At 45.7% G+C, this 114,681-nt stretch carries 115 protein-coding genes, 6 tRNA genes and 1 pseudogene (1 of these 122 cut by a window edge); 38 read left to right on the forward strand and 84 right to left on the reverse strand.

Annotated elements, in window-relative coordinates; all coding sequences use genetic code 11:
* The 16 genes from Q8K48_00830 to Q8K48_00905 all read right to left on the reverse strand — a co-directional run.
* Positions 1-808 carry the beginning of an Rne/Rng family ribonuclease gene (locus tag Q8K48_00830; GenBank protein MDP1850944.1) on the reverse strand. Its footprint begins 1,346 nt before the window's first position, so only the first 808 of its 2,154 coding nucleotides appear in the window; its start codon is at positions 806-808; its stop codon lies off the left edge, out of view.
* 173 nt (positions 809-981) lie between these two features.
* Positions 982-2,142, reverse strand: a complete 1,161-nt coding sequence (gene rodA, locus Q8K48_00835) for a rod shape-determining protein RodA (protein MDP1850945.1) — start codon at positions 2,140-2,142, stop codon at positions 982-984.
* Positions 2,139-4,229 (reverse strand): penicillin-binding protein 2, encoded by a 2,091-nt coding sequence (mrdA, locus tag Q8K48_00840; GenBank protein ID MDP1850946.1) that lies wholly within the window; start codon positions 4,227-4,229, stop codon positions 2,139-2,141. Before mrdA ends, rodA begins: the two co-directional genes overlap by 4 nt.
* The gene (locus Q8K48_00845) at positions 4,226-4,747 is read right to left on the reverse strand and encodes a hypothetical protein (protein MDP1850947.1); all 522 of its coding nucleotides are present in this window, start codon (positions 4,745-4,747) and stop codon (positions 4,226-4,228) included. Before Q8K48_00845 ends, mrdA begins: the two co-directional genes overlap by 4 nt.
* A gap of 6 nt (positions 4,748-4,753) precedes the next feature.
* The gene (gene mreC, locus Q8K48_00850; protein ID MDP1850948.1) at positions 4,754-5,677 is read right to left on the reverse strand and encodes a rod shape-determining protein MreC; all 924 of its coding nucleotides are present in this window, start codon (positions 5,675-5,677) and stop codon (positions 4,754-4,756) included.
* Between the two features lie 13 nt (positions 5,678-5,690).
* A complete protein-coding gene (locus Q8K48_00855) occupies positions 5,691-6,728 on the reverse strand; it encodes a rod shape-determining protein (GenBank protein MDP1850949.1) in 1,038 nt (345 codons plus the stop codon).
* 15 nt (positions 6,729-6,743) lie between these two features.
* Positions 6,744-7,157 (reverse strand): nucleoside-diphosphate kinase, encoded by a 414-nt coding sequence (gene ndk / locus Q8K48_00860; protein MDP1850950.1) that lies wholly within the window; start codon positions 7,155-7,157, stop codon positions 6,744-6,746.
* 15 nt (positions 7,158-7,172) lie between these two features.
* Positions 7,173-7,511: a DUF4233 domain-containing protein gene (locus tag Q8K48_00865; protein ID MDP1850951.1), complete on the reverse strand. Its 339-nt coding sequence runs from the start codon at positions 7,509-7,511 to the stop codon at positions 7,173-7,175.
* Positions 7,508-8,854 (reverse strand): folylpolyglutamate synthase/dihydrofolate synthase family protein, encoded by a 1,347-nt coding sequence (locus Q8K48_00870; GenBank protein MDP1850952.1) that lies wholly within the window; start codon positions 8,852-8,854, stop codon positions 7,508-7,510. The genes Q8K48_00865 and Q8K48_00870 overlap by 4 nt, the downstream gene beginning before the upstream one ends.
* Positions 8,851-11,427, reverse strand: a complete 2,577-nt coding sequence (locus tag Q8K48_00875) for a valine--tRNA ligase (GenBank protein MDP1850953.1) — start codon at positions 11,425-11,427, stop codon at positions 8,851-8,853. Before Q8K48_00875 ends, Q8K48_00870 begins: the two co-directional genes overlap by 4 nt.
* A gap of 15 nt (positions 11,428-11,442) precedes the next feature.
* On the reverse strand, positions 11,443-12,729 hold the full coding sequence (clpX, locus tag Q8K48_00880) for an ATP-dependent Clp protease ATP-binding subunit ClpX (protein ID MDP1850954.1): 1,287 nt from the start codon (positions 12,727-12,729) through the stop codon (positions 11,443-11,445).
* A gap of 72 nt (positions 12,730-12,801) precedes the next feature.
* Positions 12,802-14,025, reverse strand: coding sequence for an MFS transporter (locus Q8K48_00885; GenBank protein MDP1850955.1), 1,224 nt, complete (start codon positions 14,023-14,025; stop codon positions 12,802-12,804).
* A gap of 9 nt (positions 14,026-14,034) precedes the next feature.
* Positions 14,035-14,661: an ATP-dependent Clp protease proteolytic subunit gene (locus tag Q8K48_00890; protein MDP1850956.1), complete on the reverse strand. Its 627-nt coding sequence runs from the start codon at positions 14,659-14,661 to the stop codon at positions 14,035-14,037.
* Complete coding sequence (locus Q8K48_00895; protein MDP1850957.1) at positions 14,661-15,230, reverse strand: ATP-dependent Clp protease proteolytic subunit; 570 nt, start codon at positions 15,228-15,230, stop codon at positions 14,661-14,663. Before Q8K48_00895 ends, Q8K48_00890 begins: the two co-directional genes overlap by 1 nt.
* Positions 15,231-15,434: 204 nt before the next feature.
* Entirely contained in the window at positions 15,435-16,730 is a 1,296-nt protein-coding gene (gene tig, locus Q8K48_00900) for a trigger factor (GenBank protein ID MDP1850958.1), read from the reverse strand.
* Between the two features lie 38 nt (positions 16,731-16,768).
* Positions 16,769-16,844, reverse strand: a tRNA-Pro gene (locus Q8K48_00905).
* A gap of 75 nt (positions 16,845-16,919) precedes the next feature.
* On the opposite strand from Q8K48_00905, the gene Q8K48_00910 reads away from it, so the two are divergent.
* Positions 16,920-16,993, forward strand: a tRNA-Gly gene (locus Q8K48_00910).
* A gap of 47 nt (positions 16,994-17,040) precedes the next feature.
* On the opposite strand, the gene Q8K48_00915 is transcribed toward Q8K48_00910, so the two are convergent.
* Positions 17,041-18,336, reverse strand: coding sequence for a hypothetical protein (locus Q8K48_00915; GenBank protein ID MDP1850959.1), 1,296 nt, complete (start codon positions 18,334-18,336; stop codon positions 17,041-17,043).
* 230 nt (positions 18,337-18,566) lie between these two features.
* On the reverse strand, positions 18,567-19,682 hold the full coding sequence (locus Q8K48_00920; protein ID MDP1850960.1) for a collagen-like protein: 1,116 nt from the start codon (positions 19,680-19,682) through the stop codon (positions 18,567-18,569).
* A gap of 261 nt (positions 19,683-19,943) precedes the next feature.
* Here Q8K48_00920 and Q8K48_00925 point away from each other — a divergent pair, with 261 nt between their 5' ends.
* Together Q8K48_00925 and Q8K48_00930 are read left to right on the forward strand one after the other, a co-directional pair.
* A complete protein-coding gene (locus tag Q8K48_00925) occupies positions 19,944-20,690 on the forward strand; it encodes a hypothetical protein (protein ID MDP1850961.1) in 747 nt (248 codons plus the stop codon).
* Positions 20,691-20,794: 104 nt separating this feature from the next.
* Complete coding sequence (locus Q8K48_00930) at positions 20,795-21,250, forward strand: ribose-5-phosphate isomerase (protein ID MDP1850962.1); 456 nt, start codon at positions 20,795-20,797, stop codon at positions 21,248-21,250.
* On the opposite strand, the gene trmB is transcribed toward Q8K48_00930, so the two are convergent.
* Entirely contained in the window at positions 21,219-21,881 is a 663-nt protein-coding gene (trmB, locus tag Q8K48_00935) for a tRNA (guanosine(46)-N7)-methyltransferase TrmB (protein ID MDP1850963.1), read from the reverse strand. The genes Q8K48_00930 and trmB overlap by 32 nt on opposite strands.
* Before the next feature lie 48 nt (positions 21,882-21,929).
* On the opposite strand from trmB, the gene pepN reads away from it, so the two are divergent.
* Complete coding sequence (gene pepN, locus Q8K48_00940; GenBank protein ID MDP1850964.1) at positions 21,930-24,467, forward strand: aminopeptidase N; 2,538 nt, start codon at positions 21,930-21,932, stop codon at positions 24,465-24,467.
* Here pepN and Q8K48_00945 read toward each other — a convergent pair.
* Positions 24,460-24,645 carry a hypothetical protein gene (locus Q8K48_00945; GenBank protein ID MDP1850965.1) on the reverse strand — a complete coding sequence of 62 codons (186 nt, stop codon included), beginning with the start codon at positions 24,643-24,645 and terminating at the stop codon, positions 24,460-24,462. The two genes, pepN and Q8K48_00945, sit on opposite strands and share 8 nt — an antisense overlap.
* Before the next feature lie 18 nt (positions 24,646-24,663).
* A complete protein-coding gene (locus Q8K48_00950; protein ID MDP1850966.1) occupies positions 24,664-25,179 on the reverse strand; it encodes an HNH endonuclease in 516 nt (171 codons plus the stop codon).
* A 119-nt stretch (positions 25,180-25,298) separates the two neighbouring features.
* Between Q8K48_00950 and Q8K48_00955 the strand changes: the two genes are divergently transcribed.
* Complete coding sequence (locus tag Q8K48_00955; protein ID MDP1850967.1) at positions 25,299-25,847, forward strand: mechanosensitive ion channel; 549 nt, start codon at positions 25,299-25,301, stop codon at positions 25,845-25,847.
* Here Q8K48_00955 and Q8K48_00960 read toward each other — a convergent pair.
* Genes Q8K48_00960 through ettA form a run of 5 tightly spaced genes read right to left on the reverse strand, consistent with a single transcriptional unit; the run spans position 25,835 to position 31,145 of the window.
* Positions 25,835-26,209, reverse strand: a complete 375-nt coding sequence (locus Q8K48_00960) for a globin (protein MDP1850968.1) — start codon at positions 26,207-26,209, stop codon at positions 25,835-25,837. The two genes, Q8K48_00955 and Q8K48_00960, sit on opposite strands and share 13 nt — an antisense overlap.
* Positions 26,210-26,212: 3 nt before the next feature.
* The gene (locus Q8K48_00965; GenBank protein MDP1850969.1) at positions 26,213-27,424 is read right to left on the reverse strand and encodes an MFS transporter; all 1,212 of its coding nucleotides are present in this window, start codon (positions 27,422-27,424) and stop codon (positions 26,213-26,215) included.
* Positions 27,424-29,100 carry a glycoside hydrolase family 13 protein gene (locus Q8K48_00970; protein ID MDP1850970.1) on the reverse strand — a complete coding sequence of 559 codons (1,677 nt, stop codon included), beginning with the start codon at positions 29,098-29,100 and terminating at the stop codon, positions 27,424-27,426. The genes Q8K48_00965 and Q8K48_00970 overlap by 1 nt, the downstream gene beginning before the upstream one ends.
* A gap of 2 nt (positions 29,101-29,102) precedes the next feature.
* Entirely contained in the window at positions 29,103-29,477 is a 375-nt protein-coding gene (locus tag Q8K48_00975) for a thioesterase family protein (GenBank protein ID MDP1850971.1), read from the reverse strand.
* A complete protein-coding gene (gene ettA, locus Q8K48_00980; GenBank protein ID MDP1850972.1) occupies positions 29,478-31,145 on the reverse strand; it encodes an energy-dependent translational throttle protein EttA in 1,668 nt (555 codons plus the stop codon).
* 54 nt (positions 31,146-31,199) lie between these two features.
* Between ettA and Q8K48_00985 the strand changes: the two genes are divergently transcribed.
* From Q8K48_00985 to Q8K48_01010, 6 genes are all read left to right on the forward strand, one after another.
* Positions 31,200-31,273, forward strand: a tRNA-Arg gene (locus Q8K48_00985).
* A 1-nt stretch (position 31,274) separates the two neighbouring features.
* Complete coding sequence (orn, locus tag Q8K48_00990; GenBank protein ID MDP1850973.1) at positions 31,275-31,826, forward strand: oligoribonuclease; 552 nt, start codon at positions 31,275-31,277, stop codon at positions 31,824-31,826.
* A 32-nt stretch (positions 31,827-31,858) separates the two neighbouring features.
* The gene (locus Q8K48_00995; protein MDP1850974.1) at positions 31,859-32,149 is read left to right on the forward strand and encodes a type II toxin-antitoxin system prevent-host-death family antitoxin; all 291 of its coding nucleotides are present in this window, start codon (positions 31,859-31,861) and stop codon (positions 32,147-32,149) included.
* Complete coding sequence (locus Q8K48_01000) at positions 32,146-32,553, forward strand: type II toxin-antitoxin system VapC family toxin (protein MDP1850975.1); 408 nt, start codon at positions 32,146-32,148, stop codon at positions 32,551-32,553. The genes Q8K48_00995 and Q8K48_01000 overlap by 4 nt, the downstream gene beginning before the upstream one ends.
* 34 nt (positions 32,554-32,587) lie before the next feature.
* Positions 32,588-32,663: transfer RNA gene (locus Q8K48_01005), tRNA-His, on the forward strand.
* Between the two features lie 57 nt (positions 32,664-32,720).
* Positions 32,721-33,209, forward strand: coding sequence for an inorganic diphosphatase (locus tag Q8K48_01010; protein ID MDP1850976.1), 489 nt, complete (start codon positions 32,721-32,723; stop codon positions 33,207-33,209).
* Between the two features lie 5 nt (positions 33,210-33,214).
* On the opposite strand, the gene Q8K48_01015 is transcribed toward Q8K48_01010, so the two are convergent.
* Positions 33,215-33,871, reverse strand: coding sequence for an HNH endonuclease family protein (locus Q8K48_01015; protein ID MDP1850977.1), 657 nt, complete (start codon positions 33,869-33,871; stop codon positions 33,215-33,217).
* Positions 33,872-33,966: 95 nt separating this feature from the next.
* Here Q8K48_01015 and Q8K48_01020 point away from each other — a divergent pair.
* A tRNA-Lys gene (locus tag Q8K48_01020) sits at positions 33,967-34,039 on the forward strand.
* Between the two features lie 114 nt (positions 34,040-34,153).
* Here the strand turns inward: Q8K48_01020 and aceB are convergent.
* Positions 34,154-35,761 carry a malate synthase A gene (gene aceB, locus Q8K48_01025; GenBank protein MDP1850978.1) on the reverse strand — a complete coding sequence of 536 codons (1,608 nt, stop codon included), beginning with the start codon at positions 35,759-35,761 and terminating at the stop codon, positions 34,154-34,156.
* Between the two features lie 29 nt (positions 35,762-35,790).
* The gene (aceA, locus tag Q8K48_01030; GenBank protein MDP1850979.1) at positions 35,791-37,080 is read right to left on the reverse strand and encodes an isocitrate lyase; all 1,290 of its coding nucleotides are present in this window, start codon (positions 37,078-37,080) and stop codon (positions 35,791-35,793) included.
* 169 nt (positions 37,081-37,249) lie between these two features.
* On the opposite strand from aceA, the gene Q8K48_01035 reads away from it, so the two are divergent.
* The 3 genes from Q8K48_01035 to Q8K48_01045 all read left to right on the forward strand — a co-directional run bounded on the left by Q8K48_01035 (position 37,250) and on the right by Q8K48_01045 (position 41,039).
* A complete protein-coding gene (locus Q8K48_01035) occupies positions 37,250-38,692 on the forward strand; it encodes a helix-turn-helix domain-containing protein (GenBank protein MDP1850980.1) in 1,443 nt (480 codons plus the stop codon).
* A gap of 285 nt (positions 38,693-38,977) precedes the next feature.
* The gene (locus Q8K48_01040) at positions 38,978-40,267 is read left to right on the forward strand and encodes a hypothetical protein (GenBank protein MDP1850981.1); all 1,290 of its coding nucleotides are present in this window, start codon (positions 38,978-38,980) and stop codon (positions 40,265-40,267) included.
* 22 nt (positions 40,268-40,289) lie between these two features.
* Positions 40,290-41,039, forward strand: coding sequence for a YwiC-like family protein (locus Q8K48_01045; GenBank protein ID MDP1850982.1), 750 nt, complete (start codon positions 40,290-40,292; stop codon positions 41,037-41,039).
* Positions 41,040-41,094: 55 nt separating this feature from the next.
* On the opposite strand, the pseudogene Q8K48_01050 reads toward Q8K48_01045, so the two are convergent.
* The 7 genes and pseudogenes from Q8K48_01050 to Q8K48_01080 form a co-directional block, all read right to left on the reverse strand.
* Positions 41,095-43,200, reverse strand: a pseudogene (locus Q8K48_01050) (AAA family ATPase).
* Between the two features lie 299 nt (positions 43,201-43,499).
* Positions 43,500-43,796 (reverse strand): zinc-binding dehydrogenase, encoded by a 297-nt coding sequence (locus Q8K48_01055; GenBank protein ID MDP1850983.1) that lies wholly within the window; start codon positions 43,794-43,796, stop codon positions 43,500-43,502.
* A 45-nt stretch (positions 43,797-43,841) separates the two neighbouring features.
* The gene (locus Q8K48_01060; protein ID MDP1850984.1) at positions 43,842-44,819 is read right to left on the reverse strand and encodes an NAD(P)-dependent alcohol dehydrogenase; all 978 of its coding nucleotides are present in this window, start codon (positions 44,817-44,819) and stop codon (positions 43,842-43,844) included.
* Between the two features lie 4 nt (positions 44,820-44,823).
* Entirely contained in the window at positions 44,824-45,579 is a 756-nt protein-coding gene (locus Q8K48_01065; protein ID MDP1850985.1) for an NUDIX domain-containing protein, read from the reverse strand.
* 170 nt (positions 45,580-45,749) lie between these two features.
* On the reverse strand, positions 45,750-47,510 hold the full coding sequence (locus tag Q8K48_01070; protein ID MDP1850986.1) for a HAMP domain-containing sensor histidine kinase: 1,761 nt from the start codon (positions 47,508-47,510) through the stop codon (positions 45,750-45,752).
* Between the two features lie 124 nt (positions 47,511-47,634).
* A complete protein-coding gene (locus Q8K48_01075; protein MDP1850987.1) occupies positions 47,635-48,060 on the reverse strand; it encodes a hypothetical protein in 426 nt (141 codons plus the stop codon).
* 9 nt (positions 48,061-48,069) lie between these two features.
* Positions 48,070-49,209: a fibronectin type III domain-containing protein gene (locus Q8K48_01080; protein MDP1850988.1), complete on the reverse strand. Its 1,140-nt coding sequence runs from the start codon at positions 49,207-49,209 to the stop codon at positions 48,070-48,072.
* A gap of 270 nt (positions 49,210-49,479) precedes the next feature.
* Here Q8K48_01080 and Q8K48_01085 point away from each other — a divergent pair, with 270 nt between their 5' ends.
* Complete coding sequence (locus tag Q8K48_01085; GenBank protein ID MDP1850989.1) at positions 49,480-50,124, forward strand: hypothetical protein; 645 nt, start codon at positions 49,480-49,482, stop codon at positions 50,122-50,124.
* 62 nt (positions 50,125-50,186) lie between these two features.
* Here the strand turns inward: Q8K48_01085 and Q8K48_01090 are convergent, their stop codons facing one another.
* Entirely contained in the window at positions 50,187-50,987 is an 801-nt protein-coding gene (locus Q8K48_01090; GenBank protein ID MDP1850990.1) for a 3-hydroxybutyrate dehydrogenase, read from the reverse strand.
* Positions 50,984-51,868 carry an alpha/beta hydrolase gene (locus Q8K48_01095; GenBank protein MDP1850991.1) on the reverse strand — a complete coding sequence of 295 codons (885 nt, stop codon included), beginning with the start codon at positions 51,866-51,868 and terminating at the stop codon, positions 50,984-50,986. The genes Q8K48_01090 and Q8K48_01095 overlap by 4 nt, the downstream gene beginning before the upstream one ends.
* 142 nt (positions 51,869-52,010) lie before the next feature.
* Between Q8K48_01095 and Q8K48_01100 the strand changes: the two genes are divergently transcribed.
* From Q8K48_01100 to Q8K48_01135, 8 genes are all read left to right on the forward strand, one after another.
* Positions 52,011-53,174 carry an ABC transporter substrate-binding protein gene (locus Q8K48_01100; GenBank protein ID MDP1850992.1) on the forward strand — a complete coding sequence of 388 codons (1,164 nt, stop codon included), beginning with the start codon at positions 52,011-52,013 and terminating at the stop codon, positions 53,172-53,174.
* A gap of 87 nt (positions 53,175-53,261) precedes the next feature.
* A complete protein-coding gene (locus tag Q8K48_01105; GenBank protein ID MDP1850993.1) occupies positions 53,262-54,014 on the forward strand; it encodes an ABC transporter ATP-binding protein in 753 nt (250 codons plus the stop codon).
* Complete coding sequence (locus tag Q8K48_01110; protein MDP1850994.1) at positions 54,011-54,715, forward strand: ABC transporter ATP-binding protein; 705 nt, start codon at positions 54,011-54,013, stop codon at positions 54,713-54,715. Before Q8K48_01105 ends, Q8K48_01110 begins: the two co-directional genes overlap by 4 nt.
* Complete coding sequence (locus Q8K48_01115) at positions 54,716-55,597, forward strand: branched-chain amino acid ABC transporter permease (GenBank protein MDP1850995.1); 882 nt, start codon at positions 54,716-54,718, stop codon at positions 55,595-55,597.
* Positions 55,597-56,619, forward strand: coding sequence for a branched-chain amino acid ABC transporter permease (locus Q8K48_01120; GenBank protein ID MDP1850996.1), 1,023 nt, complete (start codon positions 55,597-55,599; stop codon positions 56,617-56,619). The genes Q8K48_01115 and Q8K48_01120 overlap by 1 nt, the downstream gene beginning before the upstream one ends.
* Positions 56,616-58,493 carry an acetoacetate--CoA ligase gene (locus Q8K48_01125; protein MDP1850997.1) on the forward strand — a complete coding sequence of 626 codons (1,878 nt, stop codon included), beginning with the start codon at positions 56,616-56,618 and terminating at the stop codon, positions 58,491-58,493. Before Q8K48_01120 ends, Q8K48_01125 begins: the two co-directional genes overlap by 4 nt.
* Positions 58,486-59,226 (forward strand): sulfite exporter TauE/SafE family protein, encoded by a 741-nt coding sequence (locus tag Q8K48_01130; protein ID MDP1850998.1) that lies wholly within the window; start codon positions 58,486-58,488, stop codon positions 59,224-59,226. Before Q8K48_01125 ends, Q8K48_01130 begins: the two co-directional genes overlap by 8 nt.
* 9 nt (positions 59,227-59,235) lie before the next feature.
* Positions 59,236-60,300, forward strand: a complete 1,065-nt coding sequence (locus Q8K48_01135) for an NADH:flavin oxidoreductase/NADH oxidase (protein MDP1850999.1) — start codon at positions 59,236-59,238, stop codon at positions 60,298-60,300.
* Between the two features lie 53 nt (positions 60,301-60,353).
* Here the strand turns inward: Q8K48_01135 and Q8K48_01140 are convergent, their stop codons facing one another.
* The 9 genes from Q8K48_01140 to Q8K48_01180 form a co-directional block, all read right to left on the reverse strand.
* The gene (locus tag Q8K48_01140) at positions 60,354-61,418 is read right to left on the reverse strand and encodes a zinc-dependent alcohol dehydrogenase family protein (protein ID MDP1851000.1); all 1,065 of its coding nucleotides are present in this window, start codon (positions 61,416-61,418) and stop codon (positions 60,354-60,356) included.
* Between the two features lie 186 nt (positions 61,419-61,604).
* Positions 61,605-62,018, reverse strand: a complete 414-nt coding sequence (locus Q8K48_01145; protein ID MDP1851001.1) for an arsenate reductase ArsC — start codon at positions 62,016-62,018, stop codon at positions 61,605-61,607.
* A 2-nt stretch (positions 62,019-62,020) separates the two neighbouring features.
* Complete coding sequence (gene arsB / locus Q8K48_01150; GenBank protein ID MDP1851002.1) at positions 62,021-63,052, reverse strand: ACR3 family arsenite efflux transporter; 1,032 nt, start codon at positions 63,050-63,052, stop codon at positions 62,021-62,023.
* Positions 63,053-63,111: 59 nt separating this feature from the next.
* A complete protein-coding gene (locus tag Q8K48_01155; GenBank protein ID MDP1851003.1) occupies positions 63,112-63,609 on the reverse strand; it encodes an FKBP-type peptidyl-prolyl cis-trans isomerase in 498 nt (165 codons plus the stop codon).
* Positions 63,610-63,618: 9 nt separating this feature from the next.
* On the reverse strand, positions 63,619-64,944 hold the full coding sequence (gene argG, locus Q8K48_01160; GenBank protein ID MDP1851004.1) for an argininosuccinate synthase: 1,326 nt from the start codon (positions 64,942-64,944) through the stop codon (positions 63,619-63,621).
* 9 nt (positions 64,945-64,953) lie between these two features.
* Positions 64,954-66,147, reverse strand: coding sequence for an SAM-dependent methyltransferase (locus tag Q8K48_01165; GenBank protein ID MDP1851005.1), 1,194 nt, complete (start codon positions 66,145-66,147; stop codon positions 64,954-64,956).
* A 3-nt stretch (positions 66,148-66,150) separates the two neighbouring features.
* Positions 66,151-66,636: a class I SAM-dependent methyltransferase gene (locus Q8K48_01170; GenBank protein MDP1851006.1), complete on the reverse strand. Its 486-nt coding sequence runs from the start codon at positions 66,634-66,636 to the stop codon at positions 66,151-66,153.
* 267 nt (positions 66,637-66,903) lie between these two features.
* On the reverse strand, positions 66,904-68,055 hold the full coding sequence (locus Q8K48_01175; protein ID MDP1851007.1) for a histidine kinase dimerization/phospho-acceptor domain-containing protein: 1,152 nt from the start codon (positions 68,053-68,055) through the stop codon (positions 66,904-66,906).
* The gene (locus tag Q8K48_01180; protein ID MDP1851008.1) at positions 68,055-68,744 is read right to left on the reverse strand and encodes a response regulator transcription factor; all 690 of its coding nucleotides are present in this window, start codon (positions 68,742-68,744) and stop codon (positions 68,055-68,057) included. Before Q8K48_01180 ends, Q8K48_01175 begins: the two co-directional genes overlap by 1 nt.
* A gap of 98 nt (positions 68,745-68,842) precedes the next feature.
* Between Q8K48_01180 and Q8K48_01185 the strand changes: the two genes are divergently transcribed.
* From Q8K48_01185 to Q8K48_01195, 3 genes are all read left to right on the forward strand, one after another.
* Positions 68,843-69,301, forward strand: a complete 459-nt coding sequence (locus tag Q8K48_01185; GenBank protein MDP1851009.1) for a hypothetical protein — start codon at positions 68,843-68,845, stop codon at positions 69,299-69,301.
* A gap of 166 nt (positions 69,302-69,467) precedes the next feature.
* Positions 69,468-71,075 carry a glycoside hydrolase family 13 protein gene (locus Q8K48_01190; protein ID MDP1851010.1) on the forward strand — a complete coding sequence of 536 codons (1,608 nt, stop codon included), beginning with the start codon at positions 69,468-69,470 and terminating at the stop codon, positions 71,073-71,075.
* A gap of 16 nt (positions 71,076-71,091) precedes the next feature.
* Positions 71,092-72,003 (forward strand): TerC family protein, encoded by a 912-nt coding sequence (locus Q8K48_01195; GenBank protein MDP1851011.1) that lies wholly within the window; start codon positions 71,092-71,094, stop codon positions 72,001-72,003.
* Here Q8K48_01195 and raiA read toward each other — a convergent pair.
* Genes raiA through Q8K48_01230 form a run of 7 tightly spaced genes read right to left on the reverse strand, consistent with a single transcriptional unit; the run spans position 72,000 to position 77,708 of the window.
* Positions 72,000-72,341, reverse strand: a complete 342-nt coding sequence (gene raiA, locus Q8K48_01200) for a ribosome-associated translation inhibitor RaiA (GenBank protein ID MDP1851012.1) — start codon at positions 72,339-72,341, stop codon at positions 72,000-72,002. The genes Q8K48_01195 and raiA overlap by 4 nt on opposite strands.
* A gap of 2 nt (positions 72,342-72,343) precedes the next feature.
* Entirely contained in the window at positions 72,344-72,733 is a 390-nt protein-coding gene (locus Q8K48_01205; protein ID MDP1851013.1) for a hypothetical protein, read from the reverse strand.
* On the reverse strand, positions 72,720-72,869 hold the full coding sequence (locus Q8K48_01210) for a hypothetical protein (protein ID MDP1851014.1): 150 nt from the start codon (positions 72,867-72,869) through the stop codon (positions 72,720-72,722). Before Q8K48_01210 ends, Q8K48_01205 begins: the two co-directional genes overlap by 14 nt.
* 34 nt (positions 72,870-72,903) lie before the next feature.
* Positions 72,904-73,959 carry a PLP-dependent transferase gene (locus Q8K48_01215; GenBank protein ID MDP1851015.1) on the reverse strand — a complete coding sequence of 352 codons (1,056 nt, stop codon included), beginning with the start codon at positions 73,957-73,959 and terminating at the stop codon, positions 72,904-72,906.
* A 9-nt stretch (positions 73,960-73,968) separates the two neighbouring features.
* Complete coding sequence (locus Q8K48_01220; GenBank protein ID MDP1851016.1) at positions 73,969-75,486, reverse strand: NAD(P)/FAD-dependent oxidoreductase; 1,518 nt, start codon at positions 75,484-75,486, stop codon at positions 73,969-73,971.
* Entirely contained in the window at positions 75,483-76,655 is a 1,173-nt protein-coding gene (locus tag Q8K48_01225; GenBank protein ID MDP1851017.1) for an aminotransferase class I/II-fold pyridoxal phosphate-dependent enzyme, read from the reverse strand. The genes Q8K48_01220 and Q8K48_01225 overlap by 4 nt, the downstream gene beginning before the upstream one ends.
* 45 nt (positions 76,656-76,700) lie before the next feature.
* The gene (locus tag Q8K48_01230) at positions 76,701-77,708 is read right to left on the reverse strand and encodes a LacI family DNA-binding transcriptional regulator (GenBank protein ID MDP1851018.1); all 1,008 of its coding nucleotides are present in this window, start codon (positions 77,706-77,708) and stop codon (positions 76,701-76,703) included.
* A 161-nt stretch (positions 77,709-77,869) separates the two neighbouring features.
* Between Q8K48_01230 and Q8K48_01235 the strand changes: the two genes are divergently transcribed.
* Positions 77,870-78,469, forward strand: coding sequence for a DUF4389 domain-containing protein (locus tag Q8K48_01235; protein MDP1851019.1), 600 nt, complete (start codon positions 77,870-77,872; stop codon positions 78,467-78,469).
* A gap of 27 nt (positions 78,470-78,496) precedes the next feature.
* A complete protein-coding gene (locus Q8K48_01240; protein ID MDP1851020.1) occupies positions 78,497-79,117 on the forward strand; it encodes a hypothetical protein in 621 nt (206 codons plus the stop codon).
* Here the strand turns inward: Q8K48_01240 and msrB are convergent.
* Together msrB and msrA are read right to left on the reverse strand one after the other, a co-directional pair.
* Positions 79,114-79,527 carry a peptide-methionine (R)-S-oxide reductase MsrB gene (gene msrB / locus Q8K48_01245; GenBank protein MDP1851021.1) on the reverse strand — a complete coding sequence of 138 codons (414 nt, stop codon included), beginning with the start codon at positions 79,525-79,527 and terminating at the stop codon, positions 79,114-79,116. The genes Q8K48_01240 and msrB overlap by 4 nt on opposite strands.
* Positions 79,524-80,051, reverse strand: coding sequence for a peptide-methionine (S)-S-oxide reductase MsrA (msrA, locus tag Q8K48_01250; protein MDP1851022.1), 528 nt, complete (start codon positions 80,049-80,051; stop codon positions 79,524-79,526). The genes msrB and msrA overlap by 4 nt, the downstream gene beginning before the upstream one ends.
* 68 nt (positions 80,052-80,119) lie before the next feature.
* Between msrA and Q8K48_01255 the strand changes: the two genes are divergently transcribed.
* Together Q8K48_01255 and Q8K48_01260 are read left to right on the forward strand one after the other, a co-directional pair.
* Positions 80,120-80,191, forward strand: a tRNA-Arg gene (locus tag Q8K48_01255).
* A gap of 167 nt (positions 80,192-80,358) precedes the next feature.
* Positions 80,359-80,628: a WhiB family transcriptional regulator gene (locus Q8K48_01260; protein ID MDP1851023.1), complete on the forward strand. Its 270-nt coding sequence runs from the start codon at positions 80,359-80,361 to the stop codon at positions 80,626-80,628.
* 14 nt (positions 80,629-80,642) lie between these two features.
* On the opposite strand, the gene Q8K48_01265 is transcribed toward Q8K48_01260, so the two are convergent.
* The 4 genes from Q8K48_01265 to Q8K48_01280 are packed head-to-tail and all read right to left on the reverse strand — an operon-like array spanning position 80,643 to position 84,213.
* Positions 80,643-82,112 (reverse strand): sensor histidine kinase, encoded by a 1,470-nt coding sequence (locus Q8K48_01265; protein MDP1851024.1) that lies wholly within the window; start codon positions 82,110-82,112, stop codon positions 80,643-80,645.
* 2 nt (positions 82,113-82,114) lie between these two features.
* Complete coding sequence (locus Q8K48_01270) at positions 82,115-82,501, reverse strand: hypothetical protein (GenBank protein MDP1851025.1); 387 nt, start codon at positions 82,499-82,501, stop codon at positions 82,115-82,117.
* 19 nt (positions 82,502-82,520) lie between these two features.
* Entirely contained in the window at positions 82,521-83,621 is a 1,101-nt protein-coding gene (locus Q8K48_01275; protein MDP1851026.1) for a hypothetical protein, read from the reverse strand.
* Positions 83,614-84,213: a hypothetical protein gene (locus Q8K48_01280; GenBank protein ID MDP1851027.1), complete on the reverse strand. Its 600-nt coding sequence runs from the start codon at positions 84,211-84,213 to the stop codon at positions 83,614-83,616. Before Q8K48_01280 ends, Q8K48_01275 begins: the two co-directional genes overlap by 8 nt.
* Before the next feature lie 123 nt (positions 84,214-84,336).
* Here Q8K48_01280 and Q8K48_01285 point away from each other — a divergent pair, with 123 nt between their 5' ends.
* The gene (locus tag Q8K48_01285; GenBank protein MDP1851028.1) at positions 84,337-84,864 is read left to right on the forward strand and encodes an Rv3235 family protein; all 528 of its coding nucleotides are present in this window, start codon (positions 84,337-84,339) and stop codon (positions 84,862-84,864) included.
* On the opposite strand, the gene secA is transcribed toward Q8K48_01285, so the two are convergent.
* The 13 genes from secA to Q8K48_01350 all read right to left on the reverse strand — a co-directional run bounded on the left by secA (position 84,861) and on the right by Q8K48_01350 (position 100,851).
* Positions 84,861-87,533 (reverse strand): preprotein translocase subunit SecA, encoded by a 2,673-nt coding sequence (gene secA, locus Q8K48_01290; protein ID MDP1851029.1) that lies wholly within the window; start codon positions 87,531-87,533, stop codon positions 84,861-84,863. The two genes, Q8K48_01285 and secA, sit on opposite strands and share 4 nt — an antisense overlap.
* A gap of 39 nt (positions 87,534-87,572) precedes the next feature.
* Positions 87,573-88,208, reverse strand: a complete 636-nt coding sequence (locus tag Q8K48_01295; GenBank protein ID MDP1851030.1) for a hypothetical protein — start codon at positions 88,206-88,208, stop codon at positions 87,573-87,575.
* Between the two features lie 48 nt (positions 88,209-88,256).
* Complete coding sequence (gene mtrB, locus Q8K48_01300) at positions 88,257-89,807, reverse strand: MtrAB system histidine kinase MtrB (protein ID MDP1851031.1); 1,551 nt, start codon at positions 89,805-89,807, stop codon at positions 88,257-88,259.
* A 2-nt stretch (positions 89,808-89,809) separates the two neighbouring features.
* Entirely contained in the window at positions 89,810-90,496 is a 687-nt protein-coding gene (gene mtrA, locus Q8K48_01305) for an MtrAB system response regulator MtrA (protein MDP1851032.1), read from the reverse strand.
* Positions 90,496-91,782: an adenosylhomocysteinase gene (ahcY, locus tag Q8K48_01310; protein ID MDP1851033.1), complete on the reverse strand. Its 1,287-nt coding sequence runs from the start codon at positions 91,780-91,782 to the stop codon at positions 90,496-90,498. The genes mtrA and ahcY overlap by 1 nt, the downstream gene beginning before the upstream one ends.
* Positions 91,783-91,858: 76 nt before the next feature.
* Positions 91,859-93,217, reverse strand: a complete 1,359-nt coding sequence (locus tag Q8K48_01315; GenBank protein ID MDP1851034.1) for a phosphomannomutase/phosphoglucomutase — start codon at positions 93,215-93,217, stop codon at positions 91,859-91,861.
* A 10-nt stretch (positions 93,218-93,227) separates the two neighbouring features.
* Positions 93,228-93,599 (reverse strand): DUF3499 domain-containing protein, encoded by a 372-nt coding sequence (locus Q8K48_01320; protein ID MDP1851035.1) that lies wholly within the window; start codon positions 93,597-93,599, stop codon positions 93,228-93,230.
* 41 nt (positions 93,600-93,640) lie between these two features.
* Positions 93,641-94,945: a DUF5719 family protein gene (locus Q8K48_01325; GenBank protein ID MDP1851036.1), complete on the reverse strand. Its 1,305-nt coding sequence runs from the start codon at positions 94,943-94,945 to the stop codon at positions 93,641-93,643.
* A complete protein-coding gene (locus Q8K48_01330; protein ID MDP1851037.1) occupies positions 94,942-97,992 on the reverse strand; it encodes a glycosyltransferase in 3,051 nt (1,016 codons plus the stop codon). The genes Q8K48_01325 and Q8K48_01330 overlap by 4 nt, the downstream gene beginning before the upstream one ends.
* Before the next feature lie 27 nt (positions 97,993-98,019).
* Positions 98,020-98,319 carry a WhiB family transcriptional regulator gene (locus Q8K48_01335; GenBank protein ID MDP1851038.1) on the reverse strand — a complete coding sequence of 100 codons (300 nt, stop codon included), beginning with the start codon at positions 98,317-98,319 and terminating at the stop codon, positions 98,020-98,022.
* 128 nt (positions 98,320-98,447) lie between these two features.
* Entirely contained in the window at positions 98,448-99,455 is a 1,008-nt protein-coding gene (locus Q8K48_01340; GenBank protein MDP1851039.1) for an NDP-sugar synthase, read from the reverse strand.
* Between the two features lie 4 nt (positions 99,456-99,459).
* Positions 99,460-100,524: a succinyldiaminopimelate transaminase gene (dapC, locus tag Q8K48_01345; protein ID MDP1851040.1), complete on the reverse strand. Its 1,065-nt coding sequence runs from the start codon at positions 100,522-100,524 to the stop codon at positions 99,460-99,462.
* 6 nt (positions 100,525-100,530) lie between these two features.
* On the reverse strand, positions 100,531-100,851 hold the full coding sequence (locus tag Q8K48_01350) for a ferredoxin family protein (protein ID MDP1851041.1): 321 nt from the start codon (positions 100,849-100,851) through the stop codon (positions 100,531-100,533).
* 97 nt (positions 100,852-100,948) lie between these two features.
* On the opposite strand from Q8K48_01350, the gene Q8K48_01355 reads away from it, so the two are divergent.
* Entirely contained in the window at positions 100,949-101,167 is a 219-nt protein-coding gene (locus Q8K48_01355; GenBank protein MDP1851042.1) for a hypothetical protein, read from the forward strand.
* A gap of 9 nt (positions 101,168-101,176) precedes the next feature.
* Here the strand turns inward: Q8K48_01355 and Q8K48_01360 are convergent, their stop codons facing one another.
* The 3 genes from Q8K48_01360 to moeB are packed head-to-tail and all read right to left on the reverse strand — an operon-like array spanning position 101,177 to position 103,493.
* Positions 101,177-101,488 carry a hypothetical protein gene (locus tag Q8K48_01360; protein ID MDP1851043.1) on the reverse strand — a complete coding sequence of 104 codons (312 nt, stop codon included), beginning with the start codon at positions 101,486-101,488 and terminating at the stop codon, positions 101,177-101,179.
* Positions 101,488-102,342, reverse strand: a complete 855-nt coding sequence (gene mshB, locus Q8K48_01365; GenBank protein MDP1851044.1) for an N-acetyl-1-D-myo-inositol-2-amino-2-deoxy-alpha-D-glucopyranoside deacetylase — start codon at positions 102,340-102,342, stop codon at positions 101,488-101,490. Before mshB ends, Q8K48_01360 begins: the two co-directional genes overlap by 1 nt.
* Entirely contained in the window at positions 102,342-103,493 is a 1,152-nt protein-coding gene (gene moeB, locus Q8K48_01370; protein MDP1851045.1) for a molybdopterin-synthase adenylyltransferase MoeB, read from the reverse strand. The genes mshB and moeB overlap by 1 nt, the downstream gene beginning before the upstream one ends.
* 95 nt (positions 103,494-103,588) lie before the next feature.
* Between moeB and Q8K48_01375 the strand changes: the two genes are divergently transcribed.
* Genes Q8K48_01375 through Q8K48_01385 form a run of 3 tightly spaced genes read left to right on the forward strand, consistent with a single transcriptional unit; the run spans position 103,589 to position 105,832 of the window.
* Positions 103,589-104,200, forward strand: coding sequence for a TetR/AcrR family transcriptional regulator (locus Q8K48_01375; GenBank protein MDP1851046.1), 612 nt, complete (start codon positions 103,589-103,591; stop codon positions 104,198-104,200).
* A 20-nt stretch (positions 104,201-104,220) separates the two neighbouring features.
* Positions 104,221-104,478 carry a DUF3107 domain-containing protein gene (locus Q8K48_01380; protein ID MDP1851047.1) on the forward strand — a complete coding sequence of 86 codons (258 nt, stop codon included), beginning with the start codon at positions 104,221-104,223 and terminating at the stop codon, positions 104,476-104,478.
* A 1-nt stretch (position 104,479) separates the two neighbouring features.
* Entirely contained in the window at positions 104,480-105,832 is a 1,353-nt protein-coding gene (locus tag Q8K48_01385; GenBank protein ID MDP1851048.1) for a DEAD/DEAH box helicase, read from the forward strand.
* On the opposite strand, the gene Q8K48_01390 is transcribed toward Q8K48_01385, so the two are convergent.
* Genes Q8K48_01390 through Q8K48_01400 form a run of 3 tightly spaced genes read right to left on the reverse strand, consistent with a single transcriptional unit; the run spans position 105,829 to position 108,211 of the window.
* Positions 105,829-106,449 carry a MarC family protein gene (locus Q8K48_01390; GenBank protein MDP1851049.1) on the reverse strand — a complete coding sequence of 207 codons (621 nt, stop codon included), beginning with the start codon at positions 106,447-106,449 and terminating at the stop codon, positions 105,829-105,831. The two genes, Q8K48_01385 and Q8K48_01390, sit on opposite strands and share 4 nt — an antisense overlap.
* On the reverse strand, positions 106,446-107,291 hold the full coding sequence (locus Q8K48_01395) for a PHP domain-containing protein (GenBank protein ID MDP1851050.1): 846 nt from the start codon (positions 107,289-107,291) through the stop codon (positions 106,446-106,448). Before Q8K48_01395 ends, Q8K48_01390 begins: the two co-directional genes overlap by 4 nt.
* Positions 107,288-108,211, reverse strand: coding sequence for a DMT family transporter (locus tag Q8K48_01400; protein MDP1851051.1), 924 nt, complete (start codon positions 108,209-108,211; stop codon positions 107,288-107,290). The genes Q8K48_01395 and Q8K48_01400 overlap by 4 nt, the downstream gene beginning before the upstream one ends.
* 22 nt (positions 108,212-108,233) lie before the next feature.
* Between Q8K48_01400 and Q8K48_01405 the strand changes: the two genes are divergently transcribed.
* Both Q8K48_01405 and Q8K48_01410 read left to right on the forward strand, forming a co-directional pair.
* The gene (locus Q8K48_01405; GenBank protein ID MDP1851052.1) at positions 108,234-109,505 is read left to right on the forward strand and encodes a CBS domain-containing protein; all 1,272 of its coding nucleotides are present in this window, start codon (positions 108,234-108,236) and stop codon (positions 109,503-109,505) included.
* Positions 109,506-109,507: 2 nt separating this feature from the next.
* Complete coding sequence (locus Q8K48_01410; protein ID MDP1851053.1) at positions 109,508-110,005, forward strand: DUF1003 domain-containing protein; 498 nt, start codon at positions 109,508-109,510, stop codon at positions 110,003-110,005.
* Here the strand turns inward: Q8K48_01410 and Q8K48_01415 are convergent.
* Genes Q8K48_01415 through Q8K48_01435 form a run of 5 tightly spaced genes read right to left on the reverse strand, consistent with a single transcriptional unit; the run spans position 109,973 to position 114,671 of the window.
* Positions 109,973-111,094: an Mrp/NBP35 family ATP-binding protein gene (locus Q8K48_01415; protein MDP1851054.1), complete on the reverse strand. Its 1,122-nt coding sequence runs from the start codon at positions 111,092-111,094 to the stop codon at positions 109,973-109,975. The two genes, Q8K48_01410 and Q8K48_01415, sit on opposite strands and share 33 nt — an antisense overlap.
* Complete coding sequence (locus Q8K48_01420) at positions 111,091-111,396, reverse strand: hypothetical protein (GenBank protein ID MDP1851055.1); 306 nt, start codon at positions 111,394-111,396, stop codon at positions 111,091-111,093. The genes Q8K48_01415 and Q8K48_01420 overlap by 4 nt, the downstream gene beginning before the upstream one ends.
* Before the next feature lie 27 nt (positions 111,397-111,423).
* Positions 111,424-112,545 (reverse strand): trypsin-like peptidase domain-containing protein, encoded by a 1,122-nt coding sequence (locus Q8K48_01425; protein MDP1851056.1) that lies wholly within the window; start codon positions 112,543-112,545, stop codon positions 111,424-111,426.
* Between the two features lie 12 nt (positions 112,546-112,557).
* Positions 112,558-113,184, reverse strand: a complete 627-nt coding sequence (locus Q8K48_01430) for a class I SAM-dependent methyltransferase (protein ID MDP1851057.1) — start codon at positions 113,182-113,184, stop codon at positions 112,558-112,560.
* Positions 113,184-114,671, reverse strand: coding sequence for a leucyl aminopeptidase family protein (locus Q8K48_01435; protein MDP1851058.1), 1,488 nt, complete (start codon positions 114,669-114,671; stop codon positions 113,184-113,186). Before Q8K48_01435 ends, Q8K48_01430 begins: the two co-directional genes overlap by 1 nt.
* Positions 114,672-114,681: the final 10 nt, after the last annotated feature.

Genomic DNA, 114,681 nt, shown 5'->3' on the forward strand with positions numbered 1-114,681 from the left:
CATTTCCAACGTATGAAACGTTGCTATTGCGGTTCACATAATGCTCAACCATGACACCATCTTCGATGACGGCGATCTGGGTGCGATCAGCGATCTGTCGAACAAGCATCTCGCGATCAACATTTTCGCGACGTGCTAAAAACTCTCCATCGGTAATAATCGTTCCGCGTTTGCGATATGGCTCGCGGTATTCACTTCGCCCTGCGCGCTCTACGCGATCGGGACGTGCGGTTCGGGAGCTGCGGCGCTCAGGACGCTCGGCTCGTTCAGTGCGAGCCTGACGTACTGGGCGCTCGCGAACCTCACGGACTTTAACAATAGTTACAACGCCATCGTCTTCTACGGTCTCTCCAGGAGTTACTCCGTCAATACCGGCTACCCGACGTCGACGACGACGGTGTGTTGAAGCTTCAGCAGAACTCTCACTTGTCTCTTCGCTCTCCTCGTCATTTGTGGCGCCTTCGACACCTGGTTTGCGACGTCCCCGACCACCTCTGCGGCGGCGGCGATTTCGGTTTGCGCGATCTTCTGCATCATCTGGTCCGGTACTTGAGCCAACCTCAGGCTTGACCGCTTCGACGATTGGCTCTAAAGGAGCCTTCTTACGCGGCGCCTTAGCAATGGGTTCATCAGGGGCGGCTTGAAAAATTGGAACAGGCACGGCAGTCGCCTTTTTGCGAACTGGCTTTTTAACTTCAATGGCCGCTATCTCACCGAGATCGCCTTTATCGACCTCATGTGTAACGAATTCACTTGCTTTTGCTTTCTTAACCGCACGCTTGCGCGGTGTTTTAGGCTCAATCGCCATGGCACCAAATCCTCTATGCGTTTACTAAAAACGCTCTACTGTGAAAAAAATCCCGTTTAGGTTTTTTCTGACCTGTCCGCGCTGGGCTTTTGCCGCGAAGGATTCGCGAGCCGCGCTGAACTGTTGGCTAAGTATGGCAGAGGAGAGCTAATTTACCTACTTTAACGCCAGATTTAGCCCTTTGAGCGCGCGTGAACGTTCTGAAGGAGCCCAAAGCCGATTAACGTGGCGAACATTGATGATCCTCCATAGGAGATGAATGGAAGGGGTACACCAGTCATTGGCATGAGTCCAAGCGTCATCCCAATATTTTCAAAGAGTTGGAAGGCAAACCATGCGATTACCCCCGTGGTCATTAAACGCCCAAAGGGATCGGTTGTGCGCCGAGCAATGGAAAAGGCGCGCATGAGCACCAGCAGGTATAAAAGGAGAATAAAACCGCTTCCTATGAATCCAAGCTCCTCACCGGCAACGGTAAAGATAAAGTCAGTTTGCTGTTCAGGCACAAAACGCCCATTTGTTTGAGGGCCATTGAACAGGCCAGTTCCGAGTAAGCCACCAGAGCCAACGGCGATTCGAGCTTGTCGCAGTTGATAACCTGAGCCTTGCGTATCTGCGTTCGGGTCTACGAATGTTTGCAAACGATTAAGTTGATACTCGCTAATCACACCGGTTTTTGTCGCCACCACTGCTCCTAGAACTGCAACAATGAGTAAACCGGCGACCCAACGCGATGGTGCGCCAGAGACGGCAATAATTGTTACGACAGATGCACTAATAATAAAAACAGTGCCCATATCGGGCTGAATAATAATCAACAGGACTGGTAGCCCTGCAATTACTAGCGCCTGTATTACATCTTGCGAAGATGGTTCATTACTATTGTGGCTTCGCTCCGAAAGCAACATTGACATTCCAATAATAATTGCAATCTTTGCCAGCTCTGCCGGTTGAATTTGAAAACCACCTGGTAAGGCAATCCATGCACGTGCACCATTTACAGTACTTCCAAGCGCGGGAATCAAGACCATGACTAAACCAAGTACGCTCAAACCCCAAAAAATAGGTGTATACGCCCGCAGTAATCGATAATCAATAACCGTTGTGCCATAGGCCAATAAAACTCCTATTGCAATATTAATGACATGACGTTTTAAGTAATACTGTGGATCTAAACCATTGCGCGCATACCAATCACGTGTTGCTGCATAGACCAATAAAGTACCCATCACAAGAAGTAAAGCAACTGCAGCAGTTAGTACTGGATCAAACCCATGAAATATTGATGATCGACTACGGCGATATAAGCGTTGGCGTGCAGATATCTGACTCATGGAGTTACCTTAGGCTTAGTTGCTGGAGAAATCTTAGGAAGCTTTACGGGTGGTTTTCCATCTACAAAGAGCGCTGCACCCGGAATTACTTCGTTTCCTCTGACTCCAAAGAGCGCTTCGTAAATCTTGCGAACCCCAACACCTGATGTTGAAGCACCAAATCCACCTTGGCTAACCATCATCACTACTGCAAATCGTGGTTTTTCAGTTGGTGCATATGAGGCAAACCACGATGTGTTGTCTTTGAGCGAGCCGTCGAGGTTGCGACCAAATACTTCTGCCGTTCCAGTCTTTCCACTGACTGATATTGGGAATCCTGAGAAAGCTCCCGCGCCGGTTCCGGAGATAACTACTTCGCGCAAAGCGCCGTGTAAAAACTTTAAAGTCGATTTAGAGGCAGTCAATTTACCTAGCTTTTGAGGTGACATAGTTTTAATAACTGTCCCATCGGTTTTAACAATAGCCTTTCCAATCATCATCTGCCAGATAGTTCCACCATTACCGATAGCTGCATACATCTGAGTCAACTTCAGTGGAGTAACAACAGTGTCACCTTGACCAATGGAAAAGTTCACGGCATCTCCTGCACGAATCTTGTCACCATCCACGCAGTTTTCTTTAGCCAGTAAAACTAAGAATGGCGTCTGCTGCGCTTTAGTTGCTCGATCCGTATAGTTACAGTAAAAATCTTTGTTCTGTTGATACCAACTCTTTTTATATGCTCTATCGGCCAGACGTGACGTTGATTCAGAAGGTAAATCAATACCAACCCTTTGAGTGATTTTAAAACTTTGAGCGGCCTTAAAGAAATAATCATTCGGGTTGGACTTTGGGCGAAGGCCACCATCTCGTAACCACTCATCAAAGGCTATTCGATACCAAATGGTGTCACATGAGTCGGCAATGGCTTTCTTTAAACTCATTACTCCCTGCGATCTACTTTCAAAGTTTTGAAAAGCTCTATCTCCAACTTGAACTTCTGACGGACAGTTATAAGATGCGTTGAGGTTATAACCCGCAGATGCCGCGGCAACGACTGAAACAGATTTAAATGTAGATGCTGGAGCAAATAGCCCTTGCATCGCGCGCGAGAGTGCCGGAACGCCTTTACTCTCACTATAAAGATCTGATGCTTGTTGAACCGTTAATCCTTTTTCGAAGGCGTTCGGATCATATGTTGGATATGAAGCCATGGCTAAAACTTGACCATTACGGACATCCATCACGACGGCTGCACCGGAATCAGATGTATATCCATTTGCCCGGCCTCGCAATACTGCATCAGCTAGTGCAACCTCTACAGCCGCTTGTAACCGCGCATCCAGTGAAGTTACTAAGTGATTGCCCGGAATAGATTCAGTGTTTTGGCCTTGCGCAGTAATTGCCTCTTTTCGATCAACAATTAGCGTTTTTATGCCTGGGGTTCCTCGCAGATAAGAATCATATGAAAACTCTAAACCTGACTTGCCAATTGACTCGCTTCGAAAATACTGTTTTCCATTTCCTTTAGCAAGATCGCTATCGGTTAATGGACCAACGTAACCTAGAACATGCGCGGCATTGAGCCCAGCAATTCCTGGATAATTTCGAATCGCTATTGGTTCGGCATTTACACCAGGAAATTGATCGGAGCGTTCAACGATCTGAAGTGCAGTTTCTGTATCAGCCTCTTTTGTAATCGGAATCGGTTGGTAGCGTGAACCCGTCCAACACCCGGCCCTTTGACCAGTTGGCAACTCCCCACACAGACGAGTGTTGCGATAAATATCTCTATATTTGAGTTTTAAGAGTTTGCTTAAGCGTTTCATAACGCTTACGCCTTTATCTTGCTGCAGATCAATGGCGATTCGATCTATTGTTATTGCTAGTCCTACTTTGTTTAAAGCCAGAGGTACACCAGATGAGTCAACGATTAATCCACGTGTTGCAGGATATATAACATCTCGACTTTGAATACTTAAAGCTGCTTCGCGATACTTAGGTCCGGCCGCTACTTGGAGGTAGAAAAGTCGACCAAATAAGGCGACCATGAGTGAAATTACTAAAATTTGAAAGACAAGTAGGTTCAGTCTCGAGCGCTGGTTCATATCTTTGACCGCGTATCAAAGGTAACTGCATGTAAACGGGAAAAAATTGGCAAAACTATTGGCGTTATGACAAGCGACCATGTTGAAATACCAAAAATAGTAATCGCGATTTGACCGAAGTTTCCAAATTGAAGGCCAAATAAGAGGGCAGTAAACACATAGGCACATTCAACTAAGAGAACTGCAGTGGTGGTAAAAAAGGTAAAGCCCAACGGACTTCCCGATAGGCCATCATTTCCAGATCCAAAATATGCAACGCCATAACAAGCGGCAATCATTAATAACGTCCACTGCCCAATTGGACCACTCGAACTCTGAGAAAAGTCCATTAAGAACCCTCCGAGAAAGCCTGCGAGGGCAGCCACTTCGGGTGTACTCAGTATCGCCCAAACCAATGTGAAGATGAGGAAGAGCGAGAAGCCACCACCAGGTAAACGAAATTGATTAACTACTGCCTCCTGAAAGACATACATCGTGAGAAATATCGGCAATGCAATGTAAATCTGGCGCGCGGTCATAACTAATTACTCCGTTGGAATCGGCGAAGGCGTGACGAAAATGGTTACCGTAGGAATTGGTGTTGGCTCAGGTTTTACAGGAACAAGGGCATCGCCTGGATTCATCAGTGGCGCACCGAGAACTACTGCGACTACGCCAAGAGTAGAAAAATTTGTATATAGGTGCACTGTTGCGCTCTGCGCAATGGAACCGGCCGAGTTATCAACGGCAGTTACATATCCAACGGGTACTCCAGGAACAAATGGTCGATTTGCAAGGCTTCCCCGCGAGAGCAATATATCTCCCACTTTTACATTAGTTAAATTGTCGATTAATTGAAGGCTTGCCGAACGAGTTCCTTGACCAGAAAGAATGCCTATCTGCTGGGTTCCTGCAATCCGGATTCCAATTTTAAATGATGGATCAGTTGCTAATGAGACCAAGGCTGAATTGGAATAAACCTCTTTAACAACTCCTGCTAACCCAGCCTCTGATAACACGGTCATGTTCTTTCTAACACCTGCTTTTGTTCCAGCATCTATTGTAATTGTTTGTGAAAAAGATTGACTAGATCCCTGACTAATTACTCGAGCGTTCACAATTTTATAGCCAGCTGTGCCCGCCAAATCCAAAATAGTTTTTAATTGATTCAATGCCGCATCTGCACTCTTACGAGTTATTAATTGGGCTCTTAACTTGGCATTTTCGGAACGTAATTTCTCAATTTGAGTTCGAGTACGACCTAAGTGAGTTAGATCTGAAAAAAAGTTTTTGAAAGGAGTAAGTACTACATTTCCAGCACGCTGAAATGGAGAAAGTACGCTCTGAGTCCCCGACCGTGCATTTTCAAGCAATCCGACACCTCGTAAATCAAGGGTGATCATAAATAGAGCGGTAACGATGAGAATAATTAAGAGCAGACGGTTTCGCCCTCCACCATCTCTGCGCATTGCTTTAGAGTTCCTATCGGCGAGGTTCGGAAATTAAAACTTTTTCTAAAGCTTCAAACTCTTCGATGCACTTTCCAGATCCTTCTACAACGGCATCGAGGGGGCGCTCTGCAACATGAATCGGCATTCCCGTTTCTTTACGGAGACGTTCATCAAGGCCTTTCAGCAATGCACCGCCGCCGGTCAAAACAATTCCACGATCCATAAGATCTGAGGCTAACTCCGGTGGCGTCTTATCCAGCGTGCTCTTGACCGCATTTACTATGGCATTGACCGGCTCTTCGATAGCTTTGCGAATCTCTGCCGCTGATACGACGATTGTCTTTGGAAGTCCCGTGGCTAAGTCACGTCCACGAATTTCAGCATCATTTTCACCGGCTAGAGGATACGCCGAACCGATAGCCATCTTGATCTCTTCTGCTGTGCGCTCACCCAAAAGTAGCGAAAATTCACGCTTAACCCAGTTAATAATAGATTGATCAAGTTCGTCACCACCGACGCGAATTGAGAGCGAACAGACAATTCCGCCAAGAGAAATAACTGCAACTTCAGTTGTGCCACCACCGATATCAACGACCATATTTCCAGTCGGTTCATGAATGGGAAGACCTGCTCCAATTGCGGCCGCCATTGGCTCTTCAATAATATAAACTTTACGTGCACCTGCTGCATAGGCCGCATCTTTAACTGCGCGTTGTTCTACGCCAGTAATTCCTGAGGGTACACAGACAACAATGCGAGGCTTTGCTAAATAGCGACGGCGGTGAACCTTTTGGATGAAGTAACGCAACATACGTTCGGTAGTTTCAAAGTCCGCGATAACGCCATCTTTGAGTGGACGAATTGCAACGATATTTCCTGGAGTACGGCCAATCATATCTTTTGCCTCTTTACCAACGGCTAAAATTCCGCCAGTATCTTGATTGACTGCAACTACTGATGGCTCGTTCAAAACAATTCCACGCCCTCGCACGTATACGAGAGTATTCGCAGTGCCGAGGTCAACGGCCATATCCCGGCCAATAAACGACATTCTGTTTTGTGACGCCATGCTTATACTCCTTGATTAATTAGGGAAGAAAATTTTAATCTCGCGCGCGGCAGATTCTGTTGAATCGGAGCCATGCACAATATTTTGAACTACTTTAGTTCCTTGATCTCGAGCTAAGTCCCCACGAATCGTGCCAGGTGCGGCAACTGTTGGATCGGTCAGACCAGCTAGAGCACGAAATCCCTCGATAACGCGATTACCAGATGCAACGATGGCAACAATCGGACCTGACATCATGAACTCAACGAGCGGCTCATAAAAAACCTTACCAACATGTTCTGCGTAGTGTTGCTCTAGCAACTCCCGATCGGCGTGTAACATTCTCAATGCATCAATGGAATATCCCTTGGCTTCGATACGGGAAATGACTTCGCCTACTAAGCCTCTATGGACCCCATCTGGCTTTACTAGGACCAGCGTTTTCTCAATGCTCACCTGCCTATTCTATTGGCCCTTTTCCTGGGCCTGTGCCATGAGGGCTGCGCGAGCAGCCTCGCCCTTTCGCCCAACAATGATGGCAGCGACCCATAAGCCCGCAAAAATCATCCCTATGACAATAAAGGATGGCACGAAGAAGCCAAAGGAGATCATGAAAATCTGAAGTATTGAGGCAAGATAGAAAGCTGAGCGGTGCTTGAGAAACCCCGCTGTCATAAATAGCAGAAATGAGATTATGGAGCCGTAGATGATTGTCGAGGCAGATTGATCCTTAGTTGCTAGCAAGATTGCAAAACCAAGTGCCAATGACTCCATTACCAGTACCGATGCACCTAAAACTCTCACTGAGAGAACCTCTTACGAATGTAACTGCGAGCTTGGCCAACGGTAACTACAGATCCCGTCACAATGATTCCAATCGTGTCCTCACTGAGCGGACGGAGAGCATCACTGACTGCGCGATCAAGGGCTGCATGAAGTTCACCCACTTCAAAAACTCGATCGGCTCCAAAGACTTGTGAAGCGATTTTTTCAAGTTCCCCCGATGGCATTGCACGATCTGATGAGCTTTGAGTAACTATTACATGATCAACAACGGATTCTAACTCTTGCAAAATTCCAGCGGCATCTTTATCACCAAATACTCCTACAACTGCCACAATCTCATCAAAGTTAAACTCGTTCGCCAATGTCTCTGCAAGTGCCTTTGCACCATGCGGATTGTGTGCCGCGTCCAGAATAATTGTCGGCTCGCGATGAACAACTTCACAACGTCCCGGTGATGTGACTGCAGCAAAACCGCTGCGGACGGCCTCAATATCTAAAGGCTGTTCACCAAAGAACGCTTCCACTGCAACTAGGGCACTTGCGGCATTGGCGGCCTGGTGCTTGCCATGTAGCGGAAGAAAAATATCTTCATAGACCTCGTGCATTCCTTTGATTGTAATTAATTGACCACCTACTGCTACAGCACGAGATGCAAGTGAGTATTCGATACCTTCGCGAACTACATCGGCACCAACTTCAGCGGCTTTTCGAATTAACTCTTTTGCCGCTTCGGGCTCTTGCTGAGCCAGAACAATAAAGCCACCCTCTTTAATAATTCCAGCTTTCGTACTGGCAATCTCGTGAAGAGTGTGGCCCAAATACTCCATATGATCAAAGCCAATTGGCATGATTACTGAAACGTCGGCATCAATGACATTTGTTGCATCCCATTCTCCACCCATGCCAACTTCAATTACGGCCACATCAACGGGATGCTCGGCAAATGCGACAAAGCCGAGTGCAGTAATGGCTTCAAAGAAGGATATTGGATCTGGAAATTTCGAATCAATCAAATCTAAATATGCTGCAATGTCGTTATAAGCAAAAATCAATGCTTTTGGGTCAATTGGCTGACCATTAATTGCAATACGTTCTAGATAAGTCTCTAGATGCGGACTCGTAAAACACCCTGTTCGAAGGCCATGTGCAAACAAAAGCGCGTCAATCATCCGTGTTGTGGTGGTTTTACCGTTCGTCCCTCCCACGTGAATGGTTGGATAGGTCAACTGCGGTGAGCCGAGAATATCTACAAGAGCGGCAATTCGCACAGTCGTAGGGGCAATTCTTATTTCAGGCCAACGCGCTAGAAGCGCCTGCTCTATCGCATCTATTCGTTCTTGATCTTCTGGCGAGATAATCATGCCTGGAGTAACTTTAACAATTGTGCAGAGATGCGTTCGATATCTGCCGATGTCTTCTCTAATCTCTCTCGAATCTCGACAACAACGTTCTCAGGGGCATTAGCCATAAAGCCTTGGTTATTTAACTTTACCTCTGCGGTTTGCTTATCTTTTTGTGCGCTAGCTAAATCTTTTTCAAGTCGAGCTCGCTCTGCGCCAACATCGATTGAGTTAGTTAAATCAAACTCAACCGTCACATTTCCGATTTCACAATGTGCAGTTGGTGTGATTTCGCCTAAATCCAGCCGTAAAACAAAAGCCATCGCACCTAAGTACTCATTTAAGTGAGCTGGAGCAACAAAGCGGGCCGGAATCTTCTGTGAAGTTTTAATTCCTTGGTCATTACGGAATCTACGCACATCAGTAATAATCTCTTGTATTTCGCGAACTAACTTTTCAGCCTTTTTATCTATGTGGTCTGCCTGAGCTAGTGGCCACTGCGCGATTACTAGGGATTCTCCACCAGTTAATGCGGTCCACATTGTTTCCGTTATAAACGGCATGATTGGATGCATTAGGCGAAATAGTTGATCGAGAACAAAACCAAGTACCCGCTTAGTTCCTTCGGCCTTTCCAGATGAGAGGCTCTCTTTTGAAAGCTCTAGGTACCAATCACAAACATCATCCCAAGCAAAGTGATACATCAGTTCACATGCACGCGCAAATTCGTACCGCTCGAGGAGAACATCAACTTCTGAAATCGTTTCAGATAAACGGTTTAGAATCCACTTATCAATTTCATTAAGAGTTGAAATATCAGGTAGGTCACCTTTAACGGTGGCACCATTTAGCATTGCAAAGCGTGTTGCATTCCATAGTTTGGTCGCAAAGTTACGAGAGCCTGCGATCCACTCTTCAGCAATGGCTTGATCTTTACCTGGGTTTGCACCGCGCGCCAGAGTAAAGCGCAGTGCATCGGCGCCGTACTTATCCATAAACTCAAGTGGGTCAACGGTGTTTCCCTTTGATTTCGACATTTTCTTACCGAATTGATCGCGTACTAAACCGTGAAGAGCGATAGTATGAAATGGCTGCACGCCATCCATTGCAAAAAGTCCAAACATCATCATACGAGCCACCCAGAAGAACAAAATGTCATAGCCGGTTATTAGGACGGAAGTTGGATAAAACTTCTTTAAATCATCGCTTTGGGCGGGCCATCCAAGCGTTGAAAATGGCCAGAGCGCCGATGAGAACCAAGTATCTAATACATCTGGATCTTGTGTGTAACCAGATGGAGCCTGTTCGCCAGGTCCAACTACAACTACTTCACCAAGCGGTCCATACCACACTGGAATTCGATGTCCCCACCACAACTGGCGTGAAATACACCAGTCATGCATGTTATCGATCCAATCAAAATAACGGGGCGCTAACTCGTCTGGTTCAATTTTTACGCGACCATCTCGGACTGCATCCCCTGCCGCCTTTGCAAGTGGTGCAACTTTTACAAACCATTGTTTTGATAATCGTGGCTCAACTGTGGTGTCGCATCGAGAGCAGTGACCTACTGCGTGAATGTACGGACGTTTTTCTTCCATGATGCGACCTTCTGCGCGAAGAGCTTCAACTACGGCTTTGCGTGCATCAAAGCGATCCATGCCATCAAATACCGTTCCTGATCCATCCATTACACCGTGCTCATTCATAATGACAACGAATGGAACGTTATGACGTACCGCCATTTCAAAGTCGTTTGGATCATGGGCTGCAGTTACTTTGACCGCACCAGTTCCAAAATCCATTTCAACTAACTCATCGGCAATAATTGGAATGTATCGATTTGCAAGTGGAAGCAAAACAAGCTTCCCAACTAAGTGCTTATAACGTTCATCGTCTGGATGAACTGCGACTGCACCGTCGCCAAGCATCGTTTCGGCACGAGTAGTTGCCACAGTGATGTGAATGTCGCCTTCTCCGTAACGAACTTGAACAAACTCGCCCGCATCGTCCTGATGGTCAACTTCAATATCTGAGAGAGCAGTTAAACAGCGTGGACACCAATTAATGATTCTTTCTGCGCGATATATAAGGCCTTGGTCATAGAGTTTCTTAAAAATTGTTAGCACTGCGGTGGATAGTCCAGCATCCATTGTGAAAGCTTCACGTGACCAGTCGACACTATCGCCTAAGCGACGCATCTGATCTAAAATCACTCCCCCCGATTCGGATTTCCACTCCCAAACTTTCTTTATAAACCCATCTCGGCCTACGTCATGACGTGTGAGACCTTGTGTCGCTAACTGCTTTTCAACCACGTTTTGTGTTGCAATACCGGCGTGATCCATTCCAGGTAGCCACAATGTCTCAAAGCCCTTCATGCGTTTCATGCGTGTGAGGGTGTCTTGCAACGTGTGGTCTAAGGCATGTCCGATATGCAACGAGCCCGTGACATTTGGAGGTGGAATAACGATGGTGAAGGGTGGCTTTGTAGAGTGCGGATTGGCTCTGAAGTATCCAGCGGCGACCCACTTTTCATAGAGTTGCGCCTCAATATCGGCGGGTGAAAAGTTGGAAGTTAGCTCGTCGGACATAAGGAGCAGTCTAGATTATGCGCTCTTCTCCTCTTGACCCTTTTGCCCTCGTGAACGCTTTGGAATATCGCCTGAATGCTTAATGAACTCTGGTTGTGCACCGGATTCAATGCAATCTTTGGTTACTAAGACCTTTGCGATATCGCTTCGGCTAGGAACGTCATACATCACTGAAAGCAGCACAGATTCCATAATCGCGCGCAAACCACGGGCACCTGTTCCGCGGATGAGGGCTAGGTCTGCAATTGAATCGAGAGCTTCCATTGAAAATTCAAGTTCGACGTTATCTAAATCAAAGAGGCGCTGATACTGCTTGACAAGGGCGTTTTTAGGTTCAGTAAGAATCCTCATCAGGGCGCTCTTGTCTAAATTTTCAACACTAGTTAAAACTGGAAGCCGACCAATGAACTCAGGGATCATGCCAAATTTCAATAAGTCCTCAGGCATAACATCGGCGAAAATATCCCTGCGGTTCTTCTGCTTAGCATCCTGCAAGGTTGCATTAAATCCAACGCCTGCCTTACCGCTTCGTGATTCGATAATCTTCTCAAGTCCAGAGAAAGCCCCGCCAACGATAAAGAGAACGTTCGTAGTGTCAATCTGAATAAACTCCTGATGAGGATGCTTACGTCCACCTTGTGGCGGAACCGAAGCGATTGTTCCTTCTAGTATTTTTAGTAAAGCCTGCTGAACACCTTCGCCTGAAACATCTCGGGTAATAGAGGGGTTCTCTGATTTTCTAGCAACTTTATCGATCTCATCGATGTAAATAATTCCTGTTTCAGCTTTTTTGACATCGTAATCTGCGGCCTGCAGAAGTTTAAGCAAAATATTCTCAACATCTTCGCCAACATATCCTGCCTCGGTCAATGCAGTCGCATCTGCTATTGCAAAAGGCACATTGAGCATGCGCGCAAGAGTCTGTGCCATTAAAGTCTTTCCGCAGCCGGTTGGACCTAAAAGTAAAATATTGGATTTTGCTAATTCAATTGAATCATCACGATGCCCACCCTGCACACGTTTGTAATGGTTATATACGGCGACCGAAAGCGATTTCTTGGCGCGATCCTGACCAATGACATATTGATCGAGAAATTCAAAAATCTCTTGTGGTTTCGGGAGTTCTGCTAAGCCAAGAGATGTAGCATCGGAGAGCTCTTCAACAATAATTTCATTACAGAGTTCAATGCACTCATCACAGATATAGACGCCAGGACCGGCAATAAGTTTTTTAACCTGCTTCTGAGTTTTCCCACAGAAGGAGCATTTGAGCAGATCGCTAGTTTCACCGATTCTTGTCATGGCCAAAGTTTAGATTCTTAAGCGATTTTCCGCCTTGGTATTTAAGCCTGTCTGTGTTCGCCGTAAGAATAATCAACGTTGCTTTTCTGGCATTTTCATATCTTTAACTCCAGGGACTGTCAGAACCAAAAAACCTACAATGACATGAAAAATTGAAGCTCCAATTAATAACTCCTTTTCGCCAAAGAGGTTGACTGCTGGACCAACAAGTGCCATTCCTAGCGGCATTAAGCCAACCGAGCCCATGTGATCTAGAGAAAAGACTCGTCCCTGTAACTCCCGAGGAACTTCACGTTGGATTGCAGATGCCCAAAATGCCTCCCATGGACCCACGGAAAAGCCGGCGAGCAGATATGAAATAACAACAAATGTTTGAGAGATTGGGAATGCAAGTGAGAGCGGGGCGATTATCAGTAGCATCCACACGAGAACTGAAAACTGTCCTTGGTGCTTAATCTTTAACTTCACACAGGCGATTGCTGAGATGATTCCACCTACAGAAAACGCGGCCGCCGAAAGCGCGAAGGCCGTATTTGTGCCAAACTCTCGGCGAGTAATTACTGGCAGCAAAACGACCTCAGCGGCCAGTACGACCATGAGTTGGAAAGATGCCATGGCAATCATCGCGCCAATCCATGGTATTTCAATAACAGTGCGCAAACCTTCACGCATTTCAACCATAAAGGGTTCTTGTGGCTTTCTATCGGTGTTCATATCCTCTTTAATCTTCGCCAAGAAAATAGTCCCTACGGCAAATGCAATGGCAGTAATGAGGAATGTGAGTCGACCACCAATTAAAAATACTGAGACTCCGCCTATGCCAGGTCCAATAATCGAAGCGGATTTAACAACTATGCCACGCGCAACATTTCCTGCAGGCAATTTCTCATCGGGCAACAGTGAGGGCATGATGGCACCTGCTGATGCCGCGCCGAAAGCATCTCCAACTCCCATTAAAAAAACAGCCAAACCTAAGAGGAAATGCGGAAGTTGCGGAGCTGAAACAAAAACCATTGAAAAGACAATTCCCGCTCGTGATAAATCAGCCACAATCATTACCTGTTTGCGTGGCAATCGATCCGACCAAACACCGGCAAAGGGTGCAAACAGAACTCCCGATAAAACGCGCGCCCCGAGAATTAAACCAAGTGATGTAGCCGTCCCGCCTGCATCTAAAACTGTAACGGCGAGCGCAATCGGAAAGGCCGATGCGCCAAGAACAAAGATTGTCGTTGATATCCAAAAGAAACGGTACCCCTTGTATGACCAAAGGGAGCCCGCCTCAAATAGCTTCATACCTGCAGATTACTGGACAGGCTTAGCCTTACGAGATGCCAATACTTGATCAATAATTCCGTATTCCACTGCCTCGACGGCAGTTAAAATCTTGTCGCGCTCAATATCTTTTTCAATCTCAGCTGCAGATTTAACAACGTGGCGCGCGAGAAGCTCTTCCTGTAAACGCGCGATTCGTGCAATCTCTTTAGCCTGAATCTCAACATCAGATGCCTGTCCACCACCCTCAGATGAAGGTTGGTGAATCAAGATACGTGAGTGCTCGAGTGCATAACGCTTTCCCTTTGCACCTCCTGCAAGGATTACTGCCGCCGCCGATGCCGCCTGTCCAAGGCAGATAGTGCTGATATCAGGGCGAACAAACTGCATCGTGTCATAAATTGCAGTCAAGGCGGTAAAAGATCCACCGGGTGAGTTGATATAAATCATGATGTCGCGATCTGGATCCATGGATTCTAGAGTTAACAACTGCGCCATTACATCGTTGGCAACTGTGTCATCAATTGGTTGGCCCATAAAAATAATGCGCTCTTCGAATAGTTTTGTGTATGGATCAAGACGCTTGAATCCATAAGCGGTCTTCTCTTCAATTGTTGGAAGTACGTAACGTGCGCTGATTTCCTGAATATTTTTCATTACGCTTTTCCTCCGAATACTTGACCATCAGATGTTGCAATGTGATCGATGAAGCCGTATGCCTTCGCATCTTCGGCGTTAAACCAGTTGTCACGATCAGAATCGATAAGAATCTTTTCGAGAGTTTGGCCTGTGTGCTTTGCATTAATTTCAGCCATTGTTCGCTTGGTAATCGCCATCTGCTCGGCTTGAATTCGAATATCTGTAGCCGTTCCACCGATGCCGCCAAGTGGTTGGTGCATCAAGATGCGAGCATTAGCTGTTGCAAATCGCTTTCCAGGTGCACCAGCAGTAAGCAGGAACTGACCCATCGATGCTGCGATTCCCATTCCAACTGTTGCAATATCGTTTGTAACGTATTGCATTGTGTCGTAAATGGCCATACCGGCAGTAACCGATCCACCAGGTGAGTTGACGTACAAATAAATATCTTTATTTGAATCTTCGGCAGCTAGAAGCAGAATCTGCGCGCAAATTGCATTGGCCATATCATCTCGAACTTCACCGGCTAGGAAAATAATGCGCTCGCGAAGCAGGCGGTTATAGACCTGATCATCTAAGCCAATCATGCCGATGTTTGACGAGCGAGCTTGTATCTGTCCAACTTGTGGGCTAAGAAAATCCACGGGTCTTCCTTCCGGTTGCATGTTTAATACCTGTAGTGAGGCTAACAATGTTGCGCACTAAATGCTTCCCACATTGATGAAAAAGGAGCGTGATACGCCTTATGTTCGCTTAGGGCTAAAGCCCATCTGTTAGAAGCAATTCGAGAATTAAGCCTCGTCCACCACATCAGCGAGTTCGGTCTTTGGGCGAAGTGCCTCAAGATCGATCACATTGCCCGATGCATCTTTTACGGTGATTCGGCCCAAAACTGAGGCCAAAGCTTTGGCACGAGTTACCTCGGCGACTAACTGTGAAATTTGCCCGGCTTTTTGCAACTCTTCTGCAAACTGCTGCGGAGCCATTCCATATCGCTGTGACGTACGGACTAAATACTCAGTTAGTTCGATTTCAGTAACTTGAACATCTTCGGTCGCCACAATCGCATCGAGTAAGAAATCCGACTTAAGTGATGAACGGACCTGGCCATCGACCTCTGCGCGATGTTCGGCATCCTCCAAACGACCTTCACCTTCAAGGTGTTGGGTAACTTCAAGCTCAACCAAATTATCTGGAACGGGAATATCTAGGTCGGCCAAAAGTTTTTCAACTAAGCGATCACGGGCTTGAGCTCCTTGTTCCATCTTCTTTACCCGACCAAGACGCTCAACAAAATCGCTCTTGAGTTCGGCCAAGGTATCGAATTCGGATGCAAGTTTGGCAAATGCATCATCTACCGGTGGAAGTTCGCGCTCTTTAACCGCTTTGACTCTCGCTTCAACTTCTCCTTTTTCGCCTTCGGCTTGGCCAACAAGTTGAGATTCGAATTTCTTAACCTCTCCCGCAGACATTCCAATCAAAATCTCATCCAAGCCTTCAATCATGCGATCTGAACCGACTTCGTATGAAATATCGTTCGCCTGTCCGCCCTCGACAGATTCACCATTAATTGATGCATCCATATCCAGGGTTGCGAAGTCGCCTTTAACAATTGCACGCTCTACCGTCGTTAATGTTCCAAAACGTGTGCGCAGTGATTCAATCTGCTCGTCAACATCTGCATCGGATACGACAACGTCATCGACTTCAATGGTGATTGTTGAAAAATCCGGCAATGTAACTTCAGGGCGAACATCAACTTCAACGCTAAATGCAAGTTTTTCATTATCGACAAACTCTTTAACATCGACAACTGGGCGACCAATAACTGCTACTGAATGCTCCTGCGCCGCTTTGCCGTAGAAATCTGGAAGTGCGGCATTGAGCGCCTCATCCAAAACTGTTCCTCGACCAACGCGCTGGTCGATCATCGCTGCTGGCACTTTTCCTTTACGAAAGCCCGGAATATTTACCTGTGTGGCAATCTTCTTATAAGCATCTGCTACATGTGAGCTCATCTCGCTAAATTCAATCTCAATATCAAGACGTACTCGAGTTGGAGAAAGTGTCTCAACGATGCTTTTCACGGATACTCCTAAATAAGTTATTAAAAAGTAAAAAGAACTGGTCGGGGCGGGGAGATTCGAACTCCCGGTCTCCTGCTCCCAAAGCAGGCGCGCTAGCCACTACGCTACGCCCCGAGGCGCAATGCAGGAGTCTAGACGAGATTTCACTCATCACTTACCGACCCAGTATCTTTAGCCTCTACTCACCCTGCGGGTGTAGCTCAATGGTAGAGCCCCAGCCTTCCAAGCTGGCCATGCCGGTTCGATCCCGGTCACCCGCTCCATAGTTTTCAAGCGGTGAGTCCATTTTCTTAACTAACCGCCTTCCACATTAGCGGTAATACTTTCTTCCTAAGGACTGATCACCCAGGCCATCGCATGTTCCAGTCCCCACCAGGACAGACATAGTTTTTTCGCTGATGAGATTTACCCGTACCGATTGTTGGGAACTCGACCAACAATGAGTTGCCCCAATAGTGATGTCTGAGGGCTTTTTCCATGTGCTCGCATTTGAAGAGACCATCATTTGGGTAGGTGCACCAGATGCATTGAGTCCGCCTATCCGAACAATTCCACTTGCATCAAGCGAGAACATAATTTGAGATTGATAGGCACCGTCATATACCAAACGATCATTTTCAGTGCTCTCGCTTATAAACCACATGCCGTCGGTAGTGCCGGGAACTCCTTGCGAAATACTCCCGCAGCCTGTGCCTGGAATTGGATTAGAGCCGGGTGCGCCTAATTTTGCTAACCAAATAGATTTTTTATCCGAAGAATAAAACTCATAAGGACAAACGCTATGAAGTGCGTTGCTGTTTGAGAAGTGTGATTGGACAATAAATTTATTAGTAACAGCAGCATTATCAACCCAGAAGTCAAATGCAACACTTGTTTCGCCGAGTTTATACCAACCTAACTGCTCGCCCGCTTTTACTGGCGTCGCTTTAACAGCTTGTCCGGCACTGCTATTGGATGGTTCAGAAGGAACCACACCTGCGACTTTTCCAACGACACCCTTTATATGAAAAAACTTTACTGAGATTCCGCAACTCGCTTCAAAATATAACGAGTACTCCGGCTTATATGTATCAGATGAACCCGGAGGTTTGTAATAACTTGCCGAAGTTAGAGTCATATCGATTGGCGCAAAGATGGGAAGCTCTTGTCCTGCAAATTCTGTCGCAGGGTGCACATATGATCGAACTGCAATTACTCCGCCGGATCCCGTCTGTTCTCCAATTGGAGTGACAACGCGAACATATTTTGGATCAATAAAGTTATAAGTAAACTCAGGGGTTTTAGTACATGAGTTTTCCGGAGAACTAATGGGTGCAGGAGTATTAGTTTGTGAATCAGGGGATTTAGATGGTGAAGGTGTATTTAACGGCGTTCTGCTACTGTGCTGTGGCGTTGGCTTAGATTTCACCAATAACTGCCAAATCTTCTTAGCTCCAACTTTCTTACAGATCACAGTTCTGCCAGGTCCATCGCCTCGTTGCTGATTCACTTTGGCGCAAGACGAGCCGACTAGTGATTTGGCTTGAACCGACGGCGCTATGGCAATCAAGAATCCGACAGATAGAATGAAAACCAATGTGGAAGTCGATGCGCGGAGGTATTTCACATGATGAGTGAAGCAGTGGAATGACATTTATTCAACCCATGGGGAATTGAATGCAGTGAATCTGAAGTTAAATCAGTAGAAAATAAATCCCCTGACAGCAAATCGGAGGAAAGTCAGGAGTTAAAAAGGACTAGTAACTACTAAGAAATAGCTAGCTCAGGGTGCTCTGGGCTAGCTATTTTTTTAATGAGTACTTTTCTTAAAGCTAATTAGCCATCGAAGCAGCACCACTAGCCGATTGTCCCTACAAGAATTTGAGTACTTATTCCGCTCGCGGCAATACTTGCAGCTCCATTTGCACCTGAAGTTAAGGTCACAATAAGTGAATATGAACTCGTAGTCGATGCACCATTTAAAACCACATCTGCGATTATCGAGACTGTCGATCTATTGCCACCGGAGTAGATGCTTCCGTATGCCACTGAATACGAACTACTAATTACCGGATTGTCTCCGGAAGAAGATAGCGACATGCCCAATCCATAAGTGAATACCGATGAATTGGCATCATAGGTATTTATCAACAATCGAACAATGTAACTCTTTCCAGCTGCAAAAGTTCCGAAAGAGTCAGAGGCTTTAGTACTTCCAGCGATTCCCGCCAAATTTCCTGTAAACGCGATAGAAGTGAATTTGGCAGTTGAAATTCCTGCAGAACCGGTCAATCCTGTATCTCCTTTGACGCCTGCTGCACCATTTGCACCAGGTGTTCCATTTGCACCTGCTATGCCAGAGACGCCATTTGAACCTGCAAGACCGGCAACTCCATTTGCACCGGTCGCACCTGGCGTTCCATTTAATCCAGCATCACCCTTACCTCCGGCTACACCACTTGCACCTTGTGCACCAGTAGTTCCAGCCGATCCAATTAGTCCTGCAGCGCCGGTTAGTCCTGTATCGCCTTTTGCTCCTGGATTTCCTGTTGCACCTGTCGCACCGGTTGAGCCCGTTGAGCCACGATCTCCAGTTGCTCCACTTAAGCCACGATCTCCAGTTGCTCCCCTTGCACCAACTGCACCTACTGCTCCGGTTGCTCCGGCTAAACCTGTAATTGGTGCCACTCTATTTTTAGATTCAGAAGTTTTGAGAGATGTTGCAACTTTCCATGCACCTTTTGTTTTTGGTCCGTATAGATTTGCATTCTTTATATCGATATAGAGATCGCCATCTATCCCGATTGATTTTGTAGGAATTCCACTTCCGCTAAGGATTGTGTTGAGTGTTTGTGAAGTAGCGCGCCCAGCTTTTTTAACAGTGACGGATGTTTTAGCAGCAGATTCTGCACCTTGCATTGTGAAGAGAGTGATCGCAAGTGAAATTGCAATAGTTTTACTACGAGTGCTCATGGGGAAATTCCATTTCTCTATACTGGGAATGAACTGTCTTTCAGTGTGACCTTCGCGACATTCCCCAGAAATAAGGGTTTCCCAGCGAGAAATTCCGCGTATGCGACGGGTGTCCCCCATTGATACAGCCCGCGTCAAGGAATTATTCACATAGAGTTTTAAGCATGAATTACTAACATCTTCAGCATCAAGGAGTTAATTAGGGGTAGTCGATGACGAGGGGTCACTGGCGGTTCCAATAGAAGAAAGGTAGACATTAAAATGTCATCAAACAAGAAGATTGCGGCAGTTGTTTTAACAACAGCCGCACTTTCAATTGGCTCGGTTGGGATTGCAACTGCATCTCAAGCTAAGTCAACTTCAGTTCGTACAACTATTACTAAGACCACGGTTAATGCATTTGCTAACCCAATGGCAGGACAGATGATGGGTAATCGAGAGAGTGAATTTAAGAGCATTCTCGCAGGGCTTGTAACTAAGGGAACAATTACTCAAGCACAGTCAGATGCGATCACTGCAGCAGTAACTGCTGCTCGAGTTGCTCATGATGCGAATCGTAATGCAAATTCTGCAGTTAATAGTGCACGTCGAGAAGCGCATGAGGCGCTAATCGCCACAACTATTGGCATTGATGCAGCGACAATCAAGTCACGCCTTGCTGCCGGTGAAACACTCGGCGCAATTGCAGGTGCAAAGAAATCTGCGTTGATTACTGCACTAGTTGCAGAGGCGACCAAAGCAATTGATGCCGCTGTTACTGCAGGTAAAATGACTGCAGCGCAAGCAACAAATCTTAAGACAGGTCTTACTGCCCGCATCACCGTTGCAATCGATTCAGTTCGAGGCGCAATGGGTTCTGGCATGGGCGGAACTGGCATGGGCGGAACTGGCATGGGCGGAACTGGCATGGGCGGAACTGGCATGGGCGGTTTTGGACATGGAGATATGGATGGCGGTCGCGGACATGGTGACATGAATGGCGGTCGCGGTATGGGAATGAGGCCTTAAAGCTCTGAAAAATGTAACCTCCTCCTAAGGGTGAAAACCCGCCACGTGTTCAATCACGTGGCGGGTTTTCTTTTTCTTGTGCGGGTTAATGGCAGGATGCAGGTATGAGGATTCATATCGGCAGCGACCATGCCGGACTTGAACTTAAAGCTGCGCTCGTTGAATATCTTGAATCAAAAGGTCATAGCGTTACAGATCATGGCCCTTTTGAATTTGATGCAGTTGATGATTATCCCGATTTTTGTATTCCAGCTGCGATTGCAACGGTGGCAGATTCAGGTTCACTCGGAATCGTCTTAGGTGGCTCAGGCAACGGTGAGCAAATAGCTGCTAATAAAGTTAAAGGCGTTCGCGCAGCCCTTGCATGGAGTATTGAAACTGCTCAGCTTGCTAAAGAGCATAACAATGCAAATGTGGTTGGAATCGGTGGGAGAATGCATTCAGTAGCGGAATGTAAAGGGATTATCGATGCTTTTATTGAGACACCATTTTCTAATGATGAACGACATATTCGACGCATAAATAAAATTACAAAGTACGAAGATACATCAAGTCTGTAACTCGGTGATTTTTGTCAATCCCTTGTCCTTCAAAGCGAGTTACGGGGCGCCACTCAGGTTTATCGATTACTCCCCCGCTAAATCGAGATGATGAACTAAAAACAATCTGCATCGACTCGGCATAAGGTACCCAATCGGTTGCTAAATGAAAGTATCCGCCTATTTTTAGCTTAGATGAAACGAGCTCCAGAAAAGCTGGTGTAACTATTCGACGCTTGTGGTGTTTGGATTTTGGCCATGGATCTGGGAAATAGAGATGCACGCCATCAAGGCTTTCATCGCCGATCATGTAAGGCAGAATTATATGTACGTCATCTTCAATGACTTTTATATTAGTGATCGCTTGCTCCTGAATTCGAGTCAAGAGTTTGCCAATTCCTGGAGGATGAAGGTCTACGGCTAAATAAGCGTCTTGTGGAGAATTTGCAGCCATGATTGCCGTAGCTTCGCCCATTCCAAAGCCAATCTCCATGATAATTTTTTGAGCCTCTGGAAATATCGCTTGCAGATCCAAAATTTTATTCTCGACTGGTATTCCGTGAATCTCTTGCAGTAAACTTTTTGCAGCCCTTTGAGCCTCTGTAATTCGAGTACCTCGAATACTGTAACTGCGAATTGAAGGGCGTTCCATGGGGCAAGAGTGTCATGGTTGGCTTGATACCTACAAAAGGAGCTAAAAATGCCAGGAGTCAATATCTCTCGGACCGAGGCGGCAGAGCGCGCATCGTATTTGCGGGTTGAAAGTTATAACGTAACTCTTGATGTTACTACCGGTGCAGATACTTTCTACTCAAAATCCGACGTCAGATTCTCATGCAATACTCCTGGTTACTCCACTTTTATCGATGCCTGTGGTCAACGTGTAATTTCTGCCAGCCTGAATGGGAATATCGTCGATACAACTGACTTCGATGGTGAATCAATTTTTTTGCAGAATTTGCAAACCGAAAATCACTTAGTTATTGAAATCGAAGGTATCTACTCTAAATCCGGCGAAGGTTTGCAGCGTTCGGTTGATCCAGCTGATGGTGAGATTTATCTTTACTCACAGGGCGAGACTGCCGATATCCGACGCATGTTTGCCTGCTTTGATCAGCCTTCATTGAAAGCCACATTTGCCTTAACCGTTACAACACCTGGGCATTGGGAAGCGATTTCAAATCACCCAGTTGAATCCACAGAAGTTATCGGTGATAAGAAGTTGTGGAAATTTGCAACGACTCCGCGAATTCCAACATATCTTGCCGCACTCATTGCAGGTCCTTACTCACATGTCCACGATGTATATAAAGGTCAAAAAGAGGTTCCTCTTGGAATCTACTGCCGTAAATCAATGGCTCAGTATTTGGATCCAGAGGATATTTTCCTGCTCACTAAGCAAGGTTTTGAATACTTTGAAAAAACATTTGGGCTTGCTTATCCTTTTGACAAATATGATCAGATTGCTGTCGTTGACTTCAATGCCGGTGCAATGGAAAACGCAGGAGCAGTTACTTTTGCTGAGGCTCTACTAGTTTTTCGCTCGCGTGTGCCCGAAAAAACATATATGTATCGCGCCAATGTGATTTTGCACGAAATGGCACACATGTGGTTTGGCGATCTCGTCACAATGTCATGGTGGGATGATTTATGGCTCAATGAATCCTTTGCCGAATTCATGTCATACTCTGCTTTGGCCGAAGGCACGCGCTTTAAAGGTGGCTGGGCCAGCTTCAATAGCGAACGAAAGAACTGGGCATATCGCCAAGATCAACTACCTTCCACCCACCCAATCATTACCGATATGGTCGATATCGAGGCTGTAAACTCTAACTTTGATGGAATCACGTACGCCAAAGGTGCATCGGTTTTGCAGCAGTTGGTTTTCCATGTCGGACGTGAAAACTTTATTTCAGGACTGCAGAAATACTTTGCTAAGCATGCATGGGCAAACACAACCTTGAAAGATCTCTTCGATGAGTTAGAAGCAACAAGTGGAAGATCATTGGATGCATGGGCAGCGACTTGGTTACATACGGCAGGTATAAATACGCTAAGCCCGGAACTGAAATTTGATGGCGATACATATGCCTCCGTTGCAATTAAGCAGGTTCCTCCTGCTATACCAGCAGGTTCCACAGAACTGCGCCCACATCGCTTGGCAATTGCCCTTTATGACATAGACAATGAATCTTTGAATTTACGCAGATCGATTGAACTCGATGTTGCTGGTCATTTGACGGTTGTTCCAGATTTCGCAGGAGAAAAGATTGCTGATCTCTTGCTCATAAACGATCGTGATCTTTCTTATGCAAAACTACGCTTTGATTCGCGCTCTTTAGCCACCCTTAAAACCCATCTTGGAAAGATCACTGAACCTTTGACGCGCGCACTATGTTGGGCAGCGGTCTGGGACATGCATCGTGATGGGGAAATTGCGACGAGTGATTTCTTGGATATCGCTTTTGCTGGACTACCTGGCGAAAATGATGATGCAGTTGTAAATATTACATTGACTCAGATGTATACATCGGTCGAGTCATACTGCACAGATGATCAGCGCAATGAGATGCGTATAAAAATTGCAAAGGGATTGGACAAACTCACAAAGAACGCAGTTCCTGGCAGCGATCTACAACTTTTATTTGCCCGTGCATTTGCTCAAAACGCAGTCACTTCAAGCGATATTGAATCGGTTCGGGCACTACTCAATGGCTCAGCGCCAGGACTTGTTGTAGATGCTGATCTTCGCTGGTTCTTTATTATCGCTTTATCTGAAAGGTCGGCCTTTACTAAAGCCGAACTAGATGCCGAATTAGCACAAGACAACACCACGAGCGGTAACTGTTTCTATGAAACTGCGGTATCGGCCGCTCCAACTGTTGAGGCAAAGGATTATGCCTGGAATAAAATTGTAAATGAGGAGATTATGAACTCAGTTCGAACGGCATTAATTGCCGGTTTCCAGCGCCCGATTCAGCGTGATTTGTTGGCTAACTATGTTGATCGCTACTTCGATTCAATCATCTCCGTCTGGGAATCAAAATCATACGAGGGCGCGGCAAAAATTGTCTCTGGACTTTATCCAACCTGGGTACTCTCTCAAACAACTATTGATAATACAGATACATGGCTCGATTCAACTGGAAAAGAGGCTCCGGCCGTGTTGCGCAAGTTAGTTGTGGATGCGCGAGATGGATTAGTGCGTGCCTTAAAAGTTCAGGGCTCTGTTAATTAATTGTTGTAATCGATGAGTGCGTCTTGGATGTTCGTGGTCGAGATGCAACCCATGAAAGACCAGCGATAAGAAAAAACATCGCTACTGGGATTACAAAAAAAGTGATGGCGGTTTCTATTGCGCTCAGACCTGGGCCAGCGACGGTGCCATCTTCGACAGTGCTCATTAAAAATTGCATGGGGTGAGTGTATTTTACTTAAGCAGTTGCCGCAGCCACGCCAAATGGCTGCAAATACTGCAACCAACGATCATCGCTTCGACCAGTTCCAAGGATTCTCCATGCCGCCCCTACGGGCTCTCGTGGTATTTGGCGAAGCCTCCAGCCAATCTCTTTCAGATGTTTGTCGGCCTTTAAATGATTGCACTTATGACATGCTGAAACTACGTTCTCCCAAATGTGAGCACCACCACGACTTCGGGGAATTACATGGTCGATAGAAGTTGCCGGTGCGGTGCAGTAAACACATCTACCACCATCTCGGGCAAAGACTGCACGGCGCGATAATGGCACCGCATGTCGATATGGGATACGAACAAATTTATTTAGGCGAATTACAGATGGTAGCTCCAGTTGGCCACCTGAAAAATGCACTACATTGCCGGAGTCTTCAATCATCGTGGCACGGTGATTCAGGACAAGAATCAGGGCGCGGCGTTCAGTAATGACACCTAGCGGTTCATAGGTGGCATTTAGAACTAGTGTGCGCGACATAATCGCTCCCGATCTGGCGCATGGCCTGCGCCGATTGGTTTATCTTGCACTACAACACGCCTCGGCACGGGTATTTCATTGCTGAATTTAGGTAAATATTTGGCTACAGTCATATGCCTATGAGCGATTCAGCGCAAAACTTCTTCGAATGGGTCAGCGGCACCCCCCTTCGAATCTTCATCATCCTTATTACAGCCATCGTGGTCCAGAGTTTTGGTGGCCGAGCAATCCACCGTGCCATGAAACGCCTGTCAACAGCCGAATTAGTCTTGGGACCTCGAAATATTGTCGCACGACAAAAAGAGCGCGCTCGCACAATTGGTGGAGTTTTGGCCGCGACGTTGAAAACAGTTTTATGGATAGTAGCCATCGGAATGGTACTTGGTGAATTTGGTTTTAATTTGGGACCACTTATCGCATCAGCTGGAATTTTAGGTGTTGCAATCGGCCTTGGGGCACAAACATTAGTGCGCGATACATTATCTGGGATCTTTATGTTAGTTGAAGATCAGTATGGTGTCGGCGATAATGTTCATGTATTGGATGTCCAAGGAGTAGTAGAAAAAGTTGGTCTTCGTGTTACAACAGTTCGAGATAAAGAAGGAACACTTTGGTATCTACGCAATGGAGAAATATTAAAAGTTGGAAATCAATCTCAATCTGGTTGATTAACCATCGAATTCGCCGCCATCACTAAATAACCCCACAATTGAGCTCGCAAAGCAGCATCCATTTCAATGCCATCGATTACTTGTTGCATTGCATTCAACCAAGCATCGCGCGCAGCTGCATTTATATGAAAACCCGCATGACGCATACGTAGACGTGGGTGTCCACGATTTTCTTGATACGTCGTTGGTCCGCCCCAATACTGTTCGAGAAATAATTGCAAACGTTGCGCCGCGGCTTTCAAGTCTGAATCTGGATACATTGGACGTAAAATAGGATCAGTTGCAACTCGTGCGTAAAACTGTGAGACTAAATCAGAAAAGAACCCTTCTCCACCAACTTGTTCATAAAAACTACTCATTGATTAAACTCTCGACATCTTTCTAGAATTAACGGCCAATACAATTACAGGGATCGCAGCGAAGAAGCACAGCCAGCCATAACTCAGAGTTCCGATGATGATTCCAGCAAGTGCGCCCCCACCCGCGCCAGATAAGTTCATTACTAAATCGCTGGCCCCTTGCGATGCAGGGCGCATTTCAATTGAAACTGACTCGGATAGAAGCGCAGATCCTGCGATTAATGTGCAAGACCAACCAAGACCTAGTAAAAATAGCCCAATGCCAATTTGAACCGCATTATCGGCCGCAGCGGTTCCAGCGATGATTGTTGAAGCTAAGAGAATTACTAAACCAATTTGGATAACACGTATTCGTCCTAAGCGATCGCTGAGAGACCCGACAATTGGCGAAAATGCATACATTCCGAGAACATGCACGCTAATTACAAAACCGATAATACGTAGAGAAACGTCGACATGTTTCATGTGTATAGGTGTCATGACCATGACTGACACCATAGCTAAATGACCAATTGCAATTGCCGAAATCGAATAGAGAGCTTTTGGATTAGAGCGAATGTGCGAAAGTGCCGCCTTGGTTGAACCTTTGTGATGAACAACATTGGCCTGTTTTTCTGCGGTTAAGTAAGGATCGGGTCGCAAGAAAATTTGAATCACAATGGTGGCAAAAAACAACGTTGTTGCTGATAGTAAATATGGACCCACTAAACGAGGTAAATTAAAGTGTTCGGCGATGTTGCCCGAAGGATCCATTAAATTCGGACCTGCTACCGCGCCAATTGTTAAACCCCATACAACAAATGAGAGTTGCTTAGCGCTTGTCTCATTTGTAGCTAAATCAATGGCAGCAAAGCGAGCTTGGTAGCCGGCTGCATGTGCTGCACCAACTAAAAATGTGCCAAGTAACATGAATAATAAACTGCGATGAGCTCCACCAATAATTGCAAAAATCGAACCAATCACACCTGATAAATATCCGACCGATAGCGCTAAACGTCGCCCACCGCGCGATGTCAATCGAGCTAATGGAAGTGCCAACGCTGCTGCACCTAATACAGAGCTTGTCTGTGCTAACCCAGCCAAGGTCTCTGAATCGGTAATTGATGAAACTAGAAGCGAACCAGCGGCAACGGTACCGGCAGTCGCAATTCCAGTGAGAACTTGCGCAGTAGCAAGTGTGCGAACCACTCGGTACTGGAGCTGAGTATTTGGCATTAGTTAATTAATCTCACCCACACAGCAGTATCGGTTGGCAAAGTGTGAGCAAGTACTTTGCCGCTTGCAACTAAAATCTGCGAGTTCGATGGAAGTTCAAAATCAGCACCGAAATTGATGTAACACGCGAAATCTCCAGGGCGCTCAAAAGCTACGACATCTGCACCCGCTTGTATCCACTCCATTTCTCCATCACCTAAACCCTCTTCGGCCTTTCGAATCGCGAGCGCCTCGCGATACATAGACAATGTCGAGCCCTCTACCCCCTCTTGGGAATCAACAGAAAATCCTCCCCACCACGATGATTGTGGCAACCAAGCTTGATCTGGTGTCAATGAATCTTTGTTTGAAAACCCAAATGCCCCAACCGGGTTACTAGACCAAGGCAACGGAACGCGGCACCCATCGCGGCCACGATCTAAATGCCCACTCATTTTCCAGCGTGGATCCGTAAGACGCGATTCTGGAATATCGCGGACTTCTGGCAGCGCCAACTCTTCGCCTTGATACATATATGCACCCCCTGGCAGCGCTAACATCATTAGCGCAGCACTACGGGCGCGCAAAGTTCCGCGTTCAATATTGAACTTCGCAGGATCTCCTTGGCGCGAAAGCGTTGTATCACCGTGATTTGTTAACCCCAAATCTAAACGATCAACTGATCGCACGACATCATGATTATTAAATACCCACGAAGTCGGTGCACCTACTTCTGCAAGGGCATTAATTGAGTGATTAATTTTCTCCTTAATTTCAGCTGGCTTCCAGAGAGTCGTGAGCATTTCAAAGTTAAAAGAGTTCTGTAACTCATCACTCCTTACGTAGCGAGCAATACGCGATGCCGGACTGACCCAAGCTTCAGCAACTGCCATGCGATCTCCAGGGTATGAATCAAAAATCTTTCGCCATGAACGGTATATATCGTGCACGCCTTCTTGGTCCCAGAACGGTTTATGTTCGGTGCCAAGCATTTCAGCGGCTGGATCTTTCTTGATATCTGGCAAACCTGCCTCTTTAAACATTCCATGTGCGACATCGATTCGAAATCCATCGACGCCTCGATCTAGCCAAAACTTCAAAACATCTTCAAGGTGAGCTACAACTTCTGGATTTTCCCAGTTTAAATCGGGCTGTTCGACGGCAAATAAATGTAAATACCACTGACCTAACTTTCCATCGGCCTCCGTCACGCGCTGCCAAGCCGGACCACCAAAAACAGCCTCCCAGTTATTGGGGGGCACGTCACCGTTGACGCCTTTGCCATCTCTAAAAATAAATCGATTGCGCTCAACTGAACCTGGGGCAGCCTTTAATGCAGCTTGAAACCAGGCGTGATCGCTGGAAGTATGGTTTGGAACAATGTCAACGATTAATTTAATGCCAAATTCATGGGCCTCTTTAATGAGAGTTTCAGCTTCGGCCAATGTTCCGTAATCAGGTTCGATATCCATGTAGTCGGCGACGTCATAACCGTGATCGTGCTGTGGGGATGGATACCACGGCGTAATCCAGATTGCATCAACCCCGAGTTTTTTTAAATACGGCAGGCGCGAGCGGATGCCTTCAACGTCTCCAATCCCATCTCCATTTGAATCTGCAAAGGAACGGATGTAAATCTGATACGTAACCGCATCTCTCCACCAAGGGCGCTGCGCACGTGAGGCAAGCTGCGACATTATTACTCCGTCTCTATATACTTTTTAAGAACTTCTCTTTGGACATCGGAAAGTGGGCGAGAGTTTTTCGTATCCTCGGTTACTGTAACTTGTACAGTTTTAATCCGAGCATAAAGAGTTCCGTCTTTTGATATTTCGTAGACCAACACGAATGATGATGTACCTATCGATTCTACCCACATGGTTACATCAATAAATGTATTGCCTTCGGCAATTGGTGCCTTGTAATCGGCCTCAGCTCGGGCCACAACCATGTTAAAAAAGCCGAGCATTGCAAAGCGAGCTTCCTGTGCAAAAGTAAGATACTTTGCATGATTGACATGACCAATCGCATCTAAATCATCCCAACGAACATATTGTTTATTAATAAACTTCATTTATCGAGTCAGCTTTCTATATGTAACGCGGTGCGGACGTGCAGCGTCGGCACCTAAGCGTTGAATTTTATTTTCTTCATACGATTCGAAGTTACCTTCAAACCAGAACCACTTCGAATCACCTTCGTAAGCCAAAATATGGGTCGCTACGCGGTCAAGAAACCATCGATCGTGAGAAATTACAACGGCGCAGCCAGGAAACTCTAGGAGTGCATTTTCAAGTGAGCCTAAAGTCTCAACATCTAAATCATTTGTCGGCTCATCGAGCAAGAGCAGATTTCCACCTTGCTTTAATGTGAGCGCTAAGTTCAGGCGATTTCGCTCTCCACCGGACAGAATTCCTGCTGGTTTTTGCTGATCTGGACCTTTAAATCCAAAACACGATACGTAAGCCCTAGATGGCATTTCAACCATTCCCACTTTTATGAAATCAAGGCCGTCTGAGACGACTTCCCACAGCGTCTTTTTGGGGTCGATACCGCCACGGGATTGATCCACATATGAAATTTTGACGGTCTCGCCGATCTTTACTGTTCCAGAATCCGGGGTTTCCATCCCCATAATCGTTTTAAAGAGAGTTGTTTTACCGGCACCGTTTGGACCAATCACTCCCACGATTCCATTGCGGGGCAACGTAAATGAGAGATCATCGATGAGAACGCGATCGCCAAAGCCCTTGGTTAAGTGATCGACTTCAATGACAACATTTCCAAGTCGTGGACCAGGTGGAATCTGAATCTCTTCAAAGTCCAGTTTGCGCATCTTGTCGGCCTCGGCCGCCATTTCCTCGTACCGTGCCAGACGGGCCTTAGATTTAACTTGACGTCCCTTAGCATTTTGCCTGACCCACTCGAGCTCTTCAGTTAATCGCTTTGCGCGCTTGGCATCTTTTTGCCCTTCAACCTTTAATCGAGCAGATTTAGTTTCTAAATAGGTTGTGTAGTTGCCTTCATATGGATAGGCACGTCCACGATCGAGCTCTAGAATCCACTGCGCCACATTGTCCAAGAAATACCTATCGTGAGTAATCGCAACGACTGCGCCATGATATTTATTGAGATGTTGTTCAAGCCACAAAACAGATTCGGCATCTAAGTGGTTGGTTGGTTCATCAAGTAGTAATAAATCGGGGGCCTGTAAAAGTAATTTACATAATGCAACGCGCCGTTTTTCTCCTCCAGACAAGACTGAAACATCGGCATCCGGTGGTGGACAGCGCAGCGCATCCATCGCCTGTTCTAACTGTGAATCCAGTTCCCAGGCATTTCGGTGATCAAGTTTTTCTTGCAGATCGCCCATTTCAGCCAATAACTTGTCATAGTCCGCGTCCGGATTACCTAATTCATCACTTATCGCATTGAAGCGATCGAGCATCGCAACGGTTTCGGCGACGCCCTCTTTAACATTCTCAATAACATTTTTGCTTTCGTTGAGAACTGGCTCCTGCAGCAGGATTCCAACGGTGTATCCAGGAGTTAAGTAGGCCTCACCGTTAGATGGCTGCTGAAGACCGGCCATGATTTGAAGAACCGTTGACTTTCCAGCGCCATTGGGTCCGACTACACCGATTTTGGCGCCGGGATAAAACATAATCGTGACATCATCGAGAATTACTTTGTCACCATGCGCTTTTCGCGCCTTTTTCATCGTATAAATGAACTCAGCCATGAGATGAAACCTTACCGTTATGTGTCGGTAGACTGCGCATCCTCGACCCTACAGGCGCCTGTAGCTCAGTCGGATAGAGCACCCGCCTTCTAAGCGGGTTGTCGCAGGTTCGATTCCTGCCAGGCGCGCATGGCCAATGAACAGCCCAATTTAATCTGGATCGACTGCGAAATGACTGGGCTCTCCCTCGAAAAGGATGTCTTAGTTGAAATCGCGGTCCTGGTGACCGACTCCGAGCTCAATGTAATTGGCGATGGCGTCGACGTCGTGATTCGGGCGAGCACTGATGAGTTGGCCGGGATGAACGATTTCGTCACCGCGATGCACACGAACTCAGGATTAATCACAGAAATACCCAACGGCCTTTCACTCGTCGAGGCCGAACTGAAAGTAATAGCATATTTACTTGAGTGCGGCTTAACCCCGGGCAAATCTCCACTTGCTGGAAACTCAGTCGGCGTGGATCGAAGTTTCATCGCTCGCGATATGCCGGCCCTTAACGATTTTCTTCACTATCGAACCATCGACGTCTCGTCGATAAAAGAGTTGGCACGCCGCTGGTATCCCAAGGCCTACTTCGCATCTCCAGCTAAAACTGGCAATCACCGCGCACTTGGAGATATTCAAGATTCAATCGCCGAGCTTGCTTACTACCGAAGTGCAGTTTTTATCGCCCCTTAAATGTAGCCACAATTATCTGATATTGTACCCTCATGGAAATCGGCATCAGGGAGTTCAAGGATCGTCTATCTGAAATTCTACAACGCGCAAACCAGGGCGAACAGATAACTATTACTAACCATGGCCAACCGCTCTGCCTACTCTCACCGATTAAGGTCGAGGAGATTAAACGATCCGAATTTCTAGAACGTGCAATTGCTGAGGGCAGAGTAAGGCCCGCTACTCGCACCTCTTTGAATAAAATTAAAAGAATAGTCCCGCGTAAAGCTGGCCCTACATCAACAGAAATATTGATGGAATCTCGCCGCGAGCGCAGATTTTGACATCTTTATATTTAGACACAAGCGCAATGTTAAAAAGATATCTTGAAGAAGAGTTTTCCCAGCAATGTGAAGAAATCATTGCGCAATATCAGGATACTTATATTTCCCAAATCGGCGTGACCGAAACCCTCATCAACTTACGGAAGCGTCTGAGCACTCACGAATTCGCCATGGCCACAAAGCTTTTCCAGAACGATATCGCCGCCTTTCATATCATCGAATTTGATGAGCAGACCTCTTACTTAGCAGTTGAGATTTCCCAGGGCACTAATCTGGCGACCTTAGATGCCATACATCTGGCCTCGGCAATAAGTGTTGGTGGCAAGAGAATCGATTTCCTGACCTATGACACCGCTCAGCGCAAGGCTGCAAAATCCCTTGGACTTAAGACCCCCTGGTCTTAAGCGCCGGTAGAGAAGGTAGACTTTGCCACTCATGGTGGACGTAGCTCAGCTGGTAGAGCACCCGGTTGTGGTCCGGGATGTCGCGGGTTCGAGCCCCGTCGTTCACCCCAAGTTTAATTTAAAGAGACTTTCTTTAAATAGTTCCTTCTAACAGGAAGCCGGCGCTAATGATCTTTGATGTCATTATTGAAATTCCAGCTGGCAGCCGTAACAAATACGAAGTCGATCATGTGACCGGAGAGATCCGCTTAGATCGCATGTTATTTACAGCAACGCGATATCCCTATGACTACGGCTTTGTTAAAAACACACTCTCTCTCGATGGCGATCCTCTGGATGCTCTGGTGATGTTAGATGAGCCAACCTTTCCTGGATGTGTTGTCTCATGCCGTGCCGTTGGAATGTTTAATATGACCGATGAAGCTGGCGGAGATGACAAACTGCTCTGTGTTGCAGCAGGTGACATTCGAAAAGAGTCCATCCAAGATCTAAAAGATGTTCCTGCTTTCGAGCTCTCAGAAATCCAACACTTCTTTGAGGTGTACAAAGCTCTAGAACCTGGCAAAAGCGTAACTGGTGGCAACTGGGTCGATGCAGCTGAAGCCCGAGCCGAGATTGAACGCTCTCGCAAACGAATAAAAGATTCTGCGCACTAATTCAATTAGCCGGCAGGGATTAATTGCCCAGGGCATGGTTGAAGTAGTTTCAAAATTGCGGTTTTTTCTGGTGCGGTTAGCCACAAACCATATTTATATTTTACGGCGACTTGCCGTGCAACGTAAGAACATCGATAACTCTTTTTCGGTGGTAACCACGTAGCTGCATCGCCAGCACCTTTTTGTGAATTTAATCTTCCCTTGACGGCTAATAAATTTAGTGGGTCATTAGCTAAAGCTGTGCGCTTTTCAATGGTTAATTTAAAGGCTCCGGTCTGCCAAGCATTTGAGATAGCCACCACATGATCAATTTGTACATCAGAGCTCGTCGTCACTCCGCGGAGAAAACTAATAGTTTCGCCCGAATATGGATCTACAAGAACTCCTGACATGACGACACAGTCCTGAGAACTCACCTTGTAGATAATTGTGATCAAGTCTCGATTGAGAATATCGTTGCGTGTATCACAGCCATTGTGATCGACATCTTTCCAGGCGGTTCCAAATTGATCGCGGGCATATCCCGTCTTTGGAGCTCGACCTTTAACTGCCAACATCTCGACCACATCAACGGCCGTTGGCTGGGCCGCTTCCGCGCCCTGTGTAAGAGCCGATAAAAAAAGTGAGAGGCATAGGGCAACCCTTATTTCCCATTGACTCATATCTCAATTTTGGCGGTGTCGCCTGTATGCGGCAAGGCCTTCGTTGCTGATAGGTTTCCCTCTGCATTCAAGTGTTTCCGGCACCTGAATGCTTCGGGTTGTTAGCTCAGTTGGTAGAGCAAGGCACTCTTAATGCCTGGGTCGGGGGTTCGAGTCCCTCACAACCCACTTACAGAGGTAAGTGGTTCCGAAAAAACAACTCACCGTAAGTCAATGAGTTGGTGCCTGTGAATAGGCATGTAAAAAGGAAACGGGCTAAGACGCATCGCCCCAGCACTTCCATTATCTATCTGACTTCACTAACAATTGTGAATAAGCAGAAAGAGTTAAGAAGGTTGGAAAATGCTCTTCATCCAAACAAGTCTGGCGAAAGATCGTTACCGCATCCTCAAAACGATCATTATCATCACGCTCAATTTCATTAAGTATGTCAAAAATAAGTTGCTCGACCAAGCTATGGGTGATGTGAGTTCCTTCGCGTGTCACGACCTCATATCGAATCCACTGCCAAATCTGCGATCGGCTAATTTCAGCCGTAGCGACATCTTCCATTAAATTATCGATTGCAGCTGCACCAGTGCCACGTAGCCAGGATTCGATGTAACGAATTCCCACAGAAACATTCGTACGAAGTCCCAAATCGGTTACATCACCACCAATCGATTGAATATCAAGCAGTTGGTCTGGTGTAACATGAACATCATCTCGAAGGCGATCCACTTGATTCGGTCTATTGCCCAAAACTGCATCAAATTCTGCCTGTGCAATTGGAATTAAATCTGGATGTGCCACCCATGTACCATCAAAGCCGTCTGCAGCTTCACGCGCCTTATCATTTTTAACCGCCTCCAGTGCCCGATCTGTAACCTCTTTATCCCTGCGATTAGGGATAAATGCACTCATTCCGCCTATTGCATGGGCCTTCCTCTTATGACAAGTTGCCACTAATAACTCGGTGTAAGCGCGCATGAATGGAACGGTCATTGTTATCTGAGCGCGATCTGGAGTTAAAAACTGTCTTCCAGATCCTGCAAAGTTTTTGATAATTGAAAATATATAGTCCCAACGACCTGCATTTAAACCAGCGCAATGGTCGCGAAGTTCCCAAAGAATTTCTTCCATTTCAAAGGCAGCTGGAATAGTTTCTATGAGTACGGTCGCTCGGATGGTTCCAAATGGAATTTCTAGTCGCTCTTCGGCATAAGTGAAAATAGAGTTCCAAAGTTGCGCCTCTGTGTGTGACTCGATTTTAGCTAGATAGAAATATGGCCCTGCACCACGTTCAATTAGCTCCTTTGCATTATGAAAAAAGTAGAGACCGAAGTCGACTAAGCTGGCAACAGCCGGCCGTGCACAATCTTCTTGATCTACAAATAGCAAATGCTTTTCCACCATGTGCCATCCGCGAGGACGCATAACGATCGTTGGCGCATTTTCAGCGGTAATTGAGTAAACCTTTTCACCTGAATCAAATGAGAGCTGTCTGCGGATTGCATCAAAAAGAGAGATCTGTCCTCCAATAATGTTTTGCCAAGTCGGACTTGTCGCATCCTCCAAATCGGCTAACCAAACTTTGGCACCTGAATTCATAGCATTACACGTCATCTTTGGGTCAGTCGGACCGGTTATCTCAACTCTACGATCTTCAAGTCCAGGACCTGGCCCTGCAACAAACCAACTTTCATCTTCACGGATTTGGCTCGTTGATTTCAAGAATGTTGGTCTATGTCCATTTGAAAGGTGTTTACGGTTTACCAATCTGTGTGCGAGTAGATCACTTCGAGTGCCTGAGAAAAGTTCATGCAGTTCAGTAAGAAATGCCATTGCATCGGAAGTTAATATTTCGTTGAACCTGGGATACATCTTGCCCATAATTGCTATGTGTGACATTTAATTCTCCTTAGGGTTGAGTTAATTAGTTAGTGAAACTGTTCGTTTTCAGTAGACCCAGCTAAAGCCAAGGTGGCGCTGAGTGCATTAAGTGCGCTCGAAATTGCATCAAAGTAACCTGTCCCAACTTCACGTTGATGTTTGGTTGCCGTGTACCCATCGGCTTCGCTAGCAAATTCGGCTTCCTGTAACTCAACATAAGCGCTCATTCCACGAGCTTTATATCCTTTTGCAAGACTAAACATTGAATGGTTAAGCGAATGGAAACCAGCAAGAGTTATGAATTGGAATTTGTAACCAAGTGCCGCTAAATCTTCCTGGAAAGTTGCAATTTGGGCATCATTGAGATGTCGTTTCCAATTAAATGATGGTGAGCAGTTGTACGCAAGTAATTTTCCTGGAAACTTTTCATGTATCGCTTTCGCAAACTCTCTAGCTAGCTCCAAGTCTGGCTCGCCGGTTTCAACCCAAATCAAATCTGCATACTCAGCAAAAGCTAAGCCACGAGTGATTACAGCATGAAGCCCTGGATTCACTCTGTAGAAACCTTCACTGGTGCGTTCTCCAGTTGCATACTGGGCGTCTCGAGAATCAATATCAGAAGTTATTAAGTCAGCAGCCAAAGCATCAGTGCGGGCAATAATTAGTGTTGGGACACCAGCAACATCGGCGGCAAGTCTGGCGGCATTTAAGGTTCTGATGTGCTGTTGTGTTGGAATCAAAACTTTTCCGCCTAAGTGGCCACACTTCTTTTCTGAAGCAAGTTGATCTTCCCAGTGCACTGCAGCTGCACCTGCTTGAATCATTGACTTCATCAGTTCGTATGCGTTCAAGGGGCCACCAAAGCCAGCTTCCGCATCGGCAACAATTGGAGCAAGCCAGTCAATGCTTGCCTTGCCTTCAACGCGTTCGACTTGATCTGCACGCATTAACGCATTGTTTATGCGACGAACAACTGCCGGGACAGAGTTTGCGGGATAAAGGCTCTGGTCTGGATAAGTTTGCCCTGAGAGATTGGCATCTCCAGCAACCTGCCACCCTGATAAATAGATCGCCTTTAAACCAGCCTTCACCTGCTGAACCGCCTGATTGCCGGTAAGTGCGCCAAGTGCCGGCACCCACTCCTCGGTTAACAGCAATTCCCATAGGTTTTCTGCTCCACGTCGCGCCAAGGTCGACTCTTCGGTTATTGAGCCTCTTAAACGCACCACATCGTCAGCTGTGTAATCACGCTTGATACCCGCCCAACGTGAGTTGCTCTCCCACTCATTTCGCAATTCTTCTGCGCTCTGGGTGTTACTTCCGATGTGGCTTTTCATAAACTTCTCCCTCTTTGATTGTGAAAAAGCAAGGGTTTTCCGCCCTTTGCTCTAATTAGTTGAGTATTAGGCATCGAATCGCGGAGCACATGAGTATTTCAATAGAAATAATTGATATTTTCTGTTTTCCAGAACTTTCGTAACTCTGCTGCAAGTGAGAGCATTACTCATGAGCATTTTAGAAGACGAATTTGATCCGCTAATTGTTGGACGCAGAATTCGAGAATTGCGCACTAAACAAGGAATGAATCTTGAAGTCCTCGCACGCGCCATTCAACGTGCACCATCTCAAGTTTCAGCAATAGAGAATGGGAAGAGAACTCCGCCAATTCTACAGTTGCAGAAAATTGCACACGCACTTGGCGTAACTTTGAACCAACTGTTAAGTGCTGAGAAATTGAGTGAGCGTTCGGCAAATGAACTTGAGATTGAACGTGCGCAACGGAGCGGCCTCTATGCATCGCTTGGTTTACCAGATGCCTACATTGGAAAAACAGTGAGTAATAGCATTCTCGATATTATTCTTGGTTTACAACGCGAAGTTGAAAGATTGCATCAGCAGAGATCGGCAACGCCTGAAGATGCACGTCGGGCAAATTTAGAACTGCGAAAAGAAATGCGCAAGATTAATAATTACTTCCCTGCACTAGAAAATGAAGCACGCAACCTTCTAGCGAAAATAGATCATAGTTCGGGGCCGCTCTCAGAACGCCTTACAGCTGAACTTGCTAACAAATTGGGTTTTACGTTGCACTACGTACAAGATTTGCCGGCATCTACAAGAGTAATTACTGATGAGAAGAACCGTCGGATATATCTACCAATGCGCCGGGAAGGTCGCGATGCACGAACAATTTTATTACAGGCTCTAGCCGGACATCTGCTTAAGCATTCTGCACCAGTTGATTATGGTGACTATTTGTTACAACGAGTTCAAACTAACTATTTAGCCGGAGCGCTATTGATGCCAGAATCAAATGCCGTCGATTTTCTTCAGAGCGCTAAAACCAAACGAGAATTATCCGTGGAAGATTTGCGTGACTACTTTGGTGTTAGTTACGAAACCGCTGCACATAGATTCACAAATTTGGCAACAGAGCATCTTGACCTGCCAGTACACTTTATCAAAGTTCACGAAAGTGGCGCTATCTCGAAGGCATATGAGAATGACAATGTGGCTTTTCCCTCCGATGTCTTCGGTTCAGTTGAGGGCCAAATAGCCTGTCGCAATTGGAGTGCCCGTAAAGTCTTCACCATTGAAGATCGATTTACGCCCTATCACCAATACACCGACAAACCAGCTGGTACTTACTGGTGCACCTCGAGAATTCAAAATAGCGCCCAAGGAGAATTTTCGGTCAGCGTTGGAACAAAATTTGAGACTGCAAAATATTTTAGAGGAAGAGCTTCGAATACCCGCTACAAGTCGAGCTGTCCTGATCCTACGTGTTGCAGACATGCACCAGCAGAACTGGAAGAAAAATGGGGCGGAATGATCAGGCCAACTCCTCGATTGAATTCGAGTCTCCTTGCCGCAGTGCCCCAAAACGGATTCCTTGGAATCGAACATCGAGAAATTCTGGAATTTCTAGAGGGACAGAAAGATTCTTAGTGCCTGGATCGGTGTATCGCTTACTTTGGTAGGTAATCTTTTGCTTATAGATCTTGTAACTGACTCTAGCTTTAGTCCTTTGAACGGCAAAGGCAGTTATTGGGAGAAGCACTAATGCAAGAGCGAGAACAGTTCTTCCATAAAGATTTCCCTACTTTCTCATACCAAAAGGATAATGCGAAGTTCAATCAAGCAGGAAACTTTAATGTTTAATACTCCCCTTTCAGCACAAATTAGCTGTGTCAAAGTTGGCTCATCTGGGCTAGAATTCTGGTTGGAGTCAACATGAAACGTCTTCTCGCACTTATTGGGGTTTTCGCAAGTACATTGTTGCCTTTTACATCATCATCACAGGCGGCCGACAACGATTCATTTATCGTCGGAACTTGGAATACTGCAACGAATGGCGCTATCACAATCTCTGGATCTAATGGATTTTATGAGGGAATTGTCTCGAGTGCTTTTCAATACAGCGGTTGCGATCAAAAAATCGGCGAGTTAATGATAAAGATTCTTGGGAATGGCTCTGGATCTTTAGCTGGAGATGGTCTTTCCTTTCTGGGATCTTTTCAGGCCAATACAGCTTCGTCTGACTGCAAGCCGAGCACAGCTACTGCAGAGTTCAAAGTGAAAGATTTGAAAAGTATTTTCGAACTCAACGCATGCCCATCATGGGGAAGCGACTGCCTAAACCTTAGAAAACAAGGACCCAGTAGCGATACCCAACCACCGAAAATTACCTTTCAACCTAACAATCTGATTGCCCCAATGAACTCGGCGATTTACACACTATTTTATATTTATGACAGTAGCGGCAAGGCCTCCTACCGAACCGATATTTACTCAGATGGCCTCAAACTCAATAAAGAGACTGCTTTCTGGTCCACGACTAGCGGTGATCCAGTCATGTCTAGCTTTCAACCAACCGTCATTGCAGGCGCTAATGGTCCTTTTTATGTCTGCGTTGTTGCCTATGACGCTTCAGGAAATATGACGGGGGATTTCGATAATTGCCAGTGGAGATCCATTGAAGTACCAATTGAACCGATGACCAATGGGTGTGGCAGTCAAGACAAAGGCGTTGTTCTTGGTTGGGTCCAGAATTTTCTCCTCAATGAAATGAAAATCCGGCTTTCTATTAAAGATGCACTCAAATATAACCGCGGAAATCGCACGTGGTTCGTTAACGTCAAGCCAGCCTGCGATAACCATGACGCCGGATATTTTGGAGCCACCTTTAAAGATGCAGTAGTGTCCGGAAAAATAATTGAGTCACGATTGAGTTCCCGTGCTTATGTCGATGAGAAGTTTCGTCAAGACATTATGTTGCTATGTAAACGCTCAAAAGGCATTCCAAAAGCGGCACTAGCAATTTGTTTGGCGGGTGAAACTTATGCGCCATCAAAGGTAAAAAAGCTATTCTTAAGAGATCTTCCAACCGGTGCAACAACTTACTGGTCGGCAGTAAGGGCCGAAGCTAAGAATGGATATGACGCGGATTCAACTAAACCCGGTTTCCAAACATCTATCCCTAAGAACCCGAAGCCAGCAGGCGGTGCTAGGAACAACGCTTAGAGGTTTTAGTAGAATGAGACCTGTGAAATTTCCACCGCAGCATGGAGCCTGGGCATTCTTGATTGTTCCATTGTTGCTGGGATCATTCCTCGGCGCGGGTAACGCAATCGGCCTTCTTTTCTCACTGACCTGGATAGCGGCCTATCCGTTTTCATATTTCGGAGGTAGAGCGTTCTTGGCGCGGGTGAACCGTGGTTCGTGGACAACTCGCGCGCGCAACGAACTCCGTTCAGCTATTCCTTGGGCGGGACTCACCCTCTTTGGAACCGGCACACTTATTGCAATGCGGCCTTGGATTCTCTTACCAAGTGCGCTGATTGTTGTGCTCTGGTCCATCAGTATTTGTCTGACATGGTTGGGTCGCGAACGTGGAATCACCAATGACCTGTTGCTAGTGGTCCTAGCCTCAATGGCACCGATTTTGATGTATGCAGTTGCTAACGATCAGCAATCACTGGACCTTATTCCGCATTCAATCTGGATTGCCACCCTGGTATCTCTACTCTTCTTTATTGGTTCAGTACTCCATGTAAAAGCGCTAATCCGTGAGGCTACTAATCGCCGTTGGCATGTCATTAGTGTCGGCTTTCATGTTGCCGTGGTGATATCACTTGGACTAACCACTCTTTCCTGGTGGTTAATAACTCCATTCACATTTGCTTTAGTTAGAACTGTTTTAATGAAACCAGGAATGCGACCTGGCAGAATCGGTGCAATTGAATTAGCGGTAGCGCTTTTAGTAGTTATTTGTACCGTTATTGCGCAGGGCTAGTAGTTATAGAAGCAATCACTCCTTGGCCTCAAGCGGTCATCGCAACTTAGCATCGTTAATCAGTGACAGAAATACTTAATTCTTCAGCTTCCTGACTATCTGCATCAATTATCAACTTTGAGGAATTAACTAACTTGCCAGAGAGAATCTTCATGGCAATATCATCGCCTATGGCTTTTTGAATAAGTCGCCGTAGAGGTCGAGCGCCATAAATCGGATCAAAGCCATGCACAACCAGCCAATCTTTTGCCACTGGAGTTAACTCAAGAACGATGTCTCTGTCTTTTAATCTAACCTCAAGATTATGAATTAGATTATCTGCAATGGCAGCAATATCTTTTCGTCCAAGTGAATTAAATATCACTATGTCATCAATGCGATTTAAGAACTCTGGCTTAAAGTGTTTTCTTAGAACTTCATTGACGGATTTCTCTTGTTCTTGGCGAGAAACTTCAGCATCTGCCAAATAAGAAGAACCTAAGTTTGAGGTCATGATGATGATGGAATTGCGAAAATCAACGGTACGCCCCTGACCATCGGTTAAACGGCCATCGTCAAAGACCTGAAGTAATAAATCAAATACTTCAGGGTGTGCCTTTTCGACCTCATCTAAAAGGATGACAGAGTACGGACGGCGACGTACAGCTTCGGTTAATTGACCACCTTCTTCGTAACCAACATAGCCTGGAGGTGCACCCACCAACCTGGAGACAGAAAATTTCTCTCCATACTCACTCATATCAATTCGAACCATTGCCCGTTCGTCATCAAATAAGAAATATGCCAAGGATTTAGCAAGTTCGGTTTTACCCACGCCAGTTGGTCCAAGAAATAAAAAAGATCCTGTAGGGCGATTGGGATCAGAGATACCTGCCCTAGAACGGCGAATGGCATCGGCAACAGATTTAATTGCACTCATCTGTCCAATAACTCGTTTTTCCAACTCTTGCTCTAAATCCAAAAGCCTCTGGCTATCTGCTTGAAGTAGGCGGCCAACTGGAATTTTCGTCCAGGCAGAGATAACTTCAGCGATGTCATCTGAGGTGACCTCCTCTTTTACCATTGCAGAGGCCGAATCCATGGAGGCGCGTGTAGCAGCAAGCTCGTTTTCAATTTCGCGGATACGGCCATACATCAATCGAGCGGCATGTTCGAGATTGCCTTCTCTTTGAGCTCGCTCGGCTTCAACTCTGGATTTATCAAGCTCTTCGGTTAGATAGCCAATTCGATCTAGCTGCTTTTTCTCACTCCCCCATTTCTCGCTTAACTCTTCAAGATTTACTTCATTCTCCTTGAGCTCGCTACGCAAGTCTTTAAGTCTTGCACGTGAAGCCTCGTCTTTCTCTTTGGCTAAACCAAACTCCTCCATACGCAATCTATCTACGGCTCTTTGTAATTGATCGATCTCTTCAGGGGATGAATCAATCTCCATCCGTAAACGAGATGCCGCTTCATCCACTAAATCAATGGCTTTATCTGGTAAAAAGCGATGAGTGATATAGCGCTCTGAAAGAGTTGCCGCAGCCACAAGGGCACTATCACTTATGACAATTTTATGGTGAGCTTCATACTTTTCGCGAAGCCCGCGTAAAATTGCAATTGTGTCTTCAACACTTGGTTCTCCAACAAGGACCTGTTGGAAGCGGCGCTCCAAGGCGGCGTCCTTTTCGATGTATTGACGGTATTCATCAAGGGTTGTTGCACCAATCATGTGTAATTCCCCGCGTGCCAAAAGTGGCTTCAACATATTCCCAGCATCAAGTGCGCCTGGCATTGCGCCAGCCCCGACAACGGTGTGTAGTTCATCGATAAAAGTGATTACCTGACCTTCAGATGCTTTAATTTCATCGAGAACCGCCTTTAAACGCTCCTCAAATTCACCACGATATTTTGCCCCAGCAACTATGGAGCTAAGATCAATTGAGACAACTTTTTTATTTTTTAATCCAGTAGGAACATCGCCAGCAGCAATTCGAAGTGCTAATCCTTCAACAATCGCAGTCTTTCCTGTGCCTGGCTCACCTATTAGTACTGGGTTGTTTTTTGTCCGGCGCGACAAAACTTGAATCACTCTTCGGACCTCATTATCCCGCCCGATGACAGGATCTAACTTGCCATCGCGTGCACGCTGCGTTAAATCAATTCCATACTGATCGAGAGCGGATCTCTCCTCTGTCTCGTTGGGATTATTGCTCGGTCCCATGTTTTTCTCCTATACGCAGCTCCGCTTTATCACGATGGTCAGCTGTTTTAACACAAAGTTATGCTTTCTTTATTCCAAGTACTAGGGAGCCAGCCCTCTTAGATTAAGAAATGAGCAACGCGAAGGGAACTGCTACTTCACTCACATAGTGATGATGATTTTGCCTTGGGCATGTCCTCTCTAGTCAACTTGGCGATAAAGAACACCGCCTTCTGACTACTAGGCAGTGCCGCTAGGCGTACTTTGAGCATGTGGGGTTACGGTCCAGCAAAACCATTGCCTTTTGCTGCTCCAACTATGACAATGGTCGCATCCTTGTTGAGTATGCGTCTTATCTCGGACCATGATTTACTCCCAGCGTTATCGAGCATCAAGTCATAACGCTGCCCACTTTGGGTGAAGTCCTCCTTCGTGTAGTCAATGACGTGATCGGCGCCAAGTGATCGCACGAGATTGACATTTCTAGTGCTGCACACACCGGTTACCTCCGACCCGAAGGCTTTAGCAAACTGCACCGCAAAGATGCCGACGCCTCCTGAAGCGCCGTTAATCAATACCTTATCTCCCGGGCGAACCGTAAGTGTTGCAAACTACTGCTCTCATACGCTCAAATCTTTTCTTAGGTTGCTACAAACCGTTAGAACTACGTTTCCCGTTTTCTGTTCCGTTTCCACGTAGCGGGTCGCCTCGACCACATCCTCAATCGGATATAGCCGGTCGATGACCGCCCGATATTTGCCGGCATCTATTAAATCTTTGAGCAGAAAGAGGTCCTCTCTTCGGTACGTACCAATTCCGAGTGTTGCCTTCTTTTTTCCAAACCACCGAGTCAATAGAGCCAGAATGGGAACGTGATACATGAATCCGAGATCGGCGGTAATGTATCTCCCCCTCGGTTTTAGCGAGTGTCGAGCTCTTCGAAACGAGTGCTTTCCGACCGCGTCAAAAATTACGTCATACGTTTTCCCGTTTTTAGTGAAATCATCCTTTAAATAGTCAATTGCTTCATCGGCACCAAGTAAGTACATGAGCTCAATGTTTTTAGTGTTGCACACCGCAGTGACATGGATCCCAAAATGCCTAGCCAGTTGTATAGCCGCCGTCCCGATAGATCCAGAGGCACCGTAGACGAGAATGTTCTTTCCCGTCCAATCTGCCGGTTTCAGACAGGTCAATGCAAGAAGTGCCCCATCACAAACGGCAGCAGCCTCTTCAAAACTCATACTCTCGGGTTTGTGGGCCAGCACTCCACTTTCAGGGACACAGACAAACTCCGCATTGGCTCCCCCTTTGATACCGAATGCCTCGTCACCCACCCGAAATTTGAGCACATCCGCGCCAACTTCTTCTATTACCCCCGCAAACTCCATACCCGATATCGACCTTTTCGGCCGGAGCAAGCCAGTGAAAACACGGGAAAAGAAATATTCAGAGCTGCGCAGGCCGGTATCAGATCGAGTAATAGTTGTGGCATGAACTTTGATAAGGACCTCGTTTTCTTTAGGCAATGGTCGCTCAACTTCTTCAAGGTGTAGAACATCCGGATTCCCGTATTTCCTGAAAACTACTGCTCTCATCAATTCACCTCTGTTTCTGGTTTCGTTGTGGATATTGAATTGGACTTCCGTGTTTCCACGCCCGCCCAGCACGAAACAACTCCGCAGGTTTGCCTCCAGTGGAACCAGATTGAGCCCGACGTCCGGTTGGAATCACCCACCCTTTCTCCGCAACTATGCTCCGCCGAAAGTTAGCGGCATCGAGCTGCACCCCCCAGACCGCCTCATATACTGCCCGTAGTTCAGCCAAAGTAAATGTTGTTCCAATGAACGCCGTCGCGACACCCGACACTTCGAGCTCGACACGGACGCGCTCAACCGCATCACGCACAATCTGTAAATGATCAAAGGCCAACTCGACTCTTCCGTTAAGCACATCGGAGACTGGAATCAGACAGGCATCCGCTGCGTCCGAACCCGCCACGACCGCTCCTACGTCACGGAGCACAGCAAGATACGCCACTGTCACGACGTTCATTCGAGGATCACGGCCAGGATCACCGTAAGCACCAAACTGAGTCAACAATCTTGCGGCATCGACACCGGTCTCTTCGGTCAACTCGCGCTTGGCTGCTGCGTCCAGCGTTTCGGTAGGTCGTTTGAAACCACCCGGAATTGCCCACACACCCTCGAACGGCGCTTGCCCTCGACGTACGAGCAACACATGCAGCACGCCTTCGGACATGGTCAGAATCGCCACATCCACCGTCACCGCGAACGGAGGGAACTGCGTCGGGTCGTAATCAACCAGAGTCTCGCTACCAAGTGTTTTAGTCTTCATGACTCTTACGGTACCCAAAGGTTATAGTCTTGTCAACCATAACCTTTCAGCCAACTATTGAGCTCAAGTTCCACAAATGAGTCCTGCTAGTTGGCATAAACAATATGAGGAGTTAATTGATACCCTTCTATAGTGTTAATTCTGGAGAATTAGAAGCAATCGGAAAGGTTTCAATCCACATTGTTGGATAATCCTAGTTCGATTTTTACCAGAACCATTTTCAATTTGAGAAGTAACGTATTCCTCTTAGAGACAATTTCCTCTTCCGTGAGATTAGGCGAATCCGCCAACCATTTTGAGAAATTAATTAGTTCTGCTCCCTCTTTTTTTAGTGTGTAGGAGGCAATTGCACCTCCCATTTCGTCAGCAATTTCTTGGAGTTCATCAAGTGGAGCATTTGTAATTGACTCGATAGCTTTTTCTAGGACTGGCAGGCGGCGCTCCTGAATAAGTTGATCCATTCCTCTTACATAGACTGGTAGTTCAATATGCACAGTTGTTCCGATATTAATCTCCGATTCAACTTCTATTCGTCCTCCATGTTGTTCGACTATTTTCTTGACAATCGACAATCCAAGACCGGTACCTGGGATTTGAGCATGAACAGCGCTTTCTGATCGAAAGAAACGGTGAAATAACTTTTTCATGTCTTCGGCAGATATACCCATGCCGTGATCGGAGACGCTCACACGTACAAACTTCGCACCGGTCTTATCAAAAATATTGACTATTCCAACGAATATTTTTGAATTTCTAGGGCTAAATTTGACCGAGTTCTGGAATAGATTAATAAAAACCTGAGAAATTTGACCCCTGTTTCCAGCTATTGACCAGTCGTCATGAGAATTGTCATATGAATTTTCGGCAACGAATTCTATGGAAATCGCTGCCGCATCCAATGATGGTTGTAAGACAAAGATTGCATCTGCAATTATTTCATCCAACATTATACGTTTGAAAACCTTCGGATTTGCCCCAACTTCTAACTTTGAAATTGTAAGCATGTTCTCTACAAGATCAAGAAGTGACAATAGATTTCGATCAACAATCTTTAGAAATTTTGCAATCTTAGGGTTCTTCTCTTCGTCGGTTAAATCATTTACCAAACCTAAATATCCTATGATTGATGTCAGAGGAGTGCGAAGTTCGTGATTAATATTTGAGATGAATTCATTTTTTTCATCATCTAATACCTTTAATTCGGTGATAGCAAGAAGCGCTACCCCTAATTCCGCCCTACTCAAGGCAAGCTCATCCAGCTGAGTTTTTATTGAATTTTGAATTGACTTGTACCGAGCTGAAAAAGAAGCACCCACCCAAGAAATCAAAATAAATATCATGAAAAGAAGAAGAAAGCGAAGCCATAGATTTCTTGTGGTGATTTTTTCACGTTCCATCGTAACTTCTCTTAATTTAACTTCAATATTTCTTTGAAATGAAATGACTAACTGTGTGGCAAATTCTGCAATTTTTTCTGAAATGGGCTCGATTTGGGCACGGGTTGAAGCTTGTATTTGGTCAGTCAGAAAGCCTTGTGGTGATCTTTGAATGATTACATCAATCTCTTTTAGAGCTTGAAGAAATAAAGGATCTACAAGACCACTAAGGGTCATGCCGTTTGAATCAGTTGCATATAAGTGTTTGGTGAGTATGTCCCGTGAAGCTTCCACACTACTTTTGGGCAAGGCGCCCTGACTCCATTGTTTGATTTCAACTATGTACTCAAGCGCCTCACGCTGAGTGGAAATGATTGAATCTGAGGATTTTTCCGCAGCTGTCAAAATCACACTTTGTTTTGCTGATACTTGAGATGCGTTAAACGTAGAAAACGTCATTGCTATAAGTACTAGCAAAGTTAAAAATGCGAATAATTTTTGCCAATTTGAAAGGTGGAATGAATACTCACCGGATGGAGTTTTTAATTGAGTCACTGATCCCCCCCCCCAATTTTCTCCACCGTGAGATACTAAACCTTAATTCCTATTTTTAGTGGAATCACTCTTAACCGGTGAGGTTACTTCGACTGCAAGGCTTTTTCTAGGGGATGAGTACCAGTTAAGCTTCGGCACTCTTTCTTCGGATAACGGTTTTGAATTTCAGATTATGCATCTCGGCGATCGACTTAATGGATTTCGAGATTTCCCCTATGTCAAAGTCATAATCAATCTTCACCCCGTTTGCTCCAATGAAAACCCCCTTAACGTGACGTGAGAGCGTTTTGCCCGATTGAAATGATGATTCAGAGCTAGAACCAAACGAAAAACCCTTGCTCTTTTCCGCAGTTTTTTCAAAAAGAAAAATTGTCTTCTCCTTTTCATCAAAAAGAACGGCATTTTCATAGGTGATCGACTTATCACCTGAGCCACTCTTGGCATCGAGCAGTTGGCAATTAACGGTGATGTCGGAGGCTCCTCCACGTATTGGATCTAAACCTAACGCCTGCAGTTTTTCAAAGATTTCTTGTACTATCTCTGTTTTCATACTCATGTCCTAACTTTTAGTAACGACTCGAAATATTTTCGAACTTCTACTCTCTTTGCCAGCAAATACAACATAAACAGAAAGGTTATAAACTTGCTTAGCCTCTAAATTCTTTAATGTGCATGTGAACTGCTTGGCTGAGGTTCGACACTCGTGGATTAACTGGACACTTCCCCCTAGTGCGCTTGCGCGATACCCGAGAATTTTCAATCCGCCTGTGTGTTTTGGTGGGCTCCAGGAAATTCGGATCGCTTTTGAGAGTGAAACAACTTTGACCTTTTGTGGAGGATCTGAGTTGGCAGGGTTTCCCGTAGGAATCGGTGTGATATTCGTACCGCCACTCGATGACGAAGTAGCTTTTGCGCTTGCGGATGCAGATGTACCGGGAGTCGCCTTAGTTGGTGTTGGACTAGCAATAGGTGCTGCAGGAGTTCCTGCAATAATTTTTATCCGGGGAAAAGACGGGAAACCTGAACCGAGTGAAGTATATGTTCGAACTTGCGCGTAATAGGTAGCCCCTAATTTTAAGCCGCCGATGAAGCAGCTGCTATCGGTGATAGCGCCGCTCGTACAAAAACCTGCATATGAACCAACACCAATCTCAGAACCCTTAAATACTTCTGCGGTGTACCAAGAAAATGCCCCCGCTCCAGCACTTGTTAATGGAGTCCACTTAATCGTAATTAAACCTTTGGCATCACTAGTCGCGCTGACATTGCTTGGAGGTTTTCCAGTTGCACCTGGAGAAATCGACTTTGCTGAACTCGGAGTTCCAAGCCCAGCGCTATTGCTTGCTATGACATCGACGTAGTACACATTTCCTGAAATTAATCCACTAATGATGCAACCAAATTGGGTCGTGGTGCAGGAAGCAAAGATCGGCGAATTTGTCGGCGGTGGCAGGCTCCATATTCTCGCTGTGTAATTAAGTAAAGAGTCTCCACCATTCGAGCTTGGAGGATCCCACGTAATTGCGACTTGATTTATATCACTCATCGCCTCTACATACTGAGGTGCTGTTGGTGGATTGGCACCGTAGGAAAGTGGAGATTGAATTACGCCAATTCCAAGTGATATCAATAAAACAAATGTTAAGTAAAACTTATGAGACATCACGTGTTTACTCAAGGAGATATTTAACATCGCCATCACCCCCTATTGAGAGATGAAAAAAATCTTCACTTTTGATGGTACAACTGACGCTCTCCATAGTCAGCAAGGTGAACAAATTTTCTACTCTTGTTCTGTGGATTTGAGTGCCGGTTCTCATGAATCAGACTTCTTTTCTCCTTCTAGAGCCATTCAGCGGCCTTTAATGCCACAGGAAGGCTTGAGGAATCTCTCAGGATAGACACAAAAAAGAAACTTACTTTGTGGACACGGGCCAGTTGGGCCTGAATTGTTAATGAGGAGCAAATCATGAAGGTAAAAAGAGTTTTAGGTGTAGCCCTACTGGCCTCCGGTTTGATGGCCGGTTCAGTAGCTGCAGTACAGGCTGATTCTACGCCACTGCCAGCGGCTACCAATTCAGCTGCTTATCAAGCAGCTTTAGCACAGTATCAAATTGACATGATGAAGTATCGAATAGAAGTAATTAAGATTGCAATCGCTAATCGCGTCGCCATGGATAAGTACAACACCGAGTGGCAGATCGCAGTAGCAAAATATTACGCCGATTGGAAAGTTGCAATCGAGCAGTTCCAAGCTCTCCGCGCAGCATATGAAGCAAAGATTGCACCAGCCATTGCCGCACGCAAAGCTGCGATTATGAAAGCGGATGCTGATTTTCTAGCTGCTGTTGGAGTTGTTGGTGCAACTGGTGCCCAACTTGAGTTAGCTGTTAAAGCTCATCACCAAGCCATGGAGGCCGCTATGAATTCATTTAAAGCAGCGGTAGCAACATTCGGTGATGAACCAGTAAAACCAATTAAGCCAGCTGAACTTACTAAGCCACCTGTTCCAGTAAAGGGCGTAGCACCAGTAAAGCCAGTAGCACCTGGAAAGCCTGCCAAGGCAGAAAAACCTGAAAAGACTCCAAAGCCTGACAAAACTCCAAAGCCATAATACGTAATTAACAAAACCCTCGAACCGAATAAATGGTTCGAGGGTTTTGTTGTGAAGTTAACTTATTGCGCAGTCCATCCACCATCAACCGGGATTGAAACACCAGTGATGTTATGCGCCGCTTGGGAACATAAGAACACTACAACGGCTCCGATCTCCTCTGGAGTAGACATTCGTTTAGAAGGCTGCTTTTCAGATAATAAATCGGCGATACCTGCAGCACGATCACCGTTAAAGATTGCCACGCGGGCTTGAATCTGTGGCTCGATCAATGAAGTTTCTACCCAACCTGGGCAGATCGCATTTACCGTTACACCACCTGATTCGCGGGTGCCGCTTGCTGCATATTCCAGAGCCGCGGCTTTAGTTAAACCAATTACTCCATGTTTGGCAGAGACGTATGGTGCCTTTGCAATCGATGCGACTAATCCATGCACCGAGGAGGTATTGATAACTCTGCCATATCCTCGAACCTGCATGTGTGGGAGTAATAAACGCATTGTGTCAAAATAGGAGGAGAGATTTATAGAAATAATGTCGCTCCATTTTTCGCGAGGCATGTCAGCGATTGGTGCGGTGTGTTGAATGCCAGCGTTGTTACACAGAATATCTACTGGACCATTATCTAGAACTGCGGCTACTAATGCCTCTGTTGCCGCGCTATCACGAAGATCGCTCACATGTGACTCAACTTTTGGTGCGCCAGCAGCGCTCACAATAGCCTCAGCCCCCTTAATTGTTTCGATATCTGCAAGGCCATGTAAAACAATCTCAGCGCCTTCGCGAGCAAGGGCAGTGGCAATTCCTAAGCCAATTCCTTGAAATGAACCCGTAATAAATGCTCGTTTTCCTTTTAAAGTCATAGTCGATCTCCATAAATTATTTGGGCAACTTTTTCAGCGCCAAAATGGTCGGTGAACATGTCGTAGTGATTGCAATCTGATAGAAACTCTAGCTTTAACATTGGATACTGCGGAAGCACTGCATTTAATACGTCCAATGGATAAAGCCCACCTTCCTCATTCTGCAAACCTCTTTCAGCCTTAATGAATTGTGCTTGCGCAGTTAGACCCTTGAGTGAGCGCACAATTAGGTCATCTCCAAATAAATCTCGAGAGTCAGCCTCGACTGCTGCTGGATTTGTTGAAGGCTTTAGGTTTGGTGCGTCGCCTCGAAGGTCATAGTCAACGTACTCATCCATGACCGGTGACCAACCTTTGGAAAATGCGGGTTGAGACCGCCAGAAATCTCGATAGGCATCTTTAGATTCGAAGACCAAAGCAAGGCGTGCAAGGGCTGGTCCTAACACAAAAGGTAAAACCTGCTCCACATTCATCCCAGGAGGTAACGGCAATGGAATCCCTCCATCTGCAAATACAACTTCTCCGATTAACTCTGGGTGTAAACCAACTAAAGCCGCTGCTACAAATCCACCCATTGAATGACCAATCACATCAGGTTTTTTCAACTGAAGAAACTCTATGACGGCAGCCATGTCGTGTGCATGCTGGGCCATCCCAAATGGTTCTGGCAGAGTATTTGAATCCCCGCGGCCTCGCAAATCAACTGCATACACGGCTTTTCCGCGGGCAATTAGTTCATCGGCAAAGAGCTGAAATGCACGATTTGATGATGTCACTCCATGAATCAAGAGGACTGGATCTCCCACTCCATCTCCATATCGAAAGACTGCGAGTGATCCACCTGTGACCGGGACGAGAATGCGCTGAGTTGGTAAAGACATGGAGTGATTCTGCACCTTTTTCCACAAAATTGTTATCTAACTGTAGTCAAAGAGGTGATCAACTTCTAGGCCGAGCAGATAGATTTATCTTAAGCAAGCCAACCCTCGATGTGGCTGGCATTATCAACAAGGAGATCACACTATGAGCAAGCGCTCACTAGCACGATTGGGAGTAGCCGCACTCTCTCTAGCTGTCATCATGCCAAACATGGCGCCAGCACAGGCTGCAAAAGAAATTAAAATTGGTGTCATTACTTCATCATCAGGACCACTTGGTTCATATGGTCTTGCATATAACGATGGACTCGAATGGGGTCTGAACTATTACACAGGCGGCAAGATGTCGATAAACGGTGCGAAGCTCGTTGTGACGACTAAAGATGATGCCGCAGATCCTGCATCTGCTACTGCATCCTTCAAAGAGATGGTCGGTAACGGAACTAAAATAATCGTTGGTACTGCTTCATCAGGTGTTGCATTAACACTTGGACCACTAGCTGCACAGAACAAAATTTTGTACATTTCTGGTCCAGCCAAGAACGATTTAGTTACATCAGCTGCTAATAAGTATGTTTTCCGATCAGGTAACTCATCGACCCAAGATTTAGCACCACTTGCTGGCGTTAAGCCAATCAAAGGTAAGAAAGTAATTCTCTTCGTTGAAGATAATGCTTTCGGTGCTGGAAACATCGCAGCTGCACGTGCATTGATGGGACCAAAGGGTGCTTTGTTTGAAGAGATAAAAGTTCCAACATCTACATCTGACTTCACACCTTTTGCGAAGAAAGCTGCCGATGCAAATGGCACATATATATTCATCGCTTGGTCAAATGCTCTAACTGCTGGTGCAATGTTGACTTCCCTTAAAGTTCAAGGTGCTTTCGCTAAGTCTCGACCAATTACAGGCCTTGCAGGAGCAGCGACCTATAACATCTACGGAACTCTCTTTGAAGGCACCAATGCAATCATGACAAATAGCTACTTTGCTGGTGCCTCGAAATCACAGGCCTCCAATGCAATGGCAGCATGGTTTGCTGTCAACAAGAAGACACAGGATCTCTTCACCTCAACTGGAGCAGATGCTGCCAAGATGATTGTCCGCGCACTAACTGGTAACCCATCTCAGGACGTAGATAAAATGATTTCCAACCTTGAGGGCTACTCATGGGTTGGTGTCAAGGGCTTTATGACTGTCAATGCCTCGAACCACCTCCTTATTCAGCCAATGTTCCTAGTTGGTCTGACAAAGACTGCAACTGGATATGTTCCATTATTGCAAAAAACAATCTCAGGAGTAGGCAAGTAATACATCACATATAAATTAAAGAACCCCAGTGTAGAAATGCGCTGGGGTTCTTTGTATATTTAGCTCAATATTTAAAGGAGTTGGCGATTGATTTCTGCACTAAGCGTTACGGATCTCTCTCTTGACATCGGTGGTGCAAAAATTCTCGATGGCATTTCACTCTCTGTTTATCAAAATGAAACACTAGGAATCATTGGTCCAAACGGTGCAGGCAAGACATCTTTCTTTAATTTATTGAGTGGAATTCGCAAACCATCGCGTGGGCAGATATTCATTGGCGACTTAAATGTCACTGATTTGGCACCACACGAACGAGCCAAGGCTGGGATTGCGCGCACTTTTCAAACTTCCAGTGTGTTTGTGAATCTGACCTGTTTGGAGAATGTAAGAATCGCGGCACAAGCAGCTCACGGTAAATCAATGAACTTAACTAAAAACGCTTATAAATTTACTGATGTTGTTGCGCATGCCCAAGAGTGTTTAGAAAAAGTTGGTCTCAGCAATTATGCGATGCATAGAGCTGGGGCTCTTTCTCATGGTGATAAGCGTCGTTTAGAGATCGCCATCGTTCTGGCGTCGAAATCCGAAATTGTCTTACTCGATGAACCCATGGCTGGCATGAGTGTTGAAAATGTCCCAGAGTTAGTAGAAATTATTCGATCTCTAGCCACGATACATATGAAAACTGTATTAATCGTTGAGCACCATATGGAGGTTATTTTAGGTTTAGCCGATCGTATAGCGGTTTTGAACTATGGCGAGCTATTGGTCTGTGACACCCCACAGAATGTTATTAATAATCCAATCGTGCAGTCAGCATATATCGGAGAGTCGCTATGAACACCCTTGTCGTAAGGGATCTGCACGTAAAAATCAACGAGTCTCACATTTTGCATGGAGTGAATTTCGATGTTCCCTCTCACAAAGTCACTGCACTTCTCGGCCGAAATGGTGTGGGTAAATCAACTACGCTTAAAGGAATCTTGGGTCTATATCCTGGCAATGGCTCAGTTCAGCTAAATGGCCAGGAGCTCATTGGAATGCCAACGTACAAAATTGCACAATTAGGCGTTGCATACGTACCCGAAGATCGTGAGATTTTTTCTACGCTTTCAGTGCGTGAAAATCTGGCGTTAGCCTCTCGTGTTAAAACAAATAACGCCGCTTTTGAAAGCATATACGAACTATTTCCAGAGCTAAAAACACGTGCGATTCAATTAGCAGGCTCGCTCTCAGGGGGTCAGCAGCAAATGGTTGCCATCGCACGCGCGATGCTCAATACAAATGAAATTCTCTTAGTCGATGAACCAACCAAAGGACTCGCTCCAAAGCTCGTGACCGAAGTTGCCGACGCCCTAGCAAAAGTCGCCGAAGCGACAACAATGCTACTTGTAGAGCAAAATCTGGCTTTAGTTAAACGCATCGCCCATCACGTAGTTGTGATGGATCAAGGCAGAGTAATTTTTCAAGGTGAACCTGAAAACTTAGATGACCCTTCGTGGGTACACCAGATGTTAGGCGTGAGTGGGGGTCATAAGTAAATGGATACTTTCATCTTAATTGGCATCACGGGCATCGGGCTTGGCGCACTTTATTTTTTAATTGCCTCTGGACTCTCTCTCATCTACGGCCTTATGGGTGTTCTTAACTTTGCTCATGGAAGTTTTCTTACCGTCGGCGCATTTGTAGGTTTTTGGGTAGCAAGCAAAACGGGATTTGAAACTTCTATGCCTGAATTTATTCTGGCAATGATTGTGGGCGGTTTAGCGGCAGGTTTATTTGCCCTCTTGATTGAACAGTTATTGATTACGCGATTATATGACCGTCATATCGACCAAGCCCTAGTGACGGTCGGAGTTGCGCTAGTTGTCGGTGCAGTACTCGGAGGTTGGTTCGGCAATGATCTTCGAATGTTCCCAGCTCCGTTGTGGTTTTTGACAGCTATTGATGTTGGTGGAGCCAAGATTCCTGCTGACCGAGTGGTATATATCGCGACTGCAGTTTTGTTGTTAGTAGGCAATTGGGCACTTCTCAAATTCACCCGAATCGGTCTAATTATTCGCGCCGGTGTCGAAAATCGAAATATGGTCAACGCTCTCGGAATTAATGTACGCCGTGCATTTAGCACAGTATTTTTCTTAGGAGGCTTTGCAGCAGGTGTTGGAGGCGTCTTGGTTTCGGTCTACTCCAACGGAGTCTCCCCACTCATTGCTGGTACGTATTTAATCTATGGCTTTATCGTCGTAGTCATCGGTGGCATGGGCTCAGTTCCTGGCAGTTTCTTAGCAGCCATGATGATTGGCGTCATTCGCCAGTTCGCAAATTACTATACAACTGGACTTGGGGATTTCGTGGTCGTTATCTTGCTCGCCGTTGTCTTATTGATTAGACCACAAGGCCTACTTGGAAAGGTGCGTGCATAATGTTGCGCTGGAAATATTCACGCCCCCTTCTTGGGCTATTTGTTTCGCTTATAGCGTTAGCGCCTTTATTGGGTTCAAATCCACTAAGCCGACCAGGACTCCAACAAACGATGGCCGTTGCCTTTATTTGGGGTGGTTTAGCACTTACTTACGACCTCCTCTTTGGTTTCACTGGACTTCTATCCTTTGGTCATGCGCTTTATTTCGCCACAGGCGTTTACGTAAGTTGCATATTGATCAATTATGAGATTGTTGCATGGTGGCTTGCAGGGCTTATTTCAATCGCCGTAAGCGCACTCCTTGCACTCTTGGTTGGTGCAGCATCACTTCGAACTTCAGGCATAACTTTTGCAATGGTTACTCTGGCATTTGGCGAAGCTGGCCACGTTATAATTCAGCGAAACTTTTTTAACTTAACCGGCGGAGAAAATGGAATTGCGCTTAATGCAGATTTAATTCCAGGGTTTTGGATAAGCGTTGCTAACACCAAATTTATTTATTGGGCGGCTTTGGCCACTCTTATCTTCACATATGTTGTGATTTGGTGGGTTACCGAAAGCTCTGCCGGACGTGTCTTTGCAGCATTACGAGATAATGAGCTCCGCGTTCAAGTATTAGGTCTAAACACTCAGCGCTTTAAGCTCTTAGCCTTTGTAATTAGTGCAGCCCTTGCCGCACTCCTTGGTAATGTCATGCTTATTGCTGCAGGAAGTGCTGCTCCGCGATTTGCAGATGCTGGAGTCACGATCTCGCTTCTATTAATGGTTGTCCTAGGTGGAGCCGTTACGCGTTGGGGCGCTGTAATCGGAGGAATTTTCTATTCGGTTGCAACCACGCGCATGCAGGATTTAACTCAACAGGACTCCTTTAAAACTATTCCTAAATGGATAGGTGGTCCAATCGCTGAGCCTGCCTTTGTCTTAGGTCTCCTCTTTATCTTTGTCGTCATGTTCGCACCGGGTGGATTATCCGGGGCTTACTATCGACTGCGGTTAAGGGCGATTACTAAAAAATCTCAATGAACACACAGCTCTGGCAACCACACGATACGAGTGGCATGGCTATCACACGGCTTCAATCAGATTGTGGCTTTGATTCGTACTCCAAATTACACGCCTGGAGCATTGAAAACCCAGGGCTATTTTGGTCAAGGGCTTGGGATGATTGCGGCATTATTGGTGAAAAAGGGGAGCAATTTTATACTCCCGGTAAAGATTTTATCTCTGCACGCTTTTTTAACGATGCAACTTTAAATGTAGCCGAAAACTTATTATCTAAGGGTGATGCTACCGAGGTGGCTATCATTTCGATTCTAGAAAATGGAGATCGAAGTGAATTAACGTGGGGTGATTTGCGTGCTCAAGTAGCGGCAACTACGGCGGCGTTAAAAGCCGCCGGTGTAGGTAAAGGAGATCGTGTTGTAGCGTGGGTCCCAAATATTTCTGAAACAATTATTTTCGCATTGGGTGCTTTAAGTATTGGTGCAATTGTTTCAACGGCATCGCCTGATTTTGCCCCAGGAGCTGTGCAAGATCGCTTTGGTCAAATCGAACCTAAGATTTTATTAGCTTCAGATTCGTATCAATACAACGGTAAAATTTTTGAATCTTCCTCTAAGATTGAAGAGATTCAATCGCTATTACCAACTCTGAGCGCCACTATCAGAGTTAGTGAATTCCAATCTTGGATAGCACCCTACATTGGAACTCCTCTTGAGTTCACTCCCCTGCCATTTGACCATCCTGGGTTCGTGCTTTTTTCATCGGGTACTACTGGAAAGCCAAAGTGCATTATCCATAGTGGTGCAGGGGTACTTCTCAAAGCATCGGCCGAACAGCTCTATCAATTTGAAATCAAGGCACAACAGAGAGTTTTCTTTTTTACTACATGTGGCTGGATGATGTGGAACTGGTTGACAATGGCGCTAGGACGCGGTGCCACTATTGTTTTATTTGATGGCGCACCAATGTTTCCGACACCATCCCGCCTCTTTGATTTAGCTCAAGATGAGAAGTTGGATTTTCTTGGGTTATCGGCAAAGTTCATAGATTCCGCGCATAAAGAGGGGCTCACTCCGGCGACGTCTCATGATTTGTCCGCAATCAAAGTGATTGCCTCTACTGGGTCGGTTTTATCCCCAGAGAGTTTTGATTACGTGTATCAATGTATTAAAAGCGATGTGCACTTAGCATCAATGTCCGGTGGCACCGACATCTGTGGTTGTTTCGTAGCTGGAGTGCCTACACAACCGGTCTATCGCGGCGAGTTACAAGGGGCTTGTTTAGGTATGGCCACCGATGTCTTTAACGCCAAAGGTGAATCAGCAGCCATTGATGAAAAGGGCGAGCTCGTGTGCACGGTGCCATTTCCATCTAAACCACTTGGATTTTGGGCCGACTACGGTAATGAAAAATACTCTGCAGCCTACTTTAAGGGCTATCCAGGCGTTTGGACGCATGGAGATTTCGCTTCCAAGTCATCAACTGGTGGCTTTATATTATTTGGAAGAAGCGACGCGACCCTGAACTCCAAGGGCGTACGAATTGGAACTGCCGAAATTTATCGAGTAGTCGAAACCTTTCCAGAGATACTCGAAGCGATGGCTGTCTCTCAAGATTGGGAGGGTGATACGCGTGTAATTTTATTTGTTGTCATTAAGCCAGGTATGAGCTTTACACAAGAGACTGATAAGGAAATCAAAAAAGCTCTTCGAACTCAAGCAAGCCCGCGACATGTGCCAGATTTAATTTTAATTGCACCGGCGTTACCGCGCACTAAGTCAAATAAACTGGTCGAACTCGCTGTAACAGATGTGATAAATGGACGTGAAGTTCGCAATAGTGATTCATTAGCAAACCCAGAAACTCTCGATTGGTTTAAGAGCCTTAATGTTTGACCCCAATACAGTGTTAATAGCGGGTTGTTTATTTCTTGGTGCAGTCTTGTATACATCAGTTGGTCACGCTGGTGCATCGGCTTACATCGCAGTAATGACGCTCTTTGATTTACCTCCGCTAGTTATAAAACCAACAGCTTTGACGCTTAATATTTTCGTTTCGTCGTATACTAGTTTTCGCTACATACGAGGCAATTACTTCAATAGATCTCTCTTTGTTTATCTAATCATTGGATCAATCCCAGCAGCATTCATTGGTGGTCACATAAATTTACCTAGCCATATTTACAAACCAATTATTGGGGTACTTCTATTAATCTCTGGAACACGTTTCCTGATACAGGCCTTACAAGTTGACCAGCCTCATCGATCATTTAATGTGGTGAAAGCAGTAATCATTGGCGCTGGTATCGGCCTGCTCTCTGGCATAACCGGAACCGGTGGAGGAATCTTCTTATCCCCTCTTATTATCTGGTTAGGTTGGGTGAGTGTAAAACAGGCCAGTGGGACTGTGGCAGCATTTATCTTCGTAAATTCGATCGCTGGATTACTCGGTAATTTTCAATCCACACGATCACTTCCTAGTGAACTTCCCATCTTCTTGATTGCCGTTTTATTCGGGGCTTTCATTGGGACTCGCTTTGGAATTTCGAAGTTCTCTAGCATCGGAATAAAGCGGGCTTTAGGCTTTGTCTTGCTCATCGCTGGAGCAAAATTCATTTTCGCACCGTAGACTCATCCTATGGACACATTATTTGATCATTTAACAATCGGTTCTATTACATTTCAGAATCGCGTTTGGGTTTCACCAATGTGCCAGTATTCAGCCATTGATGGTCTTGTTGGTGAATGGCATCGAGCCCACTTAAACTCTTTTGCGACAGGATCACCAGGTTTGATCATGGTCGAGGCAACTGGTGTCGTACCAGAGGGTCGTATTTCTATTGGTTGTACCTCTCTTCACAGCCAAGCACATGCCGAAGCCTTTATACCCATGATTGATTTTGCTCATTCTCAGAATGTAAAAATGGGGATTCAATTAGCTCATGCTGGTCGTAAAGCATCGACAATGCGCCCTTGGGATGATCACCGAATGGCCACGATCGATGAAGGTGGTTGGCAGAGCGTTTCATCATCGCCGATTGCATTTCACGGATATCCGGAACCACGCGCACTTACTACCGATGAGATTCATCGACTTACTCTTGATTTTGTTGCAGCCGCTCAACGCGCGATAGCAGTTGGCTTTGATGTTATTGAGATTCATGCAGCTCATGGATACTTGTTCCATCAGTTTTACTCACCGTTGGCAAATACTCGCAGCGATGAATATGGCGGTAGCTTTGAAAATAGAATACGCTTTTTACTGGAAACTGCGAAAGCTGTTCGAGCAGCAATTCCACGCGACACTCCCCTCTTTGTACGTATCTCGGCTACCGACTGGGTCGATGATGGATGGAACCTAGTTGATTCAATTGAACTCTGTTCTCAACTTAAAGCCCTTGGCGTGGATTTAATCGATGTTTCAACTGGCGGCAATGTTCACAACGCACCCATTAAGGCGACGCCTGGATTCCAGGTTCCATTTTCCGCGGCGATACGTACAGAGGTCGACATTTTGACAGCAGCTGTTGGTTTAATTACCGAACCTGAACAGGCTCAATACATAATCGAAACCGGTGAGGCTGATGCAGTCTTTTTAGCTCGTGCAATGATTCGCAACCCTCGTTGGGCGCTCAACGCAGCCGAGAAACTTGGAGTGAGGATTGAGTGGCCAAAGCAAATGGAACGCGGGCGTACTCTTTAAAAGAGAAACGCCCGCTTAGACCATATCGATTGATGAAGAACTTGTACCTTAGTTTATTTAGGGATGCGTGTAATGATTACTTTCAGCGCCTTGGTTTCGGCCGCGCGCGAAAAGGTGTCATAAGCTTCCAAAATCTGGTCAAATGTGAATCGATGAGTCACTAACATCTCAGCGTGAATCTTTTTCTGGGCTACTAATTTGAGCAACATCGGTGTGGTATTGGCGTTAACCAACCCCATACTGATGTTGACGTTCTGGATCCACAAATTCTCTAGATGCAGCTCTACGGATTTTCCGTGGACCCCGACATTAGCCACGTTGCCTCCAGGGCGAACCAATTCAGTAGCCATCGTGAAGGTCTGCGGGATTCCGACAGCCTCAATGGCAACATCAACACCGGCTCCGTCGGTCATCGCCAGAACCTGCTCCTTCCAATCAATTGCACTTGCGAGGACCGCATCGGTAGCCCCAAACTCTTTCGCACGTTCCAAACGGTTCGCGTCCAAGTCAATTGCGACAATTCTTGCGGCACCATAAAGCCCAGCCGTTGTAATTGCGGCGAGTCCCACTGGTCCTGCCCCGATTACCGCAACGACATCGCCCGGCTTAACTCTGCCGTACTGAACGCCAATCTCGAAACCTGTTGGCAATATATCTGAGAGCATAACGCCCTGTTCATCACTGACTCCTGCAGGTAACTTATGTAGCGAATTTTCAGCATACGGCACGCGCACATACTCGGCCTGGGTACCATCAATTAAATGTCCGAAGACCCAACCGATTCCAGATGCTCCTTCATCTCCCAAACAGTGAGAATAGAGCGCACTCTTGCAATTAATGCAGTGACCGCAGGACTTGATACACGAGATGATTACCCGATCTCCTATTTTGAGGCTGGCAACGGAAGATCCGACCTCAGTAATGGTACCTACTCCTTCATGGCCCAGAATTCGACCACTAGTTACAGACGGTACATCACCTTTGAGTATATGCAAATCTGTTCCACAGATGGTGGTTGTGTCGACTCGCACGATGACATCAGTTGTATGAATGATCTTTGGATCTGGAACTTCTATCCATGATTTCTTACCTGGACCTTCGTAAACAAGTGCTTTCATAGAAACTCTCTCTTTTGAATTTACTTTACAGTGGACAACCCTATTAAAACTCGCAAGGAAAGAAATACACAAGGAAACACCAAGTGTCAACTCTCATGAATTTGTGATATTGATTAACTTACATTGAGCTCCACATATTCAATCGATGTAGATTTACGATTCTGTTCAAACAATCCAACGGAATTGTTACCTTAAGTTAGTTAGTAACTCTGAAAGTAATGCTTCGACGCGAGCTTTAATTTCATCTCGAATAATACGAACCTCTTCGATTCCCTGACCAGCTGGATCCTCTAGCACCCAATCCTCGTATCGCTTGCCCGGATAAAACGGACAGGCATCGCCACATCCCATGGTTATAACAACATCGGATGCCTTTACAGCTTCGGTGGTTAATATCTTTGGAAGGTTGTTGGCAATATCTATACCAACTTCAGCCATCGCCTCAATCGCAATTGGGTTAATTGACTCCTTCGGTGCAGAGCCGGCAGATAAAACGTCTACTTGACCAGCGCCGAGATGATGCATAAACCCCGCTGCCATCTGTGAACGGCCGGCATTATGTACGCAGACAAACAATACTGTTGGATGTACTTCGACCATCTTTAGTACCGCCTTCTTAACCAAAGTGAGATGTAAACAAGTGCTACTAGGGCAGGAACTTCGATTAGTGGTCCAATTACTCCTACTAAAGCCTGCCCTGAAGTAATACCCCAAACACCAATACTTACAGCAATAGCTAACTCAAAATTATTTCCAGCGGCAGTGAAAGCGAGAGTGGTTGCTTTCTCGTATCCCATTCCGATCCATTTACCAAATGCGTAAGAAAATCCCCACATAGTGAAGAAGTAAATTAAGAGTGGCAGAGCTACCTGCGCAACAATGCTTGGGGAGTCAACAATTGCCTGACCTTGAAGCGCAAACATAAGAATAATTGTGAAAAGCAATCCATATAAAGCAAATGGACTAATCTTTGGAACAAATTTGGAATTGTACCAATTCAGACCCTTACGTCTGATTCCCCACTTTCGAGTCACAAATCCTGCAAGCAATGGAACGCCTAAGAAGATTAGGACTGCCTTACTGATATCAGCTGTAGAAAATTTAACCTCAAGAGAGTCAAACCCGAGTAAGTCAGGTAAAATCCTCAAATAGAAAGTGCCAAGAATCGCATATGCAAGAATTTGAAAAATAGAGTTGATGGCGACTAGGAGCGCGGCAGCCTCACGATTTCCGCATGCAAGATCATTCCAAATTAGCACCATCGCGATACATCGCGCCAACCCAATTACAATTAGACCCGTGCGTAGCTCTGGCTGGTCCGAAAGAAATAGCCAAGCAAGAACAAACATCAATGCGGGACCGATAATCCAGTTAAGAACTAGAGAGGAAATAAGTAGTTTTTTATCTGCTCGAAGCTGACCCAGCTCTTCATAGTGGACTTTTGCCAAAACTGGATACATCATTAAAAAGAGACCGAGTGCAATAGGTAAGGAAGTCCCTTCGATTTGGAAGGTTGAAATTGAATCATTCAAATTGGGGAAGATTTTTCCAAGCCCGAGTCCAATGGCCATTGAACCTAAAATCCATACAGGTAGAAAACGATCTATGGTCGATAACTTAACTTTTTCTATCATTCGAAAACCATAACTTCTCAAGATGAACGATATATAAACACCGCTCAAACTTTTAGAGCTTAAGAAACTCCGATAATATCGACGACGAATATAAGAGTTTCATTTGGACCAATAGGTCCTGATCCATTAGGGCCATAACCAAGATCGGCCGGAATCACGAGTAAGCGACGTCCGCCGACTTTTGCTCCCGGTAAGCCCTGCTGCCAACCTGCGATAACTCCTGAGAGTGGGAAAGTCGCCGGCTGACCACTTGTCCATGAGGACTCCACAATTGCGCCATTTGACCAAGACATCAATGTGTAATGGACGGTTAGCGTTGAAGTTGCAACAACTTCAGCACCTGTACCAACAATGATGTCGGATGTCTGCAAAGTTGCAGGCGGCGTTCCAGTTGGTGCTGAAATAGTTGGTGCTTCACCAGCATTTGCCGTTACTGCAGGAAGTCCTTGAGCAACATTCTCTGTCGATGTATCTGCCACTTTATCTCCGCATGCTGTTAGTGATGAAATCGACAGCGCAATAATCGCCGCGATTGCTAGCCTCTTATAGATTTTCATTAGCTTCCTTTACTCGAGCTCTCCGATTAATTTAAACTCACCATCGCCCAACTGACCTTGTGCACGGTACATTTCCAACTTAGCGCGAGTATCGGCAATATCTAAATTGCGCATGGTGAGTTGCCCAATGCGATCTGTGGGCCCAAAAGCGGCATTTTCTGTGCGCTCCATTGATAATTTATCTGGGTGATAACTTAGCGCCGGTCCACTCGTATTAATAATCGAGTAATCATCTCCGCGACGAATGCGCAACGTCACCGAACCGGTAACGGCAGATGCGACCCAACGTTGAAGAGATTCGCGGAGCATGAGCGCTTGTGGATCTAGCCAACGGCCCTCGTACAACAGGCGACCGAGACGACGACCTTCAGCATGGTAGTTGGCGATCGTGTCTTCATTGTGAATTGCGCTAATCAAGCGCTCATAGGCGATAAACAAAAGCGCCATTCCCGGAGCTTCATAAATACCACGGCTCTTTGCTTCAATAATTCGATTTTCGATTTGATCGGCCATTCCAATTCCATGACGGCCACCGACTGCATTTGCCTCTTGCATGAGTGAGACAACATCAGTGAATTCTTTGCCGTTTATTGCTACGGGCCGACCTTGAACGAAGTTAATACTTACATCTTCACTATCTATCTTTACCGATGGATCCCAGAACCGTAGACCCATAATCGGTTGAACTAACTCAACCGAGGTATCTAAGTTCTCTAAGCTCTTAGCTTCATGCGTAGCACCCAGTATATTTGCATCGGTTGAATAAGCCTTCTCGGTACTGTCTCGATATGGCAGTCCATGTTCAACTAACCATTCCGACATCTCTTTGCGACCTCCGAGTTCATTGACGAAATCGGCATCCAACCATGGTTTATAAATTCTTAAATTTGGATTTGCTAAAAGTCCATAGCGATAAAAACGTTCAATATCATTGCCTTTGTATGTCGAACCATCGCCCCAAATTTCAACTGAATCCCTGTGCATAGCGCGAACTAAGAGTGTTCCAGTCACTGCTCGACCCAAAGGTGTTGTGTTGAAATACTGCTTAAGACCACTTCTGATGTGGAAAGCGCCACAAGCGATTGCCGCTAAGCCCTCTTCAACGAGTGCGCTCTTGCAATCGACAAGTCGTGCAATATCGGCGCCATACTCTTTAGCGCGACCTGGGACTGAATCGATATCGGGCTCGTCATATTGACCAAGGTCGGCCGTGTAAGTACAGGGAATCGCCCCTTTTGCGCGCATCCACGCCACGGCCACCGAAGTATCAAGACCTCCAGAAAAGGCAATGCCAACTTTTTCGCCAACTGGAAGCGAGGCAAGGACTTTGGACATGCGGGCAGTCTAACCGATGAAGAGAGAGGGAATTTTGCCTTCTAAGACGGGAGTAACTCCCCATTGTTTGCATATCTCCTGGTATCTCTGGGTATCAATACCATCAGGAGCGGCTCCGGACTTAAGCGCCCTAATCATCAGGTTACGAGGGGTGTGTTCTCCTCCAATGAACTCAATAACCTCGACTCGATATCCTGCAATCTTTAAAATCTGTGCCCGCAATGTATCCGTTAGTAAATCGCCTAAACGCTCTTTCATCAATCCAAACTTAGTGAGTGCTCCCCAAGGTTCAGGAGTTATAAGCATTTGAGTCTGAATATCGTGGTGGCAACACGGAGCAATCAGCATGAGTTTTGCGTCGCCATTGACTGCCCAAGCGATTGCATCATCGGTTGCCGTATCACAGGCGTGAAGTGCGATAGCTACATCGGCCTCCTCGGCAGTTGTCGTTGCAATCTCTTCGGCTCGGAAACTGATTGTTGAAGTAATTCCTAACTTTTCTGCAATCGCATTGTTGCGATCACGCGATGCTGTGCGAACATCAATTCCAGTTATCTTCACTGGGATTCCGATTGAACGAAGATATTGATGGGCCGCAAAGGTTAGATAAGCGTGTCCACACCCTAGATCTACAATCGTTAATGGCTGCGTCATGGTTGGCTCATGAATGTGGCCAGCGCTGATGGCTGCCTGAAGTGTTGGAACCAACAGACGCAAAAACTCTTCAACCTGAAGGTATTTATCCTGCTTCGTCGGTTTAATTACTCCTTTGTGGTCGGATATACCTACCTCAAATAAAAATGGATCGGCTGGATCTAATAAACGAGTTTTTTTCTTATCGTGGCTCAAATCTTGGATAAATTCCATCTTTTCATAATGAACGAGAGCATCTCCACTTTTAGTAATACGAATCGACATAGAGCCTGACGTGTATTCAACCAAAATGTTTGCATAACCACTCGCTAATAGTTCAAAGATGGATTCCTCATCAATGCTTAGGTTCTTAACGCTCTTGGCTCGACCATCGCTATAACTCATTTGAAGTGCTATTGAGCCCTTGATCTCGACGGGGCGAATATCGATACGCTCGAACTTCGTCACCATATTTCGCCGGCGGCCTGAGAGGACTACGCGAACAAGCGTCTTTGTATTAAGTATGTGTTCACAGGCTTCGTTTATCGCATCCGCTAATGAAATTGGCATGGCTTATTTGGGCGAAATTACCGCAGTGCCTTTTTCATGGTGATGAAATGTCATCACATGGCTTGGGAGTGCTTTAGCAAAGGCCTCGGCAAGTTCGCGCTCGGCTGGGCGGTTAACGTCATCCATAATAATTACGGCCCTTGGAGACAACCGTTCTAATAACTCGGGTAAGGCAGGTTTGCGTGCATCTCGACTGTTAGATCCAGGTGGACCATCGATAAAGAGTAAGTCGATGCCCTTAATGTCGCCTAACTTCGAGGCGTCATACCAATCAACACCCGAAGCGTGAGGGATCAATGGAGCAACTCTTACTTCAACGCCTCGTACACCGTGCTCTTTCAGCAAAGTTCTGGTTTTAGCTGCAAATTCATCTGAGTTGTCGATACTTATTACCTTCTTAGCACCGGCTTTAGCAATTACTAATGTTGACACACCCGATCCGAGTTCAACCACTAGGCGTGGTTTATGAGTGCGAATAATATCCGTCATAGCGAGGAGAAGGTCCGGAGAGGCAACCCAACCACGAGTGGGTGGAATCGGGGCGGTGAATTTTAAAAGAGAGATCAGTTGGTGGAAGGCCTCTAATTGGCGATAGGCGTGCAGGTTCAGTTTTTTCTGCTCATTCAAAGAATTGGTGATTTTAGAGGTTGACGTGCTTACCTTTGTATGTAATGCGCGCAACATTCGTACACAATAGAAAATTCCTGCGCAGCTGGTTAAGAGGAGCAGTATCTGAATGTATTCCATTGCTTTAGTCTAAGTGCGCGCAAGTTGAACTTCAATTGCCAAACCGCCGAGATCACTCTTCTTCAATGCAAGTGTTCCTCCGTGGCGCTCTATCACCGCACTCATGATGGACATTCCGAGTCCACTCCCACCGGTCACACGTGATCTAGATCGATCAAATCGCTTTAAGCCTTGAATTCGTTCGCCATACGAAGTCTCAGGCAGTCCAGCACCACCATCTTCAACAACCAGTTTTATTTCTCTCCCCGCTTTAAGTGTTACTCGTACTGGCGCGCTGGCGTCAGTATGCACTCTAATATTTGTGAGCGCATTGGCAATAAATCTCTGCAAATATTTCTCTGATCCTTGAATGGTTACTCCAGCTTCAAGATCTAGCTCGAGATGATGCTGGGGTGCTATTACTTGAAAATCTCTTACATTTTCGCTTACTAGCTCTGAAAGATTAACCTCAGAAAACTCAATTGGCTCCTCCTCACCTAACTCAGCTAAAATAAGTAAATCTGCAATTAATGACTCCATGCGTTGAATTTCAACATTTAATCGCTCAAAAGCCGATGTCTCTCGTTCGCTATCTAGTGCTTTATTCTTCAATAACTCGGCATACCCTTTAACCACTGTCAAAGGAGTACGAAGTTCATGAGCGGCATCACCTAGAAACTCCTGCATCTTTTCGCGATGAGCTCGTTCTATCGCCAACGCACCAGAACGACTAATTGACAAGGAAATAAAAGATGCAATCACATTTGCAAACAGGAAAAATATCAAAAGCCGCCACAGGTTCCGAGTGAGATTTTTGTCGATATCAACTACGGATGTCGCTATCAGCAGTTTTTCCCCTGCTTGAAGTCGGATAGTCCGCGTTTTCAACTTAGTTGTCGTGCCAAGGACAGCCTTCTTAGACTGTTTAAGAATAGCTATTTCGCCGGTTGAAGATTGAAAAGCAACCGTCATATCAAAGTTATTTTGAGAGACGCTAAAAAGCGCGGAGGTTAACGGATCGTCAGAACTTAACTTAACATCATTGACAACAATATTTAACTGGTTTTCAATAATCGATATCTCTGAAGTGTAGGACCCCCAGATGGCGAATCCACCAATTAGAAAAGAAAGGATTGAGATAAGCGCAACTGTCGAAAGAATCTGTCGAGTTTTGCTCTTCATTAACCTTGCTTTGGCTCCTGGATCTGAAAACCTACACCTCGAATAGTTTTTATCCCCTCAAAACCATCTCTATGAAATTTCTTACGCAGGTATGAAATATATGTATCGGTCACGGTGCTTTCAGAATCAAAAGTAATTCCCCAGACTTCATCGAGCAGCAATTTTTTAGTTAAAACGCGCCCCTTTTTTTCAATTAGAATCTGCAAGAGTCGATACTCTGTGGGCGAAAGATCGACTTCTTCTCCGTTAAAAGTGACTGAGTGCTGTTCGTCATCGATTGTTATTGGACCACAGATTAATAGCGCTGGACCAACGGTTGTTTTATATGAACGCCGTAGTATGGCTTTAATCCGCAAAATTAACTCTTCGATTCCAAAGGGTTTAATAACATAATCATCAGCGCCAATCTTTAAGCCCCTGGCAATATCGCTTTTATCTTCACGTGCAGTCAGCATTAAGACAGGCGTTAAATCATTAGTTGCTCGAAGTCTTTCGACGAGTTCAAAACCATCCATCAGAGGCATATTTATATCGATCACCATAAGGACGGGTTTATGGGTGCGCAAAAGGGTGAGGGCGGCCATGCCATCGTTGGCCTCAACCACATCAAATCCGGCGATGCTGAGCGTATCTTTCAGGAGTGCCCGAACCCCGGGCTCATCGTCAACAATCATTATTAATTCAGCCATGCCCCACTCTTGCACGTGTTGGCGCAGATGCCAATTAGCGGGCGGATTTAGCCTCTCTTTCACAGAGAAAACACAAAGATTTAGACCATTATGTACCCATGAAATTGAGGCGTTGTGTCGGAGTGCTCCTAAGCCTAAGCCTGCTCTTCGCAGCTACACCCGCTGCATTGGCCGATTCAACTCCGTCGCCGAGCGCTTCCCCGCTCAGTGAATTAGAGCAGTACAAACTCGCATTAGCGCAGTTTCGCATCGAAATGAATCTTCGAGTGCAGGTAAGAAAAGAGATTGCTAAAGCATTTATAAGTTCAGTCAAAGAGGCAGATAGCCTTTCAAAGTCGGCTATGCGTACCGCTAAAAACGATAGGGAAAGAACGCTTATTCGCGACCAGCGCGAAACCGCTATCGCAGAGGCGATGAAGATTCGCGATGAAGCAATTGAGGCGATGGGTGTAACCCCTGTAGAGCCAGTCAAGCCAGCTAAGCCAGTTAAGCCAGTGACAGCCACGACCGCAAAGAAAACTAAGTCAAGTAAGCCAAGCCCAACTCCATCTCCATAAGCAGCTAGTTCGATATCGTTTCACTATGAGACGGTTTAATAGATGGCTGGCAGGAAAGTCGAAGCTAAGCTTTCACGGTAAATCGTTATAGAAAAGCAACATTGCGGCGCGGGCTTTCATGTTTGTTGCATTGATTGAGGATTGCACTCTCAATTAAGTTCAATCCATGAAATCAACGCCTTGGTGGAAAGAAGCGGTGATTTATCAGATTTATCCCCGCTCTTTCTGCGACAGTAATGGCGATGGCGATGGCGATTTGGCCGGAATTACATCCCGCTTAGAGTACGTACAAAAACTTGGCGTTGACGCAATTTGGTTGAGCCCTTTTTACACCACTCCCAATAAGGATGGCGGTTATGACGTCGCCAATCCGCGCGATGTTGATCCACGTTTTGGAAATTTAGAGGATGCAAAGCTTCTCATTAATCATGCGCATGAATTAAAGCTTCGAGTTATAGCCGACATAGTCCCAAACCATTTTTCTGATCAGCATGCATGGTTTCAAGCGGCATTAAAAGCCGGTCGAGGTTCACCAGAGCGAAACCGTTTCCACTTCTACGATGCTAAACCAGATGGCTCTCCACCTAATAACTGGATTTCACTCTTTGGCGGACCATCATGGACACGAGTAGAGGATGGTCAGTACTACCTGCACCTTTTTGATTCATCCCAGCCAGATTTAAACTGGGAGAACTCCGAGGTTAATGATGACTTCGAAACGACGTTGAGGTTTTGGTTGGATCTTGGTGTCGATGGTTTCCGAATTGATGTCGCGCATGGATTAGTAAAGGAAGAGATTCAAGAGAATCATCCGGATCCAGCTGGATTGAGTGAGGCCCTTCGTTTAGATGTCGAGATGGAGACTAGCAAACGTAACGCACTATTAGAGAGCGTTCCATATTTTGATCGCCAAGGCGTGCATGAGATTTATCGAACATGGAGAAGGCTCTTTGACTCGTACGGTAATCGAGATGTCATGGCTGTTGCTGAGGCCTGGGTTCATCCGCCTATCAATGCAACCCTCTATGTTCGCCCTGATGAGTTACATCAAGTCTTTAACTTCGATTTACTAACTGCTCCTTTTGAAGGAGCATTCCTATACGACGTTATTACCCGATCACTCCAACTCAATGCGACGGTAAATGCATTACCTACCTGGGCGTTGAGCAACCATGACTCACCCCGTGTTGCCTCAAGAATTGGCGACGCTGAGTCTAGAGCGCTGGCGTTGTTTGTTTTCGCACTTCCCGGTTCGGCGTATGTATTTGCAGGTCAAGAGTTAGGTCTACCTGATGGCGAACTTCGCGATAGCGATCGAGTGGATCCCTCTTTTATCAGAACAAATGGCGCAATTAAGGGGCGGGATGGCGCACGGGTACCCCTACCTTGGAGTGGATCTCATCCGCCATTTGGTTTTACGACAGGTAAGCCTTGGCTACCAATGAGCCAATCATGGAAATCGCTGACGGTAGAAAGTGAAATGGATAACTCGAAAAGCGCTCTCGCTATGTACCGAAGTGCACTGGAACTTCGAGCACTTCACTTAACGGGCACTGGTGATATTTCATGGCTCGAATCGCCATTGCATGGGTCAATGAGAAGTGACCTCCTCATCTTTAAACGTGGTTCCATCACTGTAGCAATGAATCTCTCAACTAAGGCGCAAGAAATTGAACTTCAAGGCGTTCCTCTCATCATTAGTTCGGGAGAGTTAGAAAACCATGCTGGCACAACGCTAATTCCTGCACTCTCATGTATGTGGTGCCTTAACTAACTGGCACAATACGGCCATGGAACCTGCGCACATTTGGCTTGTTACTCTTGGAGCTCTCACAGCGGTCATTATCTTTGACTTAATTTTAGCTATTTTGCGTCGTAACACAGAGACCACAACAACCGAGGCAACGATTTGGACCATCGTTTATGTCTCCTCGGCGATCGTATTCGGTCTACTAATGCCAAACTGGACCGCGGATCCAAATGCACAAAAAGAATTTTTTGCTGGATGGATGACGGAATATGCCCTGTCAGTCGATAACATTTTTGTTTTTGTCATAATTATGAACCGCCTCAAGGTTGAAAAGAACCGACAGCAGTTAGTTCTACTTCTAGGGATTCTAATTGCACTGGTTTTGCGCGGTGGATTTATTGCTGCAGGCAGTGCCATCATTGGTAGATTCTCGTCAGCTTTTTTCATCTTTGGGGCATTCCTTATTTACACTGCTTATCGTCTCCTGCTTGATGACAAAGTTGAAGAAGAGTGGAAAGAGGCTCGAGTTGTTGCTTGGATGAGAGGGCGAGGTGCTTCAACATTTTTGATAGCCCTAATTTCACTAGGATTTACCGATCTAGTTTTTGCCTTGGATTCAATTCCAGCGATTTTTGGAATTACACGGGATCCATACATCGTTGTCTGCGCAAATATATTTGCTCTCATGGGTCTACGCCAACTCTACTTCTTACTCCAAAGCCTGCTCAATCGGCTCATTTTTCTTTCTAAAGGACTTTCATTTATTCTGGCTTTCATTGGAGTCAAAATGGTGATTGAAGCCTTTCATGGAATTGGAGTTCATGAGATTCTAAATGTTGGACTTCCCCACATCACAATCGAATTCAGCCTTGGCGTAATAGTTATGGCCTTAGCTATTACAGCTGCAGCTAGTTTGACTGCTACTCGGCGCGATGGAAGTGCAATTATTTAGTTTGCGCTCTTTCTCTTTCTTAATGTTTCTCTATCGTAGTCTTTAGTTCGTTCATGAATTTTTCGGATCTGCAATGCAAATGCTTTCACCGCCGAATCAAATGCCGCTAAATCGTTAAACTCAGCGGCCTCTGACTTTATGAGAGGGCCGGCACCGTGTGATGTCAAAATTACTCGATGTGAGTTTTTCCCTTGGCGAGGGTTGGCTTCATGAAGAATTTCAACCTCTACTCGTTCAATGGTGATGCTGAATCGCTCCATAGAGTTAAGTTTTTCTTCGACAATTTCTCTAAAGTCTTCGGCTAAATCTGCATTACGTGTATGAATTTGAATCTTCATACTTAGAAGGGTAGTACGAAAACTACTAATGTCGCTATAGACGCGAGTAGAAAAGATTTTAAAAGTACCTTTAGTGAGGCCACTCTATCTGCGCTTCTGTTGATTGGGTCACTAACCCTTGAAATATCTCCTAGTTTGCCAAAGTTAAAAGTTCCAGCGAATCCATATGCTAGGCAAAATTTGCTACGTACTTGAACTAAACCAACTGAAGCAACCATGAGTGGGAGAAATATTCCTAGACGCGCTTCACGTGCTGCCCCAATAGACATTAATCCAATCAGAGAGCTCACTGAAAAAAATAGACCAACTAATCCAACTAACTTTCGTTGACGAATCTCATTCGCACCAAGATTACATGTTCCGGGAATATATGTTGAACTAGACATCTTCATACTCTTCTTCATCAATCCAAGCATTAGCTGATGTATCTTCTTGATTTTCAATCCATGATAGAAATGAACCGACGGCACGAAAGGCCAATACAACTACAGTTACTGCGGCAAATACCCGTCGGAAAAATTTGACCATGTATCAAAAATACTCGCTATTGCGAAAAATTTCTCTAGATAGCCGCGAGCGCAAGGTTAATATCACTCCAAATATCATCAACATGCTCACACCCAACCGATAGTCGGATTAACTGCTCAGGAACTGAGAGGCTTTCCATGGGCCATCTACGACGGCGCTCCCAGAGAGATTCGACTCCTCCAAGACTGGTTGCATGTGCTATTAAAGTAGATGATTCACAGATTTTTTGTGTTTCTTCGGCTGTACCATTTACTTCAAAGGAGATGATTGCACCAAATCCCGGATATCGAACACGAGAAATCTTTGGGTGAGCTTTCAACTTCTCGACAAGAGTTTTAGCGCTTTCCTGTGATTTATTAAAGCGCAGTGGAAATGTCCGAAGCCCTCGAAGGGCCAACCATGTTTCAAAAGGCCCTGGTATTGAACCGTTAAAGCTTCGAGAATCCTGCAGCCTTTTAAGAAGTGCTGGATCTTTTGTTGAAAGTGAGCCCATAAGTACATCGCTATGGCCGGATAAAAACTTAGTGACCGAGTGCATCACGATATCGGCTCCCATCGCCAACGGTGTTTGCACCAACGGCGTCGCAAAAGTGTTATCGACGCCAACTCCAATTCCAAGCTTTTTTGCTGCCGCAATGATGCTCATGAGATCGGCGACATCTAATCCTGGATTCGTTGGGGATTCGAGCCAGACAAGGGCCGCTCCCTTCATAGCATCGATCACAGATTGCGTGTCTACGACATCAACAAATCGAACTTCTAACCGGCCACTCTCTTGAAAAGAGTTGAGAAGAACCATGACGCCGCTATATCCCTGATTAGATGCAACGACTGGCGCGCCAATAGGCAAAATTGAAAAAACGGCGCTAATTGCGGCCATTCCTGATGAAAAGACCAACGTTGATCCACCTTCAAGCTCGCCAATAGCCTCTTCTAGCGACTTCCACGTTTGATTTCCATAACGTCCATAACCAATTTCTCCACCTGAATGAAAAGTTGATGTTAAAACTACTGGTGGGTTAAGGGCGGCATCAGGACCAACTTCTGGTCTGCCTGCACTAATGGCAACTGTCTCGGGATGTTTTTTCATATCCATAGCCTAAACCTTAGCCAAGATTGCCATTGCCGCATTATGTCCAGGCACTCCACTGACGCCACCGCCACGGATAGCACCTGCGCCGCAGATAAATATTCGAGAGTCATCTGTCTCCACTCCCCAACTAGGCTCGGTACCATCTTCACGAAACGGGAAATGTAGATCTCTGTGGAAAATATTTCCTCTGGGTAGGCCAATTTCGGCCTCAATATCCAGTGGCGTCTTGACTTCAATCCCAACTATTAAACCCTCAATAGGTTCAGCTAGATAGTGATTGAGTGATGCGAGGGCTGATTTCAATGCGATTTCTCGAACTACATCATTATTTTCATCGAAAAGAGCCGCTGGGGTGTGTAGTCCAAATAACGTCAGAGTCTGATATCCCAAATCTGCAAGCTCAGGGCTAAGAATTGAAGGATCGCTCAACGTGTGACAATACATTTCAATCGGCAACATCGCCGGAATCTCGCCCTTCTTAGCCTGCTCATACACTCTTTCACACTGGGAAAAAGATTCATTGGCATGAAAAGTCCCGGCAAAAGCTAATCGAGGATCCACACCTGATTTAAGTTCTGGGAGGCGTTTGAGCAAAATATTAATTTTCATTTGAGAACCATCCAGGCTTTTGGGGGCTATTTTTCCTCTTAGTTCAGCAAGTATCTGTGGTGCGGCATTTGATAATAGGTACTGTGAGCGAATTTCCTTTCCATCTGCGGTCGTGACTGTGGCTCCCTCAAAATCACTTTCGACTTTTATGACGCGCTCGTTTACTTCAATAAATACTCCCGAATCACGTACAACTCTTTCTAGCTCTGAAACTAGTGCTCCCATGCCGCCTTTTGGAACTCGCCACTCTCCGGTGCCATTGCCCATCAGGTGATAAAGGAAACAAATATTTGCCTGAATCTCAAAAGCTGAAGTAAAAGTACCGATTAGAGCATCTGTTAAGACTACTCCACGAACTAAATCCTCTTTAAAGCGCTCAGTTATAACTTCGCCAATAGGTCTTTCAATCAAATAGTTCCATATTGAAGGCTTTGCTATGAAGGCTTTTAACTCACTTCTTGTCATTAATGGTTTTAGTAACGTTGGGGCAATGCATTCCGCGAACTCAGCAATTTCAGCATAAAACTTCTGCCATGCTCTACCTTCATCTCCGCTCGGATCCAAAAGAGTAAAAGAGGCTTGAGTTGCAACATCCCATTGGCGGGAAACAAATAATCCTGCATTATCGCCACGATGTTCATACGGTGTATAACTAGAAACCGTGCGGGAAATACACTCAAAGTTAAGGCCCAAGTCAGAGATGATTGAATCCGGCAAGAGTGAGACTAGATATGAGTATCGTGAAATTCGAGCATCAAATCCGGGAAAAGCACGAACACTAGTTGTTGCTCCACCAATTTCTCCATTGGCCTCTAAAATTCGAACTTTCTTGCCTGCTTTAGCTAGATATGCCGCTGCAACTAAACCATTATGACCAGCCCCAATAATGGTTACATCGCAATCAGTGGTTTTCATTGAAGCGTGATAAGAATGCGCTCAATCGCCTCTGAAATAATCTCCGGACTCGTCGCAAAGTTAAGTCGAACGTACTGAGGACACTGCGATCCATATGAATGCCCTGGGTTAAAGGCCACGCGCCCCTTTTTAAGCAGTGTCGCACTAGGGTCCTCTCCAAGATTCAACGCACTTAAATCCAACCATGCAAGATAACCATTCTGTGGAATATGATATTTAACCGAAGGCAGTTTGGCGGCAAGTAAGTCTCGAATCAGATAACGATTATGGTCAAGTTGTCTCATAACTGAATCGAGCCAGATTCCTCCATCAGCAAAAGCTGCAGCAGAGGCAAATGCGCCTAAAATCGATGCTCGGAAATGAACGGCCATCGGAAGTGCATCCAATCTGGCATCGATCGCCTCATTCTGCGAAACAATGATTGCGCATTTAAGGCCGGCAATGTTCCAACCTTTTGAAGCTGCGGTCACTGTAATTCCTACTTCTCGTGCCGCATCACTTATGGCCAGAAATGGAGTGAAATCATTTGAAATATATGTCAACGGCGCATGAATTTCATCGCTAATTACTAAGACATTATATCTCTTAGCCAATTCGGCAATGCGTGTAAGTTCACCTTTCGAAAAAATTCTACCCAACGGATTGTGAGGCGAACACAATAAGTGCACTTTTAAGCCTTCGGCATAAATCTTTTCCATAGCATCTAAATCAAGTTGCCAAGGATTGTTTATACCTTCTTCAGAGCTAGTGCGAGTAAATGGAAGATCAATTTTTTCAAGGTGTGTTTCATTAATCCAATTATAGAAATTTTGATAAACGGGCGAATTTATCAAAATCTTATCGCCCGGTTTAGTAAACACACGCAAGACTTCAACCACTGCGACACCAACATCGGCGGCAACGCTAACTTGTGAGGTATCAACCTCCCAGTTCCAGCGCGCCGCAGCAAACTGTGCAAATCCCTGCCCTAGCTCTGGAACTGAACCTAAATACCCCAGATCTGATTGAGCGACCATCTCTTGGAGTACGGTGCGGATTGGATCTGCGATTGGAAAATCCATCTCGGCTACTGGTAAGGGCAGAACGTCTCGATCAAAACCCCGCCATTTTTCCGAATGATGAGTAAGAAGTTTTGATAATGAAGGAGCTTGAACGTGACTATCAGACATCCCAGTAGGTTACCGTGATGCTCACATAAATGAAACTGGTCTTTCCTAAACCTCTTCTGGGAGCAATCTGCGCGTGGTGTTTCGTACAACCAATGTAGTTGGAAGAACTAAAGAAGGTGGCAACACATGTGGCTTTCGCAACCGTTCCATTATTGACCATGCTGCCATTTCACCCATTAAAGTAACGGGTTGCTCAATTGTTGTTAGTTCAGAGAACTCAGCCATCTCGTGGCCATCAAAACCGACTATCGAAATATCCTCAGGAGATTTGAGGCCGTGTCGACGTAACGCTTGAAGTGCACCTATCGCCATTTCATCGGATTCGCAAAAAATTGCAGTTGGCCTGTTTGGTCGTGCCAACAAATCATCCATTGCCCGAGCTGCAGTATGCATTGTGAAGTCGCCATGCACCTCGCGAGAGGGTAGCCATTCCAAACCATTCTCAGCTAAGACCTGCATAAAGCCTTTACGCCGATCTTGTGGCACACTAAAGTTAAATGGGTCATCAGGCCTTCCAGACATTAACCCTATTTTTTTATGCCCTTGATTAACTAGATGCTGCGTCGCAGTACGAGCGGCTGCAACATCATCAATTTTCACACTTGCACATTGTGCATGATCCATTCCAACTAATGCGATAGGTATTCCAAGAGAGAGAATTGAGTCAAACTCTTCTTCTGTTGGTGGTAATGAGATAACAATCAATGCATCAACTCGACCCTTCAAAAGTTGATGTTGAAATAAGCGCTCTCTCCCCTTCATTGCGCTGAAGTTATAGAGCAAGAGATCTAATCCAGCCTCGCGTAGAGCTTGCTCTGCTCCACTAATTACTTGCGAGAAATACCAGCGCGAAATATAAGGAGCCACAACACCGACGCTGTTAGTGCGACCCGGAGGTGAGTCTGCCCGCGTTAATGGATAATCCAATTTTTGGGCCGCCGCGATAATTTTTAACCGAGTCGACTCATTTACATGCTGTAAGCCTCGAAGAGCCCGTGAAACAGTTGCGGTGGAGACACCAGCCTCATCAGCAACTTCCTTTATTCCAGCCACAAAGACTCCAATGTACTTCTCAGACCTGCTCAAACCTACACAAACCTACAAAACCGGCAAATGCCTGTAAATGCCTGTAAATGCCTCTGCAAGGAGTGTAAAAGTACGACACATGGGCCGTACATGCAATCAGGGCGCTCATGTAAAGGTAGTTTCTCCCCATGAGCCAACACGTTGAGACCCAGATCGATGTGACTTTAACCGAGAGAAACCGCGTCAGCGCCCTATTTCGAATCATCTTAGTTTTACCCATGGCAATCTTTCTTGCATCATTTTCTCCATCGGATTACTCCTCAACCGATAACCCTAACTTTCTTGCCGTTGGCTTTTTTGCACTTCCCGTTGCGCTTGCAATTATCGTTCGACAAATCTATCCAAGTTACCTCTTGGCATTTAATGAAGCGCTCTTATCTTTACAGACTCGAGTGGATGCCTACGTTCTATTACTCACCGATGAGTATCCGTCAATCGAAAAGAACGAAATAGTGAGCGTGGTTTTTCCACCAGTGGATGCAAAACTTCTCAATCGATGGCTGCCTCTTGTTAAGTGGTTTTTAGCAATTCCACTATATGTGGTTGGTCTTTTTTATATTCTCTATGCGCTTTTCTTAACAATATTTGGATGGTTTAGTGTCGTTTTTACAGGAAATTATCCTGAAAAATGTGCCGAAGGAGTCGTTGGAACAATTGCGTATTGGAATCGTGTAGCAGGGTATGCATTGCTATTAGTTACAGATGAATACCCAACTTTCTCTCTATAGGCAATGGTGCTTCACTCGACCCAAAAAATGCGGAGAGTCGTTGCAGAAGTTAGTGTATTAGATAAGAAGTTTGCTCCACTCATCGCACGTCGTCCACTCTGCACGATTGGCAGAAATGTTCAGACCGAAACCAATTTCGAATCACTTGTTAGTTCGGTAATCTCGCAACAGCTTGCAACGAAGGCCGCCGACACTATTCATGCCCGTTTAGTGCTTGCGTGCAAAGGTCAGATTACGCCTCGTAAATTAGTAAAGTTAGATGATTCGGATTTACGAGCAATTGGCGTCTCTGGAGCAAAGGCTCGCACCATAAAGGGATTATCGGCAGCGGTTATAGATCGCACCATCCCAATCGAACGTATCGATGAGATACATGATGACCAAGAGATTTATGATGCACTAACATCCCTGTGGGGTATCGGACGTTGGACAGTAGAAATGTTTATGATGTTTCAATTGGGCCGGCTAGATATCTGGCCAACGGGAGATTTAGCCGTTCGGCGGGGGTGGGACATTGTTCATAAAAACAGCGATGAAACCCAGGCTAAAGCATTGGACGTACACGGTGAAAAACTTCATCCATATCGAAGTGTTGTCGCTTGGTACTGCTATCAAGCAGTGCACGAATCACGCGGTTTAGATTACTAAATATCCTCAAGGATTAGTGAGACTGAATTTATGCACCAGCGCTCATCGCTTGGGACATCATAACCCTCTCCCTTGAATACATGACCTAGATGAGATCCACATGCCACGCAAAGAACTTCAGTTCGCACACGAGGGAAAAGTGAGCGATCTTCGATAAGTTCGACTGCATCATCACTAGAAGGTGCATAAAACGATGGCCACCCGCATCCAGAATGAAACTTTGTTTCGCTTTTGAAAAGTACCGCACTACACGCTTTACACTTATAGACGCCAATTTTATCTGTATCTGTATATTCGCCAGTAAATGGTCGCTCAGTAGCTGCATTTCGCAAGACTTCATACGACAATTGATCCAGCCTGGATTTGAGCTCCGTTTCGTTTAATTTTACTGGATAGGCCTTCTCGCTCATGCCGAGATTCCAATGCTTGGATATGCAACTCCCGTGCTTGAATGACAGTCATAACCATTTGGATTCTTTTTTAAATACTTTTGGTGATACTCCTCGGCAAGGAAATACTCAATACCATCGGCGCTAATAATCTCTGTTGCTATTTGGTCGAGCCCTTGTGCTGTCAGCACACCTTGATAAACATCGCGTGAAGATACAGCGGTGACATATTGTGCCGGCGTTGTCGTAAATATCGCACTGCGATACTGGGTTCCTATGTCACCTCCCTGTTGATTCAACGATGTTGGATCATGCATCGTCCAAAACTCTTCCAATAATCGTTGATAAGAAATCTTTGATTCATCAAAGCTCACCCTTACTATTTCGGCATGACCAGTAGTTCCAGTGCAGACTTCTTCATATGTGGGCTTCATCACGCGCCCACCCATATACCCGACAGAAGTCCCAATAACTCCGGGCATCTGCCAGAAACGGCGCTCAGCACCCCAAAAACAGCCAGTAGCGAAATAGGCGATTGAACTCATAGGCGTAATTCTTACAGTTTCGCAACTAATGCGCACCCGCTGATAACCTTGAAGAGGTTAACTCATGAGCCCCCGTAGCTCAGGGGATAGAGCACCGCCCTCCGGAGGCGGGTGCGCAGGTTCGATTCCTGTCGGGGGCACGCGCGATATAAATCACCCACGTTATCGGAAATCTCTTCGCTCACATCCTTGTTAATCCGAGGAGAAGGCGAGAGGATTAGCCTCTTGCGCAGAGATTTTGAGCGTATTAACAAAGAAGTTAGATCAAATGAGGCCTCGCCAAAACGGGGCTAGAGGAGGCACGCAGATGGATTGGCGACATAGATCGGCCTGCCGCGATGAGGATCCAGAACTCTTCTTCCCAGTTGGAAATACTGGACCAGCAATCTCTCAAATTGAGGAGGCGAAGAAAGTCTGCAATCGATGCATCGTAAAGGATCCATGTCTGGCCTGGGCACTTGAGAGCGGGCAGGACGCTGGAGTGTGGGGTGGTTTATCTGAGGATGAACGTCGAGCACTTAAACGCCGCGCCGCACGTAATCGTGCCCGCCTTCAAGAGCAGCAGAACTCTTTCTAATTCTCTGGCGCCTTTTACAGCGGAAAACGCAGTGAAGCAGTAGTTCCAGCATCCGTTGATGATAATCGTAAAACACCTTTGAGTTCATTCTCTGTGAGAGTACGCACAATTTGTAAACCTAAATTTGAAGAAGTTGCTAAATCAAATCCTTCAGGTAATCCAATGCCGTCATCAACGATTGTGATAACACACTCATTGCTATAACGCGCTAAATTGATAGTTAATGTCGATCCTTGCTCTGCCAATCCATGTTCTAGAGCGTTATGCATTAATTCAGTAATTACTAATGAAAGTGGAGTTGCGAGCCGTGACTCCAAAGAACCGAGTTCCCCACTTCGTTCTATTGAGAGTTCACCCATTCGAGGGCTCAACTCTAAAGCATGTGAAATTAAACTAGTTAATACTATGTCGAAAGCGACATCACTCTCACTACTGCTTGAAAGAGTTTCATGGACCAAGGCGATCGATGCGATTCGGCGCACTGCCTCATTTAGGGCCGAAGCCGCTCCTGGATCTTCAATTCGTCGTGCCTGAAGTCGCAAAAGAGCTGAAACCGTTTGAAGATTATTTTTCACACGATGGTGAATCTCGCGGATCGTTGCATCCTTAGTAACTAGCTCGCGATCACGACGCCGAAGCTCTGTAACATTCTGGAGTAGCACAATAGCTCCAATTCGATCATCACCAACGAGCAAGGGAAGCACTAGCAAATCGATTGTCGCACCTTGATTATCGATTTCAACGCGGCGTAAAACTTTGCCATTTAATCTGGTCTTAATCCCCTCCTCATGTGCATCATGCGAATTCTTGATGACCGCCTCCGCGACATCGCCAAGTTTGTGGTTTTCAATTTCACTCTTCCACCCCATTCGACTAAAAGCAGATCGTGCATTTGGACTTGCAAATGAAATTACACCATTTACATCAAGGCGAATTAATCCATCTCCGACGCGGGGAACTGGCTCAAAGAGAGAGCCTGCATTTCGGTAAGGAAATGATCCCTCTGCAACCATTCGATAGAGCGAATGAGCAATCTCCCGATAGTTACGTTCAAGAGCTCCCGGAGATCGCATTAAATCGGAGTTTCGATGGCGAGAAATCACGGCAATAACCGCTCCATCGAAAATTACAGGCACTGTTTCTTCCTTAATCAAGACTTCGCCGACTCTTTCAGGCTCAGACGTTCGAATAATTTCGCCGCTTGAGAGCGCTTCGTCAATTTGACTCCTGCTACCCCACGTCACTTCATTTCCTATCACATCATCCATAAAGACAGTGGCTGTAGTGGTTGGACGTATATGTGCAACGGCAACATGCCCGGTCGGCCATAATTTCACATCTTTGCGAATAGGAACCCAGAGGATGAGGTCAGCAAAAGAGAGATCCGAAAGTAGTTGCCAATCCGCTATTAACTCTCGAAGACGATGAGCTTGATCGATTGTCACTGAGCTTCGACCGTGAATTAGAGTTTCAAACTGTGGCATCTTTATAACCAGTTTTGCAACTCTTGAGATATCTCCTGAGTTGCAAACCACAGTAATTCATCTTCGTTGGCATAAGAGATTAAAGCACATTGAACTTGGCTCCATCTAAGCGGAGATTTTAACTTTACAGAGGTTTCCTGACTTTCGCCCCCCTGAGAACTATCAAGCTCTAGCGCTAAAACAATACCTGGTGAAGTTGCAGATGCACGAAGTTCAAGGGTCGCTTCTCCTGCACTCTTTGATAGGAGATACTCAAGCTCTTCTTCATCACACTCAAGATTCTCACTAACAAAAATCTCTGTTGGTGCAAAAACTGTGGATGCATCAAAACTACCTGACTTCAAGAATTCCAATAGATCGCTATGAAGAATTGGAAGATAGGCGCGCATGTACTAATAGTATTAGAAATCAGTGCTCAATCTCACTAGCCAACTTAGCGATAGATTTTCGTAGATTAGAGCGATCATTAACCTCAATCAAGGTCGATTTCTGACTCTCTGCCAAATTTACTGCACGGGAATCTCGGGCAATGACCCGAACATTTAATGGTCGAAGTGGGGTGGTAATAGCTAAGAATTTAGACTCTTCCTCGGCCCCTTTACGCCCTGGCGAACGCATATTGAGAGTGAAACTAAGGCCACTTCTAATTGAAGTTGTTTCGATCAATGCACTGACTTGCTCAAGCCGATGAAATCCTAGGACATCAGGGCGCGCAACAACCATTAGCTCATCTCCTAGATCGCAAGACCAAGTGGTGACCGTCGAAGTCCATCGACGATCTGTCAAGCGATTTGATAATCCAGATATTGATCCGAGATCGATAATAATTCTGTCAAATGAATCTGTCGCACTCTCCATAAGTGCTTGCACAGATCTCACTTGGTCTTGAGTGATTTCAGCAATCGAAAACATAGGAGCAATTGTTCGCCACCCTATATCGCTCTTAACGTTTCGAACTGCAAGCAAAGCTGCAATGGAAGGTGCGCGGAAATTTGCATCTATAAGCAGTGTTGATTTCTCAAGAACACTCAGCTCCATTGCAATGTTAATAGCCAAAGTTGTACAGCCAGTATTGCTGCCAGCAGACCCGATAGCAAGAACGTGTGCTCTTCTCTTCTTACTCTGCATTTGTGTACTTTGACGCAGCATAGGAGCACGAACAAATCCTCGAACTAGGCTTACTAAATCTGTGGCACTACTTGGTAATCTGTGCATCTCTCCCAAGTAAGAATCTTCACTGGGTGTTTCAGAAAACCCTATTACCTGTTTCACACGTAAAGTGATTGCATCAAGACGTTCCCGAGTTACTCCTGATAAATCTGGAGCGAAGATCAGCATAGCGGTCTCAGCGAGCTCTGAATTATTGAGAATGAAACTCTCAAGAGAATCGATATCAATAGCTCGAAAAACTACACTCCAACCTTGCGCAAAGAGAGTGCTAGCTATAAATCCCTCAGTCGGCGCGCTAGCGATGGCGGTTATTACCGTTGGAAGTTCGAGATCAGACATGAGAACGAACTATGACTAAACGCCCGTGAGTAGTTGCTGTCAGTAGGCGTAAAACTTGCGTCTCTTCAACAGAGATGGTCAGCGCGGCGTCAGTACCAAAGTTCTTACTACTTTGATCAAAGTTTAAAAGTATTACTCCACCTAAGATGAGGATAGGTTGCACGGGCATTTCTCCATTTTGACTATCGATTACCCAATAGATATCGAGGGCTTCACCAACTTGAATTCCTGCAGCAAGATCTACGCTGCGAATGCTTACTGGGACCGCGCTTGCCGCCGGGAGATTGCTTGACGAATTCACATCTTGACTATTTAAAATTTCGCCAGCTTCAATCTTCGTAACCACTACTAGGCCTCGTGGATCATCAAAAGAATTTAAGTACAGCGATGCACTTGAACCCAAATCAAGATGCTCGCGATGTACATCCCCAGACACAATCTGATGTCCAGGTGCCATGCCTGCAGTGGCGACCCAATAGTCACTACCCCGTTGCGAGAGGAAAGTGAGAGCGAATGCTGACAGGAAAGATGCTCCTATCAAGGTGAGGGCTAATGGGGTGCGCGAGCGTGAGGAATCTTTTTTGTATGACATGGTGAGAACTCAATGCTATTGCCGCAGAACCTACCCCTCCTTATCCACACTCATCCATCTGTATGAGTAAAGCTCCACCAATTGGTTGAGGAGATTCCATTCGCAAAGGTTGAATCTAGCCTCATGACTACTAATCCGAACTACAACGAGTTACCCACATTCAATGCAATCACACTCACCGCCATTTCCAGTGATGAGGATGAGGACTGGCTACACCCTATTCTTGAGATTTTTCGGCCACGCCTGCTTCCTGCTATTGAAAAAAAGAGCAAGCTCTATTCTGTACCAAGCACCTTCGATGATGAGTTTGATCCTGATTTTGCTCCTGAACCAACTTCTACTCAAGACCTACCAGAGCTAAAGGAGTGGTGCAAAAATTTCGCACGAAATGTTCTCGAAATTTATGCTGGACGACGAACACCTGCGCAATTAACTAAGGCCCTTCACCATCGAATCTTTAATGAATTACTTGGCAATTCTGGGAGCCAGAAGGATGTGGGCCACATAAGAAAAGTGCATATAGACGAACCGCTAGATGGTGTTTGTGAAGCGACCGTTACAGTTCGATTCGGCGATCGCTTACGGGCGCTTACCTTCAGATTTGAAGGTGTTGATGGTCGTTGGCTTTGTACTGCGCTCTCACTTCTCTAAGCCGCGCCATGACAGCGCTTAAACTTTTTCCCAGATCCGCAAGGGCATGGTGCATTCCTAGAGACCTGACCTGTGGTTTTTACGCCAGTTTCGTCCGCGGCCGTGTACTGCAAACCTGATGCAAGAAGGGGTTTTGCTTCAAGGCCCACCCCAGTTACCTCATTGCTTGAGGTCTCAACAGTGATTTCAATATTGAAAAGAAAACTGGCAATCTCTTCCTTTATTGCATCCATCATCGCAGAAAAGAGTTCATATCCCTCGCGTTGGTATTCAACCAATGGATCGCGTTGGGCCATTGCGCGAAGTCCAATTCCCTCTTGAAGATAATCCATTTCATATAAGTGTTCGCGCCACTTCTTATCTAGAACCGAAAGTAAGACTTTACGCTCCAACTCGCGCATAACTTCGGGACCTAAATTTTCTTCACGTGTGGCATATGCTTTTTCGCAATCCTCAATGATCCGTGCAGTCAGATAATCCGCATCCAGAGCATTACGCGATCCAACCGAAGCAATTAAATCTTCGATGGTAAATGAGATTGGATAAATAGTCTTTAGTGCCTTCCAAAGTGTTTCCAAATCCCATTCTTCGGCATAGCCATTTGACGTTGCAATTGTTACATATGCCGTCAATGTCTCACGAACAAAATCAGCTACTTGCGCTTTAATATCTTGACCTTCAAGCACTAACCGGCGCTCACCATAAACAACTTGACGTTGGCGATTCATAACATCGTCGTATTTCAAAACATTCTTTCGCATTTCAAAGTTCTGAGCTTCGACCTGCGTTTGGGCAGAACGAATTGCATTACTTACCATCTTGGATTCAATAGGCGCATCTTCAGGAATTCCTGCTGCGGTCAAAAATCGCTCAACCATTCCTGAGTTAAATCGACGCATGAGTTCATCCTGCAAGGAGAGATAGAAACGAGACTCTCCCGGATCGCCTTGGCGCCCTGAACGTCCGCGCAATTGATTGTCGATTCGGCGAGATTCGTGACGTTCAGTTCCTAGAACATAGAGCCCACCCAATGCAATAACATCTTCGTGACCTTTAGTAACGGCCGCTTTCTGTCGTGCAATTTCGGACGGCCAAGCAGCTTCATACTCATCTGCATTTTCAACAGGAGATATTCCGCGACGTTGAAGTTCGAAATCTGCCATGAACTCTGGGTTTCCACCAAGCATGATGTCAGTACCTCGGCCGGCCATGTTTGTTGCCACAGTAACTGCGCCTAGAGTTCCAGCTCGGGCAATGATTGCCGCTTCGCGTTCATGATGTTTAGCATTGAGCACTTCATGAGGTACACCTGATTTACGAAGAAACGCAGAGAGCTCTTCTGATTTTTCAACACTAACAGTTCCAACCAGCACTGGTTGTCCCTTGCGATGTTTTTCGGCAATATCTGCCGTTACAGCTGCAAATTTACCTTCCTCGGATTTGTACACTAAATCAGCTTGATCAATGCGAATCATTTCACGGTTAGTTGGAATAGGAACAACACCGAGTTTATAGATTTGATAGAACTCTGATGCCTCGGTCATCGCCGTACCTGTCATGCCCGATAATTTAGAATATAGCCGGAAATAGTTTTGTAAAGTGATTGTCGCTAATGTTTGATTTTCATCTTTAATTTCAATTCGTTCTTTAGCTTCTAATGCTTGGTGTAAGCCTTCACTGTAGCGACGTCCCGCCAACATGCGTCCAGTGTGTTCATCAACAATTAAGAGTTCGCCATTCATCACAACATAGTCTTTATCGCGCTTAAATAACTCTTTAGCACGCACAGCATTATTTAAGTAACCAATCATTGGTGTATTAGCTGCCTCATAAAGATTACCAATTTGCAGCAATTCTTCAACCTTCGTAACGCCTTCTTCTAGAATTCCAACAGTCTTCTTCTTCTCATCCACTTCATAGTGCACGTTACGTTGCAATTTTCCTACATGATTTGCAAATTCGACGTACCACTTGGTTGCTTTATCGGCAGGACCGCTGATAATCAAAGGTGTCCGTGCCTCATCAATCAAAATTGAGTCGACCTCATCGACTACTGCAAAGTAGTGATCTCTTTGAACACACTCTTCGAGCGACCACGCCATATTGTCACGTAGATAATCGAAACCAAACTCATTATTAGTACCATATGTAATATCTGCTAAGTAAGCTTCGCGCCGTTCGGCCGGTGACATATTGGCCAGAATTACTCCAACTTTTAATCCTAAGAAACGGTGGATACGGCCCATCCACTCACTATCGCGCTCGGCTAAGTAATCGTTTGTGGTAACCACATGGACACCACGACCGGCTAGGGCGTTTAAATACGACGGTAAGGTCGCTACAAGAGTCTTTCCTTCACCTGTACGCATTTCAGCGATATTGCCTCGATGCAGAGCGGCCCCGCCCATTATCTGAACGTCATAATGGCGTTGACCTAAAGTTCTCTTGGCCGCCTCTCGAACAACGGCAAAGGCTTCAGGTAGTAACTCTTCAAGGGTTTCACCATCTGTGAAGCGCTTCTGGAACTCAGGAGTCTGGGCTCGAAGCTGCGCATCTGAGAGTGCGCTGATTCGGGCCTCATGTCCGTTGACGAGATCGGCAACTTTGCCGAGTTCACGAAGTAGGCGTCCTTCTCCTGCACGCATAATTCTGTCAAAAAACGCTGGCATCACTGGCCCTTTCGCACAACATAGCTCGAATCAACTCTCCTATCGTAGAGGTTGAGCCACACAAGCGGTAACTGAGGCAAGAACATGTAAGCCTCGGAGCCTTAAAACCCTTGCCGCCTCAGTGAGGGTGGCCCCTGTCGTCACTACGTCATCTATCAGAATCAGATCACCGCGGGGAAATGCACCTCGTTTGAGGGCGAAAGCTCCCTGCATATTCTCGACTCGAGCAGTTGCATTCAGACCGCTCTGATCAACAACTTTTCGGCACAGCTCAAGTGAATCAGAAACAGGAAGGTCCAGCTGCCTGCCGATTTTGGACGTGATATCAACGACAAAACTTCGGCCCCTTCTTCGCCGAGCAGAAGGCGATGAGGGAATAGGCACTAATCGAATATTGTGATCATCAAAACGCGCTAGTGAGAGTACATGAATAATTGAATCAATTACTAGCGTGTCCGCTCCTGCGAGCCCATTCTCCTTTGCTGCCAGAATTATTTTGCTTGCTATTGGTGAATATATCACCCCAGAATGAACTTGAAGGTTTGCAATTTGGGTTGAGTAATAATGAGGATGCCACTCGCGTCGACACTTCGCACAAATGGGTAATCCAATTACTTTGCAACCGAAACATCGTGTAGGAAAAAGTAATTGACCAAACTCTTCAATACGTTGCATCGACTAAGAGTATGAGTTGTCAACCAATCGAAAATTTGATTGTGGAAACTAACCATGAACATCATCTGGCTGAAGTTTGATTAAGCGGGAACTGATACCTGACCACGCCTGGCGAGGAAGAGTCAGCACAAAGTGTGCACCTTTTCCTGGACGGCCCCACGCTTCAAGTTCACCGTTATGCAAACGCGCATCTTCAAGGGCAATTGAAAGGCCGAGCCCAGTGCCACCTCGAGTTCGAGCTCTAGAAGGATCGGCACGCCAGAATCGATCAAAGACTCTTATCAGATTGGCTTCATCCAAACCAATTCCAAAATCACGAACTCCTATAGCCACATCTTCTTCACTAGAAATGATAGTAATGGCTATTGGTTTCTCTTCTGCATGATCAATTGCATTAGAAAATAAATTTCGTAAAATTCGCTCTACGCGCCTAATATCGGCCTTTATGTTCACTGACTCTGAAATTGAGTAAATGCGTAACTCTGTTGATCGTTCTTTAGCTACTAATGCCAAATCATCTGCGCAACGTCGGGCGAGCAGCACAATATCAAAATCTACAGCCTCAAGAACTGCCACCTCGGCATCAAAGCGACTGATCTCCAGTAAGTCTTCCAGCAACCTCTCGAACCTATCAAGTTGAGCAATCATGAGTTGAGCGCTTCGAGCAACTACGGGGTCGAAATTTTCCCTTGCAGTGTTAATAACCTCTGACGCCATACGCAAAGTTGTAAGTGGGGTGCGTAGCTCATGTGAAACATCTGATACGAAACGCTGTTGCACCCGTGACAGGTTTTCTAGTCTAGCGAACTGCTTTTCTAGAGATTCTGCCATCTCATTAAAAGCATGGCCAAGCGTAGAAATCTCATCTTGTGAGTGAACGTTCATGCGCTGTAGGAAATCACCAGCTGTAAATCTCGTTGCAATATGGGCAGCTTCACGCACGGGGCGTACAACTTGCCTAACTACAAGCCAGGTTATTAGAGCTATAAGAAGAACCAAGAAAAACCCAGTTAAAAGAAGGTAGCGTTGAATGAGATTGAGAGTTGCACTTTGATTTGCCAAGGAGAAAAGCATGTACATCTCGTACTGCCCAGCGTTAGGAATTAAAACTTTCTCGCCAAAAGCAAGACCTGAAATACTCTCGCCTCCGATATAGCGAATGCGAATATAACTCCAAGCTATATCGTCACTGGTACGAACTTTCTTGCTAAGAGATGCCGGAATCGCTTCCGGATCAACTAAGTTCGAACTTATCTCATAATTTAGTTTTCTGGTATTTCCATAACTTTTTAAAAACACCACATCACGCGCATTTTCATTAGTAGTGAGCGATGTTGCTGATGCAATTACATCATCAATTACTTTCCGAACAGCGGCATCTTTTTCGCCTTGAGCTAAAACTAGTCGATATTTGGCATTGAAGATGGTAGATCTCGCCTCAATCATCGCTGAATCTAGATTCACTTGCTTTATTCCCTTTGATAACTGCGAATTGAGCGCTGAGCCCGCGACATAAATAACACTAAGAGAGAGCACGACAGTTGAGATTATGACTTTTAGCGCAAGTGAGTTGCGAAAAGTAGAGATGAAGCGATTCATGATTAGGAACCGCCCAAAACTCCAGCTTTGTAGCCCACGCCACGTATGGTTATTACTAATTCTGGTCGCTCTGCATCATGTTCAATTTTTGCTCGCAACCTTTGCACATGCACATTTACCAAACGAGTATCGGTTGAGTGACGATATCCCCACACTTCACTGAGTAATGCATCGCGCGAAAATACTCGACCTGGTTCTTTTGCGAGCGCTACAAGCAAATCAAACTCAAGTCGAGTAAGTGCGATTTGTTTGCCGGCGCGTAAAACTTGGTGGGCTGCAACGTCTATAGCTAGATCTCCGATTGTCAAAAGACCTGAAATATCGGTATTTGTTCGTCGCAGGCGAGTGCGAATTCGTGCAACTAGCTCTGAGGGATGCTTGAAAGGTTTAATCATGTAATCATCGGCACCGGCTTCAAGGCCCCTCACAACATCAAAAGAATCACCTTTGGCACTAAGCATGATTATCGGCACCATTGATTCAGCCCGAATTAATTTACATACTTCAATACCATCAAGACCTGGCAACATAACGTCGAGCAGAACCAAATCTGGTGGATTGTTTCTGAAAACATCGAGAACTTCGTCGCCGCGACTTACTAAGTCAACGTCAATTCCTGCTCCGGTTAGAACTATTCCGAGCATTTCTGATAGGTCTTGATCGTCATCAACGACCATAACCAATGTCATTAGCTACCGTGCTCCCAAGAGTTCAAGTACATATCCTGGGCGGGTGTAAGAATATCGATATGTCCGCCCATACTTATGAGCTTCAAGCTTGCAACTTCCTTATCGATATATGTTGGAACCTCGTGCACGCCAGGCTTTAGGTTCTTAGCTTCTCTTACTAAGTATTCGGCAGTGAGCGCTTGATCAGAGAAGGACATATCCATAACTGAGGCTGGGTGTCCTTCTGCCGCACCTAGGTTTACTAAACGACCCTCTGCTAGAAGTAACAAGCGGCGACCATCAGCCAAAACGTACTCATCGGTCTGGTGACGCATTTTTGAGTTCTTTGTCTTTGAATTTTGCTCTAACCATGCAACGTCAATTTCAATATCAAAGTGACCAGAGTTGGCCATAATTGCGCCATCTTTCATAACTTGAAAATGCTCTTCGCGTAAGACGTCACGATTTCCAGTTACAGTGATAAAGACATCTCCGACCTTTGCAGCGTCGATCATCGGCATTACACGGAAACCCTGCATCATGGCATCAAGGGCCTTTGTTGGATCGATTTCAGTAACAATGACATCGGCGCCCATTCCCTTTGCACGCTCTGCAACGCCTTTACCGCAATATCCAAAGCCTGCGACAACTAAGATGCGTCCAGCAAGTAAGAAGTTAGTTGAACGGAAAACAGCATCAAGTGTCGATTGACCAGTTCCGTAGCGGTTATCGAACATGTGTTTAGTGTCAGTATCATTAACAGCGATCATTGGGAATTCAAGGGCTCCGTCTTTTGCCATCTGGTTAAGGCGGATAACACCAGTTGTGGTCTCTTCACAGCCACCTGCGATATTAGGAATTAACTCTTTTCGTGTTGTATGGAGAGTATTTACAAGATCGCAGCCATCGTCAAAAACTTGGTGAGGTGCGATATCGAGGGCGGCGTTGATGTGCACGTAGTAACCATCTCGATCAATGGCATTTCGAGCGAAGACGCTGATTCCGTATTCATGGACAAGTGCTGCTGCAGTGTCATCTTGTGTTGATAATGGATTTGAAGCACAGAGAGCAATATCAGCGCCTCCCGCCTTTAAAACACGCATAAGGTTTGCAGTTTCAGTCGTGACATGCATGCAAGCAGCGATTCGCACGCCAGCAAAAGGCTGTGACTTTTCAAAACGCTCACGGATCTGAGCTAGAACCGGCATATTGCGTTCTGCCCACTCGATGCGCTTTCGACCTTGCGATGCAAGAGATGCATCGGCGATGTCATGGCGTGGAAGAGTTGCTGTAATTGGTGAGTTCACGAAATGCTCCTTATGGACGAAACTGTAGGTGCTTAGGTTACTGCCTTGCTCCCTAAAGTGAGTAATGAGCCTTAGATTAGCCGCGAATCAACGAGAGAACTTCATCACGTAGTGTGCCCATATCTCCAGCCAACTTAGCCTCAACATTTAAGCGCAACAAAGGCTCAGTATTAGATGATCGGAGGTTGAACCACCACGTATCACCCAAGACACTTAAGCCATCCACGTGGTCGATTTCAACTCCAGATCTCTCTGAGAAAGTTTGTTCAACGCTCCACAAAGCACCTTTTACATCAGTTACGGTGGAGTTAATCTCCCCACTTGAAACATACCTTTGATATGGCGCCAGAATCTGTGACATCGATTTTTTAGTCTCCCCTAAGGCTGCAATTGCATGGAGCGCGGCGAGTGCTCCTGAATCGGCACCCCAAAACTCTTTAAAGTAAAAGTGGCCTGAATGCTCTCCTCCAAATACTGCTCCACTTTCGGCCATCATCGCCTTGATATACGAGTGGCCTACCCGACTGCGAAGGCCAATGCCACCGTTTTCTTTTATCACTTCTAGCACTGCACGTGATGAAATCAGGTTGTAGATGATGGTTGAGCCGGGATATTTTATGAGTTCGCGGTGGGCTATTAATGAAGTTAAATCTGATGGGTTTATTGCAAGACCGTTTTCATCAACTAAAAAACACCTGTCGGCATCTCCATCAAATGCTAAGCCCAAGTCCGCTTTATGTTTTTTTACGGCTTTTTGCAAGTCACGTAGATTTCTCGGATCAATTGGATTAGCTTCGTGATTTGGAAAACTCCCATCAAGCTCAAAAAATAATGGAATAACAGTGCAATTCAAATGTGCAAAAATCGCTGGGGCCGTATGCCCGGCCATTCCATTTCCTGCGTCAATCACAATAGTGAGTGGCCGGATAGAGTCCAAGTTAACCAACGTAAGTAAGTGCTCTACATATTCGTTAAGCATTTCTCGTTTAAATTCAGCACCGACTGAACGTATTTCGATGGGAGAGCCTTTACGAACAAAATTTTCAATTGTTTGCAGACCTGTTTCTTTTCCTATTGGGCGGGCGCTACTAAAACACAATTTAATTCCATTGTATGCCGCTGGATTGTGGCTTGCAGTAAACATTGCGCCAGGCAGTCCAAGTTTCCCTGAAGCGAAATACAACATGTCTGTTGACGCAAGACCAATTCTCATTACATCCATCCCAGTTGAATTAACGCCAGCCGAGAAAGCTTGAGCCAACGATGGAGATGATGGGCGCATATCTTCGGCAACAATTACTGTTGCTGGTTCGCGCTCTTGCTGTAGAAAACGTGCAAAAGCTAAACCTGTTGCGAAAGAAAAATCAGGCGTCAACTCTGTATCTACTAGCCCGCGAATATCGTAGGCCTTAAAAATATTTGGAATATGACTCATGTCAAATTTTTTATGATGGAACGGCGCGCAGATGACCCCTACGGCCGATTTGAGTTTGTTTGCCCTCGCCTTTTGAATTCTCCTGTGAGGTAAGGGGAACCATTGCTACTTCACGAACCGCATCAGCAATAGCCATGAGGTCATCTTCTGAAGGTCCGCGCTCTTCTCCGCTTAGCTCTTGTTTTAAAACACTCCAACCATGTGGAACTTTAAGTCGCTCCCCATGTAGAAGGCATAAGTCATATGCATGTGGTTCGCTAAAAGTCGCAAGTGGCCCAACTACGGCCATAGATTCAGCATAAATATAGGTCAAGGTCATAGTAGCCACCGCGCGACATCCAACGCGCGAACAACCTCTACCTAACTTTGCCTGGGAGCTCATAAACACAAGATTAGTGGGAATGTATGGTTTTGTTGGGATTGTCATGGATTTAAAACACGAATGTTTGAGTGAGGAATTTCGACCTTGGTTAATATACTTCCCGGAGTGATTGGTAAATACCCGTAACCATGTATAGATGCGACTAGCGCGCCGGCATGGGTTTCCCGGCTCGCTTCAATTATTGTGATTGAACGCGCAGATTTAGGTACTCGCCACGTTACTACATCCCTACCTTTGATAGTAACAATGCTTCTCTTTCCATTAACTAGAGTCACTTCGATCGTGACGGCTATCGAATCGGCTGCAAAAACGATTATCGGTGCGAGGCCTGTAACCGCCATTTTCATAGGCGTAAGAGCGCTCGTAGGAGTACTCCAAACAAAATCTCTTCGCCCATTGGTGATGAACTTAGAGGAGATTGCCGCAACTATTGGTTCATCTGAAGTGATTCGAACTGCGAAGGAACTTGCTACTATCTTAGGTGACAAGACAAACTCAGTCACAACTCCGGCTGTAATGTTACGCGAATTGAAGCCTACTGGAACAAAGTTTCCGTTTTCAGACAAGAGCTCAAGTGTGAAATTTGCATCAACATCGTCAGGTGCAAGAATTCGCAGAATGTGAACAGCAGAGGGTGTCTTTCCTTTTTTCAAAATTTGATTTGGGACGGCAGGAATCACGAGAGTTTTAGCCGTCGAATTAACTGGATTAACAAAGTCGCCGCCAAGGGCTTTAAGACCAGCGCCAAGTTCATCAATCATAAATGCGTTAATTCGCCCCGAACGGGGAACTGCTTGGACTGTCAATGATTTATCACCCGTTGCAAGAGAGTCCAAAGAGATTACCTTTAAATTTTTAGCCGCTACAGTAACTGAAACAAGCGGCTGCTTACCATTTTCAGAATAAATATGTAAGTCAACAATCGCTTCGCTCAACCCGCTATTGATTACAACTATTTTTCCTCGAGTTCTCACATCGGAACTTCCTCCTACGAACCATTGTGAGGATATTGGCCCTGTGCATAGGGTGCCTCCCGCCCAACTACCGCTGCGACTTTGCCAAATGACCGGTGTAGTCCCTAGTGCAGAAACGATTAATGAGTCTTTAATTTCTGGGTAGCGAAGCACATTAAATGGAATCGTCTTTGTGCTTTTAGTTGCAAGACGTTGGAACTGCGTTTTACGTGAAGCAATCGAGATTTGTGACGATAATCCAGTTAACGTTGGTGGACACACAACGTCTGGATATGTCTCTGAGAAAACGGAAGATTTAGTAGTTACAGTGAAAAATGTCGCTAGTGTGAATGAGAGCGCCAAAGCCAAGAGCGCGAGCAACAATCGCTTCATGCTAGCTCCTTATCTGAAAATTCGCGCTTTCTTCGTCCGGCTGGTGCGGCGGCAATAATTACAACAAGCCAAGTAATTAATTGAAAAGAGAGCCACGCGCGCCTTATAGTGCCATCATGTAAAAGTGAGATTTCCCCCGACTGCGTTGCTATAAAGACCGGTAAGCCTAGTTCGCTTTCGGTGCGCTCCAAGCGATATCCATCTTGCAAAACCAGCCATGAGCGGTCATAACTCTCCGTAAGCAATATTCTTCCAGGGTGGGTAACTATTACTCGTGCCCCGATCTCACCAGCTTCAAGCAGCTCTCTATCTCCATCTTTTCCTATCAATACAAGTCGACCAGTCACGCCTGCTACATGCCAGACCACTCCTACCGAAGTAGCAGAGGCGCGAGTAAATCCACCGAGTCCGTCAATTGTGCGAATAATATTTTTATCAAAAGGGGCTTTCGCAAATACATATTTGATTCCGAAATCTGCCAAAACTTTACTGCTTGAAATACCTGAGCCATCTATAAGCGCCTGTGTTGCGGTAGCTATCTCACTTACTTGTGGTGGGGCTATATCCGGCTCTCCCAGCGAAATATCTTTTCCACGTGAAATATAATATTGAACAGTTTTTGAACCTGCATTCCCCATCTCTCGCAGCACGAGTGTCTTAGTGTCTTTCTCAACACTTAAGAAAGCTGGCATTACTGTTGAATCGCTATTTTGAACCGGTGAGTCCGCTCCTGCAGAGACCGACCAACCTAACGTGAGGACTGTATACACCAGTGAGAAAAGAAGTAGTAGAGCTGCCAAAATATGACGAAAATGAAAATTACTTGTAATCAGTACTAATCTCAGACGATCTAGAATTACTACGCCAGCCATGCAGGCTGCTCCAGTGGCTCCAACTAAGAATGTGCCCACCCAAATCCTTGATGGCGCTGAATTTCCATGTGAAGATATGGAAAGAGATGAGAAGAGAACTGCGGCAGACAGGAAACCAGTACCGAATAAGGCAATGGTTCTGGCCTTACTCGAAGTTAAGAGCGCGACACAAAGAATTAGCGGCAAGGGGCTGATTAACCACCATGGAAGTGAGCCGATTCCACCAGGGTTTCCGAGAATCACAAGAGGAGCTTCGCCGCCGGCAACGGAAAGTCCGGGTTCACTTAGGAATTTAGATGGTGCAAGTAATGCTTCAAATGAAAATGGGGCGGTTAGTAGGAATGGTACTAATAGAAGCGTCAAACGTTTTTTGATGCGCTCCAAGAAGAGTGGCCTACCTTGATCGGCAACAAAGTTCAAATAATCGCCAAAAAGTGCAAACAAAGTTAAACCTAATAGAATCACAAAAACTGAAAGTGTAAACGCAGTTAGCACAGCGACTACTAATGAGATTAAGAAAATTCGACGCCAAGAATGTAACTCAATTTCTTTCCAGTGTATTAAAAGAATTGGAATTTGCGGCGCAATTATGAGGGCAACCACCGTGGCAAGGCGACCTGAATTGACTGCCGCAATTGCGACAGGAGAGATAGCATAAATAAAGCTGGCTGAGACACTGATCCAACTGTTTTGTGTATTCGTTTTAAATAATCTAAGTGATGACCACATCATCAATATCGGTGCTACGAGTAAGAAAAGCGTTAGGAAAATCGCTGCTTTCCCAAAGAATATGCTCGCACACAATGCAAGAATGGCAATCCAAGGTGGTGCCGCTTGAGATGTACCCATTCCGACTTGATGCCAGGATTCAAAGTAACTTTTCCATAGATCGCGCGCGCCATCCGGTGACATAGGGAGCGCTCCACCTATGAGAGATCCGAGGCGCATTCTAGATGCAATAAGAGTTATCAAGGATAACAAAATAAAACCTGCAACCTCTGGTTTCTTAAAGAGATTTAGCCATTGCAAGCCTTTAGTTGGTACAAGTAGATCCTCATCTTCAAGTGAATTTAATATCGATGTCGATGTTATATCGCTAGCTGGAAGTAATCGAGAACGAAGAGCCTCAAATAAACGTGAAGTCGAAAGACGTAACTGTGACCACCTAGGTGGAATGTATCCCGAAACTATTCGTGAAGATACGAATCGCTTAGCTTTACGATCTTTGCGAGCTTTAAAAATTATCGTTGGTTTGACAATTAGTGATGCAACTGCAAGTAATTCATCACTAGCGTATCCCGGAAGCTTTACTAATAAATAACCGACCGAGCGCACCATCGCCGAACTGAGAAGTTGAAAAGCAAGCCATGGAATCATCCACCATGTGGAGTTAGCGAGAAGTACATATGCAGCATTTCGACGGTCAAGTAAGAGAGGACGATGCAAAAATGCACCTTCTACATCAACCATTCTTCGCTCACTCGCGGCTGCCTGAGCATGGAAAACAACTGCCGAAGTAGCTGCAATAACCGTGTGTCCAGCTACTCGAGCACGCCAACCAAAATCAACATCGTCACGAAAGAGCGCTAAATTTTTATCAAAGCCACCGATCTCTTCAAATATGTCTCGCCTGATTAATGCACCGGCTGTGCTAACTGAAAGAACATCGTGGATCCCATCATGTTGTCCTTGGTCGTATTCAAGTGGTTCTAACCCTGTCCACCGAGCGCCATTACCCGCAATGCTCACTCCCGCTTCGAGCAAGTGAGTGCGCTCGTGCCAACCAAGAAGTTTTGGTCCTACCATTGCTACTTGAGGACGGTCCTCTATTGCTTGTAGTAAGAATTCAAGAGCTGTTGGAGCAGGCGCACAGTCATCATGAATTAACCAAATCCATTCAATTGTTTCAGTTTGAACTGGTTTCAAAGATTCAACAGCCATTGAAACTGCTTCACCAAAACCAGTTTTGCGATCGGCATCAATTATTGGAATTCGTGCTGACTTAAGAAGTTGTTGCGAAGAATCTTTGGATGCAGTGTCAACGGCAACAATGTAATCGAGTGGTCGAGTCTGCGAAGTTAGAGCTGTAACTGTTTCTGGTAACCACGCTTGCCCATCGTGTGAAACGATAATCGCGCTAACGCGATGCCGGCCTAGTGCGGCCTTTTCAGCCATGACATTGACCTTTGGAGAGCTGCGAGATTACGCAGAACGACGCTTTAAGCGTCGACGCTCGCGCTCTGATAATCCGCCCCAAATCCCAAACCGTTCATCATGAGCAAGCGCGTACTCAAGGCACTCTGATCGAACATCGCAGGAGAGACAGACGCGCTTGGCTTCGCGAGTTGAGCCACCTTTTTCAGGGAAGAAAGCTTCGGGATCAGTTTGGGCGCATAGCGAGCGCTCTTGCCAAGAGAGTTCAATATTCTCACCACTTACTAAGGTTATTTTTGGACCAGTTGTGGGGACAGGGGAGTTTGTGGCTTCAGGTCGGATCGGCATACCGATTCTCCTTTATAGCTTTGTGTCTCATCCCTCGTGGAAAAGACTTACTTAAGAGTGAATTACACGCGTGTAAGTCGAATATGTCAAGCGAAAGTAGAGGGCAGATGCAGCAAATTCAATAAAAATTACTCCGGGATAGGCAGAATCTCATCCTTTGTCACAAAAGAGGCCTTAATGAGTGAATTTTGACTCACTACTGCACCACTTGCGATGAATGAATTAATTACACGAGCGCCGCGGTTAATGATCACTCCACGGTCAATAATCGAACCAGTTATATGTGCCTGTGCTCCAATCTGCGAATCTGCGCCAATACATGAAGCTCCATCAATGATCGCACTGGAATCAACTTCTGCAGTAGCCGAAATGAGTGAGTGTTTATTATGAATGCCAATTTCAGCCAAGGAAAATGCAGATGAGTGGCTTAACCCTTGTACTAAATCACGTGAACCCTGCAGTAAGGCTTTTGGGGTACCAATATCTAACCAGTATGAATTATCTATAAATCCAAATACTTTTCTACCACTAGCTATGAGCTTTGGGAAGATTTCTCTTTCGACACTTATTACTGTGTCCTTTGGAATCGCATTAACAATGCTGGGATTAAAGACATAGCAACCGGCATTTATAGAATTCGAAATTGGATTCTCCATTTTTTCGAGAAAAGCGGTAACTTGGCCAGAGCCATCAGTAGTCACGCACCCATACGCCCGTGCATCATCAACGGTCGTCAAATGAAGTGTTACGTCTGCACCATGCTCCTCGTGCTGGCGAATTTGCTCTTTCAAATTGTGTGAACTCAAAACATCCCCATTAAAAACAACAATTGATTCTTGGGTGTTTAACAACTGCGCGGCATTGGCAATTGCACCCCCCGTGCCTAGCGGTACTTTTTCAACGGCATATCGCAACTTCATGCCCCATCGCGATCCATCTCCAAAATAAGGAGTAAAAAGTTCAGCTAAGTATGAAGTTGCTAGGACGACCGTAGTGATACCAGCATCCCTTGCCATAGCAAGTTGATGTTCAGTCACTGGTAAACCTGCAACTGTGAGCATGGGTTTAGGCGTGTGCTTAGTCAATGGCATTAAACGTGTGCCAAAACCACCTACTAAGAGAATTCCCACTGCCATAAAACTAAGCTTTCAATCGAAGAGCAGCGGAATTAATATGTTCATCCGTTGCCGTCATAGCTAATCGAACGTGACGAGCCCCGGCGTGACCATAGAAACTGCCCGGTGTGGCTAATATGCCTCTTCCTGCAAGCCACTTCACGCTCTCCCAAGCATCCTCGCCGCGAGTACACCAGATATATAAACCTGAGTTACTGAATTCAATTTGAAATCCCGCTACCTCAAGTGCTGGACGCAATACGTCTCGTCGCGCGTTGTAACGAGAACGCTGCTCGGCAACATGGCGATCATCACTGAGTGCGACAGTCATAGCTTTCTGCACCGGAAGGGGAACCATCATTCCGCCATGTTTACGAAGTTCACGAATTCGGGTGATAAGGACTGAGTCGCCAATCATGAATGCGGCGCGATACCCTGCCATAGAGGAGCGTTTAGAAAGCGAATGAACAGCAAGAATATTCCTATTGTCACCTCCGCTTTGAGATAAGACAGAGTAAGAAGTTGCAGTGTGATCAAACTCAATATAACACTCGTCTGAAACTAAAATTGAATTGTTGGCGCGCGCCCATTGAATGCACGCCTTTATTTCTTCAACACTATGGGTTCGCCCCGTGGGATTAGATGGTGAGTTCAGCCATGCCAAATCCGCAGGTGGCCATATGGTTGCATCTATACCAACTTCGATGGATTTCGCTTGGGCAATCAAGGCACCAACGTGATATGTCGGATAAGCAATTTCTGGAATAAGAACTTTTCGTGATTCAAGAATTGTTGGTAGCCATGCCACTAACTCTTTCGATCCAATGAGCGGAAGTACATCAAACTCACCGGTCGCACCCAGTCGATAAGTGGCCCACTCCCTAATCGCTGCGCGCAGCTCGGGTGTTCCGGCAGTGACTGGATAACTAGGAGAGTTCGAAGCATCGCGAAATGATTTTTGAATAAATTCCGGAGTTGGATCTACCGGAGTACCTTGAGATAAATCTATGATTCCATCTGGGTGCGAACGTGCAATCTCCCCATATGGAGCTAGAGCATCCCAAGGAAAATCTGGGAGTTGTTCACGCAAGAATTACTACTCGCTCTTTGGAGGCAGAGCCGTTACTTGTGCGTGATCACTATTGGTTGGACCCATTTTGGCCGCGCCTCCAGGGGATCCAATTTCAACAAAAAACTCGGTATTGACTTTGCCAAACTCACTCCATTGGGCTGGAACATCGTCCTCATAATAAATCGCTTCTACCGGGCAGACTGGCTCGCATGCACCGCAGTCGACACACTCATCTGGCTGGATGTACAACATACGTGAACCTTCATAGATGCAGTCCACGGGGCATTCAGCTATGCAGGACTTATCTTTAACATCAACACACGGTTCGGCAATAATATATGTCACTCTCTAGCCTCCAGATTAAAATGATAATGAACGTGGCTGATTCTAATCGCTCAGCCCTATCTCGCGCGATATCGCAACGAAGGTTTATCGTTGACCCATGGCGAGCCTGCTCGAACTCCGTTTCGAAGCCCTCATTGGTAGGCGTCTTACAATCCGACTCCACGACCCAGAAGGCGGATTTCGCGACATCGTGGGGATTTTAGAGAGCACGCACTCATTGCGAAATAAAGACAATCATTTAATTGAATTCTCTCATGATGAGATTTTTATTTGGCGTGAAATAATCGAAAGACCCACGACCAGAATTAAACCCTAAACCTTTTCATTAATTTGGCAATAAAATCGCAATAAGTAAGAAAAGGAATCCTATATTTATCAACGATATTCCAACGGCACTGGCCTCAATTAAATACTCATCGCTTGCACCTGGCAGGCCTGCACGCACAACAACAAAGGTCCAGATGATACTTGCAAGCACTTTTAGGGATCGTCTGCCCCACAACCGTCCAATACTCCAAATCCCAGTGCCCGTAGCGGCAAGACTCAGTATTAAACCGAATGGTGGTACAGAGGCATGAATAAAAATGGAGGCAGCGCCTAAAGCCGCCCCAAGAAATATTGAATAAAAAAACTTCACTACAAAGTTATTCCCGAGGTCAAATCACGTTCCCGCCCATCGCTATCAAATGGTGCAGATTTCTCGCCACGCACAAGCGTGTAGTACTCATGCCCCCAAATCTGCAAACCTAAGTTATTTGAAAGCGCAAAGAATGGACCGTCTAATGCAATTTGTGTTGCATGTGCTTTCATTGCCTCCATTTTGGCTTCAACAAATTCATTTCCATCAATCAATGTAGTAACAAACGAGTCGTCTTTGGCAAAAGGAATGTCATCAACATTGTCAGTTCCAAAGAAATCAGAACCAACCTCTTTCATTGCCGCAATGCCTGCTGCAATAACTGATTTGGGCATCGTGTTCCAATAAATCTTTTGAATCTGCCATGTTGAAAGCTCGCTCGCTCGCATAGCAACAAGATGGGTCTTAATGTGATCCGGGTGACCGTATCCACCTATTTCATCATAAGTAATTAAAATATGTGGCTGAACTTCATCAATTATTGTTGCAAGAAGCCGTGCAGCCACATCTACTTCAACTTGCCAGAAAACACCTGCCCCATTATTTGTTGTGCTCCCCATCATTCCGCTATCTCGAAAATTACCTAAAAAGCGGTAATCGCGCACACCAAGAGCGCTCATGGCGTTGGCCAGCTCAATCTCACGGTGGGAGCCGAGGGTGTCATCGTGCGCGCTTGCCAAATGCGATAAACCAGGAACAAGAACTTCTCCCTCTTCTCCACGAGTACATGTCACAAGCGTGACTTGTGCTCCTCGAGCCGCATACAGTGCCATTGTCGCCCCATTATTTATCGTCTCATCATCAGGATGGGCGTGCACTAAAAGAATTCGAAAACCTTCGTATGTATCTTTCATTAGTACACCGTACATGTCGTATCGATGTGTTTGGCCCAGGCAAGTACCCCACCCTCAACATGCGTGACATCCAGAAAACCAGCGTTCTTAAGTATTGATAGTGCAGTCGCTGAACGCCCTCCCGAATGGCAATGCACAATAATCTCTTTCTCCTTAGGCAGGCTTTTTAATGCGCTTCCATCAATGAAATGCCTAAGAGGTATCAAAACTGAACCGGGAATTCGCACAATTTCAAATTCACTAGCTTCACGTACATCAATAAGTAGAAAATCATCACCGCTATCAATCTTCGTTTTCAACTCCACAACACTTATTTGTGTAGCTCCAGCGGATGAACAAAACGCTTCGTAATTATTTAATAACCCTTTCTGGGTCGGATTTACCCCGCACACTACACATGCTGGATCTTTTTTGATCACAATTTTTCGAAAACTCATATCAAGTGCGTCGAAAATAATTAATTCACCAATGAGCGGCTCACCGATTCCAATAATGAGTTTTAACGCCTCTGTCGCTTGGATTGAAGCGATCGAAGCACACAAAACGCCTAAGACGCCAGCTTCGGCACAGTTGGGAACACCGTGCGCCGGTGTTGGGTGAAGGCAGCGATAGCAGGGACCGTGCTCCGACCAAAATACACTAGCCTGCCCATCAAAGCGAAGGATAGATCCCCAAATATTTGGTTTACTCAAAAGTACACAAGCATCGTTAATTAAATAGCGTGTCGCAAAATTATCAGTGCCATCAATGATTACGTCATAACCCTTAAGAATCTCTAATGCATTTGATCTGTCTAAGCGAACATCATGCGTAATCACCTGTACATTGGGGTTAAGTTCGGCAATCTTTCTCTTGGCACTCTCCGCTTTACTCGTTCCAATATCGCTCTGTCCGTGAATAATCTGTCGTTGTAGGTTTGACTCTTCGACTACATCAAAATCAACTACTCCGATGGTTCCAACACCTGCTGCCGCTAAATACATTAAAACTGGGGACCCTAATCCTCCCGCACCAACACAAAGTACTTTCGCCGCCTTAACTCTTTGTTGACCAATTATTGATATTTCCGGAACGAGAACATGCCGACTGTATCTTCGAACCTCATCAACGTTGAGTGCTGCGCCTGCATCAACAAGGGGTGAATGTTTCATTGCACTCCAATCCTGCCTTAACCGCTCTATAGTCGCTACTAACTCCGGCGCTAAGTATTAGCATAAATCATCAAACTCCCTCTACGATTACGCCAATGACCACGGCAGATATATCCAATAAAGCCCGTTTACCTCGAGACGAGCGGCGTGCAATTCTGCTTAAAGCAGCCCTCGAAGTATTTACAGTCGCTGGATACCATTCAGCGGCAATGGATGAGATTGCCGATCGGGCGAATGTAAGTAAACCGGTTTTGTATCAGCATTTTCCATCAAAACTTGAGCTATATCTAGCTGTTTTAGATTTGCACATTGATTCGCTCGTCTTTGAAATTCAAAAGGCGATTGCATCTACGCCTGACAATGCCAACCGAGTGCATGCAACAGTTGATGCTTATTTTGCATTTATTGAGAGGGAGGGAGAAGCCTTTAGATTGCTCTTTGAAAGTGATATGAGTGTCGAACCATCTGTTCGAGAGCGCCTTAATCGAATGACATACGACTGTGCAGCTGCAGCAAGTGCAGTAATCTCAATTGACACAGGTCTTCCAAAGGAGGCCTCTATGTTGCTTGGCGTGGGAATGATTGGTTATGCCCAAGTTACTGCGCGCCATTGGTTGGATCGAGATAGCACATTGACTAGAGAACAAGCAGTTGAACTGGTTAACAACCTCATGTGGAGAGGTATTTCTGGTTTTCCGCGCAATTAAAGGCCGATATCATTGACCCTATGAACGTTAAGAAAAATGAAGTTACAGTTAAATCAGAGGTCCGCATCGCTGTTACTCGCGTCGCAAGTGACTTAGTTTTCGATAGTGCAATGACCACAACTGAAATAAAGAGCGCAGTGACTCAAGCTCTTACCTCTGGAGCCCCACTGACACTTAGTGACACTAAAGGTCATGAAATTATTGTTCCGGCCGACAAGATTGGGTTCGTCGAAGTTGGCGACCCATCACCGCGTCGCGTCGGCTTCGGCGCTGCATAACGTGTCATTGACTTTTACGCAGCTTCCACTTCGACCGCAAACTATCGAGGCGTTGCACGCCCATGGTTTTATCACACCTTTTGCAATTCAAGAGATGGTGTTGCCTATTGCCCTTGGAGACGGCGACGTAATTGGTCAAGCCAAAACCGGAACAGGGAAAACTCTGGCATTTGGAATTCCAGTTATCGAAAGAGTCATTGCGCCTGATGATATTGAATGGGCAGAGTTTGCACATAAGGGAATGCCGCAGGTTTTAATCGTTGTTCCAACACGTGAACTGTGTACACAGGTAACTCGAGATATTGACGAGTTAGCTAGCAACCGCGGCATTCGAACTCTCGCAGTGTATGGTGGTCGTGCCTTTGAACCACAAATTGAAGCGCTTAATACTGGAGTTGAGATTGTGGTTGGAACTCCTGGTCGTTTGTTAGATTTATCACGCCAAGGTCTGTTGAAATTAAAGGAAGTCTCACGACTTGTCCTCGATGAGGCCGATGAGATGCTCGATCTAGGTTTCCTCCCAGATGTAGAGAAGATTTTAGCAAATACTCCTAAGCGCACACAGACAATGCTCTTTTCGGCCACAATGCCCGGGGACATCATCGCTCTTGCGCGACGTTTCATGAACCAACCTATTCATATTCGTACGCAAGACAGTGAGGATGAGGGCGCAGTTGTCAGCCGAATCGAGCAACACGTGCTGCGTGCACATGCGATGGATAAAATTGAAATGCTTTCCCGTATTTTGCAGGCCGATGGGCGAGGACCGACTATTGTCTTTTGCCGAACAAAACGTACATGCCAAAAAACCGCTGACGATCTCATCGAGCGTGGCTTTAGGGCTGCGACAATTCATGGTGATTTAGGTCAAAGCGCGCGCGAAAAAGCACTCGGTGATTTCAAAGCTGGAAAGTCAGATGTTCTCGTTGCAACAGATGTTGCAGCTCGTGGCATTGATATTGAGGGGATCACACATGTGATTAATTACCAGTGCCCAGAGGATGAAAAAACATATATCCACCGTATCGGCCGAACTGCTCGTGCAGGTGCCGATGGAATCGCAGTAACTTTTGTAGATTGGGACGAGCTAGCTCGCTGGAAAATGATTAGCCAGGTTCTTGAACTTGGTTTAGCCGAGCCTGAAGAGACTTACTCATCATCACCACACTTATTTGAAGTTCTTAATATTCCAACGGGATCGACGGGCCGAATGATTAAGGCCAAGCCGGTCGTGAGGGTTGAAAGTAAAACGGCAACTGCGCCACGTAAGGATTCTGGGCGAGGCAAAGTTGCTACTTCACAAAAAAGAGTTGAACGTACTCGTACTAGGACTAAGAAGTTTAAAGAGAGTTAAGCTGCGACAAATACTCGAATTGCGTCAACGAGCATTTGAACCGCGATTGCGGCAAGAAGTAGACCTGCGATTCGTGCCACCAAAGTGACTCCGGCCTCTTTTATCAACTTTAAAATCGTAGTTGAGGCCATTAATACCGCTGCGATAGCGATGTGAACTCCGACTACCGCGGCAATTAATCCAAATACCTTTGGTGTTGTATCAGCGTTTTGCACAAAGATCATCGTGGCAACAATTGCTCCTGGGCCGGCAAGGAGAGGCGTTCCAAGTGGAACAAGCGCAATATTTGCACTTGAACTCTCGCTCTTACCTCCACCTGTTCCTCCTGTTAACAAATCAAGAGAGATGAGCAATAACAAGAGCGCCCCGGCTGCTTGCAGGGAGGCCATTGAAATATTCAAATAGCCCAGAATAAATTTTCCAAATAATGCAAAGAGAGTAATCACAGAGAATGAAACAGTTGCCGCCTTCATCGCAAGCATTCGGCGCTCTTTAGGATTTTTCTGAGAAACTAGAGCTAAGAAAATTGGTGTTGCACCTGGTGGATCCATAATTACAAAGAGAGTGACAAAAGATTGGATTGCAAATGTTGTTGCACTCACTTGCACTACGTTCACGCTCTCACCACCCTTCGCCGATCTGCCATTGACTCTAACTTTTCCCATTGCTCGGGTGATGTTTGAAATTCCCCTAATGAATTTAGTTTACCGTTGCCGTGATAATCGCTGGCACCAGTTACGACTAGCCCTAGTTCTTTGGCTATAACTCGCAACATCGCACGCTCATCTGGATTTTGATCGCGGTGGTCGACTTCAATGCCCTGTAATCCAGCGGTAGCTAACTCCTGAAAATTCGATGCATCTAAAATTTGACCTCTTAGGGAGGCAAAAGGATGAGCTATGACTGCAACTCCCCCCGCACTACGAATCATACGAACCGCCTCAACCGGGGTGGGCGCCGCATGGGAGACGTAGAAAATTGAATCATTATTGAGCATCCCTTGAAATGCTTCATCTCGAGATTTGATAACACCATTGTTTACAAGTGCATCGGCTAAGTGCGGTCGCCCAAGGGTTGCACCAGTAGGTCGAGCAGCTTCAACGTCGGCCATGGAAATATTAATTCCTGCGGCTTGCATCTTTTCAATCATTTTACGCATGCGCGGTAAGCGGCCATCTCGAGTTTCCTCAAGCATTATCTGCATCTCTTTATGGTCACCATCAAAGAGAAGACCCAACATATGAACACTAATTCCATCCTCGGTCAGACATGAGATCTCACTTCCAAGGGCAAGTGAAATCTCTCCTCGTATCGTCTCGATAGCTTCAATCCAGCCGGCCGTCGTATCATGATCGGTGAGTCCTAAAACCTTTATTCCGAGGGAAATCGCTTTATTAACCAGTTCACGCGGAGAATCTGTCCCATCGCTCTTGTTTGTATGTGTATGTAAATCAATCATGGTGTTACCTGCACGAGTGGAGTTCGAGTACGCGAAACAACTAAAACACAACCGATAAGGATTAAGGCGATTCCGGGCAAAATCCCTAAGGGTGGACGCTGTCCTATCCACCACAACGCAAGAATTGAACTAACTGGAACTTCAAAAAAAATTATCAGTGAAACTATTGCAGGAGATACACGTTTAAGTGCGGCATTAAACATTGTGTGTCCAAGAATTTGGGCACCAACAATCAATCCGAAAACAATCCACCATTCACGTGCAGTGAAATCAAAGAGCTCAACACCTGAAAAAATTGCCATAGGTAATGCGCTCATTGCACAAACAAAGTAGCAAATTGTCGTGTAAGTCGCGGTTTCAAGTGTTCTTTGCGCTTTTGAACCAGCGATCATGTATAAGGCCGCGAGAGCGGCTGAAATCAAGGCCGACAAGTCACCAAGAAATGATTTAAAAGAAATATTCAAATCCACTCCCGAAATCAGTAATACACCTGAAAAACTTACAATCATTCCCAGCCAAGCCTTAGATGGAATATGACCGCCGCCTAGTTTTACAAAGAGCGCCGCAAAGATTGGCTGCAATGCAACGAGTGCGGTACCGGCTGCAACGGTTGTCCAGCGCATTGCTAGAAAAAATGCAACGAAGTGAAAGGCAAGAACAATTCCGGCAATGATTGACCACTTAACACCCTCACGATGAGCTCTGTGACGCATAGCGAATGGAAGTGTTAATAATGCTCCCCCCAAATTTCTCCAAAAAATTAAGCTCACTATTGGCATAGCGCTCATGGCAATGAGAGGTCCAGAAGTTCCAATTCCAATGATCCCAACACCTAAACGAATCAAATCAGGTCTACCCGGCACCGCTGTGTGGCTATCGCGGATGTGTTCCAGGTTTTGCAATTGTTCGCCCTCAGCCATGAGAGAAAGGTACCCTTAAGCCATGAGCAGCAATCTCTTAAAACGAGTATTTCTTGCCCGTCTTGCAGGCACCGCGGTTTTTGATCCAAACGGTGATCCAGTCGGAAAGGTCAGGGATGCGGTAGCGACGCTTCGAACCAATAATCTTCCTCCTCGAATCTTGGGTCTTGTAGTTGAAGTTCCATTGCGACGCCGTGTCTTTGTTCCGATTACTCGAATCACTTCAATTGAAAGTGGAGCCGTAGTTATTACAGGGTTACTCAATATGCGCCGGTATGAAACCCGTCCTGGCGAAGTATTGGTGCTTGGAGACATGCTTGACCGTTCTATTACGCTTACAGCAACGAGTGAAGCGGTTCTTGTGGAAGATTTGGGAATGGAGCTAAACCAAACCGGTGACTGGCTAATCACGCGAGTCCACATCATGCGTCCGGGACGCGGACTCCGCCGTAAAGGTGCAACCTCGACGGTTGCTTGGGATGAAGTCATCGGTTTTGCTTATCCGGAACAAAACCAAGGAGTGGTTAATTTGCTTTTAACTTTGGCAAATCTGCGTGCAGCTGATTTGGCTACTGTTTTGCAAGACTTACCCGCCAAACGTCGTGTAGAAGTTGCAGGAGCCCTGGCAGATGATCGCTTAGCCGATGTATTAGAAGAGATGGATGAAGATGATCGTGTTTCACTCTTAGCCGAACTTGAAGGTGAGCGTGCGGCAGATGTTCTTGGAGAGATGGATCCAGATGATGCCGCAGATTTACTTCGCGAAATTGGTCAAGAACGTGCTGAAGCTCTGCTAAAACTCATGGAACCAGATGATGCAGAAGATGTTTTACGGCTAATGAACTATGAAGATTATTCTGCCGGTGGAATGATGACGACTGAACCAATTGTCATGAGTGCTGATTACTCAGTAGCCGACGCCCTCGCATCCATTCGGCAACAAGAGATTTCACCTGCTTTAGCCTCACAAATTTTCATTGCCCGCCAACCTCTAGAAACGCCAACTGGCCGTTTCATCGGTTCGGTGCATTACCAACGCTTACTAAGAGAGCCACCTTCGACTTTACTTGGATCTATTGTTGATACCCACTCTCGAGGTGTAAGGCCAGAGGCATCTCTGCATGAAGTTTCCTCACACCTGGCTAGCTATAACATGCTCTCACTACCGGTTGTAGATGCCAACGATCGACTACTTGGCGCAATTACAGTCGATGACGTGCTCGATCATTTACTTCCTGAAAACTGGCGAAATGACCATCGAGAAAAGTCGCCAGTTACCTATAAGGAGGGGTGAAGATGGCTCGAAACTTCGGACTAGACACTCCGCGTGAAGCTCGACGTTCACTGCGACCAAATTTTGATCCAGAGACCTTTGGACGCCTTTCTGAGCGCTTTGCCCGCTTCTTAGGCACGGCCCGCTTCTTGGTCTACATGACTATCTTTGTTTTTAGCTGGGTTGCTTGGAACTTCACTGCGCCTGAAGATTTTCGCTTTGATGGGTATCCATTTATTTTCTTAACTTTGATTCTCTCTTTACAAGCCTCATATGCCGCTCCTCTGATCCTGCTAGCGCAAAACAGGCAGGCTGATCGCGACAGAATCCAGCTCAATGAAGATCGAGCCCGCAATGATCGAAGTATTGCCGATGCCGAATATCTCACCCGTGAAATTGCTGCACTAAGAATTTCACTAGGTGAGGTTGCAACACGCGATTTTGTGCGAGGCGAACTCTCTGATTTAGGTAAAGAGTTGATTGCAGAACTACGTAGCGATTCCCAATCGAACTCCGAGTAAAGATTTCCTTCGCTTGATTAATTTTTCAGCAATCTCATACAGTACTAATGCGCTTGCAGATTTCGGATCGGAAATGACTACAGGAACACCTGCATCACCGCCTAAACGAAGATCGACACTAAATGGAATTTTTCCGAGAAGTGCCACCTCACTGCCAACTAATTGAGATAAACGCTGTGCGGTTTCTTCTCCGCCGCCAGTTCCAAAGAGCGAAATTAATGCACCAGTTGCTGGATCAATATAATCAGACATGTTTTCCACCACTCCAACTACGTGTTGATGAATCTGATGGGCGATTCTTCCGGCACGTTCAGCAACTTCAGCTGCTGCAACTTGAGGAGTGGTAACTACTAATATCTCTGAAGTTGGGATTAACTGACCCAACGAGATAGCCAAATCACCTGTTCCGGGTGGGAGATCAATAAGCAAAAGATCTAAATCGCCCCAATAAGCATCCGAGAGAAGTTGCTCTAAAACTCTGTGCAAAAGCGGTCCTCTATAGGCAACGGCATCACTACGTTCAGGCTTAAACATCTCCATGGAAACGCACTTCACTCCGAAAGATTCAAGTGGAATGAACATCTGGTCAATCGCAGTCGGGCGTTGACCCATCAATCCCATTAATCTGGGAATCGAGTGGCCATAGACATCGGCATCTAAGATTCCAACACGCAAACCTTTCATGGCCGAGGCGACGGCAAGATTAACAGTCACCGAGGATTTTCCAACGCCTCCTTTTCCCGAAGCGATACCGATTACTCGTGTTAACGAATCTGGTTGCGCAAATGGAATGAATTTTTCGCGTCCATTTCGCATGATTTTCTTTACGTTATCACGTTGGGCTTGTGACATGACTCCAAACGTCAACTGTACGCTCTTAACTCCATCAACATTAGCAACTGCACTTGTTATATCTGTACGCAATCTGTCCTGCATAGGGCAGCCCGAAATTGTCAATAAAATCGAAACCGAAACATTTCCATCTAACTCATTAACGTCTTCGACCATTCCAAGATCGGTGATAGACCTATGGAGTTCTGGATCTTGTACAGTCATTAACGCTTCTGCAATTTGATCTAATAGGTTCATATAAGATCTGGATCTATTCGCGCCTCAGGACGTTTAGTTTTAGCCACTGGCTTTTCATCCATGAGATCAGCCAGCTGTTTTTTAACAAAAGTTTTTGGGTGTAAGTCTTTCGGTTGCAAATTTTCAAACCCAGGTCCTAAATTCTCTTTAAGTTCTGCTGTTGCTATCTGCGAGAGATTACGAAGTTTCTTGAGCATATTAGCCGCTTCGACCGCAACTTTTGGCAGCCGTTCCGGGCCAACTAATATCATCGCCAAAATTGCAAGACCCATGAGTTCTCCAGCACCAATATCAAAGAACATGCCTGTAGCCTATCTAAGAATGAGCCTCTAGCTTGCGGCAGCAATTAAGGTCAAAGTGGCAGAAAACTCTTTCCCACCACGAATATAGGTGAGCGTAATCTTGTCTCCAACCTTTTTTGCACGCACGGCAACGATTAACTCTTCGGCAGTAGTTATCTCCCGGTTTTCAAATGCAATAACAATATCTCCAGGCTTCAAACCAGCCAATTCTGCCGGTCCACCAGCCAACAAACCTGATTTTGAATTAGCAATGAGAGCACCTAAACCAGTGAAATTCATATCAAGTGAAACACCAAGCACGGGGTACGTAGCTTTGCCAGTTTTTATCAGTTGGTCGGCCGTTGTTCGTGCTTGATTTATTGGTATCGCAAAACCCAATCCAATTGAGCCAGTTTGAGAAGTCGAACCTAAAGATGCGATTGCCGAGTTAACTCCAATAACCGCACCAGTTGAATCAACAAGTGGACCACCTGAGTTACCAGGATTAATTGCTGCATCAGTTTGGAGTGCATTTATAAATGAGTTTTCTTCGGCCGAGCCACCGGCAGTGACTGGTCGATCTTTAGCGCTAATGATTCCAAGAGTTACTGTTCCTGATAAGCCAAGTGGTGAACCAATCGCGATGACTGCGTCTCCTACCGCAACTTTGTCACTATCGCCGAATTGCAGAGCAGGAAAGTTGGAACCCGTAATTTTTAAGACAGCCAAATCATAAGATGCATCTCGACCCACCACTTTTGCATTGTAAACGTCACCATTATTGAGCGTTACTCGCAACGTCCCACCTGATTCAGCCACAGAGGCAATCACGTGATTATTCGTTAAAATATAGCCGGAGCTATCAATGACAAACCCTGAACCAGTTCCGCCTCCACTACTTGATCGAGTTGTAATTGAAACAACTGACGGAAGCACTCGTGCTGCAATTCCTGCTACTGAATCAGGTGCGCGCTCGATGGTGCTAGTAGATGAAACAATGTTCGCATTGTGAAAAAAAGTTCCGCCCGAAGAATTGACTCCTAAAAAACCTCCAACGCTTCCCGCAAGTAAAGCAATGAGAAGGGTATTGCCTCGTGAACTCCTTTTAGAGGTCCGAACCTCCCACCAGGGGGAATCGAGTTCGCTCGTTTTTTTACGGGGAAAGATCATGTGTTTATTCTGCTACAACTTAGTGGCAACTAACAAACCATCTCCAATGGGAATTAAGGTACTCACCCAATGCTCTGTGTCATTTTTAATGATTTTCCCAGCATCGCGAAGAGAAACCGTCTTTGGATCACGTTGAGCTGGATCACAGACCTTTGAACCACCAAAGAAATTATCAATTACGAGCGCACCGCCGCTTCGCAAAATACGGTGAGATTCAGAGATAACGAAGGCTAAATCCTCTGGATTGTGTCGCAGAACAACGAGATCATATGCACGATCAGTGAGCTTTGAAATGACATCAAGTACTGGATTAGTGATAAGTCGAACTCTTGTCTGTGCGATTTCAGCATCGCTAAAAGCAATTCTCGCGATTCGAGTATGTTCCATCTCATCATCAATTGAGGTCAAAGTTCCGCTGATTCTCATCCCGTCAAGTAACCATAAACTTCCAACGCCTGATCCAGTTCCAACTTCAACGATTGATTGCGCAGATAATGTACATGCAAGATGGCGAAGGTATGCGCCGGCACCCGGAGTTACATCAACTGCTCCGAGTTCAAGACCTCTCGCACGGGCTTGAGATTTTATGTGATCTTCGGCAATAAAGTTTTCAGCGTAAGAGTGGGGATCTATTTTCACTAAAGGCTCATAATCCACGTTGTGAGTAAACGAACACCGAAACCTGTTCCACCTTTTGGATTTTCACCTGCATCAACTTCACTTCGCCCGGGACCTGCAATATCTAGGTGCAACCAGCGACGAGCTCCTGCAAAGTGCTCTAGAAACAAAGCTGCAGTTACTGAACCAGCTGAGTAGTCGGCCTTAACTGCTGCATGATTAAAATCTGCGATATCACTTCTCAATGAGTCTTGATAGTCATCGACGAGCGGCATTCTCCAAACTTGATCACCTGAATCTGAACCAGCCTTAATAAAGGAGGACGCAAGTTGGTCGTCGCGTGTATACATTGCAGCAAAGGTTCTACCGAGTCCAAGAGTTGCAGCCCCAGTAAGAGTTGCAATATCAATTAAATAATCGGGATTTAAATTAAGATCTGCATAAGCCAATCCATCAGCAAGAACAAGTCGACCTTCGGCATCGGTGTTAATAACCTCAACAGTTGTTCCTCCATAATGCTTTATAACATCACTAGGTCTCTGGGCAGTAGCCGAGATAGCATTTTCAGCACACATCATTAACGCGGTGACGTGAACATCAGGTTGTAAGTCTTCAAGAGCCGTAAGTGTCGCAAGAATTGCCGCGGCTCCTGCCATGTCAGACTTCATCGGTATCATTAAATCGTAAGGGCGTTTTAGTGAAACACCGCCGGTATCAAAAGTAATCCCCTTACCAACTAAAACAACATGAGGAAGTGGTGTTGTTAGTTTCTTTTTGTTCTTTGGCCTATAAGTGACTTCTATGAAGCGCGGACCTGGCACTGGTGATGAATTACCAACTGCTCGTAATCCACCGAACTCCTTTAACTCTCTTCCGGCTAAGACTGTGGTTTTTAATCCGTTGGATTGTGCAAATTCTTGCGCCTTTGTAGCCATCCACTCAGGAGTTTTAATATTAGAAGGCGTATGAACCAGATCGCGAGCACGCGTAATCGCTTTCGCAACAGCATTAGCAGCATTTATTGTCTCCTTATCATCGGTTGCTACGAGAAATGTTGGAACATCAGCAGGCTTTCCACTCTCTAAACTCCACAAGTAGGCGGCCATGGTAAGCGAAATCGCATGTGCTCTGATATCGACTTCATTTAAAGCACATGCCGAATAAACGGTGATTTTCTTCCCACGAACTTTTCGAGCAATTGCAGTTGCGCACGTTCTCATTGAATCTGTTGAGCCGTCACCTGCAGAAGCTAAGAAGATGCGCTCAGTATGTGAGTTGGCTGCGCTAACAGGGATCTCAAATATCTCGCCCGCTTTACCCGTTGGTGAAAAAAATGAAAGCTCGTCAACTAAATTTATTGCGAAATGCTTTTCAATATCCTGAATCAAATTCGCTGGAGCTTTAAACGAAATTACCCCTTCGCTTTCATTTACATATGCCAGAGCTATCGCCTGAGCAGACTTAGCCGCAGATAACTCTGTTGGGGCGCTGGTGAGTATCGAAGACATGCGTTAAAGG

The organism is Candidatus Planktophila sp. (assembly GCA_030681675.1).
Lineage (GTDB): Bacteria > Actinomycetota > Actinomycetes > Nanopelagicales > Nanopelagicaceae > Planktophila.

Excerpts from the sequence above, each read along its gene's own strand:
- Q8K48_01215 (MDP1851015.1), bottom strand. The coding sequence starts at position 73,959 with ATGAAAAAACATCCCGAGACAGTTGCCATTAGTGCAGGCAGACCAGAA.
- Q8K48_01270 (MDP1851025.1), bottom strand. The coding sequence starts at position 82,501 with ATGCGCGCCTATCTTCCAATTCTTCATAGCGATCTATTGGAATTCTTG.
- Q8K48_01210 (MDP1851014.1), bottom strand. The coding sequence starts at position 72,869 with ATGGTCAAATTTTTCCGACGGGTATTTGCCGCAGTAACTGTAGTTGTA.
- aceA (MDP1850979.1), bottom strand. The coding sequence starts at position 37,080 with ATGAAAAGCCACATCGGAAGTAACACCCAGAGCGCAGAAGAATTGCGA.
- Q8K48_00925 (MDP1850961.1), top strand. The coding sequence starts at position 19,944 with ATGTCATCAAACAAGAAGATTGCGGCAGTTGTTTTAACAACAGCCGCA.
- Q8K48_01110 (MDP1850994.1), top strand. The coding sequence starts at position 54,011 with ATGAACACCCTTGTCGTAAGGGATCTGCACGTAAAAATCAACGAGTCT.
- orn (MDP1850973.1), top strand. The coding sequence starts at position 31,275 with ATGGCCAATGAACAGCCCAATTTAATCTGGATCGACTGCGAAATGACT.
- Q8K48_01205 (MDP1851013.1), bottom strand. The coding sequence starts at position 72,733 with ATGAAGATGTCTAGTTCAACATATATTCCCGGAACATGTAATCTTGGT.
- Q8K48_00930 (MDP1850962.1), top strand. The coding sequence starts at position 20,795 with ATGAGGATTCATATCGGCAGCGACCATGCCGGACTTGAACTTAAAGCT.
- arsB (MDP1851002.1), bottom strand. The coding sequence starts at position 63,052 with ATGATAGAAAAAGTTAAGTTATCGACCATAGATCGTTTTCTACCTGTA.
- trmB (MDP1850963.1), bottom strand. The coding sequence starts at position 21,881 with ATGGAACGCCCTTCAATTCGCAGTTACAGTATTCGAGGTACTCGAATT.
- Q8K48_00920 (MDP1850960.1), bottom strand. The coding sequence starts at position 19,682 with ATGAGCACTCGTAGTAAAACTATTGCAATTTCACTTGCGATCACTCTC.
- moeB (MDP1851045.1), bottom strand. The coding sequence starts at position 103,493 with ATGAAACATTCACCCCTTGTTGATGCAGGCGCAGCACTCAACGTTGAT.
- Q8K48_01425 (MDP1851056.1), bottom strand. The coding sequence starts at position 112,545 with ATGATCTTTCCCCGTAAAAAAACGAGCGAACTCGATTCCCCCTGGTGG.
- Q8K48_01405 (MDP1851052.1), top strand. The coding sequence starts at position 108,234 with ATGAGCAGCAATCTCTTAAAACGAGTATTTCTTGCCCGTCTTGCAGGC.
- Q8K48_01115 (MDP1850995.1), top strand. The coding sequence starts at position 54,716 with ATGGATACTTTCATCTTAATTGGCATCACGGGCATCGGGCTTGGCGCA.
- mrdA (MDP1850946.1), bottom strand. The coding sequence starts at position 4,229 with ATGAACCAGCGCTCGAGACTGAACCTACTTGTCTTTCAAATTTTAGTA.
- Q8K48_01225 (MDP1851017.1), bottom strand. The coding sequence starts at position 76,655 with ATGTCTGATAGTCACGTTCAAGCTCCTTCATTATCAAAACTTCTTACT.
- Q8K48_01175 (MDP1851007.1), bottom strand. The coding sequence starts at position 68,055 with ATGAAGAGCAAAACTCGACAGATTCTTTCGACAGTTGCGCTTATCTCA.
- Q8K48_01355 (MDP1851042.1), top strand. The coding sequence starts at position 100,949 with ATGGCGAGCCTGCTCGAACTCCGTTTCGAAGCCCTCATTGGTAGGCGT.
- Q8K48_01295 (MDP1851030.1), bottom strand. The coding sequence starts at position 88,208 with ATGCAACGTATTGAAGAGTTTGGTCAATTACTTTTTCCTACACGATGT.
- Q8K48_01180 (MDP1851008.1), bottom strand. The coding sequence starts at position 68,744 with ATGGCTGAATTAATAATGATTGTTGACGATGAGCCCGGGGTTCGGGCA.
- Q8K48_01140 (MDP1851000.1), bottom strand. The coding sequence starts at position 61,418 with ATGAAAGCACTTGTTTACGAAGGTCCAGGTAAGAAATCATGGATAGAA.
- Q8K48_01265 (MDP1851024.1), bottom strand. The coding sequence starts at position 82,112 with ATGCCACAGTTTGAAACTCTAATTCACGGTCGAAGCTCAGTGACAATC.
- Q8K48_01135 (MDP1850999.1), top strand. The coding sequence starts at position 59,236 with ATGGACACATTATTTGATCATTTAACAATCGGTTCTATTACATTTCAG.
- mshB (MDP1851044.1), bottom strand. The coding sequence starts at position 102,342 with ATGAAAGATACATACGAAGGTTTTCGAATTCTTTTAGTGCACGCCCAT.
- Q8K48_00885 (MDP1850955.1), bottom strand. The coding sequence starts at position 14,025 with ATGAAGCTATTTGAGGCGGGCTCCCTTTGGTCATACAAGGGGTACCGT.
- Q8K48_01075 (MDP1850987.1), bottom strand. The coding sequence starts at position 48,060 with ATGAAAACAGAGATAGTACAAGAAATCTTTGAAAAACTGCAGGCGTTA.
- Q8K48_01220 (MDP1851016.1), bottom strand. The coding sequence starts at position 75,486 with ATGAAAACCACTGATTGCGATGTAACCATTATTGGGGCTGGTCATAAT.
- rodA (MDP1850945.1), bottom strand. The coding sequence starts at position 2,142 with ATGAGTCAGATATCTGCACGCCAACGCTTATATCGCCGTAGTCGATCA.
- Q8K48_00970 (MDP1850970.1), bottom strand. The coding sequence starts at position 29,100 with ATGTCGCAGCTTGCCTCACGTGCGCAGCGCCCTTGGTGGAGAGATGCG.
- Q8K48_01060 (MDP1850984.1), bottom strand. The coding sequence starts at position 44,819 with ATGAGAGCAGTAGTTTTCAGGAAATACGGGAATCCGGATGTTCTACAC.
- Q8K48_00845 (MDP1850947.1), bottom strand. The coding sequence starts at position 4,747 with ATGACCGCGCGCCAGATTTACATTGCATTGCCGATATTTCTCACGATG.
- Q8K48_01100 (MDP1850992.1), top strand. The coding sequence starts at position 52,011 with ATGAGCAAGCGCTCACTAGCACGATTGGGAGTAGCCGCACTCTCTCTA.
- Q8K48_01320 (MDP1851035.1), bottom strand. The coding sequence starts at position 93,599 with ATGAGCTCCCAGGCAAAGTTAGGTAGAGGTTGTTCGCGCGTTGGATGT.
- msrB (MDP1851021.1), bottom strand. The coding sequence starts at position 79,527 with ATGAGCGAGAAGGCCTATCCAGTAAAATTAAACGAAACGGAGCTCAAA.
- mtrA (MDP1851032.1), bottom strand. The coding sequence starts at position 90,496 with ATGACATTGGTTATGGTCGTTGATGACGATCAAGACCTATCAGAAATG.
- ettA (MDP1850972.1), bottom strand. The coding sequence starts at position 31,145 with ATGGCTGAGTTCATTTATACGATGAAAAAGGCGCGAAAAGCGCATGGT.
- Q8K48_00870 (MDP1850952.1), bottom strand. The coding sequence starts at position 8,854 with ATGATTATCTCGCCAGAAGATCAAGAACGAATAGATGCGATAGAGCAG.
- Q8K48_00995 (MDP1850974.1), top strand. The coding sequence starts at position 31,859 with ATGGAAATCGGCATCAGGGAGTTCAAGGATCGTCTATCTGAAATTCTA.
- Q8K48_01040 (MDP1850981.1), top strand. The coding sequence starts at position 38,978 with ATGAAACGTCTTCTCGCACTTATTGGGGTTTTCGCAAGTACATTGTTG.
- Q8K48_00975 (MDP1850971.1), bottom strand. The coding sequence starts at position 29,477 with ATGAAGTTTATTAATAAACAATATGTTCGTTGGGATGATTTAGATGCG.
- Q8K48_00895 (MDP1850957.1), bottom strand. The coding sequence starts at position 15,230 with ATGATTGGCTTAGATGATCAGGTCTATAACCGCCTGCTTCGCGAGCGC.
- Q8K48_00875 (MDP1850953.1), bottom strand. The coding sequence starts at position 11,427 with ATGTCCGACGAGCTAACTTCCAACTTTTCACCCGCCGATATTGAGGCG.
- Q8K48_00890 (MDP1850956.1), bottom strand. The coding sequence starts at position 14,661 with ATGAAAAATATTCAGGAAATCAGCGCACGTTACGTACTTCCAACAATT.
- Q8K48_01145 (MDP1851001.1), bottom strand. The coding sequence starts at position 62,018 with ATGGTCGAAGTACATCCAACAGTATTGTTTGTCTGCGTACATAATGCC.
- Q8K48_01315 (MDP1851034.1), bottom strand. The coding sequence starts at position 93,217 with ATGAGTCATATTCCAAATATTTTTAAGGCCTACGATATTCGCGGGCTA.
- Q8K48_01340 (MDP1851039.1), bottom strand. The coding sequence starts at position 99,455 with ATGGCAGTGGGAATTCTCTTAGTAGGTGGTTTTGGCACACGTTTAATG.
- Q8K48_01325 (MDP1851036.1), bottom strand. The coding sequence starts at position 94,945 with ATGAAGCGATTGTTGCTCGCGCTCTTGGCTTTGGCGCTCTCATTCACA.
- aceB (MDP1850978.1), bottom strand. The coding sequence starts at position 35,761 with ATGTCACACATAGCAATTATGGGCAAGATGTATCCCAGGTTCAACGAA.
- clpX (MDP1850954.1), bottom strand. The coding sequence starts at position 12,729 with ATGACAAGAATCGGTGAAACTAGCGATCTGCTCAAATGCTCCTTCTGT.
- mreC (MDP1850948.1), bottom strand. The coding sequence starts at position 5,677 with ATGCGCAGAGATGGTGGAGGGCGAAACCGTCTGCTCTTAATTATTCTC.
- Q8K48_01120 (MDP1850996.1), top strand. The coding sequence starts at position 55,597 with ATGTTGCGCTGGAAATATTCACGCCCCCTTCTTGGGCTATTTGTTTCG.
- pepN (MDP1850964.1), top strand. The coding sequence starts at position 21,930 with ATGCCAGGAGTCAATATCTCTCGGACCGAGGCGGCAGAGCGCGCATCG.
- Q8K48_01415 (MDP1851054.1), bottom strand. The coding sequence starts at position 111,094 with ATGAACCTATTAGATCAAATTGCAGAAGCGTTAATGACTGTACAAGAT.
- Q8K48_00950 (MDP1850966.1), bottom strand. The coding sequence starts at position 25,179 with ATGTCGCGCACACTAGTTCTAAATGCCACCTATGAACCGCTAGGTGTC.
- Q8K48_01185 (MDP1851009.1), top strand. The coding sequence starts at position 68,843 with ATGAAATTGAGGCGTTGTGTCGGAGTGCTCCTAAGCCTAAGCCTGCTC.
- mtrB (MDP1851031.1), bottom strand. The coding sequence starts at position 89,807 with ATGAATCGCTTCATCTCTACTTTTCGCAACTCACTTGCGCTAAAAGTC.
- Q8K48_01275 (MDP1851026.1), bottom strand. The coding sequence starts at position 83,621 with ATGTCTGATCTCGAACTTCCAACGGTAATAACCGCCATCGCTAGCGCG.
- Q8K48_01395 (MDP1851050.1), bottom strand. The coding sequence starts at position 107,291 with ATGATTGATTTACATACACATACAAACAAGAGCGATGGGACAGATTCT.
- Q8K48_01065 (MDP1850985.1), bottom strand. The coding sequence starts at position 45,579 with ATGAAGACTAAAACACTTGGTAGCGAGACTCTGGTTGATTACGACCCG.
- Q8K48_01240 (MDP1851020.1), top strand. The coding sequence starts at position 78,497 with ATGCGGAGAGTCGTTGCAGAAGTTAGTGTATTAGATAAGAAGTTTGCT.
- Q8K48_01280 (MDP1851027.1), bottom strand. The coding sequence starts at position 84,213 with ATGTCATACAAAAAAGATTCCTCACGCTCGCGCACCCCATTAGCCCTC.
- Q8K48_01010 (MDP1850976.1), top strand. The coding sequence starts at position 32,721 with ATGATCTTTGATGTCATTATTGAAATTCCAGCTGGCAGCCGTAACAAA.
- Q8K48_01400 (MDP1851051.1), bottom strand. The coding sequence starts at position 108,211 with ATGGCTGAGGGCGAACAATTGCAAAACCTGGAACACATCCGCGATAGC.
- Q8K48_01380 (MDP1851047.1), top strand. The coding sequence starts at position 104,221 with ATGAACGTTAAGAAAAATGAAGTTACAGTTAAATCAGAGGTCCGCATC.
- Q8K48_01080 (MDP1850988.1), bottom strand. The coding sequence starts at position 49,209 with ATGGCGATGTTAAATATCTCCTTGAGTAAACACGTGATGTCTCATAAG.
- Q8K48_01155 (MDP1851003.1), bottom strand. The coding sequence starts at position 63,609 with ATGAAAATCTATAAGAGGCTAGCAATCGCGGCGATTATTGCGCTGTCG.
- Q8K48_01170 (MDP1851006.1), bottom strand. The coding sequence starts at position 66,636 with ATGACGGATATTATTCGCACTCATAAACCACGCCTAGTGGTTGAACTC.
- Q8K48_00955 (MDP1850967.1), top strand. The coding sequence starts at position 25,299 with ATGAGCGATTCAGCGCAAAACTTCTTCGAATGGGTCAGCGGCACCCCC.
- Q8K48_01410 (MDP1851053.1), top strand. The coding sequence starts at position 109,508 with ATGGCTCGAAACTTCGGACTAGACACTCCGCGTGAAGCTCGACGTTCA.
- Q8K48_01165 (MDP1851005.1), bottom strand. The coding sequence starts at position 66,147 with ATGCCAATTTCATTAGCGGATGCGATAAACGAAGCCTGTGAACACATA.
- Q8K48_01085 (MDP1850989.1), top strand. The coding sequence starts at position 49,480 with ATGAAGGTAAAAAGAGTTTTAGGTGTAGCCCTACTGGCCTCCGGTTTG.
- Q8K48_01435 (MDP1851058.1), bottom strand. The coding sequence starts at position 114,671 with ATGTCTTCGATACTCACCAGCGCCCCAACAGAGTTATCTGCGGCTAAG.
- Q8K48_01260 (MDP1851023.1), top strand. The coding sequence starts at position 80,359 with ATGGATTGGCGACATAGATCGGCCTGCCGCGATGAGGATCCAGAACTC.
- Q8K48_01090 (MDP1850990.1), bottom strand. The coding sequence starts at position 50,987 with ATGACTTTAAAAGGAAAACGAGCATTTATTACGGGTTCATTTCAAGGA.
- Q8K48_01285 (MDP1851028.1), top strand. The coding sequence starts at position 84,337 with ATGACTACTAATCCGAACTACAACGAGTTACCCACATTCAATGCAATC.
- raiA (MDP1851012.1), bottom strand. The coding sequence starts at position 72,341 with ATGAAGATTCAAATTCATACACGTAATGCAGATTTAGCCGAAGACTTT.
- Q8K48_01195 (MDP1851011.1), top strand. The coding sequence starts at position 71,092 with ATGGAACCTGCGCACATTTGGCTTGTTACTCTTGGAGCTCTCACAGCG.
- Q8K48_01235 (MDP1851019.1), top strand. The coding sequence starts at position 77,870 with ATGAGCCAACACGTTGAGACCCAGATCGATGTGACTTTAACCGAGAGA.
- Q8K48_00855 (MDP1850949.1), bottom strand. The coding sequence starts at position 6,728 with ATGGCGTCACAAAACAGAATGTCGTTTATTGGCCGGGATATGGCCGTT.
- Q8K48_01125 (MDP1850997.1), top strand. The coding sequence starts at position 56,616 with ATGAACACACAGCTCTGGCAACCACACGATACGAGTGGCATGGCTATC.
- Q8K48_00945 (MDP1850965.1), bottom strand. The coding sequence starts at position 24,645 with ATGCAATTTTTAATGAGCACTGTCGAAGATGGCACCGTCGCTGGCCCA.
- Q8K48_00960 (MDP1850968.1), bottom strand. The coding sequence starts at position 26,209 with ATGAGTAGTTTTTATGAACAAGTTGGTGGAGAAGGGTTCTTTTCTGAT.
- Q8K48_01035 (MDP1850980.1), top strand. The coding sequence starts at position 37,250 with ATGAGCATTTTAGAAGACGAATTTGATCCGCTAATTGTTGGACGCAGA.
- Q8K48_00965 (MDP1850969.1), bottom strand. The coding sequence starts at position 27,424 with ATGCCAAATACTCAGCTCCAGTACCGAGTGGTTCGCACACTTGCTACT.
- argG (MDP1851004.1), bottom strand. The coding sequence starts at position 64,944 with ATGTCCAAAGTCCTTGCCTCGCTTCCAGTTGGCGAAAAAGTTGGCATT.
- Q8K48_01330 (MDP1851037.1), bottom strand. The coding sequence starts at position 97,992 with ATGGCTGAAAAGGCCGCACTAGGCCGGCATCGCGTTAGCGCGATTATC.
- Q8K48_01130 (MDP1850998.1), top strand. The coding sequence starts at position 58,486 with ATGTTTGACCCCAATACAGTGTTAATAGCGGGTTGTTTATTTCTTGGT.
- Q8K48_01420 (MDP1851055.1), bottom strand. The coding sequence starts at position 111,396 with ATGTTCTTTGATATTGGTGCTGGAGAACTCATGGGTCTTGCAATTTTG.
- Q8K48_01375 (MDP1851046.1), top strand. The coding sequence starts at position 103,589 with ATGACCACGGCAGATATATCCAATAAAGCCCGTTTACCTCGAGACGAG.
- Q8K48_01015 (MDP1850977.1), bottom strand. The coding sequence starts at position 33,871 with ATGAGTCAATGGGAAATAAGGGTTGCCCTATGCCTCTCACTTTTTTTA.
- msrA (MDP1851022.1), bottom strand. The coding sequence starts at position 80,051 with ATGAGTTCAATCGCCTATTTCGCTACTGGCTGTTTTTGGGGTGCTGAG.
- Q8K48_01190 (MDP1851010.1), top strand. The coding sequence starts at position 69,468 with ATGAAATCAACGCCTTGGTGGAAAGAAGCGGTGATTTATCAGATTTAT.
- Q8K48_01095 (MDP1850991.1), bottom strand. The coding sequence starts at position 51,868 with ATGTCTTTACCAACTCAGCGCATTCTCGTCCCGGTCACAGGTGGATCA.
- secA (MDP1851029.1), bottom strand. The coding sequence starts at position 87,533 with ATGCCAGCGTTTTTTGACAGAATTATGCGTGCAGGAGAAGGACGCCTA.
- Q8K48_01335 (MDP1851038.1), bottom strand. The coding sequence starts at position 98,319 with ATGCCGATCCGACCTGAAGCCACAAACTCCCCTGTCCCCACAACTGGT.